The 112,276-nt window shown below is 67.6% G+C and carries 104 protein-coding genes, 2 pseudogenes and 2 riboswitches (1 of these 108 cut by a window edge); of the genes and pseudogenes, 44 read left to right on the top strand and 62 right to left on the bottom strand.

The window, feature by feature from the left end:
• Positions 1-653: the 5' portion of an acyl-CoA dehydrogenase gene (locus tag LF41_RS15790; protein ID WP_036172014.1), read on the bottom strand. The gene continues 1,822 nt to the left of window position 1, outside the view; 653 of the gene's 2,475 nt are visible here — the first part of the coding sequence; its start codon is at positions 651-653; its stop codon lies off the left edge, out of view.
• Between the two features lie 184 nt (positions 654-837).
• On the opposite strand from LF41_RS15790, the gene LF41_RS15785 reads away from it, so the two are divergent.
• The 8 genes from LF41_RS15785 (at position 838) to LF41_RS15750 (ending at position 18,001) form a co-directional block, all read left to right on the top strand.
• The gene (locus tag LF41_RS15785) at positions 838-1,425 is read left to right on the top strand and encodes a TetR/AcrR family transcriptional regulator (protein ID WP_036172011.1); all 588 of its coding nucleotides are present in this window, start codon (positions 838-840) and stop codon (positions 1,423-1,425) included.
• 66 nt (positions 1,426-1,491) lie between these two features.
• Positions 1,492-3,243 (top strand): phosphoenolpyruvate carboxykinase (GTP), encoded by a 1,752-nt coding sequence (locus tag LF41_RS15780; protein ID WP_036172008.1) that lies wholly within the window; start codon positions 1,492-1,494, stop codon positions 3,241-3,243.
• Positions 3,244-3,507: 264 nt separating this feature from the next.
• Positions 3,508-6,468, top strand: a complete 2,961-nt coding sequence (locus tag LF41_RS15775) for a TonB-dependent receptor (protein WP_036172003.1) — start codon at positions 3,508-3,510, stop codon at positions 6,466-6,468.
• Between the two features lie 70 nt (positions 6,469-6,538).
• Entirely contained in the window at positions 6,539-8,107 is a 1,569-nt protein-coding gene (locus LF41_RS15770) for a tetratricopeptide repeat-containing sulfotransferase family protein (RefSeq protein ID WP_036172001.1), read from the top strand.
• Between the two features lie 257 nt (positions 8,108-8,364).
• Positions 8,365-11,379, top strand: coding sequence for a TonB-dependent receptor (locus LF41_RS15765; RefSeq protein ID WP_036171996.1), 3,015 nt, complete (start codon positions 8,365-8,367; stop codon positions 11,377-11,379).
• Positions 11,380-11,681: 302 nt separating this feature from the next.
• Positions 11,682-14,744 carry a TonB-dependent receptor gene (locus tag LF41_RS15760; RefSeq protein WP_036171994.1) on the top strand — a complete coding sequence of 1,021 codons (3,063 nt, stop codon included), beginning with the start codon at positions 11,682-11,684 and terminating at the stop codon, positions 14,742-14,744.
• A 120-nt stretch (positions 14,745-14,864) separates the two neighbouring features.
• A complete protein-coding gene (locus LF41_RS15755) occupies positions 14,865-16,439 on the top strand; it encodes a tetratricopeptide repeat-containing sulfotransferase family protein (RefSeq protein WP_036171991.1) in 1,575 nt (524 codons plus the stop codon).
• A complete protein-coding gene (locus LF41_RS15750) occupies positions 16,436-18,001 on the top strand; it encodes a tetratricopeptide repeat-containing sulfotransferase family protein (RefSeq protein WP_036171988.1) in 1,566 nt (521 codons plus the stop codon). The genes LF41_RS15755 and LF41_RS15750 overlap by 4 nt, the downstream gene beginning before the upstream one ends.
• Positions 18,002-18,028: 27 nt before the next feature.
• Here LF41_RS15750 and LF41_RS15745 read toward each other — a convergent pair whose 3' ends face one another.
• Both LF41_RS15745 and hslO read right to left on the bottom strand, forming a co-directional pair.
• Positions 18,029-18,835: an XOO1806 family protein gene (locus LF41_RS15745; protein ID WP_202594071.1), complete on the bottom strand. Its 807-nt coding sequence runs from the start codon at positions 18,833-18,835 to the stop codon at positions 18,029-18,031.
• Positions 18,836-18,999: 164 nt separating this feature from the next.
• The gene (gene hslO / locus LF41_RS15740; protein WP_036172122.1) at positions 19,000-19,917 is read right to left on the bottom strand and encodes an Hsp33 family molecular chaperone HslO; all 918 of its coding nucleotides are present in this window, start codon (positions 19,915-19,917) and stop codon (positions 19,000-19,002) included.
• Positions 19,918-20,012: 95 nt separating this feature from the next.
• Between hslO and mtgA the strand changes: the two genes are divergently transcribed.
• From mtgA to LF41_RS15725, 3 genes are read left to right on the top strand one after another with little or no spacing between them, the layout of a single operon-like run.
• Complete coding sequence (mtgA, locus tag LF41_RS15735; protein ID WP_036171982.1) at positions 20,013-20,798, top strand: monofunctional biosynthetic peptidoglycan transglycosylase; 786 nt, start codon at positions 20,013-20,015, stop codon at positions 20,796-20,798.
• 22 nt (positions 20,799-20,820) lie between these two features.
• Positions 20,821-21,876: a glycosyltransferase family 2 protein gene (locus tag LF41_RS15730; protein WP_052116531.1), complete on the top strand. Its 1,056-nt coding sequence runs from the start codon at positions 20,821-20,823 to the stop codon at positions 21,874-21,876.
• On the top strand, positions 21,836-22,264 hold the full coding sequence (locus tag LF41_RS15725) for a CBS domain-containing protein (protein ID WP_036171979.1): 429 nt from the start codon (positions 21,836-21,838) through the stop codon (positions 22,262-22,264). The genes LF41_RS15730 and LF41_RS15725 overlap by 41 nt, the downstream gene beginning before the upstream one ends.
• Before the next feature lie 3 nt (positions 22,265-22,267).
• On the opposite strand, the gene LF41_RS15720 is transcribed toward LF41_RS15725, so the two are convergent.
• The 5 genes from LF41_RS15720 to LF41_RS15700 all read right to left on the bottom strand — a co-directional run bounded on the left by LF41_RS15720 (position 22,268) and on the right by LF41_RS15700 (position 28,665).
• Positions 22,268-24,235: an AsmA family protein gene (locus tag LF41_RS15720; protein WP_052116530.1), complete on the bottom strand. Its 1,968-nt coding sequence runs from the start codon at positions 24,233-24,235 to the stop codon at positions 22,268-22,270.
• Between the two features lie 74 nt (positions 24,236-24,309).
• Positions 24,310-24,945 (bottom strand): PAQR family membrane homeostasis protein TrhA, encoded by a 636-nt coding sequence (gene trhA / locus LF41_RS15715; protein ID WP_036171975.1) that lies wholly within the window; start codon positions 24,943-24,945, stop codon positions 24,310-24,312.
• A 32-nt stretch (positions 24,946-24,977) separates the two neighbouring features.
• Positions 24,978-26,582, bottom strand: coding sequence for a peptide chain release factor 3 (locus LF41_RS15710; RefSeq protein ID WP_036171972.1), 1,605 nt, complete (start codon positions 26,580-26,582; stop codon positions 24,978-24,980).
• A 59-nt stretch (positions 26,583-26,641) separates the two neighbouring features.
• Positions 26,642-27,547, bottom strand: coding sequence for a peptidoglycan DD-metalloendopeptidase family protein (locus LF41_RS15705; RefSeq protein WP_036171969.1), 906 nt, complete (start codon positions 27,545-27,547; stop codon positions 26,642-26,644).
• A gap of 2 nt (positions 27,548-27,549) precedes the next feature.
• A complete protein-coding gene (locus LF41_RS15700) occupies positions 27,550-28,665 on the bottom strand; it encodes an NHL repeat-containing protein (RefSeq protein WP_036171965.1) in 1,116 nt (371 codons plus the stop codon).
• Between the two features lie 125 nt (positions 28,666-28,790).
• A riboswitch (SAM riboswitch) is annotated at positions 28,791-28,909 on the top strand.
• A gap of 84 nt (positions 28,910-28,993) precedes the next feature.
• Here LF41_RS15700 and metX point away from each other — a divergent pair.
• The 3 genes and pseudogenes from metX to LF41_RS15685 all read left to right on the top strand — a co-directional run.
• Positions 28,994-30,016 carry a homoserine O-succinyltransferase MetX gene (metX, locus tag LF41_RS15695; RefSeq protein ID WP_036171963.1) on the top strand — a complete coding sequence of 341 codons (1,023 nt, stop codon included), beginning with the start codon at positions 28,994-28,996 and terminating at the stop codon, positions 30,014-30,016.
• Entirely contained in the window at positions 30,013-31,206 is a 1,194-nt protein-coding gene (gene metB / locus LF41_RS15690; protein ID WP_036171960.1) for a cystathionine gamma-synthase, read from the top strand. The genes metX and metB overlap by 4 nt, the downstream gene beginning before the upstream one ends.
• Positions 31,203-32,105, top strand: a pseudogene (locus LF41_RS15685) (homoserine dehydrogenase family protein); the annotation flags it as partial. The gene metB and the pseudogene LF41_RS15685, both read left to right, overlap by 4 nt.
• A gap of 5 nt (positions 32,106-32,110) precedes the next feature.
• Here the strand turns inward: LF41_RS15685 and LF41_RS16345 are convergent.
• Positions 32,111-34,318, bottom strand: a complete 2,208-nt coding sequence (locus LF41_RS16345; protein ID WP_052116529.1) for a putative bifunctional diguanylate cyclase/phosphodiesterase — start codon at positions 34,316-34,318, stop codon at positions 32,111-32,113.
• Positions 34,319-34,348: 30 nt separating this feature from the next.
• The gene (locus LF41_RS15675; RefSeq protein ID WP_036171958.1) at positions 34,349-35,731 is read right to left on the bottom strand and encodes an L-serine ammonia-lyase; all 1,383 of its coding nucleotides are present in this window, start codon (positions 35,729-35,731) and stop codon (positions 34,349-34,351) included.
• 73 nt (positions 35,732-35,804) lie between these two features.
• Between LF41_RS15675 and LF41_RS15670 the strand changes: the two genes are divergently transcribed.
• Entirely contained in the window at positions 35,805-36,029 is a 225-nt protein-coding gene (locus LF41_RS15670) for a glutaredoxin family protein (protein ID WP_036171954.1), read from the top strand.
• Here LF41_RS15670 and LF41_RS15665 read toward each other — a convergent pair whose 3' ends face one another.
• The 3 genes from LF41_RS15665 to LF41_RS15655 are packed head-to-tail and all read right to left on the bottom strand — an operon-like array spanning position 36,030 to position 37,900.
• A complete protein-coding gene (locus LF41_RS15665) occupies positions 36,030-36,590 on the bottom strand; it encodes a YceI family protein (RefSeq protein ID WP_036172111.1) in 561 nt (186 codons plus the stop codon). It abuts the gene before it with no gap.
• Complete coding sequence (locus tag LF41_RS15660) at positions 36,583-37,188, bottom strand: cytochrome b (protein ID WP_152600052.1); 606 nt, start codon at positions 37,186-37,188, stop codon at positions 36,583-36,585. Before LF41_RS15660 ends, LF41_RS15665 begins: the two co-directional genes overlap by 8 nt.
• Positions 37,189-37,216: 28 nt before the next feature.
• On the bottom strand, positions 37,217-37,900 hold the full coding sequence (locus LF41_RS15655; protein ID WP_052116527.1) for a YceI family protein: 684 nt from the start codon (positions 37,898-37,900) through the stop codon (positions 37,217-37,219).
• A gap of 189 nt (positions 37,901-38,089) precedes the next feature.
• On the opposite strand from LF41_RS15655, the gene LF41_RS16340 reads away from it, so the two are divergent.
• Positions 38,090-39,166: a M23 family metallopeptidase gene (locus LF41_RS16340; RefSeq protein WP_052116526.1), complete on the top strand. Its 1,077-nt coding sequence runs from the start codon at positions 38,090-38,092 to the stop codon at positions 39,164-39,166.
• Position 39,167: 1 nt separating this feature from the next.
• Here the strand turns inward: LF41_RS16340 and hemE are convergent, their stop codons facing one another.
• Genes hemE through LF41_RS15630 form a run of 4 tightly spaced genes read right to left on the bottom strand, consistent with a single transcriptional unit; the run spans position 39,168 to position 42,163 of the window.
• A complete protein-coding gene (hemE, locus tag LF41_RS15645) occupies positions 39,168-40,229 on the bottom strand; it encodes a uroporphyrinogen decarboxylase (RefSeq protein ID WP_036171951.1) in 1,062 nt (353 codons plus the stop codon).
• 23 nt (positions 40,230-40,252) lie between these two features.
• Complete coding sequence (locus LF41_RS15640; protein WP_036171948.1) at positions 40,253-40,510, bottom strand: WGR domain-containing protein; 258 nt, start codon at positions 40,508-40,510, stop codon at positions 40,253-40,255.
• Positions 40,511-40,538: 28 nt separating this feature from the next.
• Complete coding sequence (gene aroB / locus LF41_RS15635; RefSeq protein WP_036172098.1) at positions 40,539-41,621, bottom strand: 3-dehydroquinate synthase; 1,083 nt, start codon at positions 41,619-41,621, stop codon at positions 40,539-40,541.
• Positions 41,618-42,163: a shikimate kinase gene (locus LF41_RS15630; RefSeq protein WP_036171945.1), complete on the bottom strand. Its 546-nt coding sequence runs from the start codon at positions 42,161-42,163 to the stop codon at positions 41,618-41,620. The genes aroB and LF41_RS15630 overlap by 4 nt, the downstream gene beginning before the upstream one ends.
• 31 nt (positions 42,164-42,194) lie before the next feature.
• Between LF41_RS15630 and pdxH the strand changes: the two genes are divergently transcribed.
• Together pdxH and LF41_RS15620 are read left to right on the top strand one after the other, a co-directional pair.
• Complete coding sequence (gene pdxH / locus LF41_RS15625) at positions 42,195-42,794, top strand: pyridoxamine 5'-phosphate oxidase (RefSeq protein WP_036172095.1); 600 nt, start codon at positions 42,195-42,197, stop codon at positions 42,792-42,794.
• A complete protein-coding gene (locus LF41_RS15620; protein WP_036171941.1) occupies positions 42,794-43,594 on the top strand; it encodes a cobalamin-binding protein in 801 nt (266 codons plus the stop codon). The genes pdxH and LF41_RS15620 overlap by 1 nt, the downstream gene beginning before the upstream one ends.
• Here LF41_RS15620 and LF41_RS15615 read toward each other — a convergent pair.
• From LF41_RS15615 to LF41_RS15605, 3 genes are read right to left on the bottom strand one after another with little or no spacing between them, the layout of a single operon-like run.
• A complete protein-coding gene (locus LF41_RS15615) occupies positions 43,572-44,042 on the bottom strand; it encodes a DUF4426 domain-containing protein (RefSeq protein ID WP_084073718.1) in 471 nt (156 codons plus the stop codon). The two genes, LF41_RS15620 and LF41_RS15615, sit on opposite strands and share 23 nt — an antisense overlap.
• A complete protein-coding gene (gene proC / locus LF41_RS15610; protein ID WP_036171938.1) occupies positions 44,029-44,844 on the bottom strand; it encodes a pyrroline-5-carboxylate reductase in 816 nt (271 codons plus the stop codon). Before proC ends, LF41_RS15615 begins: the two co-directional genes overlap by 14 nt.
• Positions 44,845-44,853: 9 nt before the next feature.
• Positions 44,854-45,537, bottom strand: coding sequence for a YggS family pyridoxal phosphate-dependent enzyme (locus LF41_RS15605; RefSeq protein WP_036171935.1), 684 nt, complete (start codon positions 45,535-45,537; stop codon positions 44,854-44,856).
• Positions 45,538-45,674: 137 nt separating this feature from the next.
• On the opposite strand from LF41_RS15605, the gene LF41_RS15600 reads away from it, so the two are divergent.
• The 5 genes and pseudogenes from LF41_RS15600 (at position 45,675) to LF41_RS15580 (ending at position 49,992) form a co-directional block, all read left to right on the top strand.
• Positions 45,675-46,712, top strand: a complete 1,038-nt coding sequence (locus LF41_RS15600; protein WP_036171932.1) for a type IV pilus twitching motility protein PilT — start codon at positions 45,675-45,677, stop codon at positions 46,710-46,712.
• 19 nt (positions 46,713-46,731) lie between these two features.
• Positions 46,732-47,862: a PilT/PilU family type 4a pilus ATPase gene (locus tag LF41_RS15595; RefSeq protein WP_036171929.1), complete on the top strand. Its 1,131-nt coding sequence runs from the start codon at positions 46,732-46,734 to the stop codon at positions 47,860-47,862.
• Positions 47,863-47,969: 107 nt separating this feature from the next.
• The gene (locus tag LF41_RS15590; RefSeq protein ID WP_036171927.1) at positions 47,970-48,536 is read left to right on the top strand and encodes a YqgE/AlgH family protein; all 567 of its coding nucleotides are present in this window, start codon (positions 47,970-47,972) and stop codon (positions 48,534-48,536) included.
• A pseudogene (gene ruvX / locus LF41_RS15585) lies at positions 48,536-48,970 on the top strand (Holliday junction resolvase RuvX); the annotation flags it as partial. The gene LF41_RS15590 and the pseudogene ruvX, both read left to right, overlap by 1 nt.
• A 74-nt stretch (positions 48,971-49,044) precedes the next feature.
• Positions 49,045-49,992 (top strand): aspartate carbamoyltransferase catalytic subunit, encoded by a 948-nt coding sequence (locus LF41_RS15580; protein ID WP_036171923.1) that lies wholly within the window; start codon positions 49,045-49,047, stop codon positions 49,990-49,992.
• 3 nt (positions 49,993-49,995) lie between these two features.
• Here the strand turns inward: LF41_RS15580 and LF41_RS15575 are convergent, their stop codons facing one another.
• The 16 genes from LF41_RS15575 to LF41_RS15500 all read right to left on the bottom strand — a co-directional run bounded on the left by LF41_RS15575 (position 49,996) and on the right by LF41_RS15500 (position 62,857).
• Complete coding sequence (locus LF41_RS15575) at positions 49,996-50,733, bottom strand: tetratricopeptide repeat protein (RefSeq protein ID WP_036171920.1); 738 nt, start codon at positions 50,731-50,733, stop codon at positions 49,996-49,998.
• 107 nt (positions 50,734-50,840) lie between these two features.
• Positions 50,841-52,202 (bottom strand): magnesium transporter, encoded by a 1,362-nt coding sequence (mgtE, locus tag LF41_RS15570; protein ID WP_036171916.1) that lies wholly within the window; start codon positions 52,200-52,202, stop codon positions 50,841-50,843.
• 130 nt (positions 52,203-52,332) lie between these two features.
• Positions 52,333-52,776 carry a YybH family protein gene (locus LF41_RS15565; RefSeq protein ID WP_036171913.1) on the bottom strand — a complete coding sequence of 148 codons (444 nt, stop codon included), beginning with the start codon at positions 52,774-52,776 and terminating at the stop codon, positions 52,333-52,335.
• A 43-nt stretch (positions 52,777-52,819) separates the two neighbouring features.
• A complete protein-coding gene (gene ptsP, locus LF41_RS15560; protein ID WP_036171909.1) occupies positions 52,820-54,535 on the bottom strand; it encodes a phosphoenolpyruvate--protein phosphotransferase in 1,716 nt (571 codons plus the stop codon).
• Entirely contained in the window at positions 54,535-54,804 is a 270-nt protein-coding gene (locus tag LF41_RS15555) for an HPr family phosphocarrier protein (RefSeq protein WP_036171907.1), read from the bottom strand. Before LF41_RS15555 ends, ptsP begins: the two co-directional genes overlap by 1 nt.
• 21 nt (positions 54,805-54,825) lie before the next feature.
• Positions 54,826-55,218, bottom strand: a complete 393-nt coding sequence (locus tag LF41_RS15550) for a PTS sugar transporter subunit IIA (RefSeq protein WP_036171904.1) — start codon at positions 55,216-55,218, stop codon at positions 54,826-54,828.
• Between the two features lie 19 nt (positions 55,219-55,237).
• A complete protein-coding gene (gene rapZ / locus LF41_RS15545; protein WP_036172086.1) occupies positions 55,238-56,083 on the bottom strand; it encodes an RNase adapter RapZ in 846 nt (281 codons plus the stop codon).
• 64 nt (positions 56,084-56,147) lie between these two features.
• Positions 56,148-57,095: an HPr(Ser) kinase/phosphatase gene (gene hprK, locus LF41_RS15540; RefSeq protein WP_036171901.1), complete on the bottom strand. Its 948-nt coding sequence runs from the start codon at positions 57,093-57,095 to the stop codon at positions 56,148-56,150.
• Positions 57,092-57,571, bottom strand: coding sequence for a PTS sugar transporter subunit IIA (locus LF41_RS15535; protein WP_036171898.1), 480 nt, complete (start codon positions 57,569-57,571; stop codon positions 57,092-57,094). The genes hprK and LF41_RS15535 overlap by 4 nt, the downstream gene beginning before the upstream one ends.
• A 30-nt stretch (positions 57,572-57,601) precedes the next feature.
• Positions 57,602-57,919, bottom strand: a complete 318-nt coding sequence (gene hpf, locus LF41_RS15530) for a ribosome hibernation-promoting factor, HPF/YfiA family (protein WP_036171895.1) — start codon at positions 57,917-57,919, stop codon at positions 57,602-57,604.
• An 83-nt stretch (positions 57,920-58,002) separates the two neighbouring features.
• A complete protein-coding gene (locus LF41_RS15525) occupies positions 58,003-59,418 on the bottom strand; it encodes an RNA polymerase factor sigma-54 (protein WP_036171892.1) in 1,416 nt (471 codons plus the stop codon).
• A gap of 49 nt (positions 59,419-59,467) precedes the next feature.
• The gene (lptB, locus tag LF41_RS15520) at positions 59,468-60,187 is read right to left on the bottom strand and encodes an LPS export ABC transporter ATP-binding protein (RefSeq protein ID WP_036171888.1); all 720 of its coding nucleotides are present in this window, start codon (positions 60,185-60,187) and stop codon (positions 59,468-59,470) included.
• Positions 60,187-60,702 carry a lipopolysaccharide transport periplasmic protein LptA gene (gene lptA / locus LF41_RS15515; RefSeq protein ID WP_052116524.1) on the bottom strand — a complete coding sequence of 172 codons (516 nt, stop codon included), beginning with the start codon at positions 60,700-60,702 and terminating at the stop codon, positions 60,187-60,189. The genes lptB and lptA overlap by 1 nt, the downstream gene beginning before the upstream one ends.
• The gene (lptC, locus tag LF41_RS15510; protein ID WP_036171885.1) at positions 60,686-61,267 is read right to left on the bottom strand and encodes an LPS export ABC transporter periplasmic protein LptC; all 582 of its coding nucleotides are present in this window, start codon (positions 61,265-61,267) and stop codon (positions 60,686-60,688) included. Before lptC ends, lptA begins: the two co-directional genes overlap by 17 nt.
• Positions 61,264-61,848, bottom strand: coding sequence for a KdsC family phosphatase (locus LF41_RS15505; protein ID WP_052116523.1), 585 nt, complete (start codon positions 61,846-61,848; stop codon positions 61,264-61,266). Before LF41_RS15505 ends, lptC begins: the two co-directional genes overlap by 4 nt.
• Before the next feature lies 1 nt (position 61,849).
• Complete coding sequence (locus LF41_RS15500) at positions 61,850-62,857, bottom strand: KpsF/GutQ family sugar-phosphate isomerase (RefSeq protein WP_036171882.1); 1,008 nt, start codon at positions 62,855-62,857, stop codon at positions 61,850-61,852.
• Between the two features lie 84 nt (positions 62,858-62,941).
• Between LF41_RS15500 and LF41_RS15495 the strand changes: the two genes are divergently transcribed.
• From LF41_RS15495 to LF41_RS15485, 3 genes are read left to right on the top strand one after another with little or no spacing between them, the layout of a single operon-like run.
• On the top strand, positions 62,942-63,175 hold the full coding sequence (locus LF41_RS15495) for a BolA family protein (RefSeq protein WP_036171879.1): 234 nt from the start codon (positions 62,942-62,944) through the stop codon (positions 63,173-63,175).
• A gap of 1 nt (position 63,176) precedes the next feature.
• Positions 63,177-64,454, top strand: a complete 1,278-nt coding sequence (murA, locus tag LF41_RS15490; RefSeq protein ID WP_036171876.1) for a UDP-N-acetylglucosamine 1-carboxyvinyltransferase — start codon at positions 63,177-63,179, stop codon at positions 64,452-64,454.
• Between the two features lie 16 nt (positions 64,455-64,470).
• On the top strand, positions 64,471-64,746 hold the full coding sequence (locus LF41_RS15485; RefSeq protein ID WP_036171873.1) for a DUF2277 domain-containing protein: 276 nt from the start codon (positions 64,471-64,473) through the stop codon (positions 64,744-64,746).
• Positions 64,747-64,777: 31 nt separating this feature from the next.
• Here LF41_RS15485 and LF41_RS15480 read toward each other — a convergent pair whose 3' ends face one another.
• The 4 genes from LF41_RS15480 to purM are packed head-to-tail and all read right to left on the bottom strand — an operon-like array spanning position 64,778 to position 67,968.
• Positions 64,778-65,470, bottom strand: coding sequence for a DUF3108 domain-containing protein (locus LF41_RS15480; RefSeq protein WP_036171870.1), 693 nt, complete (start codon positions 65,468-65,470; stop codon positions 64,778-64,780).
• A gap of 11 nt (positions 65,471-65,481) precedes the next feature.
• Positions 65,482-66,264: a DUF3108 domain-containing protein gene (locus LF41_RS15475; protein ID WP_036171867.1), complete on the bottom strand. Its 783-nt coding sequence runs from the start codon at positions 66,262-66,264 to the stop codon at positions 65,482-65,484.
• Positions 66,261-66,926 (bottom strand): phosphoribosylglycinamide formyltransferase, encoded by a 666-nt coding sequence (purN, locus tag LF41_RS15470; RefSeq protein ID WP_036171864.1) that lies wholly within the window; start codon positions 66,924-66,926, stop codon positions 66,261-66,263. Before purN ends, LF41_RS15475 begins: the two co-directional genes overlap by 4 nt.
• A gap of 7 nt (positions 66,927-66,933) precedes the next feature.
• The gene (gene purM, locus LF41_RS15465) at positions 66,934-67,968 is read right to left on the bottom strand and encodes a phosphoribosylformylglycinamidine cyclo-ligase (RefSeq protein ID WP_036171861.1); all 1,035 of its coding nucleotides are present in this window, start codon (positions 67,966-67,968) and stop codon (positions 66,934-66,936) included.
• A gap of 127 nt (positions 67,969-68,095) precedes the next feature.
• Between purM and LF41_RS15460 the strand changes: the two genes are divergently transcribed.
• The 3 genes from LF41_RS15460 to hda are packed head-to-tail and all read left to right on the top strand — an operon-like array spanning position 68,096 to position 71,023.
• Positions 68,096-69,175: a DUF2066 domain-containing protein gene (locus LF41_RS15460; protein WP_052116522.1), complete on the top strand. Its 1,080-nt coding sequence runs from the start codon at positions 68,096-68,098 to the stop codon at positions 69,173-69,175.
• The gene (locus LF41_RS15455) at positions 69,175-70,323 is read left to right on the top strand and encodes an AI-2E family transporter (protein WP_052116521.1); all 1,149 of its coding nucleotides are present in this window, start codon (positions 69,175-69,177) and stop codon (positions 70,321-70,323) included. The genes LF41_RS15460 and LF41_RS15455 overlap by 1 nt, the downstream gene beginning before the upstream one ends.
• 4 nt (positions 70,324-70,327) lie before the next feature.
• Positions 70,328-71,023, top strand: a complete 696-nt coding sequence (gene hda, locus LF41_RS15450; protein ID WP_036171858.1) for a DnaA regulatory inactivator Hda — start codon at positions 70,328-70,330, stop codon at positions 71,021-71,023.
• Here the strand turns inward: hda and murU are convergent.
• Positions 71,009-71,710 carry an N-acetylmuramate alpha-1-phosphate uridylyltransferase MurU gene (murU, locus tag LF41_RS15445; RefSeq protein ID WP_036171854.1) on the bottom strand — a complete coding sequence of 234 codons (702 nt, stop codon included), beginning with the start codon at positions 71,708-71,710 and terminating at the stop codon, positions 71,009-71,011. The two genes, hda and murU, sit on opposite strands and share 15 nt — an antisense overlap.
• Positions 71,707-72,735, bottom strand: a complete 1,029-nt coding sequence (locus LF41_RS15440; protein WP_036171851.1) for an aminoglycoside phosphotransferase family protein — start codon at positions 72,733-72,735, stop codon at positions 71,707-71,709. Before LF41_RS15440 ends, murU begins: the two co-directional genes overlap by 4 nt.
• Before the next feature lie 66 nt (positions 72,736-72,801).
• On the opposite strand from LF41_RS15440, the gene LF41_RS15435 reads away from it, so the two are divergent.
• Genes LF41_RS15435 through cysN form a run of 3 tightly spaced genes read left to right on the top strand, consistent with a single transcriptional unit; the run spans position 72,802 to position 77,022 of the window.
• Positions 72,802-74,220: a mannose-1-phosphate guanylyltransferase/mannose-6-phosphate isomerase gene (locus LF41_RS15435; protein WP_036171849.1), complete on the top strand. Its 1,419-nt coding sequence runs from the start codon at positions 72,802-72,804 to the stop codon at positions 74,218-74,220.
• 4 nt (positions 74,221-74,224) lie between these two features.
• Positions 74,225-75,124 (top strand): sulfate adenylyltransferase subunit CysD, encoded by a 900-nt coding sequence (gene cysD, locus LF41_RS15430; protein WP_036171846.1) that lies wholly within the window; start codon positions 74,225-74,227, stop codon positions 75,122-75,124.
• Positions 75,124-77,022, top strand: coding sequence for a sulfate adenylyltransferase subunit CysN (gene cysN, locus LF41_RS15425; RefSeq protein WP_036171843.1), 1,899 nt, complete (start codon positions 75,124-75,126; stop codon positions 77,020-77,022). Before cysD ends, cysN begins: the two co-directional genes overlap by 1 nt.
• A 46-nt stretch (positions 77,023-77,068) precedes the next feature.
• Here the strand turns inward: cysN and LF41_RS15420 are convergent, their stop codons facing one another.
• Positions 77,069-77,329, bottom strand: coding sequence for a GlsB/YeaQ/YmgE family stress response membrane protein (locus LF41_RS15420; protein ID WP_052116520.1), 261 nt, complete (start codon positions 77,327-77,329; stop codon positions 77,069-77,071).
• 93 nt (positions 77,330-77,422) lie between these two features.
• Positions 77,423-78,925: a M20 family metallopeptidase gene (locus tag LF41_RS15415; protein ID WP_036171840.1), complete on the bottom strand. Its 1,503-nt coding sequence runs from the start codon at positions 78,923-78,925 to the stop codon at positions 77,423-77,425.
• 206 nt (positions 78,926-79,131) lie between these two features.
• Between LF41_RS15415 and LF41_RS15410 the strand changes: the two genes are divergently transcribed.
• Together LF41_RS15410 and LF41_RS15405 are read left to right on the top strand one after the other, a co-directional pair.
• Positions 79,132-79,461, top strand: coding sequence for a ComEA family DNA-binding protein (locus LF41_RS15410; RefSeq protein WP_036171835.1), 330 nt, complete (start codon positions 79,132-79,134; stop codon positions 79,459-79,461).
• A 129-nt stretch (positions 79,462-79,590) separates the two neighbouring features.
• Positions 79,591-80,178: a HutD/Ves family protein gene (locus tag LF41_RS15405; protein WP_036171833.1), complete on the top strand. Its 588-nt coding sequence runs from the start codon at positions 79,591-79,593 to the stop codon at positions 80,176-80,178.
• 19 nt (positions 80,179-80,197) lie between these two features.
• On the opposite strand, the gene LF41_RS15400 is transcribed toward LF41_RS15405, so the two are convergent.
• The 11 genes from LF41_RS15400 to LF41_RS15350 all read right to left on the bottom strand — a co-directional run bounded on the left by LF41_RS15400 (position 80,198) and on the right by LF41_RS15350 (position 90,774).
• Positions 80,198-80,893 carry a PepSY-associated TM helix domain-containing protein gene (locus tag LF41_RS15400; RefSeq protein ID WP_036171830.1) on the bottom strand — a complete coding sequence of 232 codons (696 nt, stop codon included), beginning with the start codon at positions 80,891-80,893 and terminating at the stop codon, positions 80,198-80,200.
• 21 nt (positions 80,894-80,914) lie between these two features.
• Positions 80,915-81,601, bottom strand: coding sequence for a Fe2+-dependent dioxygenase (locus LF41_RS15395; protein ID WP_036171827.1), 687 nt, complete (start codon positions 81,599-81,601; stop codon positions 80,915-80,917).
• A gap of 28 nt (positions 81,602-81,629) precedes the next feature.
• Positions 81,630-83,918 carry a TonB-dependent receptor gene (locus LF41_RS15390; RefSeq protein ID WP_036171824.1) on the bottom strand — a complete coding sequence of 763 codons (2,289 nt, stop codon included), beginning with the start codon at positions 83,916-83,918 and terminating at the stop codon, positions 81,630-81,632.
• A 137-nt stretch (positions 83,919-84,055) separates the two neighbouring features.
• Positions 84,056-84,373 carry a Rieske (2Fe-2S) protein gene (locus tag LF41_RS16835; protein ID WP_036171821.1) on the bottom strand — a complete coding sequence of 106 codons (318 nt, stop codon included), beginning with the start codon at positions 84,371-84,373 and terminating at the stop codon, positions 84,056-84,058.
• Positions 84,370-84,894: a GNAT family N-acetyltransferase gene (locus LF41_RS15380; RefSeq protein ID WP_036171818.1), complete on the bottom strand. Its 525-nt coding sequence runs from the start codon at positions 84,892-84,894 to the stop codon at positions 84,370-84,372. Before LF41_RS15380 ends, LF41_RS16835 begins: the two co-directional genes overlap by 4 nt.
• A 29-nt stretch (positions 84,895-84,923) precedes the next feature.
• The gene (locus tag LF41_RS15375) at positions 84,924-86,162 is read right to left on the bottom strand and encodes a cysteine desulfurase (RefSeq protein WP_036171816.1); all 1,239 of its coding nucleotides are present in this window, start codon (positions 86,160-86,162) and stop codon (positions 84,924-84,926) included.
• On the bottom strand, positions 86,159-87,388 hold the full coding sequence (gene sufD / locus LF41_RS15370; protein WP_036171813.1) for a Fe-S cluster assembly protein SufD: 1,230 nt from the start codon (positions 87,386-87,388) through the stop codon (positions 86,159-86,161). Before sufD ends, LF41_RS15375 begins: the two co-directional genes overlap by 4 nt.
• Positions 87,388-88,152, bottom strand: a complete 765-nt coding sequence (gene sufC / locus LF41_RS15365; protein ID WP_036171809.1) for a Fe-S cluster assembly ATPase SufC — start codon at positions 88,150-88,152, stop codon at positions 87,388-87,390. Before sufC ends, sufD begins: the two co-directional genes overlap by 1 nt.
• Positions 88,153-88,172: 20 nt before the next feature.
• A complete protein-coding gene (gene sufB / locus LF41_RS15360; RefSeq protein ID WP_036171806.1) occupies positions 88,173-89,615 on the bottom strand; it encodes a Fe-S cluster assembly protein SufB in 1,443 nt (480 codons plus the stop codon).
• Positions 89,616-89,623: 8 nt separating this feature from the next.
• A complete protein-coding gene (locus LF41_RS15355; RefSeq protein WP_036171803.1) occupies positions 89,624-90,073 on the bottom strand; it encodes an SUF system Fe-S cluster assembly regulator in 450 nt (149 codons plus the stop codon).
• A 116-nt stretch (positions 90,074-90,189) separates the two neighbouring features.
• Positions 90,190-90,774 (bottom strand): cytochrome C, encoded by a 585-nt coding sequence (locus LF41_RS15350; protein ID WP_202594070.1) that lies wholly within the window; start codon positions 90,772-90,774, stop codon positions 90,190-90,192.
• A 121-nt stretch (positions 90,775-90,895) separates the two neighbouring features.
• On the opposite strand from LF41_RS15350, the gene LF41_RS15345 reads away from it, so the two are divergent.
• On the top strand, positions 90,896-91,363 hold the full coding sequence (locus LF41_RS15345) for an SET domain-containing protein (RefSeq protein WP_036171799.1): 468 nt from the start codon (positions 90,896-90,898) through the stop codon (positions 91,361-91,363).
• Positions 91,364-91,484: 121 nt separating this feature from the next.
• Positions 91,485-93,767 (top strand): DUF5916 domain-containing protein, encoded by a 2,283-nt coding sequence (locus LF41_RS15340; protein ID WP_052116519.1) that lies wholly within the window; start codon positions 91,485-91,487, stop codon positions 93,765-93,767.
• 3 nt (positions 93,768-93,770) lie between these two features.
• Here the strand turns inward: LF41_RS15340 and LF41_RS16335 are convergent, their stop codons facing one another.
• The 4 genes from LF41_RS16335 to fusA form a co-directional block, all read right to left on the bottom strand.
• A complete protein-coding gene (locus LF41_RS16335; protein ID WP_052116518.1) occupies positions 93,771-94,418 on the bottom strand; it encodes a hypothetical protein in 648 nt (215 codons plus the stop codon).
• Between the two features lie 17 nt (positions 94,419-94,435).
• Positions 94,436-94,996 (bottom strand): DUF1439 domain-containing protein, encoded by a 561-nt coding sequence (locus tag LF41_RS15330; protein WP_036171796.1) that lies wholly within the window; start codon positions 94,994-94,996, stop codon positions 94,436-94,438.
• Positions 94,997-95,118: 122 nt separating this feature from the next.
• Positions 95,119-95,499 (bottom strand): HU family DNA-binding protein, encoded by a 381-nt coding sequence (locus LF41_RS15325; protein ID WP_036171793.1) that lies wholly within the window; start codon positions 95,497-95,499, stop codon positions 95,119-95,121.
• Positions 95,500-95,655: 156 nt separating this feature from the next.
• Positions 95,656-97,728: an elongation factor G gene (fusA, locus tag LF41_RS15320; protein ID WP_036171790.1), complete on the bottom strand. Its 2,073-nt coding sequence runs from the start codon at positions 97,726-97,728 to the stop codon at positions 95,656-95,658.
• 234 nt (positions 97,729-97,962) lie between these two features.
• Between fusA and LF41_RS15315 the strand changes: the two genes are divergently transcribed.
• Both LF41_RS15315 and LF41_RS15310 read left to right on the top strand, forming a co-directional pair.
• Entirely contained in the window at positions 97,963-98,400 is a 438-nt protein-coding gene (locus LF41_RS15315; protein ID WP_036171788.1) for an OsmC family protein, read from the top strand.
• 163 nt (positions 98,401-98,563) lie between these two features.
• The gene (locus LF41_RS15310; RefSeq protein WP_036171785.1) at positions 98,564-99,286 is read left to right on the top strand and encodes a glycine zipper 2TM domain-containing protein; all 723 of its coding nucleotides are present in this window, start codon (positions 98,564-98,566) and stop codon (positions 99,284-99,286) included.
• Positions 99,287-99,370: 84 nt separating this feature from the next.
• On the opposite strand, the gene LF41_RS15305 is transcribed toward LF41_RS15310, so the two are convergent.
• On the bottom strand, positions 99,371-100,249 hold the full coding sequence (locus tag LF41_RS15305; RefSeq protein WP_036171783.1) for a PhzF family phenazine biosynthesis protein: 879 nt from the start codon (positions 100,247-100,249) through the stop codon (positions 99,371-99,373).
• A gap of 73 nt (positions 100,250-100,322) precedes the next feature.
• On the opposite strand from LF41_RS15305, the gene LF41_RS15300 reads away from it, so the two are divergent.
• The 4 genes from LF41_RS15300 (at position 100,323) to LF41_RS15285 (ending at position 106,511) form a co-directional block, all read left to right on the top strand.
• Positions 100,323-102,914 (top strand): bifunctional aspartate kinase/diaminopimelate decarboxylase, encoded by a 2,592-nt coding sequence (locus LF41_RS15300; RefSeq protein WP_425599482.1) that lies wholly within the window; start codon positions 100,323-100,325, stop codon positions 102,912-102,914.
• Positions 102,911-104,272, top strand: coding sequence for a UDP-N-acetyl-alpha-D-muramoyl-L-alanyl-L-glutamate epimerase (gene murL, locus LF41_RS15295; protein ID WP_036171778.1), 1,362 nt, complete (start codon positions 102,911-102,913; stop codon positions 104,270-104,272). Before LF41_RS15300 ends, murL begins: the two co-directional genes overlap by 4 nt.
• Positions 104,253-105,665: a UDP-N-acetylmuramoyl-L-alanine--D-glutamate ligase gene (gene murD, locus LF41_RS15290; protein ID WP_036171774.1), complete on the top strand. Its 1,413-nt coding sequence runs from the start codon at positions 104,253-104,255 to the stop codon at positions 105,663-105,665. Before murL ends, murD begins: the two co-directional genes overlap by 20 nt.
• A gap of 66 nt (positions 105,666-105,731) precedes the next feature.
• The gene (locus LF41_RS15285) at positions 105,732-106,511 is read left to right on the top strand and encodes a dienelactone hydrolase family protein (protein WP_152600051.1); all 780 of its coding nucleotides are present in this window, start codon (positions 105,732-105,734) and stop codon (positions 106,509-106,511) included.
• Here the strand turns inward: LF41_RS15285 and LF41_RS15280 are convergent.
• Positions 106,508-107,503, bottom strand: a complete 996-nt coding sequence (locus tag LF41_RS15280; protein WP_036171770.1) for a polyprenyl synthetase family protein — start codon at positions 107,501-107,503, stop codon at positions 106,508-106,510. The genes LF41_RS15285 and LF41_RS15280 overlap by 4 nt on opposite strands.
• 112 nt (positions 107,504-107,615) lie before the next feature.
• Positions 107,616-107,704: riboswitch (glycine riboswitch) on the top strand.
• A gap of 161 nt (positions 107,705-107,865) precedes the next feature.
• On the opposite strand from LF41_RS15280, the gene gcvP reads away from it, so the two are divergent.
• Together gcvP and LF41_RS15270 are read left to right on the top strand one after the other, a co-directional pair.
• Entirely contained in the window at positions 107,866-110,724 is a 2,859-nt protein-coding gene (gene gcvP / locus LF41_RS15275; RefSeq protein ID WP_036171768.1) for an aminomethyl-transferring glycine dehydrogenase, read from the top strand.
• A 154-nt stretch (positions 110,725-110,878) separates the two neighbouring features.
• Positions 110,879-111,202, top strand: a complete 324-nt coding sequence (locus tag LF41_RS15270) for a PilZ domain-containing protein (protein WP_036171764.1) — start codon at positions 110,879-110,881, stop codon at positions 111,200-111,202.
• 22 nt (positions 111,203-111,224) lie between these two features.
• On the opposite strand, the gene LF41_RS15265 is transcribed toward LF41_RS15270, so the two are convergent.
• Positions 111,225-111,845, bottom strand: a complete 621-nt coding sequence (locus tag LF41_RS15265) for a response regulator transcription factor (protein WP_036171760.1) — start codon at positions 111,843-111,845, stop codon at positions 111,225-111,227.
• Between the last annotated feature and the right edge of the window lie 431 nt (positions 111,846-112,276).

Here is a 112,276-nt window from a genome sequence, read left to right as displayed (position 1 = left end):
ATCAGCAACTCGGCCGGGCCGAGCGAGTTCGGCACGCCGACGGTGGACGACACCACGGTGCTGATCGACGCGAGCTTCTGGATGACCTTGTGGTTCATCAACGCGGAGAAGCCGAGCCCGCCGTATTCCTTCGGAATGTTGAGGCCGAAGAACTTGTGCTTCTTGCAGAACTCCCAGATTTCCGGCGGCAGGTCCGCGCGCACGTGGGTGATGTCCCAGTCGTCGGTCATGCGGCAGAGTTCTTCGCACGGGCCATCGAGGAAGGCCTGCTCCTCCGCGGTGAGTTGCGGCTTGGGCAGCGAGAGCAACTGGTCCCAATCGGGCCTGCCGGAGAACAACTGGCCTTCGAACCCGACAGTGCCGGCTTCGAGCGCCGTGCGTTCGGTATCCGACAGCGGGGGCAGCAGCTTGGTGTAGAAGCGCAGCAACGGCGCGGTGATGCGCGGCTTGCGGAAAGCCGGTACCAGCAACGGCACCGCGATCAACGCGACGACGATGGCGGCGACGATGGTCGCGGCGGCGTTCGCCCCGGCGATCCACGCGACCACGAGCAGGGCGGCGGTCAACGCGGCCCAGTAGGCCAGGCGCATCCGGTGATAGGCCGCGAAGCCCCCGGCGAGGAGCAACAGCAGGAAAGGAACGACGACGCTCATCTCGGCCTCCGGCGAACGCACGATGCGCCCGCACACATTATTGGTTGAACGGGCCGGCGCCCGGAGGCACCATACGCCAAAGTATGGGCAGCCCGTCGAAGGACTGTCAACGCGTCGGAGGCAACAGCGTGTCCTCACTCCGCGCATACTCTCGGGAAGGGAACCGTACGGTAGACTGCGCGCCATGACCGAAGCCGCCATCCGCAACGAACGCAACGCGCGCCTGAGTGCCGAAGATTGGGCGCAGGCGGCCCTCGACCAGATCGCCGAACAAGGCGTCGCCTCGGTCGCGGTCGAACCGCTGGCCCGCAGGCTCGGGGTCACCAAAGGCAGCTTCTACTGGCATTTCCCGTCGCGCGAGGCCCTGCTGGTCGCCGCGCTGGAACGCTGGGAAAAGGTCGAGCAGGAAACCGTGTTCGGTTCGCTCGAACCCATCCCCGACCCGCGCGAGCGTTTGCGCAAGTTGTTCCAGCTGGTCGCGCACGAAGCCAAGTCGCACATCATCTATTCCGAGCTGCTCAAGGCGATGGACCACCCGGCGGTCCAGCCGGTGATCGTGCGCGTGTCCGAGCGCCGCCTGGATTACCTCACCGCTTCGTTCCGCCAGGCGGGACTGAGCCGCACCGATGCGCAGCACCGCGCGCGCCTGCTGTACTCGGCGTACGTCGGTTTCCTGCAGCTGAACCTGCAACTGCACCAGATGAACATGCAGCACGACGAGTTCGAGGCGTACGTCGAACACATGATGTCGACGCTGATCCCCCAGGCCTGAGCGCAAAGGACCCCCATGGCCGCTGTCGTTGAACACCCCATTTCCCCTGAAGTCGAGAATTCCACCATGGGTAGCCAGTTGGACGCGTTGAACCAATGGGTCATGGACGTGGCGCGCGTGACGCAGCCCGACCGGATCCAGTGGTGCGACGGTAGCGACAGCGAATTCGCGGAGCTGGTCCGCGGCATGGAAGCGGACGGCACGTTGTTGCCGCTCAATTCCGAAACGCATCCGGAGAGCTGGCTGCACCGCTCGCATCCCGATGACGTGGCGCGCGTCGAACACCTGACGTTCGTGTGCACGAGCGAGCGCGAAGACGCCGGCCCGAACAACCACTGGATGTCGCCGGCCGATGCGCACGCGAAGATGGACGCATTGTTCGCCGGCTGCATGCGCGGCCGCACGATGTACGTGATCCCGTATTGCATGGGCCCGATCGATTCTCCGCTCGCGCGTTGCGGCGTGGAGATCACCGACTCGCCGTACGTCGTCGCCAACATGCGCATCATGACGCGCATGGGCGCGGCGGCCCTGGCGCGCATCGAGCGCGAAGGGCGTTTCGTGAAGGGCCTGCATTCGATCGGCGAGCTCGATCCGGAGCGCCGCTTCATCATGCATTTCCCGGAAGAACTGACGATCCAGTCCTACGGTTCGGGTTACGGCGGCAACGCGTTGCTCGGCAAGAAGTGCCATGCATTGCGCATCGCCTCACACCAGGCGCGCAGCGAAGGGTGGCTGGCCGAACACATGCTGATCCTCGGCGTCGAGAATCCGCAGGGCCAGACGCATTACATCGCCGCGGCGTTCCCGTCGGCGTGCGGCAAGACCAACCTGGCGATGCTCATTCCGCCCGAGGGATATCGCAACGAAGGCTGGAAGGTGTGGACCGTCGGCGACGACATTTGCTGGATGCGCCCGGGCCCCGATGGCCGTTTGTACGCGATCAATCCGGAAGCCGGTTTCTTCGGCGTCGCGCCGGGCACGTCGGAGAAATCCAATCCCAACGCGCTCGCCACCATCCAGCGCAACACCATCTTCACCAACGTCGGCCTGACCGATGACGGGCAGCCGTGGTGGGAGGGCCTGGACGACCGCAAGCCCGCCTTCGATTGGCGTGGAAATGCATACGATTGCAATGGCCCGGCGGCGCATCCGAACGCGCGTTTCACCGTGTCGGCGCGGCAGTGCCCGAGCTGGTCGCCGAAGGCCGAGGACGCGCAGGGCGTGCCGATTTCGGCCATCGTGTTCGGCGGCCGCCGCGCATCGCTGGTGCCGCTGGTGTTCGAGGCGCGCGACTGGAAGCACGGCGTGCTCGTCGGCGCGGCCATGGGTTCGGAAACCACCGCCGCCGCCACGGGCGCGGTCGGCGTCATGCGCCGCGACCCGATGGCGATGAAGCCCTTCTGCGGCTACAACTTCGCCGACTACTTCGCGCACTGGTTGTCGTTCGACAAGCCCGGCGCGCAGCTGCCGAAGATCTTCCACGTCAACTGGTTCCGCAAGGGCGAGGACGGCAAGTTCCTGTGGCCGGGCTTCGGCGAAAACCTGCGCGTGCTGGAGTGGATGATCGAGCGCGTCGAAGGCCGCGCGTCGGCGACCGACACGCCGATCGGCGCGCTGCCGAAGATCGGCGACATCCGCCTCGACGGCGTGGCCCTGTCGGACGAAGCGCGTCGCGTGCTGTTCGACTTCGATCGCGCGGGCTGGCAGGCGGAAGTGGACAGCCTGGCTTCGTTCCTCGATGAATTCGGCACGCGCGTGCCGGTGGCGCTGAAGAATGAACAGGCGCGGATCGCGGCGGAGTTGCGCAACGGCTGAACACCCCGGGCCCCGCGGCAATTCCGGGGCCGATCAGGCGAACAAGGAAGCGGGCCCGGATCGGGCCCGTTTTCGTTTGCGCATCAGCGACTTCCAGTCGTTTCCAGCCCCACCCATACGGTGGGTTCAAGTACCAAACCGTGTCGATTGCGTTCGAATGTTGTTGCCAATTTGTTATTTCCCCTATAGTCGGGAGGTCATGTCTTTGAAACGACAGTGACTTCTTCCTTCTTTTTTTCACCTTTCTTCCCGTGGGGGGAATCCATGGCTTCAAGGCAAATTGCCAAAGGCTTCAAGCGCAGCGCCCTGACGGTCGCGCTTGGCCTGTGCTTCGCTGGTACCGTCCAGGCCCAGAGCTCCGTTGGTTCGATCTTCGGCGACACGCAGGCCAACGCCACCGTGCGCATCGAAAACGTCGACACCGGCGCCGCGCGTGAGGTCACCGCCGACGCTTCGGGTCGCTTCGCGCTTCCGCAGCTGTCCCCGGGTCGCTATCGCGTGATCTCCGGCGGCCAGACGCGCGAAGTGCGCGTCAGCGTCGGTACCGGTACGCCGGTCACCTTCGCCGCCGCTTCGGCGTCCGGCGAGCTGGAAACCGTCACGGTGACGGGCGCCAGCGCGATCAACCCGATCGACGTCTCATCGGTCGAGTCGACCACGGTGTTCACCGCCGAACAGATCCAGGCGCTTCCGGTTTCGCGCGACGTCACCAACGTCGCCCTGCTTGCCCCGGGCACCGTCCGCGGCGACACCGGCCTCGGCAACCTCGCCTCCTTCGGCGGCGCGTCGGTCGCTGAGAACGGCTACTACATCAACGGCTTCGACGTCACGAACCTGCGTTCGCTGCTGTCGTACGCGCAGCTGCCGTTCGAGTCGATCTCCGAACAGCAGGTCAAGACCGGTGGCTACGGCGCCGAGTACGGCCGTTCGCTGGGCGGCGTGATCAACATCGTGACCAAGCGCGGTACCAACGAGTGGAAGGGCGGCGGTAGCGTCTATTGGGAACCGAACCAGCTGCGTTCGACGGGCCGCGATGCGGCTTCGCGCGATCCGGAATCGGCCCCGCTGCTCGCCTTCCGTTCGGCTGACGAATTCGACAACCTCGAATACAACGCCTACGCCGGCGGCCCGCTGATCAAGGACAAGCTGTTCATGTTCGGCCTGGTCACCGGCCGCCACAACACGTCCGACACCTTCGAACAGAACGACAGCGAGCACGAGTCCAACACCTCGCCGAGCGGCCTGCTCAAGATCGACTGGAACATCACCGACGATCACCTGCTCGAGTTCACCGGCATCTACAACAAGGAAACGCTGGATCGTACGCATTACGACAGCGCCACTCCTTACAGCCGCAGCCATGACCTGTTCGCGTACGACTACGAGCAGAAGTCCGGCGGCACGGTGATGATCGGCAAGTACACCGGCTACCTCACCGACTCGCTGACCCTGTCGGCGCAGTACGGCGACCTGAAGTACGACAACCCGTACATCCCGGGCGGCCTGCCGGGCGAAGACTGCCCGACCGTCTACGGCGTGGGCCTGGTCTACCTGGGTTGCTGGCCGGCGGCGAGCTTCGCTGCCGTGCGTCCGGTCGACGCTCCGCCGGATACCGACCGTCGCAAGGCATGGCGCATCGACCTCGACTGGCGCATCGGCGACCACGCGGTTCGCGCGGGTCTCGACAGCGAAGAGTTCGTCTCCGAGTTCACGGCGACCAACTTCGCCGGTGGCGTGTACTACCGTTACTTCGACGCGCCGGGCAACGGCACCACGAACGGCGTGCCGAACACGCAGCCGTACGTGCGCCGTCGCCTGATCACGCGTTCGTCGGGCGGTTACAAGACCACCAACGAAGCGGCGTACCTGGAAGACAGCTGGAACGTCACCGACAACCTGCTGCTGTACGGCGGCATCCGCCTCGAACGCTTCGACAACAAGAACGCCGATGGCGTTTCGTTCGTGAAGTCCGACGACCTGTGGGCCCCGCGCCTCGGTTTCTCGTGGGACGTCAACGGCGACTCGACGTTCAAGGTGTTCGGTAACGCCGGCCGTTACTTCATCCCGGTTGCCAACAACACCTCGATCCGCGCCTCCGGCGCCGAAGCCACGACCACCGAGTTCTTCCAGTACACGGCGGTCGACCCGATCACTGGTGCCCCGACCCTCGGCGCGCAGCTCGGCCCGCTCGGCCTGAACGGCAGCTTCGAAGCCCCGAACCCGGCGACCGTCGCTTCGGCGAACCTGAGCCCGATGTACCAGGACGAATACATCCTGGGCATGCAGATGGCGCTCAACGAGAACTGGAACATCGGCCTGCGCGGCATCAAGCGCAAGATCAAGGACGGCTTCGACGATACGTGCGCCCACCAGCCGCTGCTCGACTGGGCGACGGACAACGGGTACACGAACTTCGACCCGGATACGGCCGCCTCGTGCTACATCGTCAACCCGGGCCGTGACGCCGAGCTGGCGCTCGACCTCAACAACGACGGCACGTTCACCACGGTGACGATCCCGGCCGCGTACTTCGGCCTGCCGCAGTACCGTCGCGACTACACCGCGGTCGAGTTCTTCTTCGAGCGCATGAAGTCGGACAAGTGGTCGCTGCAGGGTTCGTACACCTATGCGAAGAGCAAGGGCAACGCGGAAGGCTACGTGAACTCGACCCTGGAGCAGGCGGACGCCGGCATCACCCAGGACTTCGACTTCGCGGCGTTCGGCGAAGGCGCGTACGGCTACCTGCCGAACGACCGTCGCCACACCGTCAAGGTGTTCGGTACGTACGACATCACCGACCAGTGGCGCGTCGGCGCCAACATGATCGTGCAGTCGGGTCGTCCGGTGAACTGCAACGGCTTCATCCCGGAAAACCACCCGTCGAACCAGAGCATCGATTTCGGTTCGATCAGTGCGTATTCGGCTTCGAGCTTCTACTGCCACGACGCCGCGGGCGTTCCGCACCTGGGCAACCGTGGCGACCACGGCCGTACGCCCTGGTCGACGACGTTCGATGCGAACATCGCCTGGACGCCGGACTTCGCCGACAGCAAGCTGACGCTGCAGATGGACGTGTTCAACCTGCTCGGCAACGACCAGGTCACCGAGTACGTCGAGACCGGCGACAAGAACCGCGCCGCCCCGGTTGCTTCGCAGGATTACCTCCTGCCGATCAACTACACGGCGCCGCGCTACGTCCGCTTCTCGGCGCGTTACGACTTCTGATCCATCGAGTCGATGTGGTAAACCGACGGCCGCTGCTCACGCAGCGGCCGTTTTTATTTCCGGAACGCGAATGAACCCGATGTCCCCCGATGTGTTGTGGCGCGATGCGCAGCTGGCGTTCCGTGCCGACCCGCCGCGTGCCGCGGCGCTGTGCGAACAGTTGCTGGCGCAGGCGCCTGGCTTCTGGGGCGCCCACTGGATGCTGTCGCGGTTGTTCCAGGCGCGCGGCGCGTTCCGTGCGGCCCTTGCGCATGCGCGCGCATCGGCGCGCGGCCTGCGTGCGGATGCGGGCGCGCACGAAATCCTGCTGGTCTCCAGCGGGCTGATTTCCACCGGCGAATATGCGACGTGCGCGCAGTTGCTCGAATCGCTCGACCCGCGCGCGCGCATGGATCCCATGCAACTGACCGGCGCGGCCGAGCAAGCCATGATGCTCGACGATCCGGCGCTTGCGCTGCACTGGGCCGATGCGGCGCGCGATGCCGGCGTGCGTAGCGCCGCGCTGTCGTTCCTGCGGGGCAACGCGTTGAAGTTCACCGGACGCATCGACGCGGCGACGTCCGCGTTCGAAGATGCGATCCGCATCGAACCCACGCACCCCGGCGCGCATTACGCACTCGCATCGCTCGATCTGGCGGAAGGGCGGCAGACGCGCATCGACCGGCTCGAACGGCTCGTGTCGGGCAATGCCGACGACACAACGATGGCGGCGTGGTGCTATGCGTTGTTCCGCGAATTCGACGACGCCGACGCACCCGATCGCGCGTGGCCGCACCTCGAACGCGCGATGGCGCTGCGCAAGTCGATCAGCCGCTACGACGCCGCGCGCGAAGATGCCATCTACGATCGCATCATCGCCGCCGCGCATTCCGATGCGATCGCCCCGCAGGCGACCGACGACGACCACATTCCCCTTTTCATCATCGGCTTGCCGCGTTCGGGCACCACGGTGGTCGAGCGCATCCTCGGCAACCACGCCGACGTCGCGACGTGCGGCGAATCCAATGCGCTGCGCATGGCCTACAAATGGGCGAGCGATTACTGGTGCGAGGGCTTCCTCGACACGCAGGCCGCCGCGCGCCTGGACAAGACCGATGCAGCGACGGTCGGCACGCGCTACCTGCAAGCGACGCAGCCGATCGCGGGCGGGAAACGCTGGCGGACCGACAAGCACCCCGGCAACGTCGAGCTGGCAGGCGTCGCGCTCGCGGGCTTGCCGCAGTCGCGCATCGTGCACGTGCGCAAGGACCCGATGGATGCGTGCTTCGGTTGCCTGCGCGAGCTGTTCACCGGCGCCTTCTACGAATGGAGTTACGCGTTCGCGGACATCGCCAACCATCATCGGAACGTCGCGCGGCTGATGCGGCATTTGGCCGATGTCGCGGCCGAGCGCATCGTCGACGTGCAATACGAAGCCCTGGTCGCCAATCCCGAGGCCGCCACGCGCGCGCTGATCGCAGGGTGCGGCCTCCAATCGCAGGCCGGCATCGAAGACATCACGGCGAACACGCAACCGGTGACCACCGCCAGCAGCGTGCAGGTGCGCCAGCCGATCCATGCGGGCCGGGTGGGGCGGTGGAAGCGGTATGCGCAAGCGTTGCGCCCGCTCGAGGCGGCGTTGGCGGGCAACGGCCGCTGAAAGCCTTTTCAGTCGGTTGAAGCATCCCCGGGGTTTGGACCGTTCGTCGGCTAAACCGGGTGAAGACGACGGCTTTTCCCTCGGAAAAGACCCAGCCAATTCAAGGATTTAACCTTGAATACGGGGCCGATTTTTCGCGTTAGTACTCAGGAAGGGACTGGTTAAGGATTCGTTGCAGGTCTATGGTCGGTCGCATTGGCCAGTGTGACGGCCTCCGCATTTCTTCTTCTTCGATTCTTCGGCAGGAGGGAATGGCAATGGCTTCAAATCGAAATGCCGCGCGCCTCAAGCGCGCCACGCTCGCAGCCGCACTCGGGCTGTGCTTCATCGGCGGCGTCCAGGCCCAGACCAATACCGCGGGTGCGGTGTCGGGCCGCGCATCGTCCGGCGACACGATCACCGTGTCCAACCCTGCCACCGGTTTCACGCGCACGATCACCGTCGGCGCAGACGGGTCGTTCCGCTTCTCGCAGATTCCCATCGGCCAGTACACGGTCACCCGCAACGGCAGCTCGCCGCGACAGGTGACGGTCAACGTCGGCACGTCGGCCAACGTCGATTACGCGGCGGCCTCCACGGCCGGCGGCCCGGCGCAACTGGAAGAAGTCGAAGTCATCGGCACCGGCGCGATCAACCCGATCGACGTCACGTCGGTGGAATCCACCACCATCCTCACCGCCGAACAGATCGCGAAGATCCCGGTGCCGCGCGACACCACCAGCGTCGCGCTGCTCGCACCGGGCACCGTGCGCGGCGACGCGGTGTTCGGCAACCTGGCGTCCTTCGGCGGCGCGTCGGTGGCGGAGAACGCGTACTTCATCAACGGCTTCAACATCACCAACTCGTTCCGCAACCTCAACTTCGCGCAGGTGCCGTTCGAGGCGATCCAGGAACAGCAGATCAAGACCGGCGGTTACGGCGCGGAATTCGGCCGTTCGCTCGGCGGCGTGGTCAACCAGATCACCAAGCGCGGCACCAACGACTTCCACGTCGGCGGCAACGTCTTCTGGTCGCCCGACAGCCTGCGCGAAGACGTGCGCAACGCCTATCTCACCAACGGCGTGCTGCGTTCGGACAACTCGCAGGACACCTCGGAAGAATGGCGCACGAACATCTGGGCCAGCGGCGCGCTGATCAAGGACAAGCTGTTCGCCTACGGCCTGATCTCCTACGGTGAGCAGAACAACGACACGTGGGGCAACAACGTCGCCTCGACGAACGTCAACGACAACTTCGAGTTCCCCATCTGGTTGTTGAAGATGGACTGGAACATCACCGACAGCCACATCCTCGAGTTCACCGCGTTCTCCGACAAGCAGGAGAACAACCAGGAGGTCTACGCCAACCGCCCGGGCGTCACCGAGCGCCTCAACCTGGTCGGCGTCAACATCCAGGAGCAGGGCGGCGAGAACTACGTGCTGAAGTACACCGGCTATCTCACCGACACCTTCACGCTGTCGGCGTTGATCGGCCATGGTGAATTCAGCCGCAGCCAGCGCCTGCGCACCGCGAGCGGCCTGCCCGTCGAATACAACGGCGACATCACCTCGACGGCCACCGGTTGCCCGCAGATCGTCGATGCGCGTCCGACCTATCGCCAACAGGCGACGGGCGTTTACTCGTCCACCTGCAACATCACCAACGGCACGATCGACCGCACCGACTCTGGCGACGAACGCGACCAGTTCCGCCTCGACGCCGAATGGCAGCTGGGCGACCACCTGCTGCGTTTCGGCTACGACCAGGACGATTACACGTCGAAGGCCGGTGTCGCGCTCGAAGGCGGTTTCCAGTGGCGCTACACCACCGTCGACCCCGACGGCGTGGCGAACAACGGCGACGAATTCGATCGCGCGCGCCAGCAGTTCTTCCAGCAAGGCGCCACGGTCGAGGTCAAGCAGCACGCGTACTACATCCAGGACAGCTGGAACATCACCGACAACTTCATCGCCTACCTCGGCGCGCGTTGGGACACGTTCGAGAACCTCAACGGCAACGGCGAGAGCTACGTCAAGATCAGCAACCAGTTCGGCCCGCGCCTGGGCTTCAGCTGGGACGTGTTCGGCGACTCGACGTTCAAGGTGTTCGGTAACGCCGGTCGCTACGCATTGCCGCTGACGCCGTCGGTGGCCGTGCGCGGTGCGTCGGCCTCGTTGTTCAGCCGCGAGAGCTTCAACTTCGACCAGACGGTGGATCCGACCACCGGTGCGCCGAACAATCCGGTCGCGCGCCCCGGCACCTTCATCTACCTCAACTCCGAAGACGGGCGCCCGAAGAACCCGCTCACCATCGCCTCGCAGAACCTCGACCCGATGTACCAGGACGAATACATCCTGGGCTTCCAGAAGATGCTCACCGAGCACTTCTCGCTCGGCATCCGCGGCATCTACCGCGAACTGAAGCAGGCCATCGACGACAACTGCGATTACGGCCCGATCTACGACCAGGCGGTCGCCGAAGGCCTCAACCCGGTGCTGCCGAACCCCGGCTTCCCGTACTGCCGCATGTTCAACCCCGGCAAGGACGCGGTGTTCGTGACCGACGTGGAAGGCGACGGCATCCTGCGCACCTACGCGGTGCCCGGTGCGTTGCTCAGCCCGCCGGCCAAGCGCAACTACAGCGCGATGGAATTCTTCGTCGACGGTAACTGGGACAAGTTCTTCATCCAGGGTTCGTACACCTACGCCAAGTCGATCGGCAACACCGAAGGCGGCGTGAAGTCGGACATCGGCCAGAACGACACCAGCGTGACGCAGGACTTCGATTACCTCGAACTGACGGTCGACACGTACGGCTACCTGCCGAACGATCGCCGCCACACGCTGAAGTTGTTCGGCAACTACGAGATCACGGACGAGTGGTCCGTCGGCGCGAACCTGATCGTGCAATCGGGTCGACCGCTGAACTGCCTCGGCGTGCTCGATCGCGATCCGAACCGCGCGCCCGGCACGCCGCCGATCGATGCGACGTACGACCCGCATCCGTACGGCTCGTCGTTCATGCGCTGCAACAACTCGCCGGTGCCGCGCGGCACCGCCGGGCGTTTGCCGTGGACGCAGACCTTCGACATGAATGTCGCGTACGCGCCGAACTGGGCCGAGGGCCTGCAGTTCAAGATCGACGTGTTCAACGTCTTCGATTCGCAGAAGGTCACCTCGGTGGTCGAAACTGCCGAAGTGCCGGAGACGGGCCTGCCGTCGGAGTTGTACCTGCTGCCTGCGAGCTTCCAGGCGCCCCGCACCGTGCGCTTCATGGTGCAGTACGACTTCTGACGAACGGTTGTCGGAAAAGAGGGACAGGACGGCCGCCGAGAGGCGGCCGTTTTGTTAACTACGTAACAAAAAACGTTTCCAAAAACCCGTGCGCCGACGCACGGAAAGTCTGCTGCAATGCAGCATGAGGCCAATGTTTTCAGGCACTTGCATGCCCCTGAGGCCGATAGCGTGATTTGCAACCTTAAAGCTCTGATAAGCCCTTGTTAAGGATTTGTTTCGACTGTACAGTCGGTCGGTCGAGCCGTTGCGGCTGACGTTGCACCAACAGTTCAAACACGTCCCTTGGGGGTTTCATACACATGGCTTCTCAGTACCTGACGAAAGGCTTGAAGCGAAGCGCGCTGACCGTTGCTCTCGGTCTGTGCTTCGTGGGCGGCGTCAACGCGCAGACGAACACCGCCGGCGCCATCGCCGGCCAGGCTGCCGCGGGCGACACCATCACCATCACCAACCCGTCGACCGGTTTCTCGCGCACGATCACCGTGGGCGCGGACGGTTCGTACCGCTTCTCGCAGCTGCCGATCGGCACCTACCAGGTGTCGCGTAACGGCGGCGCCGCGCGTTCGGCCACGGTCAACGTCGGCACCGCTGCCAACGTCGACTTCGTGCAGGGCGGCCAGGCCCGCGACCTCGACACGGTCGAAGTCGTCGGCGCCGGTGCGATCAACCCGATCGACGTCACGTCGGTCGAGTCGACCACCATCCTGACCGCCGAGCAGATCGCGAAGATCCCGGTTCCGCGCGACACGTCCTCGGTGGCGCTGCTCGCCCCGGGCACCGTGCGTGGCGACGCCGCGTTCGGCAACCTGGCTTCCTTCGGCGGCGCGTCCGTCGCGGAAAACCAGTACTACGTCAACGGCTTCAACATCACCAACTCGTTCCGCAGCCTGAACTTCGCGACGGTTCCGTTCGAAGCGATCGCCGAGCAGCAGATCAAGACGGGTGGTTACGGCGCCGAATTCGGCCGTTCGCTGGGTGGCGTGGTCAACCAGATCACCAAGCGCGGTACGAATGAATTCCACGCCGGTGGCAACGTCTTCTGGGCGCCGGAATCGCTGCGCGAAGACGTCAAGAACACGTACTACTCCAACCCGCTCGTTCCGGGCGACGTCGGCAAGCTGCGCCAGGACAACACGCGTGACTCGCAGGAAGAGTACGTGGCCAGCGTCTGGGCCAGCGGCGCGCTGATCAAGGACAAGCTGTTCGCGTACGGTTTGCTCTCGTACCGCAACCAGCAGAACGACACGTGGGGCACGCACCTTGCCCGCACCAACACCGACGCCACGATCGAAGTGCCGTCGTGGTTGTTGAAGATGGACTGGAACATCACGGACAGCCACATCCTCGAGTTCACGGCGTTCTCGGACAAGCAGGACACCGAGACCGACGTCTACACGAACACGGCCTACACGATCAACCAGTCGGCCGTCGGCCAGCTCGACCGCCTGAACTTCGTCGGCACCAACTTCCAGGAACAGGGTGGTAACAACTACATCCTGAAGTACACGGGCTACCTGACCGATACGTTCACGCTGTCGGCCCTCGCGGGTCGTGGCGAGTTCTCGCGCGGCCAGCACCTGCGTACGGCTGCCGGCCAGGACGTCCGTTACGGCGGCGTGCTGAGCCAGCCGGCCACCGGCTGCCCGGTCATCACCGACGCGCGTCCGGGCTACCGCCAGGCGATCACGGGTGTCTACGCGAGCTCGTGCAACATCACCGGCGGCGCGATCAACGCCGAAAACAACGAAGACACCCGCAAGCAGTACCGCATCGACGCCGAATGGCAGCTGGGCGACCACCTGCTCCGCTTCGGCTACGACGTCGACAACTACACGTCGATCGCCGGTACCTCGACGGAAGGCGGCCGCACGTGGCGCTACACGACGAACAACGGTCCGGACGGCCTGCCGAACACCGGCGACGAGTTCGACGTGGTTCGCGAGCAGATCGTCAACCAGGGTTCGTCGAACGAAGTCAAGCAGTCCGCGTTCTACGTCCAGGACGCCTGGAACATCACGGACAACTTCATCGCCTACGCCGGCCTGCGCTGGGATACGTTCGAAAACCTCGACGGCTCGGGTAACACCTTCGTCAAGATCTCGAACCAGTTCGGCCCGCGCCTCGGCTTCTCGTGGGACGTGTTCGGCGACTCGACGTTCAAGGTCTTCGGTAACGCCGGCCGCTACGCGCTGCCGCTGACGCCGGACGTTGCGACCCGCGGTGCTTCCGCTTCGGTGTTCACGCGCCAGAACTGGAACTTCAACGGCGTCGACCCGACCTCGGGCGCCCCGAACACCACCACGCCGCGTGGCGGCCTGACGTACATCAACGGTGAATTCGGTCGTCCGAAGAACCCGGCGACGATCGCGTCGGCCAACCTCGACCCGATGTACCAGGACGAATACATCCTCGGCTTCCAGAAGGCGCTGAGCGATCACTTCACCCTGGGCGTTCGTGGCATCTTCCGCGACCTGAAGGCCGCGATCGATGACACCTGCGATTACACGGCGATCTACGAGCAGGCCGTTGCCGATGGCCTGACCCCGGTCATCCCGAACGACGGCTTCCCGTATTGCCGCCTGTTCAACCCGGGCAAGGACGGCATCTTCGTCACCGACGTCGAGAACGACGGCGTGCTGCGCACCTACGTGGTGCCGGGCTCGCGCCTCTCGCCGCCGGCCAAGCGTACGTACAGCGCGGTCGAGTTCTTCTTCGACGGCAACTGGGACAAGTTCTTCCTCCAGGGTTCGTACACCTACGCCAAGTCGAAGGGCAACACCGAAGGCGGCGTGAAGTCCGACATCGGTCAGCAGAACACGAACACCACGCAGGACTTCGACTACATCGAGCTGACGCAGGACACGTACGGCTACCTGCCGAACGACCGTCGCCACAGCCTGAAGCTGTTCGGCAACTACCAGCTGACGGACGAGTGGTCGGTCGGTGCCAACCTGATCGTGCAGTCGGGCCGTCCGCTGAACTGCTTCGGCGTCCTGTACCCGTACCACGGTGGCTACCACCCGTACGGTTCGTCGTTCATGCGCTGCGGTACCTCGACCTCGGGTCAGGCCACCGACGCCTCGGGCAACTTCGTCGGTCCGGTCTCGGCCTTCCCGCGCGGTACGAAGGGTCGCCTGCCGTGGACCAACTCGATCGACCTGAACGTCGCTTACGCCCCGAACTGGGCGGAAGGCCTGCAGTTCAAGGTCGACGTGTTCAACGCGTTCAACAGCCAGAAGGTCACCTCGGTGATCGAAACGGCCGAAGACCCGACCACGGGCGTGCCGGTCAACACGTACCTGCTCCCGGCTTCGTTCCAGGCGCCGCGTACGGTCCGCTTCATGGTGCAGTACGACTTCTAAGCACCACTTCGGTTGAAGTAGTTCCAGAGCGGCCACCTTCGGGTGGCCGCTTTTTTTGTGCGCGCACGCGGGGCGCGCGGCCGTTATCCTGTCGGCCTTGTTTTTGCGGGTACGGAACCGATGCAACAGGAACTCGAACGCCGCTGGCAGCAGGCGCAGGCCCTCGAATCGCAGGGGGATCCGGCTGGGGCGCGTGCGCAGTACGAAGCGATCCTCGCCATCGCGCCGCGGCAACCGATCGTGCACCTGCGCCTGTCGGACATTGCGCAACAGCAGGGCCGCTACCGCGACGCGCGCCATGCCGCCATCGCCGCCGCCGACATCGTGCGCGACATGCGCCGATGGGAAGTGTTGCCCTTCGCCACGCTGCGTCTTCTCGCATTCGACGAACGCGACCGCGTGCGTGAGCTGATCCTCGGCGCGGATTGGTCGCAGCCGGCGGTGATCGCGCAATCGGTGGTGCTCTCGCAACACCTGTGGCTGATCGACGAATCCGATCATGCGTTGCGCTTGCTGGACACCGCGCAATCGCGCAGCCGCCCGCATCCGATGATCGAATACTCCCGCGCCAACGCGCTGCGGTATTCGGGCCGCCTGCGCGAAGCCACCGCCGCGCTGGAGCGCGCCATCGCGCTCGCGCCCACCGATGCGTATTCGCACTGGACGCTGGCCTACCACGAGAAGGCGGATCCGCCGGGCAGTCGCGTCGCGCGCGTGCGCGAAGCGCTCGATGCCAATGCGCACGATCCGCTCGCCAAGGCGCACCTGCATTACGCGCTGTACAAGGAACTGGAAGACGCCGGCGACGACGCGGCCGCGTGGCGCGAGCTTGAAGCCGGCGCGCGCCTGATGCGTTCGCAGTTGCGCTACGACGGCGCGGCCGAAGCCGCGGGCCTCGAGGCATTGCGCGCATTGCCGGCCGTGGATGCGCCTGCTTCGGGTGGGTCGTTCGCGGCGCAGGTGCCGATCTTCGTCGTCGGCATGCCGCGCACGGGCACCACGGTGCTCGAGCGCATGCTCGGCAACCACAAGCACGTCGCGAGCGCGGGCGAGCTCAATGCCTTCGCGCATGCGCTGTCGGAAGCGGGTGATACGTTCGTGTCCGCGCCGCCGACCGCCGCGATCGTGGAACGCATGGCGGGCGTCGATTTCAACGTCGTGGGCCGGGACTATCTCGCGCGCACGCAGCGCCGTTACGGGGCGAAGACGCACCTGGTCGACAAGAATCCGCTGAACGTGTTCTTCGCCGGCTGGATCGCGCGCGCGCTGCCCAACGCCCGCATCCTGTGCATGGTGCGCGAGCCGGTCGATGCGTGCTTCTCGAACTTCAAGGAGCTGTTCTCCGGCACCGCATACGCCTACAGCTATGACCTGAAGGAACTGGCCGACCACGCACTGCGGTTCCGCGACCTCGTCGCGCATTGGGAACGTACGTTGCCGGGCCGCTTCATGACGGTCTCGTACGAGGCGATGGTCTCGGATCCGGAAGCGACCGCGAAGCAGGCGATGGAATTCTGCGGGCTGTCGTTCGATCCGAGCGTCGTGGACATCACGCGCAACACCACGTCGTCGTCGACGGCGAGCAGTTCGCAGGTGCGCGAGCCGATCAACACGCGCGGAATCGGCGCGTGGCGCCGCCATGCCGACGCGCTTGCGCCGCTCGTCGACCGGTTGGGCGCCGCGGATCGCGCATGAGCGCGCGGCCGGGCGACGCGCAGGCCGATCCGTTGTGGCAGCAGGCCGAATGGCATGCCAGCCGCAAGGAATGGCCGCAGGCGATCGCCAGCTTCCAGGCGCTGCATGCGCGGCGGCCGGGCGATGCACGCGTGCTGGTGCAACTCTCGTACGTCCATTCGCTGGCGGGTGGTTATCGCGCCGCGCGCGATCACGCATTGCGCGCCGCGGCGCTCGGGCCGCGCGATCCGGCCATCGTGATGGAACTCGTCGCGCGGCTGCGGACCTTCAACGCGGCGCAGGCGTTGCATGCGCTGGTGAAGGCGCAGGGCCCACTCGATCGCATTCCGATCCCGATGCTGCTGGCGATCGCCGCGCAGTACAGCTACCTCAACGAGCAGGACCGCGCGCTCGCATTGCTGGATGAAGCCAGGCGCGGCGACCCCGGGTTTCCGCCGACCTTGCTCGCGCGCGCGCAGGTGCTGATGTACCTCGGCCGCTTCGACGATGCGCAGGTCGATGCGCGCACGGCCGTGAAGCGCGCGCCGGAATTGCCGCAGGGGTGGTGGTTGCTCGCGCGCTTGCGCAAGCAGACGGCGGACGCGAACGTCGTGGCCGAATTGCGCGCGCAGTTGCAACGGCCCGGCCGTCGGCCGCAGGAGGTCGCGCAACTCGCCGAAGCGCTGCACAAGGCCCTCGACGATCTGGGCGACGTCGAAGGCGCGTGGTCGGCGCTGGAACTGATGTGCCGCGCCAAGCGCGCCACGCTCGATTACCGCGCCGACGACACGCGCGCGTTGGTCGATGCGTTGATCGCGATGCCCGCGGGCGCGTCTGCGCCTGCCGTCGAAGGCGCGCGCACGCCGATCTTCATCGTCGGCATGCATCGCTCGGGTACGACGCTGCTCGAACAGCTGCTCGACGGGCATCCCGACGTACGCGGGGTAGGGGAGCTGTACGACTTCACCAGCCAGATGCGGCGGGCGACGGACCACCACTGCCGTGGCGTGATCGACGCGACGATCGTCGAGCGCGCGTCCGATATCGATTTCGCGGATGTCGGCGCCGGTTACCTGCGCGACATGGAATGGCGCCTCGGGAAGGAGCGCTGGTTCACCGACAAGCTGCCGTCGAACTTCCTCAACCTGGGATTCATCCTGCGCGCGCTGCCGAACGCGAAGGTCCTGCGCATGGTGCGCGACCCCGTGGAGACGTGTTTCTCCAACCTGCGCGAGTTGTTCTCCGACGCCAACCCGTATTCGTACGACCAGCGCGAACTCGCGGCCTTCCACCACCAGTACGAGCGCCTCATGGCGCATTGGCACTCGGCGTGGCCGGGGCGTGTGTACGACGTCGACTACGCGGCGCTGACGCGCGATCCGGAGACGGTGATGCGCGGCGTGGCGGCATTCTGCGGAGTGTCGTTCGATCCGGCGATGCTGGCGATGCAGCAACGCACGCGCGGCGTGGCGACGGCGAGCGCGGTGCAGGTGCGCGACAAAGTCGTCGCGCGCGACGTGCCGAAGTGGGCGCCCTACGAGGCGCACCTGCAGCCGTTGATCGAAGGATTGCGCGAGGCCTGACGCGGCGCCGCGAGGAGGATCAGCGGATCAGAGATCCTGCTGGTACTGCACGTAAGGGACGGTGCCCTGGTCTTCGGTGCCCGCCGGCAGCGCGAAGGGATTCTTGCCGCGCGTCACCACGTTTTCCGCGCCGACGGTGAGCTGGCCGCTCCACGGCGTGCGCCAGGTGAAGCCCAGGCCGAAGCCCTGGAAGTTGTCCGGCTGGCCCGGCACGTCGATGACGCGGCCGATGATGCTGCCGCTGAAGTTGCCGTAGCCGCCGCCGACGCTGAAGCTGCGCGTGTTCCAGCGATCCGCGAGTTCCGGCACGTCCGCCGCCGACACCAGGCGCGCCTTCGCGACGGTGCCGCCGATGGTGATGAAGCCTTCGCGGCCGATGTTCTTCTGGCCGAACACCGCGACGTCGTGTTGCTCGACCTTGGCGCGCGCATTCGGGCTGAGCCACGCCGGCAGCGTTTCCTGGCCCGACCCGAGGGTGAGGCCTACGCGCCCGCCGTTACGGCTGAAGGCGGTGGTGGCGCTGAGGTGGCGGCTGTCCGTCGGATCTTCGAGCGAGGCGAGCAGGCAATGGTTGGCGAGGTTGGAAATCGCGCTCGACACGCCGGTCTTGCGATCGCAGAGCAGGCCGAGCGAATCGCCGGCGTCCAGGCCGAAGGCCGCGTCGAGCGCGCCCTCGCTGAACTGCTTGCGGATGCCGACGGCGTTCTGCGTGGGCTCGAGCAGCAGGACCGCCTCGACCTTGCCGCTGGCCTGGTTCCAGATCGGCAGCTCGACCGTGCCGTCCTTGTTCCGCTGTTGCGCATGCGCGCCGGCCGCCGCCACGAGGGCGAGCAGGGCAATGCACAGGCGATGGCGGAGCGGGCGTCGCATGGCGGCTTGTGACCCGGAGGGCCGGTCGAAGTTCCTGTGGCGGCTGTGGTCGAATCCTATTCCGTTTATGTTTATTTAACAATCGTCAAACGAGAAATAAAGTACGTGGGAGCGGGGTCTGCGTCCCATTACTGCATGCGTTCGGGGGCCGGCATGGGCGCGGACCCGGGCGCGAAGAGCGCCGCGATGTCCTCGGGGGTGAAGGAATAACCCTGCCCACAAAACTCGCAACGCACCCGGGCGGTGCCGTCGGCCAAGGCCGCTTCGGCCTCCTCCTGGCCCAGGGACTGCAGCATGGCCTCGACCCGTTCCCGCGAGCAGGAGCACCCGAACCGCAGGCCCTTGTCGGCCAGCAGCTCCGGGGCTTCCTCGTGGAAAAGCCGATGGATCAACGTGGTCCGGGGGAGCGTGAGCAGCTCTTCGGACGTGAGGGTGTCGAACAGGGCGCAGGCCCGCGTCCACCCGTCGGCGTCACCGGCGTCGCCGGGGAGCTTCTGCAGCATCAGGCCCGCGGCGCTGTTGCCGTCGGCGGCGAGCATCAGGCGCGTGGGCAGTTGCTCGGACTGGACGAAGTAATGCTCGAACGCCGTCTTCAGATCGCCACCCTCCATCGGTACGAGGCCCTGGTAGCGCTGGGGGTCACGGCCGTGCGGCGTGGGGTTCTCGATGGTGATGGCGAGGATCGGGTCCGGCCCGAGGTCCGACAGGCCCGTGGGAGCCGGCTGCTCTTCGTCGAATTGCGCGATGCCGCGCAGCGTGCCCGCGGCCGTGCACTCGGCGAACAACGTGCGCAGTGCGCCGCGACCGCGCAATTGCACCGACAGGCGTCCGTCGACCTTCGCATGGCCGGTGAACAGCGCGGCGGCGGCGGTGGCCTCGCCGAGCAGGTGCGCGATGGAATCCGGATATTCCGCGCGTGCGCGGATCTGCCGCCAAGTGTCGTCGAGGTGGACGCGCACGCCGCGCACGCCGGCCTCCGGAAGGAGGAAGCGCGAGAGGCGGTCGTCGTGGCCGCCGGCGTCGTGCGGGGCAGGGGAGTCGGGCATGGGGCTGGTGATCATCATCGGCATCTCGTCGTGCCATCGTGAGGCCGCTGCGCGTAAGGCGATAATGCGCGGCGCACGCACGACAGGGGAAGGACGTGGGGTCGGAAAGCAACACAGATGGGGCCGGCCCGCGCCGGAAGCAAGCGCGCCCGCGCCGCCGATGGCTCAAGTGGGTGCTGCTCTCGCCGGTGGTCTTCGCCGTGCTGACCACGTTGCAGGTGCTGGTGTTGCGCTTCGTCGATCCGCCCATGAGCGCCTTCATGGTCGCGCGGCACGTGCAGGCCATCGGCGAAGGCGACTGGTCCTACCGCACGCGTTACGACTGGCGCGATTTCGATGCGATCGCCCCGGCGTTGCCGGTGGCGCTCGTCGCCGCGGAGGACCAGAACTTCGCCGTGCACCACGGGTTCGACCTCAAGGCGATCGAGAAGGCGCGTGCGCACAACCAGCGCATGGTCGAACGCGCGGAGAAACGCGGCACGCCGGTCAAGCGCCTGCGCGGCGCGAGCACCATCTCGCAGCAGACCGCCAAGAACCTGTTCCTTTGGAGTGGCCGCAGTTACGTCCGCAAAGGCCTCGAAGCCTGGTACACGGTGCTGATCGAAGCGCTGTGGCCCAAGCGGCGCATCCTCGAGGTGTACGCCAACATCGCCGAATTCGGCGACGGCACCTACGGCGCGCAGGCCGCGGCGGTGCGCTTCTTCAATCGCGATGCGCGCCAGCTCACGCCGAACCAGGCCGCGCGCCTCGCAGCCGTGCTGCCGAACCCGCGCCGTTATGACGCGGGCAAGCCCGGTCCCTACGTCCAGCGCCGTAGCGCGGCCATCCAGCGCCAGGCCGGCCACCTGGGCGGCGCGGCGTGGCTCCGCGCCCTCGACTGACGGGTTGAACTACCATCGGCGCATGGATGCGCACCGCACCGCCGAGTTCGCCCGCACGCAGGTCGTCGGCCTGACCGTACTCGTCGCCGCCTTCAACGAGGCCGACGCGTTGCCGTTGCTGCATCCGCGCCTGCAGGCAGTGCTCGACGGCCTGGCACAGGACGGCTTGCACGGCCGCATCCTGTATGTCGACGACGGCAGCCGCGATGCGACGTGGTCGGTGCTGCAATCGATCGCGGCGCGCGACCCTCGCGTCGCACTGCTGCGCCTGTCGCGCAATTTCGGAAAGGAAGCCGCGCTCACCGCGGGCCTCGACCATGTCGGCGACGACGCGGTGCTGATCCTCGATGCCGACGGCCAGGATCCGCCGGAGCTCATCCCGCAATTCGTCGCGCATTGGCGCGACGGCTACGACGACGTGCACGGCACGCGCCAGGCTCGCGAAGGCGAGACGTGGGCCAAGCGCGCCACGGCGCATGCGTTCTATCGCGTGATCGGCCGCCTCTCGCGCACGCCCGTGCCGGCCGACACGGGCGACTTCCGCCTGCTCTCGCCGCGCGCCGTGGCCGCGTTGCGGCAACTGCGGGAACGCAATCGTTTCATGAAGGGCCTGTTCGGCTGGGTCGGCTTCAACCAGGTGTCCGTTCCCTACGTGCGCGCCCCGCGCGCCGCCGGCGCGACCAAGTTCGACTTCTGGAAGCTCTGGAATTTCGCGATCGAAGGCATCACGGGCTTTTCGACCGCGCCGCTGCGCATGGCCACTTACGTCGGCCTGCTCACCGCGCTGCTCGCCTTCGTCTATGCCGCCTGGATCATCGTGAAGGCGATGGCGTGGGGCGACCCCGTCGCGGGCTGGCCGACGATGATGGCGGTGATCCTGTTCCTCGGCGGCGTGCAACTGATCGCGCTGGGCACCATCGGCGAATACCTCGGGCGCCTGTACGAGGAGGCCAAGCAGCGGCCCCTGTATCTGGTCGACGCCTGGCGGCCGGCGAGGGGAGTATCCTCCGGACAGGTTCCAGGACAGGGACACGACGATGCGCACGGTACGCCACCTGCTCGAATCGAAAGCGCCTGAAGTCTTCGCCATCGGGCCCGAACAACCGGTCCTCGACGCGATCAAGCTGATGGCCGAGAAACGCATCGGCGCGCTGCTGGTGATCCAGTCCGGCCGCCTCGTGGGCATCGTGTCCGAGCGCGATTACGCGCGCAAAGTCGTCTTGCAAGGGCGCTCGTCGGCGAGCACGCCGGTGTCGGACATCATGACGCGCGACGTGGTGCGCGTCGGCCTGGCCGACACGGCCGACCATTGCATGCAATTGGTGAACGACAAACGCATCCGGCATCTGCCGGTGGTGGATGGCGAATCGGTGCTCGGCGTGATTTCGATCGGCGATCTGGTCAAGGCCGTGATCGAAGACCAGCAGGTGGAGATCGATCAGCTGCAGCGGTACATCGCGAGCTGACATTCACTTCGCATATTTGCCGCCGCACTGGACGTCCTCGCCGGGGCCGAGTTCCAGCGTCGCGAGCAATGCGGCCGGCGGTGCGATGTTGCCGAGCGTCAGCGCGATCGCCGCGCGCAGGCCCACGCGTTTCATGTCGGGCCGGAACGACGGATCGGTGAACGTGCCGCCGACGAGCAAGGGCGCACGGAACGAGAACAGGCTGCGGTCCTTCGGCCGCGGACGCAGGCGCAGGTCGAGCGTCTCGTCCTTCATGCTGATGTGGCCCTCGCCGATGACGAGCGTGTCGGAGGTGTCGAACGCGAGCGCACGCGTCTGCGCGACCCCGTCTTTCACCGCGAAGTCGCCGAAGGCGCAGCGGATCGGGATCTTCTTGTCGCCCTGCACCAGGAATTTCAACGCCTCGGCAATGTCGATGCCGGCGAACTCCATCAGCAGGTTGCTGATCTGTCCCTTGCCCATGCCGAGTTGCGCATCGCCATCGGCGCTGCCGAGCATGCTGGCGATCGAATTGCCCGTGCCCGCCAGGTGGATGTCGCCACCGATGCGTCCGATCGCATCCTTCATGATCTCCGCCGACGGCACCAGCTTCCCGAGTTGCACGTTGCGCACCTGCACGTCCATGCGCGTGCGGATCGGCGACTCGCGCGCATCCATGCGGATCGTCGAACGGATGTCGCCGCCGGCGACGCCGAAGTTCAGCGGCTCCATGAGCAACAGGCCCGCATCGAGCAACAGGTGCGCATCCATGTCGTCGATCGGCAGCTTGGGCGCGTTGATGCGATGCGCTTTCCAACGCACGTCGGCATCCATCGCGCGCAGCTTGTCGAGTTCGTAGGGATGGTTCGGCAGCAGCCGGCCGCTGGCCTTTTCCACGGCATCCTGCCTGCCTTGCGCAGGCGTCGCGGTTTCGCCCGCACCCGCGTCGGGCGCCTTGCCGACGAAGCCGGACAGATCGTCGAAGTCCAGGCGCTTGGACACCAGATTCGCCACGAGGATCGGCCGCGCGCGACCGGTTTCGAAACTCGCGTCGCCGCTCAGGTCGCTATCGCCCAACTTGCCGGTGAAATCGTCGTAGTGCCAGACGTTGCCGGTGTGTTTCGTGCCGGTGCGTTTTGTCGAGGTGATCTCGCGCGTGAGCCGGCCGTCGAATGCATAGGGCGGCGAATCCGGGATCGCCATGCCCAGCAGCGGATACAGCTCCGCAAGGTTCGGCCCGGACAATGCGAACTTCAGGTCGAAGCCGCGCAAACGGATCGGATCGAGCAACGTGCCGCGGGCATGCGCCTTCGTGTTCGCGGCGGTCGCGTGCACGTCGATGTGATACGGACGCGTTGCGTCGCGTGCATCGAGCGGCGCATCGGCGCGCCCGTGCATGCGGAACTTGCGCGCCTCCCATTGGCCGCCGCCTTCGGCGAGGATCGGCGGCGCCTTCGAGCCCGGGTCGCGCATGTCGCTGCGCACGGCCACTGCGATGTCGGTCTTGTTCGGTGCATCGATGAAGCGCACGTGGCCGTCGTCGATCCACAGCGCGCCGTAATGCGTCGTGCCGGTCGACGGTTCGCCGAAGGTCCAGTTGCCGACGCGGTTCGGGCCGTACTCGAGCCGCAGGTCCGGCTTGCGCAGGCGGATTTCGGGGATGCGCACTTCGCGATGGAAAATCAGCGATTTGAGGTCGATCGCCAGTTGCAGGCAGTCGGCCTTGGCCATGACCGGATCCTTCGACCATGTCGCATTGCCGAACCGGAACCCGCCGATCTGCACCAGCGGCGTCCATCCGAAACGATCGACGTCGAGGTTGCCGGTGATCTCGAACTTGCGCCCGGTGCGCGCTTCGACCTGGCGCTCGACGAGCGGCTTGAACCAGTTCCAGTCCCAGAAGATCAGCACCAACGCGATCAGCAGCGCGAACACCCCGAGTGCGGTCCACCAGGGATGGCGTTTGATCTTCTCGAGCTGGAGGCGGGCCATCGCCACACCATCGCGAGCGGGCCGTGGAACGACGGTGAATGCGTTGCGCGCGATTCAGCGGGCGTGCGTGAACGTCAAGTCACGTGCACCTGCGCCAGCACGGCGATGTAGTGGCACACGCTGCCGGCGATGACGAACAGGTGCCACACCGCGTGCGAATACCGCATCGACGGCCGGTGATAGAACACGGTGCCGAGCGTGTACGCCACGCCGCCCGCCATCAGCCAGCCAAAGGTCCACGCGTCGAGCGCGTTCCACACCGGCTTGATCGCGAGCAACACCAGCCAGCCCATCGCGATGTACACGCCGGTCGACAGCAGCTTGAAGCGGCCCGTAAAGAAGAGCTTGAACGCGATGCCCGCGGCGGCGAGCGACCAGATCGCGATGAAGAGGTTGCGGCCGACCTCGCCGCGCAGGCCGACGAGCGTGAAGGGCGTGTAGGTGCCCGCGATCAGCAGGTAGATCGCGCAGTGGTCGAAGACTTTCAGCGCGGACTTGGCGCGCGGCTGCCGGGCCGCGTGGTACAGCGTGGAGGCGAGGTAGAGCAGGAGCAGGCTGATCGAGAAGACGATCGCCGCGGCGAGCTGCCAGCCGTCGCCGTGCAGCGAGGCCAGCGCCACCATGATCGCGCCGCCGGCCAGTGCCAGCAGCGCGCCGACGCCGTGGGTCAGCGCGCTTGCCCGTTCTTCGCGAAGTGCGACGGCATCCATCGTCCGGAGCATCCGCGCAGGCGCTGGAGTTTTTATTCCACTGCCACCGCGTGCGCGTGCTCGCGGGTGGCGAGGAACTGCACGGTCGGCGCGCGTTCCTGCGCCAGTTGCAGGTTCACGCGGGTGGGCGCGAGGTAGACCAGCTGCCCGGCGGCATCGAGCGCCAGGTGCATCGCGTTCTTCTCGCGGAACTCCTCGAGCTTCTTCGCGTCGTCGCAGCGGATCCAGCGCGCGGTGGCGACCTGCACCTGCTCGAACGTGGCATCGACGCCATACTCGTCCTTCAGGCGATAGGCGACGACGTCGAACTGCAGCGTGCCCACCGCGCCGAGGATCAGGTCGTTGGACATCAGCGGACGGAAGAACTGCGTCGCGCCTTCCTCGGACAACTGCGCCAGGCCCTTCTGCAATTGCTTGAGCTTCAGCGGATCGCGCAGGCGCGCGCGGCGGAACAACTCCGGCGCGAAGTTCGGGATGCCGGTGAACGACAGCGTCTCGCCTTCGCTGAAGCTGTCGCCGATGGAGATCGTGCCGTGGTTGTGGATGCCGATGACATCGCCCGGATACGCGGTCTCGACGATCTCGCGGTCGCTGGCCATGAAGGTGAGCGCGTTGGCGAGCTTCACTTCCTTGCCCGTGCGGCTCTGCATCGCCTTCATGCCCGCGGTGAACTTGCCCGAGCAGATGCGCATGAACGCCACGCGGTCGCGGTGCTGGGGGTCCATGTTCGCCTGGATCTTGAACACGAAACCCGACAGGTGCGGTTCGTACGGGCCGACTTCGCGCGAGGTGGTCGCGCGCGGCTTCGGCGGCGGGGCATGTTCGACGAAGAAGTCCAGCAGCAACTGCACGCCGAAGTTGTTGACGGCCGAACCGAAGAACACCGGCGTCTGCTTGCCGGCCAGGTACGCGGCAGGATCGAACGGATGCGAGGCGCCCTGCACGAGTTCGAGCTCATCGCGCAATTCGGCGAGGATGTCCTTGCCGATGCGCGCTTCGACGCCCGGATCGTCGAGCGACGGGAAGATCGTCGAATCCTGGCGCGTGAAGTTGCGGCCCGGTTCGTACAGGTGCACCTCGCCACTGACCAGGTGCACGACGCCCTTCAGGCGCTGGCCCATGCCGATCGGCCAGGTCACCGGCGCGCACTGGATGCCGAGCACGGATTCGACTTCGTCGAGCAGGTCGATCGGCGGCTTGCCTTCGCGATCGAGCTTGTTGATGAAGGTCATGATGGGCGTGTCGCGCAGGCGGCAGACTTCCATCAGCTTGATCGTGCGTTCCTCGACGCCCTTGGCCACGTCGATGACCATCAGCGCCGAGTCCACCGCGGTCAGCACGCGATAGGTGTCCTCGCCGAAGTCGGCGTGGCCGGGCGTGTCGAGCAGGTTGACGATGCGGCCTTCGTACGGGAACTGCATCACCGACGAGGTGACCGAGATGCCGCGCTCCTTTTCCAGCGCCATCCAGTCGGACGTCGCATGGCGCGCGGCCTTGCGGCCCTTCACCGAGCCGGCCATCTGGATCGCGCCGCCGAACAGCAGCAGCTTTTCGGTCAGCGTGGTCTTGCCGGCGTCGGGGTGCGAGACGATCGCGAACGTGCGCCGGCGCGCGGCTTCGAGGGAGACATCGGACATGGGGAAGGCGCGCGGGCGCGCAGGCGAGGCGAGGTAAGCCGGCGATTCTACCGCAGCCCTCAAGGCCGGTCGGTCACGCCCGCCATGCGGAAAGGGATCGATTCCAGCTTCATCCCGCGGTTCACCTGCACGGCGAAGTGCAGGTGCGGCCCGCTCGTGAAGCCGGTATTGCCCGACAGCCCGATCTTCTGCCCTGCGCGCACCCGCTGCCCGGCGCGCACCAGCACGCCTTCGGTGCGCAGGTGCGCATACAGGCCCATCGTGCCGTCGTCGTGGAGGATGCGGACGTAGTTCGCGCGGCCGCCGTATTTCTCCAGGTCCAGGCCCGCTTTGTCGAAATCCGATTCGACCTGCATCACCGTGCCGCCGCGCGCGGCGAACACGGGCGTGCCTTGCGGCGCGCGGAAGTCGATGGCGAAACGATTCTGCGTATCGGAATGGCTGAAGGGACCGTTGAAGCCCTGTTCGATGCGCAGGCGTTCCTTCGGGATCGGCAGCAGGTAGTCGACGTCCTGCGGCCTGGCGCGCGGATCGCCCGGCACGACGTCCATCGCCAGACCGAATTCCGCGGTGCCCGCCTGCGACGGCATCAGGCGCGAGAGCAGCACCGTCGCGTTCGCGGGCACGGTGGCGCGCGCGGGCAGGGCGGGTTCGCCGCGCGTGTTGACGTTGCGCGTGAACTTCAGCAACACCTCGACCGGGCCCTGCACCGTGTTGTCGGCGTAGGCGAGCGAGGCGCCTTCTTCGCGTTCCAGGCGCAGGCGTGCCATGGCGCCGGGCTCGGCGCGCACCGGGATGACCTTGACGCGTGCGCCGTTCTGCGCCGCTTCGGCCGGCGGACGATCGCCGTAATGGACGATGCCGTTCTTGTCGACCCAGCGATACACCTTGCCCGCATGCGCGCCCAGCGCGACGCACGCGAGCATCGCGCACGCAACCGCCAGCCATCGCGCGGAACGCCGCATCGTCAGTCGACGCAGTCCTGCGCCAGGTGCAATTGGCGCGCGACTTCGCGCAGGTCGAACGCCGTCACCGCCTTGTCGTCGTGCACGGCGAACAGCGCGCCGCCGGGGAAGCCGGGCATCGCCGCCGCGTGCAACGCCACGCCGTCCGTGTGCGCGGTGACATCGCCGCGGAACGTGCCGCGCGGCGCGAGCGTCACGCGATCGAACAGATGGAACAACGTCAGCGGCGCAAGCTGGTCGACGGCGATCCAGTAACCACCGCCATCCGGGCACGTCCACAACGCCACGCCTTCGGCCTCGGCCGCGAAGCTGTCCTGCGGCAGGCTGCGGCCGGTGTACTGGCCCGAGAAGCTGTACTCGCGCAGCGTGGATTCGTGGCGGCGGTCTTCGTCGGCGATGAGAAGCCGATCGTTCGCGCGGTCGCCGCCGATCGATTCGACCATGCGCAGCGCGGTGGCCTCCTTCGTGTCGCCGAACGACCCGCCGTAGTTCGCCCGCAGCCGGCCGGCCTGGTCGAACTGCACGCGATAGCGGCGGACGCGCTGGTTCAATTCTTCAAGCGGCGGCACTTCGTCGAACTTCTTGCCGTACATGAAGCTGTCGGTGACGTAGACCTCGAGCTCGCCCGGTTCGGTTTCGTTGACCCACAGGCCGTAAGGGCTGCGCAGTTCCTTCTCGCCGAAGAATCCGACGAAGTCGAAGTCCGGCAGCTTGAGCACTTGCACGCGGTGGTTGTCGCGCTCGACGACGAACACGAAGTCGCCGTGCACCGCGATGCCGTTGGGACGATCGAACTGGCCCTGGCCGTTGCCTTCGCCGCCGAAGGTCTTCAGCAGCGTGCCGTCCTGCGCGTCGTAGACCGACAGGCGGTGCGACGACTTGCCGGTGGCGATCAGCCAGGCCAGGCCGTCTTCGGATTGCCAGGTCGCGAGCGAGTCGAGCTCCTCGGCCGGGGTTTCCTTCGAGACGTACCGCTCCGCGATTTCCACGGGCGCGGGCGTGCCGGCGACGGTGGCCGGCGCGGCGGGAGCTGGGGTTTGCGGGGCCGGTGCGGTGCTGCACGCGGCGACGATCAGGGCGCCCAGGACGACGGGCAGGAGTCGGATTGGGGAGTGCATGGGGCGAAGTATGGCTGAGCGTGAATGGGTCTTGGCAACAGGATCGTCACGGAACTCGACCGTAAGCCATCGCTTCATCGGCATGAAGCGATTGACAAGTCGGAAAACGCGCGGCATCCTGCGTCCATCCATCGAGACCGGCTGAGGGACAGGCCCGCAGACGCCGGGGCAACCGCGACATCGCTCACGCGATGGCGTTGGTGCCAAATCCTGCGGGGGCCCTGCGCCCACCGGCAGATGGATCGAGACCCGCGCCACGTGCGCGGTGTTCGATTCGCATCGCCACCCCCGCGACGTCCGATGGCCGCCCACTTCCAGGAGCGTTGCCATGTCCGCCGTCGCGATCCGCACCCCGCAGCAAACACCCTCCGTCCTTCGCGTCGTCGGCGAGCGCACGTCCGATGCGCGGCGTGGTGAAACCACCGTCGTCCTTCCGCTGCGCCACGCCGGCCCGCACGAGGTGTGCGTGCGCTGGGAAGTGCGCGGCCCCGCGCACCTGCCCGTGGTCGCCGTGCTCGGCGGCATTTCCGCGAACCGCCACGTCGCCGCGTCCCGCACGTTCGCCGAGCGTGGTTGGTGGGACGCGCAGGGCGATGCGCGCTGGCTCGCCGCGCACCGCGTCGTGTCGATCGACTGGGTCGGCAGCGACGGCACGCTCGATGCGCCGATCGACACCGCCGACCAGGCCGCGGCACTCGCGGCGGTGCTCGACGTGCTCGGGATCGATGCGCTCGATGCCATCGTCGGCTGCTCGTACGGCGCGATGGTCGGCCTCGCGTTCGCGACGACGCACCCGGCGCGCGTGCGGCACCTTGTCGCCATCGCCGGCGCGCATCGCCCGCATCCCTTCGCCAGTGCGTGGCGCGCGTTGCAGCGCAACGTCGTCGCCCTCGGTCAATTGCAGTGCGATGAAGCGCAGGGGCTGTCGCTCGCGCGCCAACTCGCGATGCTGAGCTACCGCACGCCGGAGGAATTCGGCGCGCGCTTCGACGCGACCCCCATCCTGGACGGCGGCAGCGCACGCTGCGCCTCCGAAGCCTGGCTCGCCGAACGCGGCGCGGCCTGGGCGCAAAAGACCTCGGCGACGGCGTTCGTGCGCTTGTCGGAATCGATCGACCTGCACGAAATCCTCCCCTCCAGCGTGCGCGTTCCGACGACGCTCGTCGCCTTCGCCGAGGACCGGCTCGTTCCACCCGACGACATCCGCGCGCTCGCCGCCGGCATCAGTGCGCCCGTACGCCTGCAGGTGCTGCATTCGCCCTACGGGCACGATGCGTTCCTCAAGGAACCCGACGCGATCGCACACGTGCTGGCGCGTGCGCTCGACTGTTGCGAGGAGGCCTGCGCATGAGCGCCTTCCATCCGTGCACGGCCGCGGTGCGCGCGGGCATCGACCGCGATGAGGCCTACGGTGCCGTCGTTCCGCCGATCGTGTTGTCGTCGAACTTCAGCTTCGCCGCCTTCGACGAAAAACGCCGCTACGACTACACGCGCAGCGGCAACCCCACGCGCGACCTGCTGGCCGACGCCCTGGCCGAACTCGAAGGCGGCGCCGGCGCGGTGATCACCGCGACGGGAATGGCGGCGATCACGCTCGTGCTCAATGCGTACCTGAAGCCGGGCGACGTCCTGGTCGCCACGCACGATGCCTACGGCGGCAGCTGGCGCTTGTTCGATGCGCTCGCGCGAAAGGGGCACTTCGAACTGGTGCTGGCCGACCTCGCCGATCCGCGCGCATTGACCGCCGCGCTGGAGCGCAAGCCCGCGCTGGTGTGGATCGAGACGCCCTCCAATCCGTTGCTGCGCATCACCGACCTGCGATTCACGATCGAAGCCGCGCATGCCGCCGGTGCGCGCACGGTGGTCGACAACACCTTCCTCTCGCCGGCGTTGCAGCAGCCCATTGCGTTCGATGCGGATCTCGTCGTGCATTCGACGACGAAGTACATCAACGGCCACAGCGACGTCGTCGGCGGGGCGGTGGTCGCGCGCACGGCGGAGGATCATCAAACACTGACATGGTGGGCGAACGCGCTCGGCATCACCGGCGCGCCGTTCGACAGCTTCCTCACGCTGCGCGGCCTGCGCACGCTCGGCGCGCGCATCCGCGTCCACCAGGAGAATGCGCGTGCGATCGCCGCGTTGATCGACGATCATCCGGTCGTGCGCGCGGTGCACTACCCCGGACTGGCGCATCATCCGGGCCACGCGCTCGCCAAACGCCAGCAATCGGGTTTCGGCGCGATGTTGTCGCTGGAACTCGATGGCGGCATCGACGCGGTGCGCGCGTTCCTCGACGGGTTGCGCTGCTTCACGCTGGCCGAATCGCTGGGCGGCGTCGAGAGCCTGGTCGCGCATCCGGCGACGATGACCCACGCGGCGATGTCGCCGCAGGCGCGCGCGGCGGCCGGGATCGGCGATGGTTTGTTGCGCCTGTCGGTGGGCATCGAACACGCGGACGACCTGCTCGCCGATATCGCCGACGCGCTCGAACGTGCGCACGCCGTCGTGCGCGACCAACGCCGCGAGGTCGCGACGTGATCCGCATCGCGCTGCTCGGCACCGGCAACGTGGGTCGCGCGGTGATCGCGCGGCTGGAGGCGCTCGACGATCCGGGCCTGTCGCTCGTGCACATCGGCAACACGCGCGTGACCGTCGGACCGTCGCTGCATGAATCCGCGCCGCACGTCGTGCTCGATGCGACCGCCAGCGACGCCGTCGCCGCGCGCCATGCCGAATGGCTCGCGCGTGGATGGCATGTCGTCACGGCCAACAAGCTGGGGCGCGGCGCGTCGCTCGCACGTGCGGAGGCCATCGAACAGGCATGCACCGCCAGTGGCGCGCGCTATGGCGATTCGGCGACCGTCGGCGCGGGCCTTCCGTTGCTGCGCAGCCTGCGCGCGTTGCGGGCCGGCGGGGATGCGATCCATGGAGTCGCCGGGGTGTTGTCGGGGTCGCTCGCATGGTTGCTGGCGCGCTTCGATGGAAGCGTGCCGTTTTCGACATTGGTGCACGAGGCGGGTGTCGCGGGTTACACCGAACCGGATCCGCGCATCGATCTGTCGGGCGAGGACGTGCGTCGCAAGCTGCTGATCCTCGCGCGGGCTGCGGGGGTTGCGTTGGAGGCGCACGATGTGCAGGTGGAATCGCTGGTGCCGACCGAAGGCGACGCGCTGGCACTGCTGGATGCACCGATGCGCGCGCGCCTGGACGCCGCGCGCGGGCAGCGTTTGCATTTCGTCGCACGTTGGCAGGCCGGCGTCGCGCGTGTGGGTCTCGAAACGCTCGCGTCGAACGATCCGCTCGCGGCCGGCAGCGGCACCGACAACCGCGTCGCCATCCATTCGGCGCGTTACGCGCAGCAACCGCTCGTGATCCAGGGCCCCGGCGCGGGCGCCGAAGTCACCGCCGCGGCGATGCTCGACGACGTGTTCGCGCTACGCGATCAACCGGCCTTCAGCGCCGCGAGGCCTTCGAAGAACGTGGCGATCGGCATCGGCCGCGCGATCGCGTAACCCTGCGCGAAATCCACGCCCATGGTGCGCAGGCTGTCGAGCTGCGCCTGGGTTTCCGCCTGCTCGGCGACCGTGCGCTTGTCGAGCACGTGCGCGATGTCGGTGATCGATCGCACCACGGCTTCGGCGAGTTCGGAGTTGCCGAGGTCGCGCACGAAGCTGCCGTCGATCTTCAGATAGTCGACGTCGAGGTGTTGCAGGTAACCGAACGAACAGAAGCCGGTGCCGAAGTCGTCGAGCGCGAAGCGGCAACCGAGGTCGCGCATGCGCTGGATGAAACGCTGCGCGCGCGTGCGGTCGCGCACGACGCTCGTCTCGGTGATCTCCAGGCACAGCTTCTCGGGCGAGATGCTGCTGTGGCGCAGGCGCGCGGCGAAGTAATCGTGGAATTCCTCGTCGACCAGCGTGCCGCCGCCCAGGTTGATGCCGCAGTGGTGGATGTTCGCGGCGTGTTCGGGATTGGCTTCGAGCCATTGCAGCACCGCTTCGACCACGTAGCGATCCAGGCGCGGCCCGAGGCGATAGCGTTCGGCCGCCGCGATCAGTTCCGCCGGCGCGCGCACCTGGCCCTGCGCGTCGGTCCAGCGCAGCAGGATTTCGATGCTGCTCTTGGTCGACGAGGCCGGGTCCAGCGGCACGATCGGCTGGCAGAAGAGGGTGAAGCGGCGCTGGTCGAGCGCCTCGCGCACTTGCAGCGCCGAGCGCATCGACGCGGTACGCAGTTTCAGTTCATCGCCTTCACGCGACGCGGCGACCAGGCGGTTCCCGCCGTACTCCTTCGCGGCGAAACACGCGGCGTCGGCGTGCGAGAGCAGCGTGTCGAAATCGACGTGCGGCGCCTTGCTGTGCGCGATGCCGATGCTCGCCGCGGCGGTGAGCATCTGGTCGCCCCACGCGATGCGCAGGCCATCGATGGAAGCGAGCAGGCGGCGCCCGCACGTGATCGCCTGCGATTCGCTCACCGGCACGAGGACTGCGAATTCGTCGCCGCCCGTGCGCGCGACCAGCGCCTCGTCGCCGAACTCCGCGCCGACCAGGCCGCCGACGGTGCGGATCATGTCGTCGCCGGCGACGTGGCTCGCCGAATCGTTCACGAGCTTGAAGTGGTCGAGGTCCAGGTACAGCAGGCTGAGGTCTTGTTCCGCGGTTTCGCCCGTGAGGCGTTCGCGCGCGCGTTCTTCGAAGGTGCTGCGGTTGAGCAGGCCGGTGAGCGGGTCGCGCGTCGCGCGCAGGTACAACGCGGTCGCGGTGTGGCGTTGTTCGTACGTGGCCACCGCGAGCATCACCGGGATCACCGAGATCAGCACCAGCAGCAACATCAGTACGGAGGCGTCGAGCAGCGTGAGCGGACGGGTGAACCCGCCGAGCCCGAGCCCCGTGAGCAGGCTGACGAAAGTGACGACGAGGGTCGTGCCGACCATTGTCGTCATGGGCGAGAAACGCACCGCCGCCCAGAGCAACAGGGCGAGCGGCATGCTCACCAGGCCGAGCGCGTAGAGGTTCCCGCTGCGGCCCGCGCTGACGATGCCGGCGAGCGAGAGCAGCAAGGCGATGGCCCACACGACCTGTTCGCGCCGGCCCACGCGGTCGCGCCACAGGCCTTCGCGCAATCCGCCGGGCCCGAGCAGCAGCGCGATGACCGGCGTGAAGGTCGTGATGCCGAGGATGTCGCCGAGCGCCCAGAGCAACCACACCCGGCCCGCGTCGATGGGCTGGGTGATGCCCGCATGCAGCAGGCCCGCGGTGCCGATGGTCGCGCTGGTCGCCGCCAGGATCAGGCCGCTGCGCAGCAGCATCAATCCGTCGGCGGTGCGCAGGTGCAGGCCGTCGGCGCGCCTGGCGTGTTCGCAATACCAGCCGGCGGCGAGGGCGGCGAGCGTGTTGCTGAGGATCGAATAGGGGAGGAAGGCGAGGGGGACGGGCACCACCGTCAGGTGCAAGGCGATCACCGCGAACGGCACCACCACCGTCCACCGCTTGCCCCAGCTGACGACCAGCGCGAGCGCGATGCCCGAGCTCGGCCAGAACAGCGTGATGTCGTCCGGGGTGCGCAGGTACAGCGATGCGAGTACCGCCCCGGCGTAATAGAGCCCGGTCAGCAGCAGGAAGCGGCGCAGCGTCCCCAAGGCGTCGGCCATGCGCCGAGTGTAGGCCTAATCAGGCCCGACTCAACACTCGATGACGTTGACCGCCAGGCCGCCGCGCGAGGTTTCCTTGTACTTGTCCTGCATGTCGCGGCCCGTCTCGCGCATGGTCTTGATGACCTTGTCCAGCGAGACCTTGTGCTTGCCGTCGCCACGCAGCGCCATGCGCGAGGCGTTGATCGCCTTCACGGCGCCCATCGCGTTGCGCTCGATGCAGGGGATCTGCACCAGGCCGCCGATGGGGTCGCAGGTGAGGCCGAGGTTGTGCTCCATGCCGATCTCGGCGGCATTCTCGATCTGGCCCGGCGTGCCGCCGAGCGCGGCGGTCAGGCCCGCGGCCGCCATCGAACAGGCCACGCCCACTTCGCCCTGGCAGCCGACTTCCGCGCCGCTGATCGACGCGTTCTCCTTGTAGAGGATGCCGACCGCCGCGGCGGTGAGCAGGAAATCGAACACGCCCTGCTCGTTCGCGCCGGGGATGAAGCGATCGTAGTAATGCAGCACCGACGGGATGATGCCCGCCGCGCCATTGGTCGGCGCGGTGACGACGCGGCCGCCCGCGGCGTTTTCTTCATTCACCGCGAGCGCGTAGAGATTGACCCAGTCCAGCACGGTGAGCGGATCGCGCATCGCGGCTTCGGGGCGCTCGGACAACTCGCCGAACAACGCCGGCGCGCGGCGCGCGACGTGCAGACCGCCCGGCAAGGTGCCGCTCTCGCGGATGCCGCGCTGCACGCACGATTGCATCGCCTTCCAGATTTCGCGCAGGCCCGACTTGATTTCCTCGTCGTTGCGCCATGCATGTTCGTTGTCGAACATCACCTGCGCGATCGTCTTGCCCGTGGCCTCGGCCTGCGCGAGCAACTCGGCGCCGCTGTGGAAGGGGTGCGCGAGCTCGGTGGTGTCCGCGACGATGCGGTCTTCGGCCGCCTCGTCCTGGTTGACGACGAAGCCGCCGCCGACGGAGTAGTAATCGCGCGTGGCGAGCACGGCGCCTTCGGCGTCGAACGCGGTGAAGCGCATGCCGTTGGTGTGGAAGGGCAGCTTCTGGCGCTTGTTCATGACGAGGTCCTGCTTCTCGTCGAACGCCACTTCATGCTTGCCGAGCACACGGATGCGCTTGGTCCCGCGGATGCGCGCGAGCGCCTCGGGAATGATGTCCGGGTCGATCAGGTTGGGCATGTGGCCTTCCAGGCCCATCAGCACCGCCTTGTCGGTGCCATGCCCACGCCCGGTGAGGGCGAGCGAGCCGAACACCTCGGCGCGCACGCGCGCGACCTGCGCCAACTTGCCCGAGCCTTCGAGCCATTTCTCGGCGAAGCGACACGCCGCGCGCATCGGACCGACCGTATGCGACGAACTCGGCCCGACGCCGATCTTGAACAGGTCGAAAGTGCTGACGGCCATGGAATCACGGGACTGCGCGGGGAAGAGGCCTATTCTATGCCCCTGCCCGCCGCGAAACCGGAACGGAACCACCATGCGCCTGCGTTTGTTCCAGCGCGACGACTGCCCCCTGTGCGACGAAGCCCTCGCGGTGCTGGCCGCGGCGCGCACGCCGGAGTTCGAGCCGGTGTGGATCGACGACGACCCGGTGCTGGAGGCCCGCTACGGCGAGCGCGTGCCGGTGCTGCGCGACGAGATCAGCGAGACCGAGCTCGACTGGCCCTTCGACGCCGACCGGGTCCGCGGATTCGTCGGCTGATCACTTCGGGGCGAAGACGACCTTCGTCGTGACCTTGATGTCGTTGGGCAGCAGCGAGGTATCCGCCCATTCGCCGCCGCCCACGCCGAAGTCGAGGCGCTTCACCGTGGCCGTGCCCTGCAATACGGGCCTGGCGCCCGGCGTCCAGGTGAATGTCAGCGTGACCGGCTTGCTCACTCCGCGCAGCGACAGCGTGCCGTCGGCCGCGTAGCGGTTGCCACCGAGCGCGCGGAACTTGCTCGCGGTGTAGCGCGCCTGCGGAAAGCGCTTGGCATCGAAGAACGCCGTGCCGCGCATTTCCGGATCCATTTCGTCGTTGCCGACGGTGGCGGCGCCGATCGGAATGGCGACGTCGAGTTTCGAGGCCGCCAGTTGTTTCGGATCGAAGCGGAACGTCGTCTTGAACCCCGGGAAGCTGCCGGAGAACGCATCGCCCTGATAGGTGCCTGCGAATTGCAGCGACGACCCCGCGCCCTGCACGTAGTCGGCCGCGCATGCGGCGAACGATGCGACGCACAGGAGGGCGGCGCACGCGGCGCGACGGAACAGGCGATCAACCATGGCGGACATCCTCGGCGGCTTCGGAGTCGCGGATCCAGCCGCGCGGCAACATGCGCGCGAGCGTGGCGTCGCGTTGGAACAGATGGTGGTAGAGCGCGGCGCCCGCGTGCACGAGCACCAGCAGGATCAACGCCCAGAACAGGAGTTCGTGCACGTCTTCCATGGTCTCGTGGAAGTCGTGATCCTTGCCGACGAGCGCAGGCACGCGGAACAGGCCGAACCACCACAACGGAAACCCCGCCGCCGAGTTCATCACCCAGCCGCTGAGCGGCACGGCGAACAGCAGCACGTACAAACCGACATGCGACAGGTTGGCGGCCAGGTGCTGCCAGCGCGGCATCGGTACGTCGGGCGGCGAGCCGGCGTACAAGCGCCATGCCAGGCGCAGCGTGACCAGCACGAGGATCGTCAGCCCGATCGACTTGTGCAGCGCGAACATGCGCACCTTGTCGGGGCTGCTCGGCATGTCGACCATCGTCAGGCCGATGATCGCCATCGTGAGGATGCCGATCACGATCAGCCAATGGAACGCCTGGCTCAGCGCACCCCAGCGTTCGATGTTGCGCAGGTGCGAAGGGGCGGTGGGTGTCGTCGGCATGCGGGCGCTCATTCGAAGGTGCGTGGAGTTACGGCGCGATCGTCGCATTGGATGCAGGCAGGACCGTCGAGGTTCCTGCAGGCGGCGCCTGCGTCGTCGATGGCATCGGGACATCGCCCGCGTCTTCGCGCGTGCGCGTGCCTTCGGCTTCGATGCGGATCTCCACCGCGTCGCCGACGACGCTCGGCCACGCCGTGATGGCGAAGGCCTTGCGGCTCAGCGTGCCGGTCGCGGAAAAACCGGCGGTGCGGCGGAAGGGCGGCATCGGATGGCGCTTGGCCTGGTGGAAGACGACATCGAGTTGCACCTCGCGCGTGACACCACGGAGCGTGAGATTGCCGGTGAGTTTCGCGTGCGTGGCGTCGACGGGCTCGATGCGCGTGGAGACGAACGTCGCCACCGGGTGTTGCTTCGCATCGAGGAAGCTGCGCCCGAGCACCGCGTCGTTCCACTTCGCATCGCCCATGTCGAGGCGGTCGAGCGGGATCTTCGCTTCGACGCGCGCGCTGCTCCAGTTGTCCGGATCGAACACCAGCGTGCCGGTCGTGCCGGAGACGGTGCCCATCGGATTGGAGAAGCCCGCGTGGCTGACCGCGAACATCACGCGCGTATGCACCGGATCGAGCGCGTAGACCGTGTCGGCCGCATGCACGAGGCAGGATGCGAGGACCAGGGCGGCCAGGGCCGCGTGGCGCACGAATCGGTTGGGCATGGGCGGGGCACGCTCGGCGGGATGCGGGTGGATGGCCCGCGCGGTCCGAAAGGTTCGACCGTGCGGGACGCGCCATCCTAGACCGGCCGATGTGAATCGTGGGCAGGGCGCGATGGAACGCTGCGTGGCACTGCAACCGCGGGCCGCGCGGGCGTATCGCCTCGGGGGACGCCCGAAAAAGGATGCGCCATGCGCTCGTGGTTGCTGACCCTGCTGCTCGCCGCCGCGCCGCTGGCCGCGGCGCCCACCGCCACCACGCTGCCCGCGCAGCCGCTGATCGAGCGCATGCGCGATGCGCAGCACCTGAACTTCGACCTGGTGTTCGCCAGCGACGGTGACCAGGCGCTGGAGCTGACCGGCCTGGAAGTGACGCTGTTCGACCGGCAGGGCCGCTTCTTCTCGCAGCGGCGGCTGGATCGCAACGGCGATCCGACGACGATGTCGCTCGCGACGCTGCCCAATCGCACGTTGCCGGCGAAAGGGCGGCTGGTGGTGTTCAATCCGTTCGCATCGTTCGGTCCGGACCAATGGCTCGGCGATCTGCGCTACGTCGCCACGTTCCGCGCTGGAGAAGACGGACCGGAATCGCGCGTCGAGTTGCGCGTCGCGCCCCGCGCATTCGAACCGAAGACGGTGTTGCGGCTGCCGCTCGACGGCGAGGTCTTCGTGCACGACGGCCACGATCTGCTCGCGCACCATCGCCGGCTCGACATCACTGGCGGCATGACGACGCACTTCGGCATCACGTCGAACTTCATGCGTTATGCGCACGACTTCACCATCGCCGATGCGCAGGGCAGGTTGTTCCGTAGCGACGGCGCGACGCCGGAAGACTGGTACGGCTACGGTGCGCCGGTGCACGCGACGGGCGACGGCGTCGTGGTCGCGATGCGCGACGGCATGCGCGACAACCGCAAGGGCGGGCCGCCGCCCTTCGAGCAGGACGCGATCATGAAGGATCTCACGCTGTTCCTCGGCAACTACGTCGTGATCGACCACGGCGATGGCGAGTACAGCCTCTTCGCGCACCTGAAACAAGGCAGCGTGCGCGTGCGCGACGGCCAGCGCGTGCGCAGTGGCGATGTGATCGGCGGAATGGGAATGTCCGGCGACGCCTTCCTCGTGCACCTGCATTACCAGCTGCAATCGGGCCCGAGGTGGGAGGAAGGCCTGCCCGCGTACTTCACGAACGTGCGGATCAGGACGGGCGCCGATTGGAGCGCGCCCTTCACGGGCCCGGTGGATTCGGGCGATGTCGCGCGCTGAGTCAGCGCGCGCTGTGCTTGTGCACTTCGTCGACCAAGGCCCCGACATGCGCCGGATCCATGTCCGGCGACAACCCGTGTCCGAGGTTGAAGACGTGCCCCTCGCGCGAACCGCCGTTGCCCTTCGCATAGCTGTCGAGGGCTTCGCGCACGCGGGCGCGCACGCTGTCGGGTGAGCCGTACAACATCGCCGGATCGAGATTGCCCTGCAGCGCGACCTGGCCCCGGGTGCGGCGCGCGGCTTCATCGAGTTCGATCAGCCAATCCACGCCGACGCCTTCCGCGCCGCTCGCGGCGAGATCTTCCAGGTAGGGCGCATTGCCCTTGCCGAACAGGATCAGCGGCGCATCGCCGCGATCGAGTTCGCGCGCGATGCGGGTGAGGTACGGCAGCGAGAATTCGCGATACATCGACGGCGACAACACGCCGCCCCACGTGTCGAACACCTGCAGCGCCTGCGCGCCGGCCTCGCGCTGCGCGCGCAGGTAGGCGATCACCGCATCGGTGTTGATCGACAACAGCGCGTGCATCGCCTTCGGGTCGTCGAGCGCGAGGCGTTTGACCTTCGAGAAGTTGTCGCTGCCGCCGCCTTCGACCATGTAGCACGCCAGCGTCCACGGGCTGCCGGAGAAACCGATCAGCGGCACGCGGCCATCGAGTTCGCGCCGGATCACCGACACCGCGTCCATCACGTAGCGCAGTTCGCCGGCCATGTCGGGCACGGCGAGCTTCGCGATGTCCGCGGCGCTGCGCACGGGGCGTTCGAACTTCGGGCCTTCGCCTTCGACGAAATACAGCCCCAGGCCCATCGCGTCGGGCACGGTGAGGATGTCGGAGAACAGGATCGCGGCGTCGAGGTCGAAGCGCGCGAGCGGTTGCAGCGTGACTTCGCACGCGAGGTCGGGGTTCTTGGCCATCGCCAGGAAGCTGCCGGCCTTCGCGCGGGTGGCGCGGTATTCCGGCAGATAGCGCCCGGCCTGGCGCATCAGCCACACGGGCGTGGCGTCGACGGGTTCGCGGCGCAGGGCGCGCAGGAAGCGATCGTTCTTCAGGGTGGGGGTCACGCGGGTTCTCGCAAGAATGGAATTCAGGGGCGCGGTGCGTCGGCGCCCTGCACGAACATCAGCTGGAAGCCTTTCTTCAGTTGCAGGTCGCGGGCATGTTCGAACGCGGCCAGCGCACTGCCCTGGTCGAGGTATTGCTCGCGCCGCAACGTACTGCGCCCGCCGATCTGCCCGGTCTCGCGCACGAGCGTCCATCCGCCGAGCAGGTCGGCCTCGAGCTGGAGCTGGACGAAGCGCGGAGCCTCGCGGCCGGTGGGCCGTTCTTGCAGGAGCAGGCGCATGGGGGGCGCATTGTAGCCCCCGTCGGGTTCAGAGCACCGAGATGACCGCGGCCCCGTCGACGTCCGAAACGACTTCCGCCGCGCCGATTCCACGCCAGAGGATGAAGCGCAGGCCCCCCGCGGCGGCCTTCTTGTCCAGGCGCATGCGGGCGACCAGCGCGTCGGCCGATAGACCCCCCGGCACCGCGACGGGGAGGCCGAAACGAGCGAGCAGGGATTCGAGCCGCGTCGCATCGGCGTCGTCCGCCATCCCCAGGCGCGCCGACAATCTCGCCGCACGCACCATGCCCACGGCGACCGCTTCGCCATGGTTCAACCCGCCGTACCCCTGTTCGCTTTCGATCGCATGCGCGAAGGTGTGGCCGAAGTTGAGCAGCGCGCGTTCGCCTTTCTCGAAGGGATCGCGCTGCGTGATCTCCGCCTTGTGCTCGCAACTGCGCGCGATGGCGTGCGCGAGCGCATCGGCATCGCGCGCGAGCAACGCATCGACGTGCGCGTCCAGCCAGTCGAGGAACGCCGCATCGCGGATCGCGCCGTATTTCACGACTTCGGCCAGGCCTGCGCGCAACTCGCGGTCGGGCAGGGTGTGCAACGTCGCCGTATCGGCGAAGACCGCGCGCGGCGGATGGAAGGCGCCGACGAGGTTCTTGCCCTGCGGCATGTCGACCGCCGTCTTGCCGCCGACCGACGAATCGACCATCGCGAGCAAGGTCGTCGGCAATTGCACGCAATCCACGCCGCGCATCCAGCACGCGGCGACGAACCCGGTGAGATCGCCGACGACGCCACCGCCGAGCGCGATCACGCAGGCATCGCGCGTCGCGCCGAAATCCGCGAGTTCGCGCACGAGTTCGCCGAAACGCTCCAGCGTCTTCGCCGACTCGCCCGCGGGGATGCACGAGACGATGCATTTGATTTCGGGGCGCGCGCGCTGCAACGCATCGACCACTTGCCGCGCATACAGCGGCGCGACGTGCGCATCGCTCACGAGGAACACGTGGCGCCCGCGCACGTGCGCCGCGAGCGCGGCGCCATCGCACGACGCACCATCGCCGATCGCAATGCGGTACGGCTGGGCGCCGCCGACGTCGACGTAACGGATGCCGCTCATGCCGCCGCCTCGCTGCGCTGCCATTGCCCGTCCACCAGGCGCGCGAGCCGCAATGCCGCATCGTGCGCGGCCATGCCTTCGGTCGAGAACCGCAGGTCGGCGATTTCGGCGTACAGGCCGCCGCGTTCGCCCGCGAGCGAGTGCAGCACCGCTTCGCGATCCGGCCGTTGCAGCAGGGGCCGCGTGCGGTCGCGCGCGAGCCGTTCCAGCTGTCCGTCGACCCCGAGATCGAGGTGCACGACGAACGCATGCGCCTGCAGCAAGCGACGATTGTCGGCGTCCAGCACCACGCCGCCGCCCGTCGCGATCACGCCGCTGGGCGTGTGAAGCAGCAGCTCGGCCAGCATTTCACGTTCGCGCGCCCGGAAGCCGGCTTCGCCCTCGACTTCGAAGATCAGGGCGACCTTCGTGCCGGCGCGTTCCTCGATGGCTGCGTCCATGTCCGTGAAGGGCAGCCCCAGCCGCGCCGCGATGCGGCGGCCGATGGACGTCTTGCCGGCGCCCATGGGGCCGACGAGGACGAGGTGCGGGGCGGGATTCATGCCGGCGATCTTAATGCGCGAGAATGCCGCCATGCGCACCGACCTGCCCACGGACGTCCTCGCCACCTTCGACCACCTCTTCGCACAGGCCGCGGCCGTGGGCGAACCCGATCCCACCGCGATGGTCGTCGCCACCGCCGACGCGCAGGGCCGGCCCTCGGCGCGCACGGTGTTGCTGAAGGCGCACGACGCGCGCGGCTTCGTCTTCTACACGCACCTCGATGGCCGCAAGGGCCGCGAGTTGCAGGCCAATCCACAGGCCGCGCTGCTGTTCCACTGGCCGCGCGTGCAGCTCGGCGTGCAGGTGCGCATCGAGGGCGATGTCGAGATCGTCGCCGACGCCGAAGCCGATGCCTACTTCGCCTCGCGTCCGCGCGGGAGCCAGTTGGGTGCCTGGGCGTCGGACCAATCGGAAACCCTGGCCTCTCGCGAAACCTTCGAAGACCGCCTTGCCGACGTCGAACGTCGCTTCGATGGCCAACCCGTGCCGCGCCCGCCGCGCTGGAGCGGGTTCCGCATCGTGCCGCGCGCGGTGGAGTTCTGGTACGGCGCGCAATTCCGGCTGCACGAACGTCACCTGCACGAACGCGGCGCCGACGGCGCGTGGTCCGTGCGCATGCTGTATCCCTGATGCCGCCGTCCCGCATCGTCTGCCTTACCGAGGAGCCGACCGAAACGCTCTACGCGCTCGGCGAGCAGGACCGCATCGTCGGCATCAGCGGCTTCACCGTGCGGCCCACCGCCGCGCGACGCGACAAGCCGAAGGTCAGTGCGTTCACGAGCGCGAAGATCGACGCGATCCTCGCGCTGAAGCCCGACTTCGCGATCGGCTTTTCCGACATCCAGGCCGACATCGCCGCCGAACTGGTGCGGCGCGGCGTGGAGGTGTGGATCGCGAACCATCGCAGCGTCGCGGAAATCATCGACTACATCCGCCGGCTCGGCGCGATGGTCGGCGCCGCGCAACGCGCGAACGATTACGCCGATTCGCTGCAACGCCGCCTCGATGCCATCGCCGATGACTCCGCGCGCCTGCAACGCCGCCCGCGCGTCTATTTCGAAGAGTGGGACGAGCCGCCGATCACCGGCATCCGCTGGGTCGCCGAACTCGTGCGCATCGCCGGCGGCGACGACATCTTTCCCGAGCGCGCGCTGGAACCGCTCGCGAAACAACGCATCCTCGAAGACAGCGACGAGGTGATCCGCCGCGCGCCCGACATCATCCTGGGTTCGTGGTGCGGCAAGCGCTTCCGGCCCGAACGCGTCGCCGCGCGCCCCGGTTGGGACGCGATCCCCGCCGTGCGCGACGGGGAACTGCACGAAGTGAAGTCGCCGATCATCCTGCAGCCGGGGCCGGCGGCGTTGACCGACGGCGTGGATGCGATCGCGCGCATCGTGCGCGCGTGGGCTACTTCGCCACTTCGCGTGTGAATTCCAGCGTGCGCGTCGGCCCGTTGGCCGGCGTGACGTCCACGGTGAACTGCAACGTATCCGGCGGGCTGATCGAGAACGTGCCGACGTTGTCGATGAGCCCGCCATCCAGGCGCAGTTCGCGCATCGGGATGCCGATCCTGCGGCCGCCCAGATCGCGCGCAGTCGCGACGACGTTGGCGGGCACCGCCACGTCGCGGCCTTCCTCGCCCTGGCGCACGGTGACCAACAGCATCCACGTTTGTTCACCGCGTGCGATGCCGTAGCTTTTCGTCACGCGCTCGGGCAAGGCCATCGTGTTGACGGCGGTGGCATGCAGGTGCAGATCGCCGACATGGAGTTCCGCCGGCGGTGGCGCAGGGTGCGCGGGCGTCGGCGCGGAGCCGCCGCCGCAAGCGGCGAGGCTGCCGACGATCATCGCGACCGCCATGCGTTCAATCGTTCGCATCGGACAACTCCTTGCCGCGCACGGCGGCCGCGTGCACGGCGCGTTGCACGAGCGCCCTGAAGCCGTCGGCCTCGAAGGATTGGACCGCCGCGTGCGTCGTGCCGTTCGGCGAAGTCACGCGACGGCGCAGTTCCGCGGCATCGACATCGCTTTCGCACAGCATGCGGCCGGCGCCGAGGATGGTCTGGTAGGCGAGCACGCGTGCGGCGTCGGGCGACAGGCCTTCGGCTTCGCCCGCGGCCTGCATCGCTTCGGCGAGCAGGAACACATACGCCGGGCCGCTGCCCGACACGGCGGTCACCGCGTCCATCCGCGCCTCATCGTCGATCCATACCGTGCGGCCGGCGGCGTTGAGCAGGTGTTGCGTGCGTTCGCGCTGTTGCGCATGGACGCGCGCATTCGCGAACAGGCCCGTAACGCCTGCGCCGACCAGCGCCGGCGTGTTCGGCATCGCACGCACGATCGCCATGCGGCCGCCGAGCCAGCGATCCAGTTGCGCCGTCGTGATGCCCGCGGCGATCGACACGATCAGCGGACGCGACCCCTGCGCGATGGGCGAGAGCGCTTCGCAGACTTCGCGCAGCACCTGCGGCTTCACGCCGAGCACCCAGGTGTCCGCGGCGCGCGCGGCGGTCGCGTTGTCCGGCGACACGTGCACGCCGAAATCCCTCGCGAGCGCATCGCGCAATGCGTCGACCGGTTCGGCCACGTGGAGGGAGGCGGCCGCGACGCGGCCCGGCACGAGGCCGCCGATCAGGCTGCGGGCCATGTTGCCGCCGCCGATGAATGCGATGTTGTCCATCGCGCGAGTTTATCCGCGCGGCGGTCGTTCTCCGAACAACGCCGTGCCGACGCGGATCATCGTCGCGCCTTGTTCGATGGCGAGCTCGAAGTCGTCGCTCATGCCCATCGACAGTGTGTCCATCGACGCATGGCGGACGGCGAGGGTGTCGAAGAGGGTCTTCATCCTGGCGAAGGCCTCGGCCCGCCGCGCGCGATCCTCGACGGGCGCGGGAATCGCCATCAATCCGCGCAATGCCAGGCGGGGCGAGGCGGCCGCGACCACAGCAGCCAGTGCGTCGGCGTCTTCGGGACGGCAGCCGTGCTTGCTCGCCTCGTCGTCGATGTTCACCTGGATGAGGACGTTCAGCGGGCCGCGATCGTCGGGCCGGGCCGCGGCCAGCAGCGGCACGAGCTTGGCGCGGTCGACGGTCTGCACCCAGTCGAAGGCCTGGGCCGCCACGGCCGCCTTGTTGGACTGCAGGTGGCCGATGAGGTGCCATTCGAGGCCCGCATCGCGAAGCTCTGCCTGCTTCTCCTGCGCTTCCTGCACGTAGTTCTCGCCGAACGCGCGCTGCCCGCCGGCCGCCAGGGACGCGACCGCCGCGGCCGGTTGCCGCTTGGAGACGGCCAGCAGCCGGGGGGCTGGCCGACCGTACTGCCGAGCCGCGTTCTCAATTCGTTGAACGACAGCGTCAAGGGCAGGGGTGAGCATCTCGTCGCAACCTCGTGATCGCCGCGGAATCCGCGGTTGACACCGCGGGGAGGGCGGCGCCCATACTGCCCGCGGGGGGTGCCTGGCACCAGTCGTTCCATAGTGGGCACTTCAACTGCCGTGCGGGGGAGCACGTAATGGATATCGCCGAACTTCTGGCGTTTTCGGTCAAGAACAAGGCCTCGGACCTGCACCTGTCCGCCGGCCTGCCGCCCATGATCCGCGTGGACGGCGACGTCCGCCGCATCAACATCCCCGCGCTCGACCACAAGCAGGTCCACGCGCTCGTCTACGACATCATGTCGGACAAGCAGCGGCGCGATTACGAAGAATTCCTCGAGGTCGACTTCTCGTTCGAGATCCCCGGCCTGGCGCGCTTCCGCGTCAACGCGTTCAACCAGAACCGCGGCGCGGGTGCGGTGTTCCGTACCGTTCCCTCGGAAGTGCTGACGCTCGAAGACCTCGACACGCCGCGCATCTTCAAGGAACTGATCGACCAGCCGCAGGGCCTGATCCTCGTGACCGGCCCGACGGGCTCGGGCAAGTCGACCACGCTGGCGGCGATGCTCGACCACGTCAACAAGAACGAATACGCGCACATCCTCTCGGTCGAAGACCCGATCGAGTTCGTGCACACCTCGCAGAAGTGCCTGATCAACCAGCGCGAAGTGCACCGCGACACGCACGGCTTCAACGAGGCGCTGCGTTCGGCGTTGCGCGAAGACCCCGACTACATCCTAGTCGGCGAAATGCGCGACATCGAAACCATCCGCCTGGCGCTCACCGCCGCGGAAACGGGCCACCTGGTGTTCGCCACGTTGCACACCTCGTCGGCCGCCAAGACCATCGACCGCATCATCGACGTGTTCCCCGCCGGCGAAAAACCGATGGTCCGCTCGATGCTGTCGGAGTCGCTGCGCGCGGTGATCTCGCAGGCGCTGCTGAAGAAAGTGGGCGGCGGCCGCACCGCGGCGTGGGAAATCATGGTCGGCATCCCGGCCATCCGCAACCTGATCCGCGAAGACAAGGTCGCGCAGATGTATTCGGCGATCCAGACCGGCCAGGCGCACGGCATGATGACGCTCGACCAGCATCTGCAGGATCTCGTGAAGCGCGGCCTCGTGACGCGCCAGCACGCCAAGGAATACGCGAAGGACAAGCGACTGTTCGAGTGACGGTCGGGAGCACAACACCATGAGCAGCATCGATTTCACCTCGTTCCTCAAGCTGATGGCGCACCAGAAGGCGTCGGACCTGTTCATCACGGCCGGCATGCCGCCGTCGATGAAGGTGCACGGCAAGATCTCGCCCATCACGCAGAATCCGCTCACGCCGCAGCAGAGCCGCGATCTCGTGCTGAACGTGATGAATCCGCAGCAGCGCGAGGAATTCGAAAAGACACACGAGTGCAACTTCGCGATCGGCGTGGCCGGCGTGGGTCGCTTCCGCGTGTCCTGCTTCTACCAGCGCAACCAGGTCGGCATGGTGCTGCGCCGCATCGAGACGAAGATCCCGAGCGTGGAGGAACTCAACCTCCCGCCGATCATCAAGACGCTCGCGATGACCAAGCGCGGCATCATCATCTTCGTCGGCGCGACGGGTACGGGTAAGTCGACGTCGCTCGCCGCGATGATCGGCTACCGCAACGGCAACTCGACGGGCCACATCATCACCATCGAGGACCCGATCGAATTCGTGCACAAGCACGAGGGCTGCATCATCACGCAGCGCGAAGTGGGCATCGACACCGACAGCTGGGAAGCCGCGCTGAAGAACACCCTGCGCCAGGCGCCCGACGTGATCATGATCGGCGAGGTGCGCACGCGCGAGGGCATGGACCACGCCATCGCCTTCGCCGAAACCGGCCACCTGGTGCTCTGCACGCTGCACGCCAACAATGCCAACCAGGCGATGGACCGCATCATCAACTTCTTCCCGGAAGACCGCCGCGGCCAGTTGCTGATGGATCTCTCGCTCAACCTCAAGGGCGTGGTCGCGCAGCAGCTGATCCCCACCCCCGACGGCAAGGCGCGCCGCGTGGCGATGGAAATCATGCTCGGCACGCCGCTCGTGCAGGACTACATCCGCGACGGCGAGATCCACAAGCTGAAGGAAGTGATGAAGGAATCCACCAACCTCGGCATGAAGACCTTCGACCAGAGCCTGTTCGAGCTGTACCAGGCCGGCGAGATCTCCTACGAGGACGCCCTGCGTTACGCCGACTCGGCGAACGAAGTGCGCCTGCGCATCAAGCTTGCGCAAGGCGGCGACGCACGCACGCTGGCGCAGGGGCTGGATGGCGTCGAGGTTGCCGAGGCGCGGTAACCGGCATCGCGGTACGTTTCGAAGAGGGGGCGGGAAACCGCTCCCTCTTTTTTTCGCCTTCGGCATCCGGTTCGCGAGCCCGCCCGGGGCGGAGTTAGAATCCGCCCATGCAGGCCACCCCGACGCCGCTCGCCAATCGACTGCTGATCGCGCTGCCCGCGCTCGCCGACCCCCATTTCGCGCGGAGCGTGACGCTCGTGTGCCAGCACGACGCAGAGGGCGCGATGGGCGTGGTGGTCAATCGCCCGTCCGAATACTCCCTCGGCGACGTCTTCGAGCAGATGGGCATCGAGAGCGACGACGACGAACTGAAGATCCAGGTCGTGCTGTCGGGCGGTCCCGTGCACCCCGAACGCGGGTTCGTGCTGCACGACGGCGGTGAGGGATGGGATTCGACGATGCAGATCGGCGACGGGCTCTACGTCACAACGTCGCGCGACATCCTCGAAGCGATGGCCGCGGGCGCGGGCCCGAAGAACGTCATCGTCGCCCTGGGTTGCGCGGGCTGGGGCGCCGGCCAGCTCGAGAACGAACTCACGGAAGACAGCTGGCTGCTGGTGCCGATGGACCCGGGCCTGCTGTTCGCCACGCCGATCGAATCGCGCTGGCGCGCAGCCGCCGGCAGCATCGGCGTGAACCTCGCGCAGCTGGCTGACTACAGCGGGCACGCCTGATGCGACTCGACGGCACCGTACTCGGGTTCGATGTGGGCGCGCGGCGCATCGGCGTTGCCGTGGGTAGCGCGTTCGGCAGTGGCGCACGTGCGCTCGCGGTGATCGACGTGCATGCCAACGGCCCCGACTGGGCCGCCATCGACCGCCTGCGCGCCGAATGGCGTCCCGATGGCCTCGTCGTCGGCGATCCGATGACGATGGACGGCGGCGACCAGCCGATCCGCCGCCGCGCGCACCAGTTCGCGCGCGAACTGCACGCACGCTACCGCTTGCCGGTGGTGCTCGTCGACGAACGCGCCAGTTCCATCGAAGCCGCGCAACGCTTCGCCGCCGACCGCGCCGAAGGCCGCAAGAAGCGCCGCGATGCCGCCGCGCTCGACGCCGTGGCCGCCGCCGTGATCATCGAACGCTGGCTCGCCGCGCCGCAGGATGCGATCCGCGTCGACGACAGCGTCGAAATGCTGCCCAACGGCAGCGCACCCACACTCACATCCAGCGGAGCCGCCGAGTGACCGTTGCCCAGGTGGATGCGCAGGGACGCCTGCGCCATTTCCTCACGCTCGAAGGCCTGCCGCGCACGGTGCTCGTGCGCCTGCTCGACCTCGCGCAAAGTTTCGACGACCGCCGCGGAGATACTTCGCTGCGCAGCACGCTCGTCGGCCGCACGGTGTGCACGCTGTTCTTCGAGCCCTCGACGCGCACGCGCTCGAGTTTCCAGATCGCCGCGCAACGCCTGGGCGCCGACGTGCTGACGTTCGACGCCTCGACCTCCTCGACGAGCAAGGGCGAAACCGCGCGCGACACGATGCGCACGCTCGAAGCGATGGGCGTACACGGGTTCGTCGTGCGCCACAAGGAAGACGGCGCGGTCGCCGCGCTCGCCGCGCAGGCGCGCCCCGGCACCGCGCTGGTCAACGCCGGCGACGGCCGCATCGCGCATCCGACGCAGGGCCTGCTCGACATGCTCACGCTGCGCCAGGCGAAGGGCACGGATTTCTCGAAACTGAAAGTCGCCATCGTCGGCGACGTGAAGCATTCGCGCGTCGCGCGAACGGACCTGCACGCGCTGCGCACGCTCGGCACCGGCGAAATCCGCGTGTGCGGCCCGCAGTCGTTGCTGCCGACGGACGCCACGCTCGAAGGCTGCACGGTGACGCAGGATTTCGACGCGGCGCTCGACGGCGTCGACGCGATCATGATGCTGCGCCTGCAGCGCGAGCGGATGGAAGAAGGCCTCGTCGGTTCGCTCACCGACTACCACCGCGACTACGGCCTGACCGCCACGCGCCTGCGCCGCGCGGCGCCGGATGCCGTGGTGCTGCATCCGGGGCCGATGAACCGCGGCGTGGAAATCGACGACGACGTCGCCGATGGCCCGCAATCGCTCATCCTGCGCCAGGTCGCGAACGGCGTGGCCGCGCGCATGGCCGTGCTGGAAGTGTTGCTGGGCGCCTGATCGTCAGTTCGACGCGCCGGCGGGATCCTGGCGGTCGATCCACGCCAGTTCGTCCTTCGCCAGCTGGTTGCCCGGTTCGACTTCGAGCGAACGTCGATACGCCGCGCGTGCGTCGTTCCAACGCCCGAGCTCGCTCGACTGGAATCCGACGCCGCGCCACGCCATCGCCAGCACGGGCTTGTCGCCGGAGGCGGTCGCCAGGTCGATCGCTTCGCGATACTGCACGAGCGCTTCCTCGCGGCGCTGCAACTGGCCGAGGACGAAACCGTGCTCGTTGTGCGGATCGGCCCACAGCGGCGCCCATTCGCTCGCCTGGCGGATGCGGGCGAGCGCGCCATCGAAGTCTTTCGCTTCGACGGCCAGGTAGGCGGAATCGGTGGCGGCGCGCGGGCAGACCATGTCCAGCCACTCGGTGGGCGTGCCGTCGGCGGTCCGTGCCGCGGCGCGCACGTACTCGTCCGCGTCGTGCGCGGCGATCACGCGCAGGCCGGGGCGTGCATAGCCCTCGCAGGCGGCGAGGATCTTCGCGAACGTCCGCGCCGCTTCGTCCGTGCGCTGTGCGTCCATCGCATCCTTGGCTGCGTTGTAATCCTCGCGCCATTGCTTGCCGAGCGCTTCCTGTGCGTCGCGCAGCGCGTAGTACGTGGTGGTCGTGCTGATCGAGTCGGGATCGACCGCCGCCGGATCCTGCGCATGCGCGGACGTGGCCAACAGCAGTGACAGCAATACGATGGTGCGCATCCGGCGTCGCCTCCCCAGGCGGTTGAGTCCCTGATTCTACGGACGACGAAGCGCAACGGGGTCGTTCCCGCTCCCTTCGGCACAGGGGGCCGGGGGAGAGCGCAACGTCAGCGCAGCAGTACGAGCGTCGCCAATCCCAGGAATGCGAGGAACCCCATCACGTCGGTGACCGTGGTGAGGATCACGCCGCCGGCAAGTGCGGGATCGAAGCCCATGCGCTTCAACGTCAGCGGGACGATCACGCCGGCGCTCGCGGCGAAGACCAGGTTGATGGTGAGCGCCGAGGCGATGACCAGCGAGAGCACGGCGTCGCCGAACCAGAAGTAGACGATCGCGCCGAGCACGATGCCCAGGCTCAGGCCGTTCATCAACGCCACGCGCAGCTCCTTCCACAGCAGGACCTGCACGTTCGATGCGCCGACCTGGCCGAGCGCCAGCCCGCGCACCATCAGCGCGAGCACCTGCGTGCCCGCGTTGCCGCCCATGCCCGCGACGATGGGCATCAGCACGGCGAGGGCGACGATCTTCTCGATGGTGCCTTCGAACTGGCCGACGACGCTCGCGGCGAGGAACGCCGTGCCGAGGTTGATCGACAGCCACAGCAGGCGGCGGCGGAAGGCGCGGCGCACGGGCGAGAAGAGGTCTTCGTCTTCGTCGAGGCCCGCGGCGCCGAGCACCTGGTGTTCGGCCTGTTCGCGGATGATGTCGACGACGTCGTCGATGGTGATGCGGCCGAGCAGGATGTTGTTGTCGTCGACGACGGGCGCACTGATCCAGTCGTGGTCGGAGAACTGGCGCGCGACTTCTTCCGACGACTCGTCCACGCCGATGGCGGGTTGTTCGTCGTCGATCAGCTGGTTGATCGCGGTGCCGGGCTCGTGCGTGAGCAGCGACTGCAACGCGATGCGCCCGAGGTACTGATGGCGACGGCTGACCACGTACAGATGGTCGGTGTGGTCCGGCAATTCGCCGCGCAGGCGCAGGTAACGCAGGACGACGTCGACCGTGGTGTCGGTGCGCACCGTCACCACGTCGGGGTTCATCAGGCGGCCGGCCGTGTCCTCGTCGTAGGACAGCACCTGCTCCAGGCGCTCGCGGTTCTCGCGGTCCATCGACTTGAGGACTTCGTCGATGACGGTGTCCGGCAAGTCTTCGACCAGGTCCGCGAGGTCGTCGATGTCGAGGTCCTCGACGGCCGCGACGATTTCGTCGGGGTCCATCTCGGCCAGCAGGCTTTCGCGCACGTCGTCGCCGACGTGGACCAGCACTTCACCGTCGTCCTCGGGATCGACCAGGCCCCACACCACCGTGCGCTTGGCGGGCGGGAGGGATTCGAGGAGGTTGCCGATCTCGGCAGGGGAGAGCGTGTTGACGAGGCGCCGCACGGGCCCGAGGCGGCCGCTGTCGAGCGCGTCCGATAGCAGACGCAGCTGTCGCGCGGTCTTCTCGTGGCGGATCGCTTCGGCCATGCGGTACTTCCGTTGGCGGCGCCGCGCACGTGGCGCGACAGGGGTCAGGCGTTCATGGCGCGAATTATGGCCTGTGCGGCATGAAGCCGCCTACCCCTGCAAGGAAGTCCGCTTGTTTGCGTGCGCTGCGTCAACCCTTCGGTTCGGGCAGGTCGATGGCGTACAACCAGCGACCGTCGGGCTGGCGACGCAGGACTTCGCGCGAGGTGCCTTCCATTTCGAGCGCACCGTGGATGCGCCAGCGCGTGGAGACGAAGGCCAGGCCGTCGTGCTCGAGGACATCGATGTGGGTGGTTTCCATCACCGCGCCGGGCGCGATGAAGCCCTTCAGCGCATCGCGGATCGCATCGCGCCCGTGGACGGGGGCGGAGTCGCCGACGCGGAGCAGCGCCTGGGGTTCGAACAGGGCGACGAGGCCTTCGATGTCGCCCGCGGCGTACAGCGTGTTGAATCGGGACGCCATGTCTTCCGGATGCATGACGGCGCCGGCGGCCGGGGCCTTGTCGTTGGCGAATGCAGGCGCGCACGCCATCGCAAGGATCAGCCAGAAGGCAGTGAGGAATCGACGTTGCATGGCCGCGCTCCGGGAAAGGAAAGCGCCAGTGTCGCCGCTGCGCTCAGTGCGAGGCCGTCAGCCATTGCTCGATCTGGTTGCGATCCTTCGCGCGCAGCAATGCGGGGGCCCGCGCACGCAAAGCGGACAGATCGCAATTGCGGATCGCGCGCCGCAGTTCCAGGAGCGTGTTCGGATGCAGGCTGAACTCGCCCAGTCCGAGGGCGAGCAGCAAGGGCGCGTAGGTCGCATCGCCCGCCATTTCGCCGCACACAGCCACGGGTTTGCCGCGCTTGTGCGCGTTGCGGATGATGTCGTGCAGCAGCCGGATCAGCGCCGGGTGCATCGGCGTATAGATCTCGCCGAGCGCCTCGTTGTTGCGGTCGGCGGCGAGCAGGTACTGGATGAGGTCGTTGGTGCCGACCGACAGGAAATCCACCGCGCCGATGAAGGAGGGCAGGGCGATCGCCGCGGCCGGCACTTCGATCATCGCGCCGAGCGGGATCACGTCGGCGACTTCGTGTCCCTCGCGCCGCACCTCCGCCAGCACCTTGCGCAACATGCGCTTGACCGAGAGGACTTCCTCGCGGCTGCTGATCATCGGTACCAGCACGCGCACGGGGCCGTAGCCCGACGCGCGCACGATCGCGCGCAGCTGCGTGCGGAACAACGGTTCGCGCGAGAGCGACAGGCGCACGCCGCGCAGGCCGAGCGCGGGATTGGGTTCGCCTTCGAGCACCAGGCCGCTGCGGTCGGCCTTGTCGGCGCCGAGGTCGAGCGTGCGGATGGTGACCGTGCGGCCCGTCATGCCGAGCACGACGTCTCGATAGGCGCGGAATTGTTCCTCTTCGTCCGGCACTTCGGTGCGCTGGAGGAACAGGAACTCGGTGCGGTACAGGCCGACGCCCGCGGCGCCGAGAGCGTGCGCTTCGGCGACGTCGGCGCGCGATTCGGCGTTGGCCCACAGTTTCACGTCGACGCCATCCGTGGTGCGCGTGGGTTCGCGGCGCAGGCGATTGAGCTGGCGGCGCTCGCGGACCTGGTCGCGCATGCGCGCGCGGTGGCCACGCAGGTCTTCGGCATTGGGTTCGAGGACGACCAGGCCGCTGGTGCCGTCGACGGCGAGCACGTCGCCGTCGTTGACCTTCATCAACGCTTGCGCTGCACCGACCACCAGCGGCACGTGCAGGCTGCGGGCGAGGATCGCGCTGTGCGACAACGCGCTGCCGCCCGCGGTGACCACCGCCATCACGCCTTGCGCCTGCAATTGCGCGAGTTCGGCCGGCGCGATGTTGTCGGTGACGAGGATGTCGCCCGCCAGGCCTTCGACCGGCGTCGCGCTCCGGTGCAGCGCGACGTGGATGCGGCCGATCACCTGGTCGATGTCGTCGATGCGGCTGCGCAGGTACGCGTCGTCCATCTGCGTGAACACGCTGGCGATGCGGTCGCGTTGCAGGCGCAGCGCGTAGTCGGCGGTGTAACGGCCGGCGCGGATCAGGTCATCCAGGCCCTGCAGCAATTCGGGGTCGTCGAGCAGCAGGGCGTGCAGGTCGAGGAATTCGCCGACTTCCTGCGCGAGTGCGCCATGCAGGCGCTGGCGCAGGACGCGCATTTCCTCGCGCACGATGTCGATGGCGGCGTGCAGGCGTTGCAGCTCGCCTTCGACGGCATCGGCCTCGACGTGTTCCTCGCGGACGTCCAGCACATGCGGCAAGCGGACCCGTGCGCGGCCGAGCGCGCTGCCGCGCGACGCGCCGTGACCGGGCAGGACCTGCCGCATCAGCCGCCCTCGTCGAAGAGCCGCTCGAACAGGTCCGCCACCGCGGCCGCCGCTTCGGCTTCGTCGTCGCCGTCGACGCGCAACACCACCGGCGTGCCCTGGCCCGCGGCCAGCAACATCACGCCCATGATGCTCTTGGCATTCACTTCGCGGCCTTTCGCCGCGATGGTCGCGCCGCAGCGATACGAGGACAGCAATTGCACGAGCTTGGCCGTGGCCCGTGCGTGCAGGCCCAGCTTGTTGGCGACCAGGAGCTCGCGCTCGATCATGCAGTCCTCTGTGCGTCGATGTCAGGCGTCATCATGGATCACGCCGTTGCGTGCGCCCGCCGCGGCGACGCTGGGAAGTTCGTCGAGATCCATTTCTGCGTAATTCATCACACGCAGCAGCATGGGCAGGCTCAATGCGGACACGCGGCGCACGGGCGTGCCGATGCGCGCGAGCTTGGCCGCAAGGTTGCTCGGGGTCGCGCCGTACAGGTCGGTCAGCACCAGCACGCCCTGTCCGCCGTCGACGCGGCGCAAGGCCGCGCTCGCCAATGGCAACAGTGCGTCGGGGTCCGCGTCGAACGGGACCTCGAAGGCCTCGGTCTTCAGCGGCAACTGGCGCAGCAGGCGCGTGGCGACGGCCAGCAAGCCCGAGCCGACGCCTTCGTGGGTGATGAGCAGGATGCCGACGGTCATGGCGGCAGGTTAGTGCAAGTCAGTCCAGCTCGCGATGGTGCACCGCAACCTCGGCCCACCCGCGCTCGCGGCAATGGCGCGCGAGGCGTTCGGCCAGGTACACCGAACGATGCCGCCCGCCCGTGCAGCCGAAGGCCACGGTGACGTAACTGCGCGTGTCCGATTGCAGGCGTGGCAACCAGGTATCGAGGAAGTGCTCGATTTCGCCGGCGTACTGCGCCACCTCGGGTTGCGATTCGAGGTAGTCGCCCACGTCCTTGTCGCGGCCGGACAGCGGGCGCAGGCGCGCGTCCCAATGCGGGTTGGGCAGGCAGCGCGCGTCGAAGACGAAGTCCGCGTCCGGCGGCACGCCGCGCCGGTAGGCGAAGGATTCGAACAACAACGACAGGCTCGAGGCTTCGCCCAGGCCGAACTCGGTGATCACCACGCGGCGCAGCTTGTGCACGTTGAGGTGGCTGGTATCGAGCACGACATCGGCGATCTGCCGCAGTGGCTTGAGCGCCTGCCGCTCCAGACCGATCGCATCGGCGAGCGCGAGACCGAGATGGCTGAGAGGATGGCGGCGGCGCGTGTCGGCGTAGCGACGCAGCAGCACGTCGTCTTCGGCATCGAAGAAAATGAGTTTCGGATCGAGCCCGAGCCCGCCGACTTCCGACAGCACGTCCGGAATGATGTTGAGGTCGCCGCCGCTGCGTACGTCCAGGCCGACGGCGAGTTTCTCCGGCTGCATTTCGCCGCGCGTCACGCGCCGGACGAATTCCGGCAGCAAGTCGGCGGGCAAATTGTCGACGCAATAGAACCCGAGGTCTTCGAGCGTGTTGAGCGCCACCGACTTGCCCGAACCGGACATGCCGCTGACGATCATCAGGCTCGGCACCGGCGGCGCGGGCGGGGCGGGCGGTGCGGGAGGCGGCGTCGTGTTCACGGCGTCAGCTGGATCGTTCGAGGAAATGGGAATGGCGCGCCATGAAGGCGGCCGCGGGGTCCACGCCCTTCGCGCGCAGGATGTGCGCGCGCGTGGCGGCTTCGGCGAGCACGGCGAGGTTGCGGCCGGGCATCACGGGCAGGGTGATCTGCGGGACGTCGAGATCGAGCACGCGGCGGATGCTGAGGTCCCCGGTGATGCGTTCCAGGCCCGCGGCCTGCGGTTCGAGGTGCGGCTTGGTCAGGTGCACGATCAGGCGCAGGTATTTGTTCCGCTTCACCGCGGTGTCGCCGAACATCTGGCGCACGTTGAGCACGCCCAGGCCGCGCACTTCCAGCAGATCCTGCAGCAACTCCGGGCACGTGCCGTCGAGCACGTCGGGCGCGATCTGCGTGAACTCCGGCGCATCGTCGGCGACCAGGCGGTGCCCGCGCGTCACCAGTTCCAGCGCCAGTTCGCTCTTGCCCGATCCCGATTCGCCGGTGATCAGCACGCCGATCGAGTAAATCTCCATGAACACGCCGTGCAACGTCACGCGCGGCGCGAGCGTGCGCGCCAGGTGGTATTGCAGGTGGTTCAACAACTCATGGCCACGGCGCGGCGACAACCACAGCGGCGTACTCGATTCCTCGGCGGCGTCGATCAGGTCTTCGGGAACGCGTTGTTCCTTGCTGATCACCAGCGCGAGCGGGCGCGACTGCATGATGCGTTCGATCACTTCCCAGCGATTGCGCGAATCCAGGCCGTCCAGCCATTGCAGTTCCTCGGTCCCGAGGATCTGCACCTTGTTGGGATAGATGATGTTGAGGTAACCGGCGAGCGACGGCCGGCGCGCGACAGTCTCGACCGATTCCAGCACGCGCGTCGCGCCGGATTGGCCGGCGACCCACCGCAGGCCCAGGCGTTGCTGGTGCAGGTCGAACAATTCCTGCGCCGCGATCCGCTGCGTCATCGGGCGCGCACCGCTTCGGCCGGCGCGTGCGCCCCGTCGAGGAGCACTTGCCGCAATGTCGCGGCATCCGGCGCTGCGCGCAGCGCGTCGCGAAAACCCGCGTCCGCGAATTGCTCGGCGATCTGCGCAAGCAATTGCAGGTGTTCCTGCGTGAAATGCTCCGGCACGGCCATCGCGAACACCAGGTCGACCGGCTCGCCGTCGCTGGCGTCGAAATCGATCGGCTCGCGCAACCGCAGGAATGCGGCGCGTGCATGGTCGAAGGCGTTGGTCCGGCCGTGCGGGATGGCGATGCCGTGGCCGATCGCGGTGCTGCCCAGGCGCTCCCGCTTGCGCAGGCTTTCGGCGATCGCCTGCGTGTTGGCAGGCGATGCGTCGGACAGCAATCGCGCGGCGGCGTCGAGCACGCCGTCGCGGTCCCCGGCTTCGACGAGCAGGACGACGCGGTCGGCGGATAGCAGCGACTGGAACGGCATCGTCTCCCCCTCGAAGATGCGTTGCGGGTGTCAGCCGCCGCGCGCGGCGTCCCCGCCGCGGTGCGAATCGATGATCTTTTCTTTGTGCTTCATCAACAGGCGATCGAGCTTGTCGGCGAGCAGGTCGATCGCGGCGTACATGTTCTGGGCGGTCGCATCGGCGTGCAAGGTGCGACCGGCGATATTCACGTTGGCCTCGGCGCAATGGTCGGTGCGCTCCAGGCTGAGTTGCGTGCGGACATCGATCGGCTGGTCGAAGTGTCGGGAGAGCCGCTGGAGCTTGGTTTCGACGTAGTCGCGCAGGGCAGGCGTGACTTCGAGCTGCTGGCCGTAGGTGTCGATGCGCATCGCGGACCTCCTTTGCTCACTTCGGATGGACAGGATACGCCCGGCGGCCGTGAGGGGAAGATGGTCGGCCGCAAGGCTGGGACTTAACCGATTCGCAGGCGGTCCTGCGACGAGGGGATGCTCATGGCCTCCCGGTACTTGGCCACGGTGCGCCGTGCGACCGGCACGCCGGAGGCCTTGAGGGTTTCCGCCAGGCGGGCGTCCGACATCGGCTTGCGCGGGTCCTCGCCCTCGACCAGGCGGCGGATCATGGCCTGGATGGCGGTGCTCGAGGCCTCGCCGCCAGTGCCGGTCTCGATGCCCGATGCGAAGAACGCGCGCAGCGGGATCGTGCCGCGCGGCGTGCGCACGTACTTGCGCGCGATGGCGCGCGAGATGGTGGATTCGTGAAGCCCCACTTCGCCGGCGACTTCGCGCAGCGTCAGCGGCCGCAACGCCTGGTCGCCGAATTCGAGGAACGCCGACTGCTGCCGCAACAGGCAGCGCATCACCTTGAGCAAGGTATCGCCGCGCGCTTCGAGCGACTTGAGCAGCCAGCGCGCTTCCTGCAGGCGGCCGCGCAGGTAGATCGCGTCGTTCTCGCTCGCCGAGCGGATCATGCGTTCGTATCCGCGATGGATCGAGATGCGTGGCCGCGCGCCGGCGGCGAGCGCGACGCGCCACTGGCCCTGCTGCCGCCACACGACGCAATCGGGCGTCACGTACGTATCGGCCGACAGGCCGCCCATCTGCGCGCCGGGGCGCGGTTCGAGCGAACGCAGCACGTGCACGGCGAGTTCGATGTCTTCGTGCGAACGATGCAGTTCGTTCGCAAGGCCGGCCACGCCGATGCGCGGCAGGCGTTCGAGCGGGCCGTCGGCCATCTTCTTTGCAAGATCGCGGCCGGGCGTGCCCTCGGGCAGCAGCGCGAGCTGGATCTGCAGGCATTCGTTGAGCGTGCGCGCGCCCACGCCCGGCGGATCGAACCGCTGCACCTGGTGCAGCACCGTCAGGATTTCGTTGTCCTGCGCGTTGATGTCGGGGCGCAGGCTGTCGGCGACCGCTTCGATGGTCTCGCGCAGGTAGCCGTCGTCGTCGATCGCTTCGATGATCGCCACGCCGATCATGCGATCGCGCTGCGACAGGTGACTCAGGTGCAACTGCCACAACAGGTGGTCGTGCAGCGTTTCGGCTTCGGCCACTTGTTCGGCGAGCGGTTCGTCGTCGCTGTCGGCGGGGCCGATGCGTTCGTACCACGGCTCGTCGCCATCCCAGGGCGAGGCGTCGGCAGGCGGTGCGTCGTCGTGGTCGGCGCCATTGCCGCTGCCGTTGGCGCCATCGCCCGGAAGGGTGTCGATGGGCGTGGGGTCTTCCCAGTCCAGCAGCGGGTTGCTCTCCACCGCGCTGGCGATCTCGATTTCCAGTTCCGCGGTCGACAGCTGCAACAGGCGAATGGCCTGACGCAACTGCGGCGTCATGACCAGGTGCTGTCCCAGCGATGTCTGGAGGCGGGGCTTCATGTCGAGTCCAACGCTGCCGGTGGGAACCGACGGCCGGGACGCGACGGACCTACAGGCGGAATGCTTCGCCGAGGTACACGCGGCGGACGTCGGGGTTCGCCAGCAGCGCGTCCGGCGCCCCCTGCGCGAGCACGCTGCCTTCGTTGAGGATATACGCCCGGTCGCAGATGCCCAAGGTCTCCCGCACGTTGTGATCCGTGATGAGCACCCCGATCCCGCGCGATTTCAGGTGACGGACGATGCGCTGGATCTCGCCGACGGAGATCGGATCGACGCCGGCGAAGGGTTCGTCGAGCAGCATCAGGCGGGGCTTGCCGGCCAGTGCGCGGGCGATTTCGACGCGTCGCCGCTCGCCGCCGGAGAGGCTGGCGCCCATCTGGCCGGCGACGTGGCCGATCTGCAGTTCCTCGAGCAGCGAGTCGAGTTCGCGCTCGCGGCCGTTGGCGTCGAGGTCTTCGCGCAACTCCAGCACCAGGCGGATGTTGTCGGCGACCGACAATTTGCGGAACACCGAGGGTTCCTGCGGCAGGTAGCCGACGCCCAGCTTGGCGCGCGTGTACATCGGCTCGCCGGAGATGTCCTGGCCGTCGAGCACGATCTGCCCGGCATCGGCCGGCACCAGGCCGACGATCATGTAGAAGCAGGTGGTCTTGCCCGCGCCGTTGGGGCCGAGCAGGCCGACGACTTCGCCGGCGTCGAGGGTCAGGCCGAAATCGCGGACGACCGCGCGCGTGCGATAGGACTTGCGCAGCCCTTGCGCGAGCAGCATCAGCGACTGCCCTGTTGCGCGCCCTTCGGCACGAACTGCATCTTCACGCGGCCCTTGCCTTCGCCGGTGCCCTGCACCTGGCCGGAACGCATGTTGTACGCAATGCGCCCACCGGCGATGTTGCCGCGACCGGGCTGGTCGATCAGCGCATCGCCGGTGAAGACGACGGTGTCGGTGGCCATGTCGTAATCGACGTTCTGCGCGCGCGCGTTGATCTTGGAACCGTCGTCCAGTTCCTGCGTCAGCTGCACCGGGCTGCCGGTGAACTGCACGCGGCGGATGTCGCCGTTGGCGCGATGGATCACGGCGCGCCCTGCGCGGATGACCATCGTGCCCTGCGTGATGTGCACGTCGCCCGTGAGAATGCACTGGCCGGTGTCGCTCACCGAGCAATCGCTGCCGCCGGCCTCGACGTTCATCGGCTGGCTGCGGTCCGAGGTGCGCGCGCCCGCGAAGGCGGCCACGCCCAGGAGCAGCAGCGCGGACCAGCGGAGCGAATCAATGCGACGGGACATAACGGGCCTTTACGTTCGACGAGAAGCGGACGCGCTTGCTGTCGAGCCGCGCATCCATGCCTTGACCCCGCAGTATAGAGCCCGGTTGCTCCACCGTGACCGTCCCCGGCGAGGTGGCCCGGTTCGCGTCCGGGAATATGTTCATGCGCTCGGTGGTGATCGTCACGCGGCGTTGGGCCGCGCTGGCCGTCTTCGCGTTCACGGCCCCGAGCAACCGGACTTCGTCGCCATCGGCGCTCACCCAGCCGGTGTTCGAACGCACTTCCCAGCCGGCTTCGCGCGTGGGCGCCTGGCCTGCCGCGGGTGCGACGGGGATGTAGAAGATGGGCGTCTGGATGGTCATCGTTTTGTCGCCGGGGCTGCGCGTGAGCTTCGGCGCCTTCAGCGTGAAGGACTCGCGGCCCTGCTTGTCGAGGACCACGGCTTCGAAATCCGTGAGCACGTAATCGGAGCGCCCGTTGTCGGCCTTGCCGCCGCGATCCCGCGGACGATGCTCCCACGCGGACCAGCCGGTCACGGCGGCGGCCACCAGCAGGGCGATCAGCAGCAGGCCGCGCTTGCTCATTGCGGTTGTTCCGCCCGCGCGCCGATGCCCGTGACGTGCGCGATTTCATCGAGCAGCGATTCGGCGTGGCCTTGCGCGGCGAGGATCAGGTCGCACACTTCGCGCGCCGCGCCTTCGCCACCGCGCGCATGCGTGCGCCAGTGCACGCGGTCGCGCATCCACGGATGCGCCTGCGCCGGCGCCACGGACAGGCCGCATTGCTGCATCACGCGCAGGTCCACGAGGTCGTCGCCCATGAAGCAGACTTCATCGAGCGACAGTCCCATGCGCTTTGCGATGCCTTCGACGCACGCGAGCTTGTCGCGCACGCCGATGTGCGATTCCACGCCCAGCTCGTTCGCACGGCGCTCGGCGGCCGCGCTGGCGCGCGCGGTGACGAACGCCACCGCGATGCCCTTGCGCTGCAGGAACTTCAGGCCCAGCCCGTCGAACACGTGGAACGCCTTCGATTCGTTGCCGTCGCCGTCGATGATGAGCCGACCGTCGGTGAGCGTGCCGTCGACGTCGAAGCAGGCCAGGCGGATGCGCCTGGCACGGTCGCGGATATCGGCCGGGTAGTCGTTGAGGTGCGAGTAATTCATGTCACACCACCCGGGCGCGGAGGAGGTCGTGGATGTTCAGCGCGCCCACGACACGGTGGTCGTCATCGACGACGAGCAGGGCGTTGATCTTGTATTGCTCCATCAGTTGCGCGGCTTCCACCGCCAGCGCTTCGGCGCCGATGACCTTCGGCGATTTCGTCATCACCGTGGCGATGGGCGTCGAGCGCAGGTCGATGCGGGCATCGTCGAGCGTACGGCGCAGGTCGCCGTCGGTGTAGAGGCCCAGCAGCTTGCCGTCGGCATCGACCACCGCGCTCATGCCCAGGCGCTTGCGGCTCATTTCGACGAGGGTTTCGCTGAGCGTCGCGGTTTCGCGCACGCGGGGCACCTCGTCGCCGGCGTGCATCACGTCGCGGATATGGAGCAGCAATCGGCGGCCCAATGCACCGGCCGGATGCGAACGCGCGAAGTCTTCGGCCGTGAAGCCGCGTGCTTCGAGCAGCGCGACGGCGAGCGCATCGCCGAGCGCGAGCGCGGCGGTGGTGCTGGCTGTCGGCGCGAGCGCGAGCGGGCAGGCCTCAAGGGGCACGCTGGCATCCAGGTGCACGTCGGCTTCGCGCGCGAGCGACGAACCGGGGCGGCCCGTCATCGCGATCAGCAGGTTGCCCTGGCGCTTGAGCCCGGGCAGCACGGTGAGCAGCTCGTCGCTTTCCCCGCTGTAGGAGAGCGCGAGCACGATGTCGGCGTCGGTGATCATGCCCAGGTCGCCATGGGCGGCTTCGCCCGGATGCACGAAGAAACTCGGCGTGCCGGTGGAGGCGAGCGTGGCCGCGATCTTGCGCGCGACGTGCCCCGACTTGCCCATCCCCGTGCACACCACGCGGCCCTTGCAGGCGAGCATCGCCCGGCAGGCATCGGTGAACGCACCGTCGAGCCGGGCCGCGATGGCTTCGAGGCCCTGGACCTCGATGGCGATGACGCGGCGGCCGCTGGCGGCGAAGTCGAAGCCGGAGGCGGCGGCAGGCTGGAGCGGGGAGGGAGTCGCCATGGATGCGGATGCTCCGGGGCAGGCGGAAGACCGGGGTGGCGTTCCGCTAAACTGGAGGACGCAGTTTACAGGACCACCCCCGACATGAACGCCGACACCATCCGCCAGATGATCGAGCAAGGCCTGCCCGGCGCGCGCGCGCAGGTGCAGGGCGATGACGGCGTGCATTTCGAAGCAACGGTCGTGTCCGAACGATTCCTCGGCAAGTTGCCGCTCGCCCGCCACCGCATGGTGTACGCCACGCTCGGCGACCGCATGGGCGGCGAGATCCACGCGCTGGCCCTCAAGACGCTCACGCCCGACGAGGCGAACGCCTGACATGCAGAAGATCCAGATCGAGGGCGGCGCGCCGCTCAACGGCGACGTGCAGATTTCCGGTGCGAAGAACGCCGTGCTGCCGATCCTGTGCGCGACGCTGCTTGCCGACGAACCCGTGGAAATCAGCAACGTCCCCCATCTCCATGACGTGGTGACCACGGCGAAGTTGCTGGCGGGCCTCGGCGCGGAGCTCACCATCGACCAAGGCACGATCGGCAAGGGCAGCGAGAGCGGGATCGTCGTCGATCCGCGCAGCGTCAACAGCCACGTCGCGCCTTACGAGCTCGTCAAGACGATGCGCGCCTCCGTGCTGGTGCTCGGGCCGTTGCTCGCGAAGTACGGTGCGGCCGAAGTGTCGTTGCCCGGCGGTTGCGCGATCGGTTCGCGCCCGGTGGATCTGCACATCAAGGGCATGCAGGCACTCGGCGCGGAGATCAGCGTCGACCATGGTTTCATCAAGGCCCGCGCGGATCGCCTGAAGGGTAATCGCGTCGTGTTCGACATGGTCAGCGTCGGCGCGACCGAGAACGTGCTGATGGCCGCGGCGCTCGCGCAGGGCACCTCCGTGCTCGAAAACGCGGCGATGGAGCCGGAGATCGTCGATCTCGCCGATTGCCTCAACGCGATGGGCGCGCAGATCGAAGGCGCGGGCAGCAATCGCATCGTGGTGCACGGTGTCGAGCGCTTGCATGGCGCCAAGCACGCGGTGGTCGCCGATCGCATCGAGACCGGGACGTTCCTCGTCGCCGGTGCGATGACGGGCGGGCGCATCACGGCACGCCGCACGCGTCCGGAGACACTGGATGCGGTGCTGGAAAAGTTGATGCAGGCCGGGGCGCAGATCGAGGTCGAGGGGGATCGCATCACGCTCGACATGAAGGGCAATCGGCCGAAGGCGGTGAACATCACCACGGCGCCGCACCCGGCGTTCCCGACCGACATGCAGGCGCAGTTCATGGCGCTCAACTGCATCGCCGAAGGCGTGGGCGTGATCAACGAGACGATCTTCGAGAATCGTTTCATGCACGTGCAGGAGTTGTTGCGCCTGGGCGCGGACATCCGCGTCGAAGGCCATACGGCGATCGTGCGTGGTGTCGAGCAGTTGAGCGGCGCGCCGGTGATGGCAACGGACCTGCGCGCGTCTGCGTCGCTGATCCTCGCCGGCCTGGTGGCCGATGGCGAAACGCTGATCGACCGCATCTACCACCTGGACCGCGGCTACGAGAACATCGAAGAAAAGCTTTCGGGGCTCGGGGCGCGGATCAAGCGCGTCGGCTGACGCGCGAGGAGGTTCCATGTGCAGGAACATCAAGACGCTCTACAACTTCGAGCCGCCGGCCACGCACGACGAGATCCGCGCTTCGGCATTGCAGTTCGTGCGCAAGCTCAGCGGGTTCAACGCGCCGTCGAAGGCCAACGAGGCAGCGTTCGAACTGGCGGTGAAGCAGGTGAGCGATGCGGCCCGGACGCTCATCGATTCCCTGACGACGATCAGTCCGCCGAAGAATCGCGAGGTCGAGCGGAGCAAGGCCGCGGTTTTGTCGGCGAAGCGCTTCGGCAAGCCTGCATGAAGAAAGCCCCGCGATCGCGGGGCTTTTTCGATCATTTCATCGACTTCAACTGCAAGTCGACTTCATCCTCGCCGTTCTTGCGTTGCAGGATTCGCGCCGGGGCCGGCAGGCCTTCGACGATCCACACAAGCGTCTGCTTGTTGCCATCGGTGCGTTGCACCTTCGTGGCTTGCTGCGACTTGCCGGCGACGGTGATCGTTTCCTTGCCGGCGACGGTGTAGACCATGTCCTTCGCGCGGCCGTCGTCGACCATGCGGTAGCGCAGCGGCTTGCCGGCGGCGACGTCGCGTGCGATGGCGAGGTTCACCAGCATCGCGTCGAGGTCGCCGGGCTTGAGTTCGACGGGGCCGGCGCGGTCGGCCTTCACGTCGCCGCTCCACGTCGCCACGCCCTTGCCCCAGTCGTACTGTGCGTTCTTCGAGACGCGCTTGATCAGCACCGACGAGTTGTCGCTGCCGGAGAGCGGGCGCCACTGGCCGCCGTTCTCTTCGAACGTGGTCACCTGGCTCAGCGTGGCCAGGCTGCTCTGGATGCGGAGCGTGTACTTCCACTGCGCGCCGGTCTGGGCGAGCTGCATGTGCGCCGCGCCTTCCATGCCCATGTAGTTGGCGGTGTATTCGGCGTTGAACGGCTTCAGCGACGGCGCGGCCGCGAGCGCGGGCACGGTGGCCATCGCGATGAACGCGGTCGCGGCGAAGGCTTTGCGGATCAGGGTGGAACGCATCGGCAGGTTTCCTATTGGTACGCGACCAGTTGCAGTTCGATTTGCCCGTCATCGTCGTGTTGCACGATGCGGATCGGCGTCGGGACGGATTCGACGACCCAGAAGGTGGTGGCATTCCCGCCGCCGCGCACGCGCTCCACGCGCAGCGCCGCATAGGCGAGGTCATCGACGACCTGGGGTTCGCGCGCCGCGGCGACACGGTATTCCTGGTCGCGCGCGCGGCCGTCGTCGACGAACCGGTAGTGCAGGGTGGCGCCCGGGACGGCGTCGCGCAACACCGCCAGGTTGATCAGCAGCGCGTTCATGTCCCCGGCCTGGAGCGCCACGGGGGCGCGGCGCGTCTTCTTCACATCGCCGGTCCACTGCGCGAGGTTGCGCGACCAATCGTAGGTGCCGGTGATCTGCTTGCGGCTGAAGAGCGCTCTGCGCACGGTGCTCTGGCTCAGGGGGCGCAGGGCGCCGTCGGTTTCCTCGAAGACGGTGCTTTGCTGGAGGTCGAGGTTGGCCAGCGACATCAGGCCGTGCGTAGCTTCGATGCGCAGGTCGATCCGCCAGCGGGCGTTGGGCACCGATACCAGTTCCAGCGTCGCGTCCCCCAGCGGCTTGCCGCCGCGGAAGACCGCGTAGCGGGCGCTGAAGGGGAACAGGGCGCGGTCCGGCGGTTGCGGCAGGACGATGGCCCCCGCAGGCGCGGCGCTCGACGGCGACGCCGGCGCTTGTTGCGCGGCGACCGGACAGGCGCGCGCGACCGCGGCCAGGGCGGCAACCAGCAGGAGCGAAGCGACGGTTTTCACCGGGTCGGCAGGGCCAGGCAGTCGGGATCGGCGGAATCTAAGGTCAGCGGGGCCAACAGGGGATGACCGTCGAAGGTGACGCTGTCGCCCTGTTCAGCGATCCGCCCGGCGACGGCCAGCCGCACGACTTGCACGAGCAGCGGGTGTTCGACGGCCAGCACGCGCTCGGCCAGCGCGTCGGGCGTGTCGCCCGCCAGGATCGGAACCCGCGCCTGCGCGACCACCGCGCCCGCATCGAGTTCGGGGCTGACGAAATGGACGCTCGCGCCGTGTTCGGCCGCGCCGTCGGCGAGGGCGCGCGCATGCGTCTTCAAACCGCGATACGCCGGCAGGAGCGATGGATGGATGTTCAGCAAGCGGCCGCGGAAGCGTGCGACGAAGCGTTCGTCGAGCAACCGCAGGTAGCCGGCGCACACGACCCAATCGGGGCGCACCGCATCGAGTGCATCGGCCAGTTCGGCATCGAATTCCGCGCGCGGCGAGTACGCCTTCGCATCGCGGCTCCAGCGCAATTCCACCGGCACGCGTTCGAGCGCGGGCGCGTGCAGGCGATCGGAAAACACGCCGACGATGTCCGCATCGAGCGTGCGCGCGGTGATCGCATCGAGCAACGCCTGCAGGTTGCTGCCGCGTCCGGATGCGAGGACTGCGATCCGACGCACGCGGCGATCAACCGATGCGTACGCGTTCCGCGCCGCCCGCCGGCACGACCTGGCCGATCGCGCGGTGCGGCAGGCCGAGGCGTTGCAGATCGGCGGAAACGGCGGCGACGTCATCCTGCGCGAGCACCAGCACGAAGCCGACGCCGCAGTTGAACGTGCGCCACATTTCTTCGCGCGGCACCGCGCCTTCGCGTTGCAGCCAGTCGAACACCGGCGGCAACACGATGGTGGACGCATCGATCTCCAGGCCCAGGCCGTCCGGGATCACGCGGATGATGTTCTCGGTCAGGCCGCCGCCGGTGATGTGCGCCATCGCGTGCAGATCGTGCTTTCCGAGCAGTTCGAGGATCGGCTTGACGTACAACTGCGTCGGCGCCATCAGCGCATCGACGAGATTCACGCCGCCGACGTCGAGCTCCGCGGGACGGCCCGCGCGGTCGTAGATGCGGCGCACGAGCGAGTAACCGTTGGAGTGCGGGCCCGACGACGCGATGCCGAGCAGCACGTCGCCGGCGCGCACCTTCGCGCCGTCGAGGATCTTCGACTTCTCGACCGCCGCCACGCAGAAGCCGGCGAGGTCGTATTCGCCCGGCGGATACATGTCGGGCATCTCGGCGGTTTCGCCGCCGATCAATGCGCAGCCGGAGAGTTCGCAGCCCTTCGCGATGCCGCCGACGACCGCGACGGTCGTGTCGACATCGAGCTTGCCGGTGGCGAAGTAGTCGAGGAAGAACAGCGGTTCGGCGCCCTGCACGAGCACGTCGTTGACGCACATCGCGACGAGGTCGATCCCGATGGTGTCGTGGCGGTTGAGCTGTTGCGCGAGCTTGAGCTTGGTGCCCACGCCGTCGGTGCCGGAGACCAGCACCGGTTCCTTGTACTTGCCCGACAGGTCGAACAACGCGCCGAAGCCGCCCAGGCCGCCCATCACCTCGGGGCGGAAGCTGCGCTTGACCAGCGGCTTGATGCGTTCGACGACTTCGTTGCCCGCGTCGATATCGACGCCGGCGTCCCGATAGGTGAGGGGAGTGGGGGTGGTCACGCGGGTGGCCGTTGGGCGCCGGAAGCGGCGAGGGACGGGATTTTAGCAGGCCATTGGAACCCTCCGGGTTGGCGCGATGGGCGCGCCTGCGGCACCATGCAGGCATCGCGCAGGCAAGGATGGATCGATGCAGCAGGCATTCCGCATGGGCAAAGCGTTTCTGAGCGTGGCCGTTCTGTGGCTCGCGTTCGGCACCGCCTTCGCGCAGCGCACGGAAGGCGACGTCGTCGCCGGCGCGCGCGGGCTCTACGAGGCCGAGGTGAAGGTCAACAGCCAGGGCGAGTCGGAGCGCAATTCGGGCTTTGCGCGTGCGATGACCATCGTGCTGGGCAAGATCACGGGCGATCGGTCGGCGGCCAGCCGCCCGGGCGTGGGCCAGGAACTGCGCCGCGCCAAGGACTTCGTGAAGAGCTACGACTACAAGCAGGACGAAGGCCGCTCGACCACCGGCGCGCCGACGTTCAACACGACGCTGGTCGTGCGTTTCGACCCCGATGAAATCGACGCCATCGCCGCCACGCTCGGCCTGCCGGTGTGGGCCGAACCGCGCCCGAAGCCCGTGTTGTGGCTGGCGATCGACGACGGCCGCGGCCCGCGCCTGGTCGCGCTCGCGCAGACCAACGCGGCGCGCGCGGTGCTCGACCGCGCGCAGGAACGCGGCTATCGCCTCGGCCTGCCCTCGGGCAGCGCCGCGGAGCAAGCGGCCGTCGGCGCCATCTGGCGCGGCGATACCGCCGCCGTCGCGCGCGCGTCCTCGCGCTACAGCCCGCCGATGCAGTTGATCGGCAAGCTCTACCGCGCCAAGGGCGGCGGCTGGACCGCGGACTGGACGTTCGTCGATTCGGGCAAGGTGCTGTCGACCTGGACCTCGACGCAGCCCGACGCGCGCCGCGCGATGGCCACCGGCGCCGACGGCGCGGCGGACGCGCTCTCGCGCAAGTACGCCAAGCGCAGCACCGCCGCGGGCGAGGCCGGCCGCTACACCGTGCAGATCGACGGCGTGCGCAACGCCGGCGACTACATCCGTCTGATGTCGTACCTGCAAGGGTTGCCGGTCGTGCGCGGCATGGCACCTGTGCGCGCCGCGCCCGAGGGCTTGCTCGTCGAGCTCGACCTCATCACCGGCCTGCCTGGCCTGCGCAACGTGGTCGCCAAGGGCGACGTGCTGCTGGCCGAAGCCGACCAACCCGTCCTGCACCTGCGCTGATGGACACCGTCCTGTCGCCCTTCGCGCGCCGCATCCAGTGGGCGGGGATCATCCTGATCGCCTGCCTCGTGATCTGGCTGCTCGCGCCGATCCTCACGCCGTTCGTGTTCGCCGCGATGCTCGGCTGGCTCGGCGATCCCACGGTCGATCGCCTGCAGAAGCGCGGTTGGTCGCGGCATACGGCGGTGGTCATCGTGTTCTGCGCGATGGCCGTCGTCGTGCTGGTCGCGCTGCTGTTGCTGGTGCCGCTGATGGAGCGCCAGATCGTCACGCTGGTCGAATCGCTGCCGCGCTATCGCGACTGGTTCATCGGCACGGTGCTGCCGTGGTTCGAGCGCCACACCGGCCTGGACCTGATGGCATGGCTGGATCCGGATCGCCTGTTCCAGCTCGTGCGCGAACATTGGGAACGCGCCGGCGGCGTCGCCGCGACGGTGCTGGGCTATCTGTCGCGTTCGGGCCTGGCCTTCATCGGCTGGATCGCGAACATCGTGCTCGTGCCGTTCCTGACGTTCTACTTCCTGCGCGACTGGGACGTGCTGAAGGAGCGCGTCGCCGCACTCGTGCCGCGCGACCACATCGAAACGGTCACCCGCCTTGCGAAGGAATCCGACCAGGTGCTCGGCGCATTCCTGCGCGGTCAGTTCAGCGTGATGGTGATGCTCGGCGTGTTGTATGCAGTGGGCCTGTGGGGCGTGGGCCTCGATCTCGGATTGCTGATCGGGTTGATCGCGGGCCTGGTGAGCTTCGTGCCATACCTCGGGCCGGCGAGCGGCGTGGTGCTCGGCGTGATCGCCGCGCTCGTGCAGTACGGCGACTGGAAGCACGTCGCGCTGGTGCTCGGCGTGTTCGGCATCGGCCAGGTGATCGAGAGCTACATCCTCACGCCGCGCCTGGTCGGCGACAAGATCGGCCTGCATCCGGTGGCCGTGATCTTCGCGATCATGGCCGGCGGGCAGTTGTTCGGGTTCCTCGGCGTGCTGCTCGCACTGCCCGTTGCCGCTGTCGCCAACGTCCTGCTCCGCTACGCGCACGATCGCTACACGCACAGCCGTCTGTTCACCGGCGATCGCCCGGGCATCGAACTCGACCCGTACGTCGATGCGGGCATCGAGTCGCCCGCCACGCCGAACGACGACCACGCCTGACCCCATGCCGGCGCCGCAACTTCCGCTGGCCCTGCGTTATCCGCCGGACCAGCGCCTCGACACATTCGTCGGTGCGCCCGACGGCGCGCTCGCGCAAGTGCGCGCACTGGCGGAAGGCGCTGCCGGTGAGTGGTTGTACGTCGCCGGGCCCGCGGGCGTGGGCAAGACGCATCTGCTGCTCGCCGCGTGCGCGATGGCCGAATCGGCGGGGCGCAGCGCCGCGTACCTGCCGCTGAAGAGCGCGGCGGGGCGCCTGCGCGATGCACTCGATGCCTTCGATGGCATGGCGCTCGTCGCGCTCGATGGGCTGGAAGCGATCGCCGGCGCGCGCGAGGACGAAGTCGCGTTGTTCGACTTCCATAACCGCGCGCGGCAATCGGGCGCGAACGTGTTGTACGCAGCGCACGCCTCCCCCGACCAGCTCGCGTTGACGCTGCCGGATTTGCGCTCGCGCCTGGCGCAATGCGCGCGCGTGGTGCTGTCGCCGCTCGACGATGACGCCCGCCGCACCGTGTTGCGTGCGCGTGCGCAGCGCCGCGGCCTGGTGCTGGAAGAAGCGGCGATGGATTGGTTGCTGCGACGTCGCGGCCGCGACCTGGCGACGTTGACGGGATTGCTCGACGAACTCGATCGCGCGTCGCTGGCGGCGCAGCGCCGCATCACCGTGCCGTTCCTGCGCGAAGTCCTACGGGACGAGTGAGGCGTCCAACTCCGCGAGGCGTTGCGGCGTACCCACATCCGTCCATCGCCCCGTGTGATGCGTCCCGCGCACCGCGTTGCGCGCCATCGCGGCGACGAGCAACGGCGGCAGCTTGAATTTCGGCGGCGACAGTTCCGCGCCTGGCGCCGCGCCGATGATCTCGCGCCAACCCTCGAACAGCGCCGCGCGATACATCGCGATGCCCGCGTAGGTCAGCTTGCGTTCGCCCTCGGGGCGCACGACGCCATCGTCCAGCAACGCATAGTCGCCGGTCGGATGCTGGGGCGGGTTGTCCACGAACACCAGGTGCGCATCGCCGTGCATCTGGCGCGGCAGTTGCGCGAAATCGAAGTCGGTCCACACATCACCGTTCACCGTCAGGAACGGCGCGTCGCCGAGCAACGGCAACGCCTTCAACATGCCGCCGCCCGTTTCCAGCGGCGTCGGACCTTCGTAACTGAAGTGCAGGCGCATGCCCCAACGGCTGCCATCGCCGAGCGCTTCGGGAAATTGTTCGGCCAACCAACTCGTGTTGACCACGACGTCCGTGACGCCGATCGCCGCCAACTTCTCCAGATGCCACACGATCAGCGGCTTGCCGCCCGCCTGCAGCAACGGTTTGGGCGTGGTGTTCGTCAACGGCCGCATGCGCTCGCCGAGGCCGGCGGCGAAGATCAATGCCTTCACGGTTCGTCGCCGGTCAGGTCGGTCCAGTGCGCATACTCTTTCAGCGCCGGCGCGACGAGCCGATCGATCATGTCGGCGAGCGGCGCGAGTTCCGGGTATTTCGGCAACACGCGGTCGAGGTAGCCGAAGAAGCGCGGCACGTCTTCGAGGTAGTGCGACTTGTTGTCGCGATGGTGCAGCCGCGCGAAGATGCCGATGACCTTCAAGTGCCGGTGCACGCCGATGAAATCGACGTCGCGTCGGAACTGTTCCAGCGACGGCACGGGCAACCCGGCGGACTGCGCACGCGCATGGTAACGATCGAGCCATTCGTCGACGCGCGCCTGCGGCCAGCTCACGAACGCATCCTTGAACAGGCACAGCGCGTCGTACGCGATGGGGCCGCGTACCGCGTCCTGGAAATCCAGCACCGCCGGGCCGTCGGGCGCGGGCATCAGGTTGCGCGGCATGAAATCGCGATGCACGAACACCTGCGGTTGCGCGAGCGCCGCATCGATCAGAACGCGGTGGATCTGGTCCAGCCGGTCCTCGTCGCTCGCACCCAGCACGACGGCAAGATGCCGCCCGAGGAACCACTCGTCGAACAGGCGGAGCTCGCGCAGCAACAAGGCCTGGTCGTACTTCGGGAAATCGTCGGGCACCGGCACTGCCTGCATCTTCAGCAACTGGTCGATCGCCGCGTCGAACAGGTCGTCGGCGTTGTCGGCGTGCAACACGTGCAGGTAGGTGTCGGGGCCGAGGTCTTCCATCACCAGGAAGCCCTGCGCGTCGTCCTCGCAGAAGATCTTCGGCACGCGCACGCCGGCGGCTTCCAGCATCGCGCGCACGCGTAGCCACGGCTTCACGTCTTCCTTGTCGGGCGGGGAGTCCATGACGATGCGGCCGGGCTCGGCGCCCAGCGTGCGCCAGTAGCTGCGGAACCCGGCGTCGGCCGACGCACGGACCAGGCCGACATTGCGGTCGCCGAGCATCTCCCGGGTCCAGGCCAGTCGCAGTTGATCGCGCGGGAGCGGTACGGGGTCCATGGCAATGTCTGCGGCGGGCGGGATCGCGAAGGGTAAACTGCCGGCAATGAATTGGGCGAGACGGACATGATTCCAGTGCGGCCGGTGTTGCTGTCGGGGGGCTCGGGCACGCGGCTGTGGCCGTTGTCGCGCGAGGCCTACCCCAAGCAGTTCCTGCCGTTGGTGGGGGAGCAGACGATGCTGCAGGCCACGTGGGAACGCGTGGGCCCGCTGTCGGGGCAGGCGCCGATCGTGGTCGCCAACGAATCGCATCGTTTCCTCGTGGCCGAGCAATTGCGCCAGGTCGGCGCACCCGTGCCGCGCATCCTGCTCGAGCCGGTCGGCCGCAACACCGCGCCGGCCATCGCCGTGGCCGCGATGCAGGCGCTGGCCGATGGCGATGATCCGTTGTTGCTGGTGTTGCCGTCGGATCACGTCGTGGCGAACGTCGATGCGTTCCGCGCCGCCGTGCGCGAGGCGTCGCCCGCGGCGGCCGGCGGCGCGCTCGTCACCTTCGGAATCGTGCCGACGATGCCGGAAACCGGCTTCGGCTACATCGAAGCCGATGGCGCCGCGAACGGCGTGCGCCATGTAAAGCGATTCGTCGAGAAACCCGATTCCGCCACCGCGCAGCGATACCTCGACGCCGGCGGGTATTACTGGAACAGCGGCATGTTCCTGTTCCGCGCATCGCGCGTGCTCGAAGAACTCGCGCGCTTCCGTCCCGACGTCGTCGCCGCATGTCGCTCGGCGTTCGATTCGGCGAAACGCGACGGTGACTTCGTTCGCCTCGAGGCCGACGCATTCGCGGCGTGCCCTTCGGATTCGATCGATTACGCGGTGATGGAGCGCACGGACGCGGCGATGGTGTTGCCGGTCGACATCGGCTGGAACGACGTCGGTTCGTGGTCGGCGTTGTGGGACGTCACGGAGCGCGATGCGCAGGGCAACGCGCACCACGGCGACGTCATCGCGGTCGACAGCCGCAATTCGTACGCCTATGCGACCAAGCTGGTGGCGTTGGTGGGCGTCGACGATCTGGTCGTCGTGGACACCGACGACGCGGTGCTCGTCGCGCGCAAGGACAAGGTCCAGCAGGTGAAGGACGTCGTCGCGCAGTTGAAGGCCGCGCAGCGCACGCAGGTCGCGCTGCATCGCGAAGTGCACCGTCCGTGGGGCAGCTACGATTCGGTGGACGTCGGCGACGGCTTCCAGGTCAAGCGCATCAAGGTGAAGCCCGGCGCGTCGTTGTCGCTGCAATCGCATGCGCATCGCGCCGAGCATTGGATCGTCGTGCGCGGCGTGGCGCGCGTCACGCGCAACGACGATGTCTACGACCTGCGCGCGAATGAAAGCACCTACATCCCCATCGGCGCGAAGCATCGCCTCGAGAACCCCGGCACGCAGATGCTGGAGCTGATCGAAGTGCAGTCCGGCGCGTACCTCGGGGAAGACGACATCGTCAGGTACGACGACGTCTACGGCCGCACGGGCAACGGAGCCTGATCGAATGGCATCGAGCCACCTGGACCGCCTCGAGGCCGAGAGCCTCCACATCCTGCGCGAAGTGGCGGCGAGTTTCCGCAATCCGGTGCTGCTGTATTCGATCGGCAAGGACAGCTCGGTGCTGCTGCACCTGCTGATGAAGGCCTTCGCGCCGGGCAGGCCGCCGATCCCGCTGCTGCATGTCGACACGGGTTGGAAATTCCGCGAGATGATCGCGTTCCGCGACCGCCGCGCGGCGGAAACCGGTGTCGACCTGCGCGTACACACCAATCCCGAAGGCCTCGCGCGCGGCATCGGCCCGATCACGCACGGCGCCACCGTGCACACCGACGTGATGAAGACGCAGGCGCTGAAACAGGCGCTCGACCAGTACGGATTCGACGCGGCCATCGGCGGTGCGCGCCGCGACGAGGAGAAGTCGCGCGCGAAGGAGCGCGTCTTCTCGTTCCGCAACGCGCAACACCGTTGGGACCCGAAGCACCAGCGCCCCGAGCTATGGGACGTGTACAACACGCGCATCGCCAGCGGCGAAAGCGTGCGCGTCTTCCCGCTGTCGAACTGGACGGAGCTCGACGTCTGGCTCTATATCTTTCGCGAGAACATCCCGGTGCCGTCGTTGTATTTCGCGGCGCAACGCCCGGTGGTGGAACGCGACGGCGCGCTGCTGATGGTCGACGACGAACGCCTGCCGTTGCGCGCGGGCGAGACCGCGCAGATGCGCCGCGTGCGCTTCCGCACGCTCGGCTGTTACCCGTTGACGGGCGCGATCGAATCGGACGCCGACACGCTGGAGAAGATCATTGCCGAAATGCTGGTGGCGACGACCTCCGAGCGCCAGGGCCGCGTGATCGACCACGATCCCACGGCGTCGATGGAGAAGAAGAAGCAGGAGGGCTACTTCTGATGACCACCATCGACGCCGCGGCAAGCGTCTCCGAAGCGCTGCGCAAGCACGAACACAAGGGCCTGCTGCGCTTCATCACCTGCGGCAGCGTCGACGACGGCAAGAGCACGCTGATCGGTCGACTGCTGTACGACAGCAAGCGCCTGTTCGACGACCAGTTGGCCGCGCTCGCCGCCGACAGCAAGCGCCACGGCACGCAGGGCGCGGACATCGACTATGCGTTGCTGATGGACGGCCTGGCCGCCGAGCGCGAGCAGGGCATCACGATCGACGTTGCGTATCGGTTCTTCGATACCGAGCGGCGCAAGTTCATCGTCGCCGATTGCCCGGGGCACGAGCAGTACACACGCAACATGGCGACAGGCGCCTCGACCGCGGACCTCGCGGTCGTGCTGGTCGATGCACGCAAGGGCCTGCTGGTGCAGACGCGCCGGCATACGTACATCGCTTCGCTGCTCGGCTTGCGGCACGTGGTGCTCGCGGTGAACAAGATGGACCTGGTCGGGTACGACCAGGGCGTGTTCGAAGCGATCGTCGACGAGTACACGCACCTGGCGCATTCGCTCGGCATTCCGCACGTGCAATGCATTCCGCTGTCGGCGCTCAAGGGCGAGAATCTCGTGCATCGCGGGCAGGCCACGCCGTGGTACGACGGCCCGTCGTTGCTCGATTATCTCGACACGGTGGAAATCGAGCGTCCGCAGGCCGAAGGCGGGTTCCGCCTGCCGGTGCAGTGGGTGCAGCGCCCCGACCGCAGCGACGCCGATCGCGATTTCCGCGGCTACGCGGGCACGCTCGTCGCGGGCAGCGTGAAACCGGGCGATGCGGTGGTGGTGTTGCCGTCGGGTCGGCGTTCGCGCGTCGCGCGCGTGCTCGGGCCCGATGGCGCGCTCGATGGCGCGACGGCGGGGCAGGCGGTGATGCTGGTGCTCGCCGACGAGATCGACATCAGCCGCGGCGACGTGATCGCAGCGGCGGACGATGCACCGGAAGTCTCCGACCAATTCGCCGCGCACGTGTTGTGGATGGGCGAGGGCCAGTTGCTGCCCGGTCGCCCGTACTGGCTCAAACTCGGCACGCGCACGGTGGGTGCGACGGTGACGTCGCTCAAGCACAAGGTCGACATCGATACGCAGGCGCCGCTGGCGGCGACGCACCTGTCGTTGAACGAAGTCGGTTATTGCAATCTGTCGCTCGACCAGGCGATTCCCTTCGAGCCCTATGCGCGCAATCGCGCGCTGGGGGGTTTCATCCTGATCGACCGCATCGACAACGCGACCGTCGCGGCGGGCACGCTCGACTTCGCGCTGCGTCGCGCGGCCAACCTGCATTGGCAGCACATCGATGTCGACCGCGCCACGCGCGCGCGATCGCTCGGGCAGTCGCCGAAATGCGTGTGGTTCACGGGGTTGTCGGGGTCGGGCAAGTCGACCGTCGCCAACCTCGTCGACAAGCGCCTGCATGCGATGGGCCGCCATGCGTTCGTGCTCGACGGCGACAACGTGCGCCACGGGTTGAACCGCGACCTGGGCTTCACCGACGAAGACCGCGTGGAGAACCTGCGCCGCGTGGCGGAAGTCGCGAAGCTGATGACGGATGCCGGGCTGATCGTGCTCGTCAGCTTCATCTCACCGTTCCGCGAGGAACGCGCGGCGGCGCGCGCCTTGTTCGGCGAGGGCGAGTTCATCGAAGTGTTCGTCGACACGCCGCTGTCGGTCGCCGAATCGCGCGACGTGAAGGGCCTTTACGCGAAAGCGCGGCGCGGCGATTTGCCGAACTTCACCGGCATCGATTCGCCGTACGAGGCGCCGGAAGCGCCGGAGTTGCGACTGGATACGACGGCGGACACGCCGGAAGCGCTGGCCGAGCGCGTCGTGCGCGCATTGCTCGGCGAATAAGCCCTCCCCTGCATGCAGGGGAGGGTCGAATGGGGCTGCGCTTCCCTCAAACCGCCCGGGGCTTCTTCCCGCGCACCGCTTCCCAAAGGAACAACAACACGATCGCCGCCAGGATCGCGATGACCCACACGAGCGCGCGATTCGTCACGTTGAGCATCTGCGCGATGTAACCGCCGGCCGCGGCGCCGAGTGCGCCCAGCACGATGGTCATGATCCAGCCGACCGGGTCCGCGCCGGGCTTGAAGAAGCGCGCAAGGATGCCGATCACCGCACCACCAATGACATACATCAGGATGCCTTCGAACATGGATGTCCTCCTCGGGCGCCGGATGGCGCCGAGGGGGATGCTAGCCATGTGTGCGGCGCAGCAGGCCGCGAAACCGACCGGCGGTCGAACCGACTAGCAGCAACCGTGCTCGCCGCGTTCGTTCGCGCCGGCCACGGCGGAACTGCCCCGCGTTTCGCCACGCTGGCTCGCTTCGTGGTGCCGCGCGATGACGCGCGCGACGCACGACGTCACGCGCTTGCCCATCGGGATGTGCAGGAATTCGTTCGGGCCGTGCGCGTTGGAATGCGGACCGAGTACGCCGGTGATCATGAACTGTGCGTCGGGATACTTCTCGCCGAGCATGCCCATGAAGGGGATCGTGCCGCCTTCGCCCATGTACATCGCCGGCTGCCCGAAGAACTCGCGGCTCGCTTCGTCGATGGCCTGCGTCAGCCACGGCGACATGGCCGGTGCGTTCCAGCCCGTCGAGGCCTTTTCGAGATCGAGCGTGACCTGCGCGCCGTACGGCGGATCCTTTTCGAGCGTCTGCTTGAGCAGATCGCCCGCGCGCTTGCCGTCGAGCGTCGGCGGAAGACGCAGCGACAACTTCACCGACGTATGCGGGCGCAGCACGTTTCCCGCCGAGGACAGCGGCGGCATGCCGTCGACGCCCGTCACCGACAGCGCCGGGCGCCACGTGCGATTGAGCACGAGTTCGGTGAGGTCCTGCGCCATCGGCGTTTCGCCGGGCAGGAACGGGAACTTGTCGTACACCGCGGTGCCCACGACCTTCGCCGCTTCCTTCGCCTGGACCAGGCGCTCGTCCGGGATCTGCGACTGCAGGCCGTCGAGCAGGATGCGGCCGGTGCCTTCGTCCTCGATGCGCGAGAGCAGCGTGCGCAGGATGCGGAAGCTCGAAGGCACGATGCCGGACGCATCGCCCGAGTGCACGCCTTCGCTGAGCACCTTCACCGTGAGGTTGCCGCCGGCCAGGCCGCGCAGCGACGTGGTGCACCACAACTGGTCGTAGTTCGCGCAGCCCGAATCCAGGCACACGACGAGCGACGGCTTGCCGATGCGATCGGCCAGGTGATCGACGTACGCGGGCAGGTCGTAGCTGCCCGATTCCTCGCACGCTTCGATCAGGATCACGCAGCGCGCGTGCGGCAGCTGTTGCTCCTGCAGCGCGAGGATCGCAGCGAGCGAACCGAAGATCGCATAGCCATCGTCCGCGCCGCCGCGGCCGTACAGGCGATCCCCCTTGATCACCGGCTTCCAGGGGCCGAGGTCGTCGTCCCAGCCGGTCATCTCCGGCTGCTTGTCGAGGTGGCCGTAGAGCAGGACGCAATCGTCGTCGCTGCCGCCGTTGGCGGCCGGGATTTCCAGGAAGATCAGCGGCGTGCGGCCCTGCAGGCGGATGGTCTCCACCTTCATGCCGGGGATCGTCTGCGCCTTGGCCCAGGTTTCCATGAGCGCCACGGCCTGGTCCATGTAGCCGTTCTTGACCCATTCGGCGTCGAACATCGGCGACTTGTTGGGAATCGCGATGTATTCCACGAGGCGCGGGACGATGTCGTCGTCCCACTTGCCGTCGACGTAGCGTTCGAGGGCGGGGGCGTCGAGGGAACGATCCATGCGGGGGCACCTGGGGCGGGAAAGACCGGGATTCTAACGCGGGGGTCCCGTCGGGATCAGACATTCCCTACACGCCAGTCGGTGAAAACACGACAAAGTGACGCGGCAAACCCTGATGGGTCGGAGGGGAACGGACCGGGAAACTGCACCCGTCCGCCGCATTGGGCGGCGGGCCAGGAACCGTCCACCTCGTCAGGGAGAGACCCATGCACTCGTTCGTCAAGAAAACCGCCATCGCGCTGCAATCGATGGCGCTCGCCGTCCTGTTCGCCGGGGCCGCCCACGCGGCGGACAAGGTGGACATCAACAGCGCCGACGCGAAGACCATCGACCGCGTCCTGCTCAACATCGGCCCGTCGAAGGCGGAGGCCATCGTGGCCCACCGCGAGGCCAACGGGCCCTACAAGAGCCTGGAGCAACTGGCCAAGGTCAAGGGCATCGGCCTGAAGACCGTCGAGAAGAACCGCGACCGCATCCAGCTCGGCGCGGGCGGCGGCGCGAAGGGCAAGGCAGCGTCGGCGGCGGCCGCGCCCTGAGCCGACGCGCCGTCACGGAGGTGACGACCCGGCGGCGCATGCCGTAGGGCGGGGCGTCGTGCAGGGATGGGCGGCAACGGATTGCGCCCATTCCTGCCCTTTTCCGCGACGGCCGGTTAGGCTGCGCGCATGTCGACCGCCCGTTCCCGCGTGGTGCCCGCCAACGAATATCGCCGCGAGCGCTGGCGCAACGGCGCCGGGTGGACGCGCGAGATCGCGGCCGAACCGGCGCATGGCGAGTGGGCCTGGCGATTGTCGATCGCGGAGATCGAACAGGACGCGCCGTTCTCGCGTTTCGAAGGCATCGATCGTGAAATCGTGCTGCTCTCGGGCAACGGCGTGCGCCTGCGCTTCGACGACGGCAACGTGCATTCGCTCGAACCGCCGCACGGGCGCCTGCGTTTCGCGGGGGAGGCCGGCGTGCACGGCGAATTGATCGACGGCGCCACCCAGGACTTCAACCTGATGTGGCGGCGCGATGCGATCGACGCGCAACTGTGGCATCGGCCCCTCGTGGGCCCGATGGTGATCTTCGCCGACCCGGGCACGACATGGGCCGTGCATCTGCTCGCAGGTCAGGCGCGGTTCGCGGACGACTCGGGGTTGCCGCCGCTCGCGATGGGCGACACGGCGTTGCTGCAAGCGGGCGATACGCGCCTGCGGCACGTGCTCGATGGCGGCGGCCAGGTGTTGCTCGCGCAGTTGCGGCCGCGCTGAGGCGCGGCGCGCACAGGGATCAGAACAACGCCGGCACCAGTACCACCAGCAACACGACGATGGACGCGCCCATCACGCTGAGCACCAGTTCCTTCGCATTGCGCCCGCGCGCCCACATCCAGATGCCGGAGAGGCCGAGCAGCAGCATCGCGATGGCGAAGCTGTCGGCGAGGATCGTCCAGCCGATGCCGCCGCCGACGGCCTTGTGCAGGCGGTTGAACGCGGCGAGCGTGGAATGCTCGGTGTGCTTCACCTCGGCGCTCGTGTTGCCGGGCGTGTATTCCATCGACCACGCATCGCTCGCGCTGCCGCCGGAGAGCGTCCACTTCGGCTGATCGGGCTTCTTCGATTCGCCGCCCTTCGCACCGCTGTCGCCCTGGCGCTTGGCGCCTTCGCGGCCGCCGCCCGGCGGGCCCTTGCGGATCACCTGGGCGTCGAGTTGCTGCGTCTGCCGCAACCACAGCGACAACGCTTCCGGCGAGGTCTGCGCATCGGCCGGGATCTGCAGCGTCACGCGCGCCTTCTCGTTGCTGTCGCCCTGCGGCCACGCGCCGTCGCCGAAGCGATGGTTCATCACCAGGCCCGTGAAGCCGTAGAGGATCGCGGCCAGCGCGCCCCACGCGCCGATCCACAGGTGCAACTGGCGGATCACGCGATAGGTGGTGTTGCTGCGGCGGACGGGCTTGGCGGCGCTGGTTGCGGTGGTGGCGTTCATTGCATTCCGGAATTGCGTGCGTCAGGTGTCGGACCAGCGACGCAGGAGGTTGTGGTAGACGCCGGTGAGTTGCACGAGCGCCGGATGATCGGGCACGTCCTGCGTCAACCGGCGGATGGAAAGATCCAGTTCGAACATCAGCCGGCGCTGCGCGTCTTCGCGCAACAGGCTCTGGATCCAGAAGAACGATGCGATGCGCTCGCCGCGCGTGACCGGCGTGACCTGGTGCAGGCTGGTGCCGGGGTACAGCACCATGTCGCCGGCCTGCAGCTTGACGCGCTGCATGCCGTAGGTGTCTTCGATGACGAGTTCGCCGCCGTCGTACTCCTCGGGCGCCGACAGGAACAGCGTCGCCGACAAGTCGGTGCGCACCGGTTCCGCGCCGCCGCGGCTGCGGTCGTAACGGATCGCGTTGTCGACGTGGAAGCCGAAGGATTGCCCGCCGCCGTAGCGGTTGAACAACGGCGGATACACCCGCTGCGGCAACGCGGCGGAGAAGAACGTCGAGTTACGCGCCAGCGCTTCGAGCACCAGCGCGCCGAGCTCGCGCGCCACCGGATCGGTTTCCGGCAGCTGCGCGTTGTCCTTCGCCTTGCCCGACTGGTACCCCGCGGTGACCTTGCCGTCGCCCCATGCAGCCGTGCCCAGGCGCGCGCGGCAATGCGCGACCTGGTCGGGCGTCAACACTTGCGGGATGGTCAGCAGCATCGCGGGATCCGGGTCGGGCCCGTTCGACTCAGAACGCGTACGTGGCCGTCAGCACGAGCGAGCGGGCATCGCCCGGCGTCGCCCAGCCGTTGTTGCGCACGCGCACGTAGTACTCCTTGTCGAACAGGTTGTTGGCGTTGAGCTGGAAGGACAGCTGGTCGTTCAAGGCGAAGGACACCATCGCACGGTGCGTCGTGTAGCCATGGACGTTGCCGTAGGACGTCGCCAGCGTGTTGCCGTAGAACACGTAGTCGCTCTGGTAGGTCACGCCGTAACCGAAGGTCCAGCGATCGAGGTCGTACGTGGTCCAGATGCTACCCGATCGCTCCGGCGTGCCGCTGATCGGCAGGCCCTTGAACGGGTCGCCGACGGTGGCGGCCACGTAGTCGGACACGCCGTGCAGCACTTCGCTTTCCAGCCAGGTGGCGTTGGCGAAGATCGCCCAGTCGTGGGTGATCTGGCCGGCGACGCCCAGCGAAACGCCGTCGACGCGCGCTTCGCCATCGAGCTGCTGCTCGCCGCTCGGATTCAGCGGGTTGCCCGGGTCGGCGACCTTGTAGTTCTGGCGGTCGTTGCGGAACAGCGCGCCGGTCACGGCGAGGGTCTTGGTGACGTCCCACTTCGCGCCGAGTTCGATGTTCGCGGCCGTTTCGGGGTCGACGTTGCAGGTCTGTGCGGTGCACGCGCCGTTGACCGACGCCTTCGACGGCGTCTTGCTGTTGGAATACGACAGGTACAGCGTGCCCGCTTCGACCGGCTTGAACAGCACGCTGGCGCGGTAGGAGAAGAGGTTGTCCGAGTTCTCGAACGTCGAAATGCCCGTCGACGTACCGAACGCCGGACCGGCGACGACGCTGTACGTGTCGACGATCGAATCGCCCTTGTTGTGCTCCCAGCGCGCACCGAGGTTGAGCATCCAGCGCTCGTCGAACTTCAGCGTGTCGAAGAGATAAGCGGACTGGTTGTCCAGGCTGCCTTCGGTGATGCTGGCGCGCGTGTAGTTGCGCGGGCCGGTGTAGATGTTGTTCGGGTCGGAGATCGACATCGGAGGCAACGGCGCGTTGGTGCCGTTCGCGCGGCGCGGGAACAGGCCACCGGTGTCGAGGTCGAAGGATTCGCTCGAGATCGAGAAGCCGGCAACGAGCGCGTGTTCGATGCCTGCGGTTTCGAAATGCGTGACCAGGTCCGTCTGGCTGATCGCGATGCTGTTCTGCGTGTCGCGCACGTAACCGCGCGGGCCGCTCGGATTGCCGGGCAGGAACGTGCCGGGCGCTTGGCCGACGAGGCACGCCGACGTGGTGGGCGAAGGGTTCACGCCGTTGAACAGGCACCACGTCCCCTGCGGCGCGTCGACCACGCTGTACTGGTCGACGTTCTGGAAACGCGCCAGGCTGCGGATCGTGGTGTTTTCGTTGAGGTCGTACTCGATCACGCCGGTGAGCATGTCGACGTTGATGTCCTGCGAGTCGACGTTGGCGTAGCCGTAGTAGTTCTCGCGCCGGGTGCCCGGCAGCGGGCCACCGTATGCGCTGAAGTACGGCAGGCCGTACTGCGGGATGTTGTTGTCGGTCTGGTGGAAGTAGCTCAGGGTCACGCGCAGGTCCGTGCCCAGGCCGAACGCGATCGACGGCGCGATGCCCCAGCGTTCGAACGTCTCGACATCGCGGCCCGGCGCGTCGTTCTGGTGCGCCATCGCGTTGATGCGGAAGGCGGCGTTGTCGCCGAGCTCGATGTTGCTGTCGAGCGTCGCGCGGCCGTAGCCGTCGGTGCCGCCGCCCAGCTGCACGTTCGTGAACTCGCCCATCGCGGCGACCTTGCTCACGAGGTTGATGTTGCCGCCGACCGAGCCCGCGCCGGAGTACACCGAGTTCGCGCCGTTGACCAGTTCGATGGCCTGCAGGTTGAACGAGTCGGTGCGCGAGTACTGCGCGCTGTCGCGCACGTTGTCGGTGGTGATGTCGGAGCTGGCATTGAAGCCGCGCAGGGTGATGCTGTCGCCGTAACCGCCGCCACCTTCGCCCGCGCCGAAGGTGATGCCCGGCAGCGTGGTGAGTGCGTCGCGCAGGCCGAGCAGGTTCTGCTCGTCCATCACTTCGCGGTTGATGACCGTGATCGTCTGCGGCGTATCGCGCAGCGGTTCGGTGTACTTCACCGACGCCGGCTTCTCGTCGTACTTGCCCACCACCTCGACCTTGTCCAGGTCGGTCGGCTTCTTCGGCAGGGCAGGGCCTTCCTCGGCGGCGAAGGCGACCGGCGCGGTCAGGATGGTCGCAAGCGCGAGCGCGAGCGGCGTCGCACGGAATGCGGCGTGGGGCATGACGTCCTCAGGATTGTCGTTTTGCGGCGTGGGGCCGCGGCGGACGCAATGTTAAATGCGAGCCATTCGCAAATGCAAACGAATTGCATCAAGTGACGACGAGCGGTCGCCAACCCCCTTCGAAACAGGGCTTTCGGTCAAGTGTCGTCGCGCGTCCACACTGCGCCGTCCTCGACCTTGACCGGGTATTTGCGCACCGGCGCATAGGCGGGGGCATTGAGCGCGCGGCCGTCGCGGACGTCGAACTTCGAGCCATGCAGGACGCATTCGATGGTGGCTTCCTCGCCGTCGTAGGGGCCGGACGAGAGGTCGAAGTCTTCGTGCGAGCATCGGTCTTCGAGGGCATAGAAGTCGCCGTCATAGTTGAAGACCACGATCGGAGTGTCGCCGTCCCAGGCGACCTTGGATTCGCCGGGGAGCAACTCGGAAGTGGCGCACACGCGCACCCAGGTCACAGCGCCTTCTCCATCACCTCGAAGCGCAGGTCCTCGCGCAGCGGGATGCCGAAGCGCGGATCGCCATAGGGGAAGGGTTTCTTGATGCCCGTGCGCACGTAGCCGCGGCGTTCGTAGAAGGCCATCAGTTCGTCGCGGATATCGATCACCGTCATGCGCATGACGGGCAGGGCCCATTCCTCGCGCGCGATGCGTTCGGCTTCGGCCAGCACGGTCTTGCCGATGCCGCCGCCCTGGATGTCGGGTTGCACCGAGAACATGCCGAAGTAGCCCGCGCCGTCGTCTTCGCACACGTGCGCGCAGGCGAGCATCGTTCCCTCGCGTTCGGCGACGAGCACGCGGCTGTGCCGGCGTTCGATGTCGCGGCGCAGGACGTCGGCGTCGATGCGCGCGCCGTCGAGGAAGTCGGCTTCCGTCGTCCAGCCCACGCGGCTCGCATCGCCGCGGTAGGCCGAGGTGACGAGCGCGACCAGGGCGTCGAGGTCCTCGACGCCGGCGGCGCGGAATTGCAGATGGCTCATGTGCGGTCCCGTCGATCCAGGGCCGCAGTTTATCCGAGCAGGCGGCGCACCTTGCGGAGGGCGGCCGCGAAGGCCTCGATTTCCTCGTGCGTGTTGTAGAACGCGAGCGAGGCGCGACACGTGGCCGGGACGCCGAAGAAGGCCATCAGCGGATGCGCGCAATGGTGGCCGGAGCGCACCGCGACGCCTTCGAGGTCGAGCAGCGTGGCCAGGTCGTGCGCATGGGCGCCTTCGACGAGGAACGAGACGACGGCCGCCTTGCGCGCCGCGGTGCCGATGATGCGGACGCCGTCGATGGTGCGCATCTCTTCGGTCAGGTGCGACAGCAGCGTGGCTTCGCGCGCGGCAATCGCCTCCATCCCGATGCCATCGAGATACGCCACCGCGGCGCCGAGGCCGATGTGGCCTGCGATGTTCGGCGTGCCTGCTTCGAAGCGGTGCGGCGGATCGCTGAAGATCGTGCCTTCGTAGCGCACTTCCTTGATCATCTCGCCGCCGCCGAGGAATGGCGGCATCGCGGCCAGCAATTCGCGCCGCGCCCACAACGCGCCGGTCCCCGTCGGCCCGCACATCTTGTGTCCGGTGAAGGCGTAGAAATCGCAGCCGATCGCGGCGATGTCGACCACCATGTGCGGCAGCGCCTGCGAGCCGTCGACCACGGTCGTGATCCCGCGCCTGCGCGCTTCGCGGCAGATTTCGGCGACGGGATTGATGGTGCCGAGCACGTTCGACACATGCGCGACGCCGAGCAGCTTCACGTCCGGCGTCATCGCCGCGTACAGCGCGTCGAGGTCCAACGACCCATCCTGGTGCAGCTCCGCGACGCGGATCGTCGCGCCCGCGCGTTCGCAGATCAGTTGCCACGGCACGATGTTCGCGTGGTGTTCCATGCGCGAGAGCAGGACGACGTCGCCGGCCTTCAGGTTCGACAACCCCCACGAATATGCGACGAGGTTGATCGCGAACGTGGTGCCGCTGGTCAGCACCACGTCCTGCGGCGCGACGTTGACGTGTTTCGCCAGGCGCGTGCGCGCGGCCTCGTAGCTTTCCGTCGCCTCGCTGCCGAGCGCGTGGACCGCGCGGCTGACGTTCGCGTTGTGGCGGCGATAGAACGCATCGACGGTTTCGATCACCGACGCCGGCTTCTGCCCGGTGTTCGCCGAATCGAAATAGATCAGCGGCTTGCCATGCACCTGGCGGCGCAACAGCGGGAAGTCCTCGCGGATGCGCGGCCAGTCGATGTCGGTCGCCGGTGCGACGGTACTCATGCGGTGCGCTCCAGCATGGCGAGCGCGCGGTCGAGCGCGGATTCCGCGGCCGGCCGCAGCGCGGCATCCAGCCCCGCCAGCACGTCGCGGCAGAACGCGGTGGTGAGCAGGCGACGCGCGTCGCCTTCCGGCAAGCCGCGGGAGCGCAGGTAGAACAGCGCGGTCGGATCGAGCCCGCCCACCGCCGCGCCGTGCGCGGCCTGCACTTCATCGGCGTGGATTTCGAGCACGGGCTGCGCGTCGATCTCCGCGTTGTCGCTCAGCAGCAGGTTGCGGCTCGACAACGCGGCATTGCTGCCGTCCGCGCCCGCGCGAATCAGGATGCCGCCATGCAGCACCGCGCGACTGCGGTCGGCCGCGAGCCCGCGCCACGTGAGATCGCACCGCGTATCGCCCGCGACATGATCGATGTTCAGGCGCGTGTCGATGTGGCGACGGCCCGTGCCGAGCAGCACGCCGTCGGATTGCACGGCGGCGTTGGCGCCGAGCAGGCGGCAACCGAACTCGTGGCGCGACAGCGCACCGCCGAGCTCCAGGTCGAGTCGGCGATAGCGGGCATCGGCGTCGAGCGAGGCATCCGTGCGCGCGAACAAGGTCGCGCCGACGGCGTCGTCCTGCACGCGGACGTGCGTCAGCGATGCGCCCCGCGCGACACGGATCGTCGTGAGGCTGTTGCCCAGGTGCGAATGCGCGCCCGAGGCGACGTGATGTTCGATCAGCGCAGCGCTGGCGCGTTCGCCGATCTCGATGGCATGCCGCAGATGCCACGCCTGGTCCTGCGCGGCGGCGGCACCGATGAAGACCAGATGCAGCGGCACCGCGACCTGCGCATTCGCCGCGACGTGCAGCACGACTCCGGTGCGTGCCAACGCGGCATTGAGCGACGCGAAAACGCGATCCGGCCCGCCGACGTCGAGCGGATCGGCGACCGAGCCAGCCTGCAACGTGACGCCTGCCGGCAACGCATCGAGCGACGACAGCGTCGCGTCGAACACGCCGTTGACGAACACGATACGCGGGCCGTCGATGGCGGCCACGATTGTCGCGTCGACCGGCGAGGATTGCGCCGGCGCGAACACGCGACGCTCCAGCGCACGCAGAGACGTGTACTTCCACGCCTCGCTGCGCGGCTTCGGCAAGCCGTCGCGCAACGCGGCGTCCAGCGTCTCGCGCCGCGCCGCGTCGCCGTCGAAGCCCTGCGCCAACGATTCCAGCAACGCGCTCATCAGGCCGCGGCCTCCGGCAACTGGCGATCGGCGATCCACGAATAGCCGTGCTGTTCGAGCTGCAGCGCGAGTTCCGGACCACCCGTTTCCACGATGCGGCCGTCGGCCAGAACGTGCACGACGTCCGGCTTGATGTAGTCGAGCAGGCGCTGGTAGTGCGTGATCACGAGGAACGCACGCTCCGGCGAGCGCAGCGCGTTGACACCGTCGGCGACGTTGCGCAGCGCGTCGATGTCCAGGCCCGAGTCGGTTTCATCGAGGATCGCAAGCTTGGGTTCGAGCACCGCGAGCTGGAAGATCTCGTTGCGCTTCTTCTCGCCGCCGCTGAACCCCTCGTTGACGCCGCGATGCAGCAGTTCGTCCTTCAGGTGCAGCACGGCGAGCTTTTCGCGCACGAGCTTGAGGAACTGCATCGAATCCAGTTCCGCCTCGCCGCGCGCCTTGCGCTGCGCATTGAGCGCCGAGCGCAGGAAGTAGGTGTTGTTCACGCCCGGGATTTCGACCGGGTACTGGAACGCGAGGAACACGCCGGCGGCGGCGCGCTCCTCCGGTTCCTGCGAGAGCAGGTCGCGGCCTTCGAACGTCACCGAGCCGCTGACGACTTCATAGCCCTCGCGCCCGGCGATCACGTTGCCGAGCGTGGACTTGCCCGCGCCGTTCGGGCCCATGATGGCGTGCACGCGGCCAGGTTCGACCTGCAGCGAGAGGCCCTTGAGGATGTCGCGGCCGGCGACGCGGACGTGGAGGTTGTCGATCTTCAACATGTGGGGATTGTCCTGTTCGGTCAGCCGACTGCGCCTTCGAGCGAAACCTCGAGGAGCTTCTTGGCTTCGACCGCGAATTCCATCGGCAACTCGCGGAACACGCTCCTGCAGAAACCGTCGACGATCATCGACACCGCATCTTCTTCCGAGATGCCGCGGCTGCGGCAGTAGAAGAGCTGGTCGTCGCTGATCTTCGAGGTCGTCGCTTCGTGTTCGACGATCGCGGTGGGGTGTTTCACTTCGACGTACGGGTACGTGTGCGCACCGCACTTCTTGCCGATCAGCAGCGAGTCGCACTGCGTGTGGTTGCGCGCGCCGATCGCGCTGCGCTCCACCTTGACCAGGCCGCGATAGGCGTTCTGCCCGCGGCCGGCGCTGATGCCCTTGCTGACGATCTTCGACTTCGTGCGCTTGCCGACGTGGATCATCTTGGTGCCGGTGTCGGCCTGCTGGCGATGGTGCGTGAGCGCGACGGAGTGGAATTCGCCGACCGAGTCGTCGCCGAGCAACACGCAGCTCGGGTACTTCCACGTGATGGCCGAACCGGTCTCGACCTGCGTCCAGGAAATCTTCGAGCGCGCGCCGCGGCATTCGCCGCGCTTGGTCACGAAGTTGTAGATGCCCCCGCGCCCTTCTTCGTCGCCCGGATACCAGTTCTGCACCGTGCTGTACTTGATTTCCGCATCTTCCAGCGCGACCAGTTCGACGACCGCCGCGTGCAGCTGGTTTTCGTCGCGCATCGGCGCGGTGCAGCCTTCCAGATAGGAAACGTAGCTCTTGTCTTCGACGATGATCAGCGTGCGCTCGAACTGCCCGGTGTTCACCGCGTTGATGCGGAAATACGTGCTCAGTTCCATCGGGCAACGCACGCCCTTGGGAATGAACACGAACGAGCCGTCGGAGAACACGGCGGAATTGAGCGCGGCGAAATAGTTGTCGCCCGTGGGCACGACGCTGCCGAGGTATTGCTGCACCAGCGCGGGATGCTCGCGGATCGCCTCGGACATCGAGCAGAAGATGATGCCCTTCTCGGCGAGTTCCTTGCGGAAGGTCGTGCCGACCGAGACCGAGTCGAACACCGCGTCCACCGCCACGCCCGCGAGCTTCGCGCGTTCGTGCAGCGGCACGCCGAGCTTTTCGTACGTGTCCAGCAATTCCTGCGGCACTTCATCCAGCGAGGCGTACTTCGCCTTCGGCGCGGAGTAGTAGCTGATGGACTGGAAGTCGATCGGGGCGATGTCGAGCTTGGCCCAGTTCGGCATCGGCATGGTCAGCCAGTGGCGGTACGCGGCCAGGCGCCATTGCGTCATCCATTCGGGTTCTTCCTTCTTCGCGGATAGGAAGCGGATGACGTCTTCCGACAAGCCCGGCGGCAGTGCGTCGGATTCGATGTCGGTGACGAAGCCGGCGTCGTAGCGACGGCCCAGCTGTTCGAGGATTTCGGCGTTGCTTTCGTGGTTCATGGCCTGGCTCACACCGTCGCCAGCGTGGCGGGGATTGGACGACGGGGTTGATTCGGGGCGGGGGCGAGCATGTCGGCCAGCGACACTTCGCGCAGCGCGTGCGAGACGACGTCATTGATGCGGCGCCAGTTGGCGCGCACGCCGCAGGAGGATTCGATGCCGCAAGCGCCGGCGTGCACGCTGCATTCGGTCATGCCGAGCGGGCCTTCCATCGCTTCGACGATGTCGACGAGCGAAATGGCCGACGCCTCGCGCGCCAGTCGATAACCACCGTGCGCGCCGCGGAACCCGGACACCAGGCCGGCCTGCGCGAGCGGCTTGAGTACCTTCGCGACGGTGGTGACTTCCAGACCCGCGCGCTCGGCGAGCTCGGCCGCGCTGTGGACGCGATCCGGCACGGCGGCGAGCACCGTCAGCACGACGGTGGCGTAGTCGGTGAGCTTCGTGACCCGCAGCATGGCTGGGCAAGACCTGTAAAACGGACTGAAATTGTACGTTTTAACGCCGGCCGGTCCAACTCCCTCCCCTGCGCACGCGGGAGAGGGCCGGGTTGGGGTTCAGTCTCGCGAGGCCGTCAGCCCGCTGCGGCGGGCTTTGCCACGCTCGAAGCGGCCGCGGCCGGCGGCGGCGGGAGGTTGAATTCGATGAAGGGCAGGGGCGGCGTCTGGCCCGGCGGGAGGTAAGCCGGCGCGGGTTCGCCGTCCGCGCCCAGCGACTTGGTGAAGCGCAGGATCGCCAGGCGGTCCTGTTCGCTCATGTCGCGCACTGCGAAGTCGGGCATCGGCGGGCGCGTGTGCAGCTCGGCGCTGTACTTGAGCCAGGCCGCGTCTTCCATGTCGGCGAGCTTCAGGCGGAGGTTGGCCGCGTAGGTCGTGCCCCACGGGCCGTTCCAGCCCATGCGCGAGCCCACGAGCCATTGCGTCTTCGGCACCTTGCCGCCGCTCTCGGCGTAACCCGGCGTGTGGCAGTCGTTGCAGCCGGCGATGCGCACCATGTACTCGCCGTGCGCGAGCAGTTGTGCGTCGGTCATCGCGACCGGGGTCGCGCTGGGGTGCGGTGTCGCGACGGCGGCGTCGGCCTTCGAGTCGGACGCGGCGGGCGTGCACGCGGCCAGCGCGCAGGCGAGGGCGACGGGAAGCATGAGGGTCGTGGTGCGCATCGTCTGACCGAACTTGGATGGAACCGGGGAATACGCATCGCGCGCATCGCAGCGGCCACGCAGATGGCGTGTTCACCGCCAAACCCGCACAATTCCCGTCTTTCCTCTCCTGGATGTCCGCATGGCCCGCAAGACCGTCGCCCGTCGCTCGCAGATCCATGGCAACGGCGTGTTCGCCGGTGCGCCCATCAAGAAGGGCGAGCGCCTCCTCGAATACAAGGGCGAGCGCCGCACGCACGAAGCCGTCGACAACGACGACACCGGCGATGTCGAGAGCGGCCACACGTTCCTCTTCACGCTCAACGACGAGTACGTGATCGACGCCAACCACGGCGGCAACAGCGCGCGCTGGATCAACCACAGCTGCGAGCCCAACTGCGAGGCCGTGCTGGAGGAATCCGACGGCGACGACCGCCGCAAGGACCGCGTCTTCATCGAGTCCATCCGGGCCATCAAGGTGGGCGAAGAGCTGACCTACGACTACGGCATCACCCTGGACGAGCCCCACACGGCCCGCCTGAAGAAGATCTGGGCCTGCCGCTGCGGGTCGAAGAAGTGCACGGGGACCATGCTCAAGCCCAAGCGCTGAGCTCCCACCCCGGGCACGATGCCCGGAGTAGGCAAAAGGTTTGCATGACTCTCGGGACGCGGCGCGCGCGTCCCGCGTGAATAGCCTGCGCGCATCTTCCCCGACCCGGACGTCCCTTGCCATGCGCAGCCGCTTGCCCGCCGCAACGCTGACCGCCGCCATCCTGCTCGCGCTTTCGGGGCCGTCCTTCGCGGCCATCGTCGTCGACGGCAAGATCGACCCCGCCGAGTGGCAGGGCGCGCAACACGTCACCGACTTCCGCATCACGCAACCGTTGACTGGCGCGCCGGGTTCGCAGCCGACCGAAGCCTGGATCCTCGCCACGCCCGAAGGCCTGGCGATCGGCTTCCGCAACACGCAGCCGTCGAGCATCCCGCGCAATCGCCAGAAGATCCGCCGCGACGAACAGGCGCAGGTCGATCGCAACAACCTGATGATCGACTTCGACGGCGACGGGCGCACCGGCTACAACTTCATGGTGACGTCCACCGACGGCATCAACGATGCGGTGATCACCAACGAGAACCGCTTCTCCACCGACTGGGACGGCAACTGGCAGCACGCCGCCAGCGAGGACGAGAACGGTTGGTCGAGCGAAATGCTCATTCCCTGGTACATCGCACCGATGGCGAAGGGCAAGGACGGCAAGCGCACGTTCCGCATCTACCTGGATCGCGTGATCGGCAGTTCCGGCGAGCGCAGCGCGTGGCCGGCGGCGAGTTTCGAACGCCCGCGCTTCCTGTCCGACTTCACGCCCGTCGAAGTGCCGATCTACAACCAGGCGCTGATCGCGATCACGCCGTACGTGTCCGGGTTGTACGACAACATCGGCAAGGACGGGAGTTTCGACACCGGCGCGGACATCTTCTGGAAGCCCAACGGCCAGTTCCAGCTGACCGCGACGTTGAACCCCGACTTCGGCCAGGTCGAGAGCGACGACATCGTCGTCAACTTCAGCGCCAACGAAACCTTCTTCAGCGACAAGCGCCCGTTCTTCACCGAGAACCAGGGCCCGTTCGAGTTCACCACGCCGTCGGACTTCAGCCAGCTCGTCTACACCCGCCGCGTCGGCGGGCCGACGGACGACGGCAGCGGCGCGGGCGACATCACCGCGGCGGTGAAGGCCAACGGCAGCTTCGGCGCCACCAAGTACGGCGTGCTGATCGCCGACGAAGCGGACGAAGCCGGCCGCACGTTCACCGCGTTGCGCCTGTCGCACGACTTCGCCAAGCAGAACGTCGGCATGATGGTCACGCAGGTCGACCGCCCGTTCTTCGACCGCACGGCCACTGTCGTCGGCTTCGACCAGAACTGGCGGCCGAACGAGAAGTGGAACATCCAGAACCGCCTGATCTTCAGCGACATCGACGAAGGCCGCGCCGACAGCCCTGACTGGGGCCGCGCAGGCCAGGGCGACGGCTTCACCACGATCGTCGACTACGAAGCCGGCAACGGCTGGCGCCACCAGTTCCTGGGCATGCATTTCAGCGGCGACCTGGAAATCAACGACTTCGGCTTCCTCTCGCGCCCGGACCTCAACTACGCGCACTACGAGTTGAAGAAGCGCATCACCGACATGCCGAAGGAGTCTTCATATTCCTCGCACGATTGGCGCTGGCGCGTGGGCGGCAGCAACGACGACACCGGCGTGGACCTGCAGCGCCAGTTCCGCATGAGCGTGTCGAGCCAGTTGAAGGACGGCGGCAACGACTACGCGCAGATCAACGTCAACACCGCCGGCCACGACGACCGCATCCTGCGCGGCAACGGCATCGTCAAGATCCCGTCGAACTTCAACTCCTTCGCCGAGAAGAACTGGCCGCGCCACGGCGCGTGGGCGTTCTACGCCAACGTCGGTTTCAGCAACTACGGCATCGGCGACTCGAACAACGACCGCGGCATCGGCTGGAACACCCAGTTCCAGCCCACGTACTTCATCAACGACGACCTGAGCCTGTACACGACGCTGTACGCCGAGCGCACGCCGCAGTGGATGATCTGGTACGGCGACAACCTGATCGGCACGTTCGACGAACACGCCCAGCAGCTCGACTTCGGCGTGAACTGGAACTTCCGCGGCAACCAGGAACTGCGCGTCAAGATGCAGGCGCTCGGCCTGGATGCGGACCGCCGCCAGGCGTGGCGCACGACGCCCGATGGCACGCCGGTCCCGAGCAACGACCGCATCGACGACTTCGCGCTCAGCAACCTCGGCTTCCAGGTGCGCTACCGCTGGGAGTTCAAGCCGCTGTCCTACCTGTACGTCGTGTACGGCCGCGGTGGCGATCTGTTCAACGAGTACCAGTTCGGCGCGCCGGATGCGAACGAAGCGCTCAACGACGCCTTCTCGCTGCGCGACGACGAGCAGCTCGTGGTGAAGCTGAGCTACCGCTTCGAGCTGTAAGCCTTACTGCGTGAGTTCGCGCAGGTCGGCCGAGGCGATGCGCCACGCGCGCTGTTCGGGCGTGGCGCCGTCGACCACCGAGCGGCGCAGCGTGTAGGCGCCGACGAAGCGGCGCACGCTGCCGTCGCGCGTGGTGGCTTCCACCGCGACCGGCACTTCGATGTAACGCGACCCCATCGCGCCTTCCATGCGCGCCGGTGCGTCGAGCGTCACGACCACGTCGGCCGTATCGGCGAAGCCCGCCGCGAACTGTTCCGGCGTCTGCCCGCTCGCGCGGCCGCCGTCGCTCCACAGCGCGTACGCCCCGGCGAAATCCTGCGAACGGATGGCGTCGTAATAACGCTGGATGGCTTGCACGGCGTCGTTGGAGGTCGGCTCGGCGTCGAGCGCGACCTCGGGATTGTCGTTCTCCCCCAGCGCCGATTCGTCGATGGCGATGTCTTCTTCCGCCGCGATGCTCGCGTTGTCTTCCGGTTGCCCCGGGCCCGGCGCCGCCGGCATGCCGGTGATGGAACCGCGCGCGCCTTCGGGCGCGGGCAACGGATCCATCGCGCTGCCGTCCGCGCGGCGCGCGACGCCCTCGGGTTGATCGCCGCACGCTGCGATGTTCAGGGCGAGGAAGAGCAGCGGAACGAGGCGGACGCGCGACATGCGGGGATTCCGAAAGGCTATTGGTCGAGGTGCAGGACGACCTTGCCATCGCCGATCGTGGTGCCCCCGATGCGGCGGCCGGCCAGCCGTCCCCACGCATTATCGTCGAGACGATAGACCGGTTCCTGCCGCGCGTAGTCCGACAGCCAGGAATTGAGCGCGGCGCGCGTGGGCGCATTCATCGCGCCCCCGAGCGAGGGCATGTCGACGTTCATCAGTTGCGGGTCGACCAGGTGCAGGCCCCGCGTCGTCGGATCGAACCGCAATCCGCTCTGGAGTGCGAAGCGCCCGGCCACCGCCTGGCTGTCCATCCCGAACCCGCCGATGCCGAGATCGAAATCCAGTTGCAGGCGATTGGAATCCTGCGGGATCGTCAGGCGCGGATGCATCACGCGCAGCGTCACCAGGCCGCCGAGCTTCTGGTAATCGCGCGGGAATTGCCGATCCACGTACTTCTGCAACTGCGGCGCGGTGAACGTGACCTGGTTGCCCACGAGGGCATCGAGCGTGGTGCATGCCGTGAGCGCCAACGCGAACAGCGCGGCGAAGAAGGCGAAAGCGAGGGCAGGGCGGCGCATGGCGGTCTCCGTCGGGCGATGCGCGCAGGGTGCGCCATGCCGCGTGAACCGTCGATCCGCCAGGCGAAAAAAAAACGCCCGGCGGACCGGGCGTCTTTCTTGAAGCTTGTCGGTCAGGCGCCTCAGGCGGCCGCGTCCTTGAGCTTCTTCAGCGGGCGCACCTTCACCTTGACGGTGGCCGGCTTGGCGGCGAACCACTGCTCTTCCTTGGTGAACGGGTTGATGCCCTTGCGCTTCGGCTTGGCCGGAACGTTGACGACGGTGATCTTCAGCAGGCCCGGCAGGGTGAACGCACCCGCGCCCTTCTTGCTGACCGAACCATGCACGGCGCCTTCGAGCGACGCCATCACGGCGCGCACGTCGCGCGGCGCGACGCCCGTCTGCTCGGAGATGTGTGCAACCAGGCCCGACTTGCCCAGCGCTTCCTTGATCGGCTTCGGTGCGGCCGACTTGGCGGCGGACTTCGGAGCGGCCTTCTTCGATGCGGCTTTCTTCTTCGCCATATGTGTCCTGATGACTCTTGGTGTGAGTTGATGGAATGCCTGGTTTCCCCCTCGGCAGGCGGAATGTAGGGCATGCCCGCGTTGCCGCCAAGCCCCGGAGGCGGTTTTTTTCGGGCTTTTTTTCGACCTGCGGACGGGCGGCCCATGTTTGGCCGCTCAATCGTCCTCGATCCGTGGCTTGAAAGCTTCCACCAGGCGCGATTGCACCTGCGGCGGCACCGGCTCGTAGTGGCTGAAGTCGAGTGCGTAGCGACCGCGGCCGGCGGTCACGGATTTGAGCTCCGCGGCGTAGCCTTCGAGTTCCGACAGCGGGACCTGCGCACGCACGACGATCTCGCCGCCGCGCAGGGAATCGGTCCCGCTGATGCGCGCGCGCTTCGACGACAACCCGCCGCTGATGTCGCCCATGTGTTGCTCGGGCGCGGCGACTTCCAGGTCGACAATGGGTTCGAGCACCTGCGGCCTGGCCTTGGCGATGGCATCCAGGAACGCCTTCTTGCCCGCGGCGACGAACGCCACTTCCTTGCTGTCCACGCTGTGGTGCTTGCCGTCGTAGACCACCACGCGCACGTCCTGCAGCGGATATCCGGCCACCGCACCGGCGCCGAGCACCTGCCGCACGCCTTTTTCCACCGCCGGCATGAATTGGCCGGGGATCGTGCCACCCTTGACCTCGTCGACGAATTCGAAGCCCGCGCCGCGCGGCAGCGGTTCGATGCGCAGGAACACTTCGCCGAACTGGCCCGCGCCGCCGGTCTGCTTCTTGTGGCGATGGTGGCCCTCGGCGTTGGAACTGACGGTTTCGCGGTAGGCGATGCGCGGCGGCCGTGTCTTGACCTCCACGCCGTGCTTGTCCTTCAGCCGCTGCAACATCACGCGCAGGTGCAGGTCCGACAAACCGCGCACCACCGTTTCGTTGAGCTCGCCGTGGTGTTCGACGTTGAATGCGGGGTCTTCTTCCGCCAACTTGTGCAGCGCGGTGGAGAGTTTCTGTTCCTGCCCCTTGTGCGCGGCTTCCACCGCCAGGCCGAACATCGGCTTGGGGAATTCCGACGGCGCCAGGTGGATCTGGTCCTCGTCGTGCGAATCGTGCAGCACCGCATCGAAATGCAGTTCGTCGACCTTCGCCACGGCGGCGATGTCGCCGGGCACCGCCTGTGCCACTTCGACGTGGTCCTTGCCCTTGATCTTGAACAGGTGCGCCACCTTGAACGGCTTCTTGCCGTCGTCGATGAACAACTGCGAGTCCTTCTTCACCGTGCCCTGGTAGACGCGGAAGATGCCGAGCTTGCCGACGAAGGGATCGTTGACGATCTTGAAGACGTCGGCGATGACGTGCTTCGACGGATCGGGCTGCGCGTCGATGGGGCTGGCCTCGTCGCCCGCGCCCTTGACGAAATTCGGCGGATTGCCTTCGCCCGGATGCGGGAACAACTTGCCGGCGATCGCCAGCAGGTCGTCCATCCCCACGCCGCTGCGCGCGCTGACGAAGCACACGGGTACCAGGTGCCCTTCGCGCAGGCATTGCTCGAAGGCGTCGTGCAATTCCTGTCCCGACAGCCCGTCCTCGCCGAGGTCGAGGTAGTGGTCCATCACCGTCTCGTTCACCTCCACGACCTGGTCGAGGATCTTCTGGTGCCAGTCGGCGACGGGGCCCAGGTCGGAGTCGCCTTGCGCGACCTTGCCCGAATACCCGAAGCAATCCACCACGCGCGCGCCGTTGTCGGCGGGCAGGTTGAGCGGCAGGACCTCCGGGCCGAAGGACTCGCGCAGCGATGCGAGCAACCGCGCGTTGTCGGCTTCGGCGTGGTCGATCTTGTTGACGATGATGACGCGGCACAGGTTGCGCGCCTTGGCGTATTCCATCATCCGGCGCGTGCCGTACTCCACGCCCGCGCCGGCGTCGCAGACGATGGCGACGGTTTCCACCGCGGCCAGCGTGGAGAGCGTGGGGCCGCGGAAATCCGGGTAACCCGGTGTGTCGAGGAGGTTGACGTGCACCGGCGCGTTGTCGGTGGCGGTGTCGATGCTCGCGATCGCCGCATCGATCGAGTGCCCGCGTTCCTTTTCGATGGGATCGAAATCGGAAACCGTCGTGCCGCGTTCGATGCTGCCTGCCGTCTGGATCGCGCCGCCGGCATGCAGCAGGGCTTCGAAGAGCATTGTTTTGCCGGCGCCTGGGTGGCCTGCGAGGGCCACGTTGCGGATGTTCTCGGTGGTATAGGACATGAGGCCGTCTCTCCCGCGTTCGGGTGGAAGGAGGCCGTCATGGCTGTCCGCGGCGAGGCGAGACGAACCGGAAGCAGTGCCGACCAAGCTGTTCGCTCGGGGCGGGCCGTCATGGCGGGGACCCGGCGAAAGCGCCGCCGGGATCGCAAATCTCCCGCAGCGGCGGTGAAGGGTCAAGCATGGCGTTGGAGTAGGCTGCCATCCCCCACCCGCGATCCGACGGAGCACGACGCCATGGCCTCGATCACCCGCAAAGCCGCCGCCCACTGGGAAGGCGACCTCAAGTCCGGCCAGGGCCGGCTCGACACGCCGCAAAGCGGCCTGCTCGCGGGCACGCGCTACGGCTTCAACACGCGCTTCGGCGGGGAGAAGGGCACCAATCCGGAGGAGCTGATCGCCGCCGCGCACGCGGGCTGTTTCACCATGGCGCTGTCGGCCAAGCTCACCGAAGCCGGCCACCCGCCGCAGTCGCTCGACACGCAGGCGGAAGTGGAACTCGGGATGGATGGTGGCCCGACGATCTGCGAGATCCGCCTGAAGACGCAGGCGCGCGTCGAAGGCCTGGACGCGGCGAAGTTCCGCGCGCTGGCCGACGATGCCAAGCAGAACTGCCCGGTGTCGAAGGCATTGAGCGCCGTGCCGATCTCGCTGGATGCCGAATTGCTCGGCTGACGCGGCGGGTTTCCCACACATCGCACAACGCGCGCTGACGGCCCGCTGTCGGCGCGCTAAACGGTCGGGTTGCAAGCGTTTACACGCCCGTTCGATTCAGGGTGCATTGCCCGCGCGAATCCGACGATCCCCTCGCGCCATTCCGGCGCCCGGGAGTCACGCCATGAAGCGCTTGTCCGCCACCTTGCTCGCACTGGGCCTGGCCGCCGCCGTCGGTACGGCATCGGCGCAGAACTACGGCGGTTACTCGAACGGCGGTTACTCGAACGTGCCGCAGCAGAACGCCATCTACGATTGGGCGCGCGTGGTGCGCGTCGACCCCGTGATCGATTCGCGCTATTCGAACAACCGTTACAACGCGAACAACGGTTACAACAACACCTACGCCAGCAACGGCCAGCGTTGCTACAGCTCGGGCGGGCGCCATGCGTCGAACGGCGGTTACACCTCCAACGGCGGCTACTACCCGAGCAACGATCCCTATGACCCGCAGCAGGGCCGTTACGGCACCGATACCGGCCGCACGGTCGCGACCGTCGTCGGCGGCCTCGCCGGCGCGGTGCTCGGCAGCAAGGTCGGCGGCGGCAGCGGCCAGGTGGCCGCGGCGGCGATCGGCTCGATGGTCGGCGGCCTCGCAGGCAGGCAGATCTACGAAGGCACGCAGCGCCGCAAGTACGAAAGCAGCAGCGTCACCGTGTGCGACGACCAGTACGGCAACGACACCGGCTACGTCGGCAACGACGGCTACCGCAACTACAACGCGAACGACGGCCGCGTGGTCGGCTACGACGTCACGTACGAATACAACGGTCGCCAGTTCATGACGCGCACGCAATACCACCCGGGCGACCGCATCCGTGTCCGCGTGGACGTGCGCCCTGAATGACCAGGACGGTCCGATCTTCGCTTGAGGGGTGGGGGCCGCGGATTGCGGCCCCTTTTTTTTTCGATCGGGCCGTCGGCCGTGTCGTCAGGGCCAGTCGATCTGGCCGCTGACCACCGTGCACGTGCGGCCGCCCGACCACACCTCGCCATCGGCATCGACGTCGAGCTCGATGATTGCGTCGTGCCCCACTTCGCGGCCCTGGCTGATGCGATAGAAGCCGCTGTCGCCTGGCAGCGCGCCTTGCGAGGCGAGCCAGGCGGCGAGTGTCGCGTTCGCCGCACCCGAGGCGGCGTCTTCGAATTGCGCGGGCGCGCCCACCCACGCACGCACCGCGAGGTAGTACACCGGGTCGTGGCTGCGCGCGAAAACGCACACGCCCATGCTCTCGGTCTGGTTGGCGAGCTGGCCGATGGCGGCCCAGTCGGGCGACGCGGCGCGCAGCGCGGCTTCGTTCGCCATTTCGACCAGCCACCAGCGACGTCCGCCTTCGACCAGCGCCGGCGGCAACGTGCCGAGCGGCAGGCCGGCGAGGGGGCGTGCCAGGCGCGGGTCGTCGGGTGACGCGATCTCCAGCACTTTCGAACGCGGCGTGCGCACGGCGATCGTGCGTTCGCGGCCGTCGCCCGTCACGCGCAAGGGCAACTGGCCGGCGATGCCGTCCTGCACCAGCACCCCGTCCTTCGCCTCGGCCAGGCCCGCGGCCAGCGCGACGTGCGCGCTGCCCACGCTCGGATGCCCGGCGAAGGGCACCTCGCGGCGCGGAGAGAAGATGCGGATGCCGTAACTGGCCCCAGGTGCGGACGCGGGGAACAGGAACGTCGTCTCCGGCAGCCGCGTCCAGCGTGCGATGGCCTGCATGGCGGCATCGTCGAGGCCTTGCGCGTCGAGCACGACCGCCAGCGGATTGCCCGCCCCGGGCCGGTCGGCGAACACATCCACCTGCATGTAACGGCGCAAGGCCATGGCTATACCCTAGAATCGCCGAGCTGTTCACTCGCGCGCGAGCCGCGCATTCTAGGCGCAACGGGGATCGGTGGTGTCGCAACCTGGTCGGTGGGTCGTTTTGAAGTTCGGCGGCACCTCGGTGTCGCGTCGCAATCGCTGGGACACGATCGGCCGCATCGCCTCCAAACGCATGGCCGACGAGAACGTGCGCGTGCTCGTGGTCGTCTCCGCGTTGTCGGGCGTCACCAACGAACTGCAGGCGATCGCCTATTCGGCGGCGGGCGAGCCGTTCGATGCGCACTTCGACGCATTGGTCGAACGCCACCGCGCGTTCTGCACCGAACTCGACCTCGACGCGGACACGGTGCTCGGCGCGCGCTTCGAAGCCTTGCGCGCGCTGGCCGCCGATCCGCGCGCGAAATCGCGCGAACTCGCATGGCAGGCCGACGTCCTCGCGCAGGGTGAACTGTTGTCTTCGACGCTCGGCGCGGCGTACCTGCGTTCGCAAGGCCTCGACTTCGGATGGAGCGACGCGCGCGAGTGGCTCGATGCGGTCTCGCTCCCCAACGCGAGCCCGTGGGCGCAGCGACTCTCCGTGAATTGCCGTTGCGCGGCCGATCCGGCGCTGCAGGCGCGCTTCGCCGCTCAGGCCGCGCCGATGCTGGTCACGCAAGGCTTCATCGCGCGCCATGACGACGGCGGCACCGCGATCCTCGGCCGCGGCGGTTCCGATACCTCGGCGGCGTACTTCGGCGCATTGCTCGGCGCGACGCGCGTGGAAATCTGGACCGACGTGCCCGGCATGTTCAGCGCGAACCCGCGCGACGTGCCCGAGGCGCGCCTGCTCACGCGCCTGGATTACGCCGAAGCGCAGGAAATCGCGACGACCGGTGCGAAGGTGCTGCACCCGCGTTCGATCGCGCCGTGCCGCGATGGCGGCGTGCCGATCCTGATCCTCGATACCGAACGCCCCGATCTCCCGGGCACGCGCATCGACGCGAGCGCCGCGACGGTTCCCGGCGTGAAAGCCATCAGCCGCCGCAACGGCATCGTGCTCGTGTCGATGGAAAGCATCGGCATGTGGCAACAGGTCGGCTTCCTCGCCGACGTGTTCGAACGCTTCAAGCGCAACGGCCTGTCGGTCGACCTGATCGGTTCGTCGGAAACCAACGTCACCGTGTCGCTGGATCCCAGCGAAAATCTCGTGACGACGAATATCCTCGAAACCTTGTCTGCCGACCTCGCCGAAGTCTGCCGCGTGAAAGTCATCGCGCCGTGCGCGGCGATCACGCTGGTCGGCCGCGGCATGCGTTCGCTGCTGCACAAGTTGTCGGATGTGTGGGCGACGTTCGGCAGGGAGCGCGTGCACCTGATATCGCAGTCGTCGAACGACCTGAACCTCACGTTCGTCATCGACGAAGCCGACGCCGACGGCATGATCGCGCAGCTGCACGCCGAACTGATCCGCGGCGGCGCGATGCCGGTGCAGGACGCGACGGTGTTCGGCCCGAGTTGGCGCGACATCGCGCACGGCAAGCCGGTCAAGCGCGTGCCGTGGTGGGTGGGCAAGCGCGACGCGTTGCTGTCGATCGCCGGCCAGGCCACGCCAACGTATGCGTACGACCTGCCCACCGTGCGCGACCGCGCGCGCGACCTGTCGGCCATCGACGCCATCGACCGCCGCTTCTTCGCGATCAAGGCGAACCCGCATCCGGCGATCCTGCGCACGTTGGTCGAAGAGGGCTTCGGCCTGGAATGCGTGTCGATCGGCGAGTTGCAGCACGTTTTCAAGAGTGTGCCGTCCCTCTCGCCCGAGCGCGTTCTGTTCACGCCGAGCTTCGCGCCGCGCGCCGAGTACGAAGCTGCGTTCGCGATGGGCGTGACGGTCACGCTCGACAACGTCGAAGCCTTGCAACGCTGGCCCGATGTCTTCCGCGGCCGCACGATCTGGCTGCGCCTGGACATCGGCCACGGCGGCGGGCACCACGCGAAGGTCAACACGGGCGGCGTCGCGGCGAAGTTCGGGTTGTCGCTGCAGCGCTTCGACGAATTCGTCGATCGTGCGCGCGCGCTCGGCATCCGCATCAGCGGCCTGCACGCGCACATGGGCAGCGGCATCGACGATCCGCGCCATTGGCGCGTGGTGTACGCCGAACTCGCAGGCATGGCCGACAGTGTCGGCACCATCGAGATCATCGACATCGGCGGCGGTTTGCCCGTCGCGTACACGCCGGATGCGGAAGATTTCGACCTGGCCGCATGGCGCGCGGGGCTCGAGGAAATCCGCGCGGCGTATCCGCGCTTCAAGCTCGCCGTCGAGCCGGGCCGCTTCATGGTCGCCGAATGCGGCGCGCTGCTGTTGCACGCCACGCAAGTCGTCGAGAAGGACGGCGTGCGGCGCGTCGGGTGCGATGCGGGCATGAACGCGCTCGCGCGCCCGGCGATGTACGAGGCCTACCACGGCATCCACAATCTCTCGCGCCTGTCCGACGTCGAGCTGCTGGAATTCGACGTCGTCGGCCCCATCTGCGAAAGCGGCGACGTGCTGGGCCATTCGCGCCTGTTGCCGGCGGCGACGGCCGAAGGCGACGTCATTCTCGTCGCCGATTCGGGCGCCTACGGCATGGCCATGGCGAGCACCTACAACCTGCGGGCATTGCCGGCAGAGGACACCATCGAATGACCGGCTGGACTTTCTCGCGCGACGCGATCCGCGCGTTCCGCTTCGTGCGCAACACCTTCGATCCGTCGACGGGCGTCGCGCAGCTCGTGTACGCCTTCGACGACGGCCCGGAACTGATCGAAACGATCACGCTGCCCGGTGCGCCGTTCCAGCTGGACGGGGCGCGTGACGCAGCGGCACGGCGTGCATTGCGCCTGCTGCACCTGCTCGCGGGCGTGAGTTATTACAAGGCGGCGGTGCCGGGCGAGATCCGCATCGAAGGCGAAGCGATCGACGCGGCCACCGCGGAGATGCTCGAGTCGTTCTATCTGAACGGCCTGGGCGAATTCGCGTATCGCAACGGGTTGCAGCTGCACGGGCGCATCCAGTTCCCGCATGGCGACGGCGTCCGCGCGCAAGCGCCGGCGCTCGGACTCCCCGAACACGCGCTCGTCGCCATCGGCGGCGGCAAGGATTCTCTGGTGTCCATCGAAGCGTTGCGCGCGGCCGGCGTCGCGCAGACGGTCACGTGGATCGGCGGATCGCAGTTGATCAAGGCATGCGCCGAGCGCACGGGTTTGCCGACGCTCAACATCGGGCGCGCGCTGGCGCCGGCGTTGTTCGAGTTCAACCGCCAGGGCGCGTTGAACGGGCACATCCCGGTCACGGGCGTGAATTCGGCGATCCTGCTGTTCGCGGCCATCGTGCTCGGCGCGAACCAGGTCGTGTTCTCGAACGAGCGTTCGGCGAGCTACGGTTCGCTGATTCCGGGGACGGGCGAGGTGAATCACCAGTGGTCCAAGGGCTGGGCGTGGGAACGCACGCTCGCCGACTTCGTCCACTCGCATGTTGCGGCCGACCTGCATTACTACTCGCTGCTGCGGCCGATGAGCGAGCTCGCGGTCGCGCGCCAGTTCGCGAAGACCGACCGCTACGACGCGCATTTCTCCAGCTGCAACCGCAATTTCCATCTGCTCGGCGAGCGTCCGGCCAATCGTTGGTGCGGCGTGTGCCCGAAGTGCCACTTCGTGTTCCTGGCGCTGGCGCCGTTCATGCCGAAGCCGCGGCTCGTCGGCATCTTCGGGCGCAACCTGCTCGACGATCCGGCGCAGACCGCCGGCTACGACGCGTTGCTGGAGTTCCAGGACCACAAGCCGTTCGAATGCGTGGGCGAAGGGCGCGAATCGCGCGCGGCGATGGCCGCGCTCGCCGCGCGTCCGGAGTGGCGCGAGGACGCGCTGGTCGAACGCTTCGCGCGCGAGATCGCGCCGCAGCTCGATGCGGGCGAACTCGACATCGCGGGCCTGATGGAGATCGACGAAGAACATCGCATTCCGCCGGTGCTGTGGGACAAGCTGCGTGCGAATTTCATCGCTTGACGGCCAGCGCGTCGCGCTCTGGGGCTGGGGCCGCGAAGGCCGTGCGGCGTATCGCGCCTTGCGCGCGCGGTTGCCGACGCAGCCGCTGACGCTGTTCTGCGATGCGACGGAAGCGGAAGAGGCGAGGGCACTGGGCGATGCGGCGCTGACGACCGCGACGCGCGTCGATTCCGATGCGTTGTCCGCCTTCGACGTCGTCATCAAGTCGCCCGGCATCAGTCCGTATCGCGCCGAAGCCGTGTCGGCCTCCGCGCGCGGCACGCGGTTCATCGGCGGCACCGCGCTGTGGTTCGGCGAACACGCCGCGCACGGCCACGGCCGCACGCTCTGCGTGACCGGCACGAAGGGCAAGAGCACGACGACCGCATTGCTCGCCCATCTGTTGCGCGCGGGCGGGCATCGCGCGGCGCTCGCGGGCAACATCGGGTTGCCGATGCTCGAATTGCTCGACGCGGACGCATCCGCGCAGGACGCGCCGGCGTATTGGGCGGTGGAGTTGTCGAGTTACCAGACCGGCGACGTCGCCGACAGCGGCGCGCGCCCCGATGTCGCGATCGCGCTGAACATCTTCCCCGAGCATCTCGACTGGCACGGCGGTGAAGCGCGCTACGTGGCCGACAAATTGCGGCTCGTGACCGACGCGCGCCCGCGCGTGGCGGTGCTCAATGCCGCCGATCCGGCGCTGGCGGCGCTGCGCCTGGACGACGATACGCAGATACGCTGGTTCAACCACGAGGACGGTTGGCATCTGCGCGGCGACGTGCTGCATCGCGGCCAGGACGAGATCTTCGACACCGCATCGCTGCCGCTGCCGGGCCGCCACAATCGCGGCAACCTGTGCGCAGTGCTGACGGCGCTCGAAGCGCTCGGCCTCGACGCCGCCGCGCTCGCGCCGCACGCCGCGACGTTCCGCCCGTTGCCGCACCGCCTGCAGACCATCGGGACGCGCGAAGGCATTGCGTACGTCAACGATTCGATCAGCACCACGCCGCATGCGAGTCTCGCCGCGCTGGCGTGCTTCGCCGATCGCCGCGTCGCGTTGATCGCCGGCGGCCATGATCGCGGGATCGATTGGTCCGACTTCGCCGACGCGATGCGCACGCGCGCGCCGGCCGTGATCGTCACGCTCGGCCAGAACGGTCCGAAGATCCACGATCTGCTGGAGCCGGTGGCTGCGCATGCGGGGTTCGCGTTGCACGCGGCGACGGATCTCGAAGACGCGATGGCGCAGGCGCGTGCCACGCTGGGCGGCGAGGGCGTGATCCTGCTTTCCCCGGGCGCGCCGAGTTTCGGCGCCTACAAGGATTACGTTGCGCGCGGGCGCCATTTCGCCGCGCTCGCGGGCTTCGACCCCGACGCCATCAGCGCCATCCCGGGCCTCGGCATCGCCTGAGTTTCACGCGTCGCGTGCGCATCCGGGGTAGGCTCGCGCCCGGATCACAGGCAAACGGAGTCCGCCATGCGTCGCATGTTGTTCGCGTTGTTGCTGTGCGCTTTCGGGATGTCGGCCGCGCATGCGGAGATGCAGGCCAGGCCGGTCGAGTGGAAGGTCGGCAAGGACACCTTCAGCGGGTATCTGGTCTACGACGACACCAATGCGATCAAGCGCCCCGGCGTGATGATGGTGCCGGATTGGTACGGCGTCACCGACTCGGCCATCGCCAAGGCGAAACACATCGCCGGCGACGATTACGTGGTCCTGCTCGCCGACGTGTACGGCAAAGGCGTGCGCCCGAAGACCGACGACGATGCGCGCGCGCAGGTGCAGAAACTGTATGGCGACCGCGCGGTGTTGCGAGCGCGTGCGACGAAGGCGCTCGACGTGCTGCGCACCGCGAAGAACGTGCCGCTGGACACCAAGCACATCGGCGCGATCGGTTACTGCTTCGGCGGCGCGACGGCGCTGGAACTGGCGCGCAGCGGCGCGGACGTCGATGCGGTGGCCACGTTCCATGGCGGCCTGGCGACGACGATGCCCGCCAAGCCCGGCACGGTAAAGGCGAGCATCCTCGTGCTCAACGGCGCCGACGACCAGGGCACGGCCGGTGACATCCCGGCGTTCGAGACCGAAATGAACGCGGCCAAGGTGGACTGGCAGTTCGTCAACTTCAGCGGCGCGGTGCACTGCTTCGCGCTCCCCGACGCGAACAAGCCGCCGGGCTGCATGTACAACGAACTGGCGGCGCGCCGCTCCGAGCGGATGATGCGCGTGTTCTTCGCCGAGAAATTCGCGAACTAGCGGTCGCGCGACACCGAATACCGCGCCAGTCCGCGCAGCGCGTCGACGGCGATGTTCGACGGCATGCCGTCGAGCGCCGCTTCGGCGGCTTCGGCGAATTCGTAGGCACGCCGGCGGCTGTACTCCAGCCCGCCGGTGGCGTGGATCGCGGCGACCACGTGCGGCATCGCATCGACGTCGCCGTGTTCGACAGCGTTGCGCAGCGCGGCGCGCGTCGCATCGTCGCTGTGCCTGATCGCGTGGATCAGCGGCAACGTGGCCTTGCCTTCGGCGAGGTCGTCGCCGAGATTCTTGCCGAGCGCGTCCGCATCGGCTGCGTAGTCGAGCACGTCGTCGGCGATCTGGAACGCGTATCCGAGTTGCAACCCGTATTCATGCATCGCATCGCACGTGCGCGCATCCGCACCGGCGAGCAGTGCGCCCAGACGCGTGGCGGCGGCGAACAACACGGCGGTCTTGCGCTCGATGACGCGCAGGTATGCGGCCTCGTCGGTGTCGGGGTTGCGCACGTGCAGCAACTGCAGCACTTCGCCTTCGGCGATCTGGTTGGTCGTGTCGGCGAGGATGCGCATGACTTCCATGCGGTCGAGTTCGACCATCAGCTGGAAGGCGCGCGAATACAGGAAATCGCCCACGAGCACGCTGGCCGCGTTGCCCCACACCGCGTTGGCCGTGCGGCGGCCGCGGCGCAGGTCGGACTCATCGACGACGTCGTCGTGCAGCAACGTGGCGGTGTGGATGAACTCGACCACCGCCGCGAGCTGGTGCGCATGCGGGCCGCGGTGGCCCAGCGCGCGCGCGGCGAGCAACAGCAGCATCGGCCGCAAGCGCTTGCCGCCGGCGCCGATGATGTATTCGCTGACCTGGTTGATCAGGACGACATCGGAGGCGAGGCGCCGCCGGATGAGCGCATCCACCGCGGCCATGTCCTCCTGCGCGAGGGCCTGGATCGCGGGCAGGTCGGGGAGGAGGCGGTCGGGGGCTGCGTTCACAGGGCGGTCGAAGGCGGGCAGGCGGCAATTATAGGCAGGGCGGTGCACGCGCCGTCCCGCGTTTGCCGCACGGGTCCGCCCCGTGAGACCATTCGCCGGCACCAAATGCACCACCTGTCGCGTGGGAGAGACCGGCCGAGCGCCGGCGCCGAAGGAGCAACCGCCCCGGAAACTCTCAGGCAAAAGGACCTCGCGGCAGACACAATCTGAAAAGTGACCGGCGGCCTCGCGCCGCGCGTCCCGGAGATCCTCCCCCCTCCGGCCGCGCGATCCTGCAAACGCGAACCGCACCGGCCCGCCGAAGGAGTAACGCTCTCAGGCGAATAGACAGATGGGGCGCCCTATTTCCTCAAGGCGCGCCCATGTCCACCCCTCTCGATACCCGCAACGAATTCATCGCGCGCCACATCGGTCCGCGGCAGGCCGATACCAAGGCGATGCTCGACCTGCTCGGTCATGCCTCGCTCGACGCCCTCACCGACAGCGTCGTCCCCGCCAGCATCCGCGGCACCTCGGTGCTCGCTGCCAGCGACGGGCTCGGCGAAGCCGAAGCGCTCGCCGAACTGCGCGGCATCGCCGACCGCAACAAGGTGATGCGCTCGTTCATCGGCCAGGGCTACTACAACACGCACACGCCCGCGCCCATCCTGCGCAACCTGCTCGAGAATCCGGCGTGGTACACGGCGTACACGCCGTACCAGCCGGAGATCTCGCAGGGCCGGCTGGAAGCGCTGCTCAACTTCCAGACGCTGGTCGCCGACCTCACCGGCATGGAAATCGCGAACGCCTCGCTGCTCGACGAAGGCACCGCCGTCGCCGAAGCGATGACCTTCTGCAAGCGCCTGTCGAAGAACAAGGGCGCGAACGCGTTCTTCGTGTCGAACCACTGCCATCCGCAGACCATCGACGTCGTGCGCACGCGCGCCGAGCCGCTGGGATATGAAGTCGTCGTCGGCGACGAGTTCGCGCTGGACGACGTGTCGAAGTTCTTCGGCGCCGCGCTGCAATACCCGGCGACGAATGGCGACGTGCACGATCTGAAGGCCATCGTCGACAAGTTCCATGCGGCCAACGCGCTCGTCGCGGTCGCCGCGGACCTGCTCGCGCTGACGCTGCTCACGCCGCCGGGGGAATTCGGCGCGGACCTGGCCATCGGCAGCGCGCAGCGCTTCGGCGTGCCGCTCGGTTTCGGCGGCCCGCACGCGGCGTATTTCGCGACGAAGGACGCCTTCAAGCGCGACATGCCCGGCCGCGTCGTCGGCATCTCCATCGACCGCCACGGCAAGCCCGCGTATCGCCTCGCGATGCAGACGCGCGAGCAGCACATCCGCCGCGAGAAGGCCACCTCGAACATCTGCACCGCGCAGGTGCTGCTGGCCAACATCGCCAGCATGTTCGCCGTGTACCACGGGCCCGAGGGGCTGCAAGCGATCGCGCGGCGCACGCATGCGCTCACGGTCATCCTCGCCACCGGGCTGAAGCAGCTCGGCGTGCAGGTCGAACAGGACACGTATTTCGACACGATCACGCTCGCCACCGGCGGGCGCACGGGCGCACTGCACGACAAGGCGCGCGCGGCCGGATACAACCTGCGCGAAATCGATCCGTCGCGACTGGGCATTTCGCTCGACGAAACCACCACGCGCGCCGACATCGACGCGCTGTGGCACGTTTTCGCGGGTGAAGGCGCGGCGATCCCCGATTTCGACGCGCTGCACGACACCGATGCGACGTTGCCGAAGGCGCTGCGCCGCACCTCGAAGTTCCTGCAGCACGCGGTGTTCAACACGCATCGCTCCGAAACCGAGCTCATGCGCTACCTGCGCCGCCTGGCCGATTACGACCTCGCGCTGGATCGCACGATGATCCCGCTGGGGTCGTGCACGATGAAGCTCAACGCCGCCAGCGAGATGATCCCGGTGACGTGGGCGGAGTTCGGCGCGCTGCATCCCTTCGCGCCTGAAGACCAGGCGCAGGGCTACGCGAAGATGACGCAGGACCTCGAACGCATGTTGTGCGAGGCCACCGGCTATGACGCGGTGTCGCTGCAGCCCAATGCCGGTTCGCAGGGCGAATACGCGGGCCTGCTCGCGATCCGCGCGTACCACGCCAGCCGCGGCGAAGGGCATCGCGACATCTGCCTCATTCCGTCCTCGGCGCACGGCACCAACCCGGCGACGGCCAACATGGCCGGCATGCGCGTGGTCGTCACCGCGTGCGACGCGCGCGGCAACGTCGACCTCGACGACCTGCGCGCGAAGGCCGCGCAGCATTCGGACAAGATCGCCGCGATCATGATCACGTACCCCTCGACGCACGGCGTGTTCGAGGAAGGCGTGCGCGAGATCTGCGACATCGTGCATGGCCACGGCGGCCAGGTGTACATCGACGGCGCCAACATGAACGCCATGGTGGGCTTGTGCGCGCCGGGCAAGTTCGGCGGCGACGTCTCGCACCTCAACCTGCACAAGACCTTCTGCATCCCGCACGGCGGCGGCGGCCCCGGTGTCGGCCCGATCGGCGTGAAGTCGCACCTGGCGCCGTTCCTGCCCGGGCATCGCACGGGACACCTCTCGCGCAAGGACGGCGCGGTGTCCGCGGCGCCGTACGGCAGCGCGAGCATCCTGCCGATCACCTGGATGTACATCCGCATGATGGGCGGCACCGGCCTGCGCCGTGCCTCGCAGATGGCGATCCTCAACGCGAACTACATCGCGCGCCGCCTCGAGGAGCATTATCCGGTGTTGTACGCGGGCCACGAAGGCCTCGTCGCGCACGAATGCATCCTCGACCTGCGCCCGCTCAAGGACAGCAGCGGCATCAGCGTCGAGGACGTGGCGAAGCGTTTGATCGACTTCGGCTTCCACGCACCGACGATGTCCTTCCCGGTCGCGGGCACGCTGATGATCGAGCCGACGGAAAGCGAGTCGAAGGAAGAACTCGACCGCTTTTGCGAAGCGATGATCGCGATCCGCGAAGAGATTCGCGCCGTCGAGGAAGGGACGTTCGACAAGGACGACAACCCGTTGCGCAACGCACCGCATACCGCGCAGGAAGTCGTGGGCGAGTGGTCGCATCCGTACTCGCGCGAAGTGGCGGTGTATCCGCTGCAGTCGCTGGTGGCCGGCAAGTACTGGCCGCCGGTGGGGCGCGTGGACAACGTCTACGGTGACCGCAACCTCGTCTGCTCGTGCCCGCCGCTCGAGGCGTACGCCGAGTAAGAAGACAACGGCCGGCGTTGTGCAGTGCGCAATGCCGGCGGTCCGCCCGACCGTCCTTCCCCTGCAACGCGCCGCCGGTCCGGGCGGCGCGCCTGCCGACGCCCCGTCGTGCGCGCTCGTCACCGGGCGCGGAACGGCGCGCTAGCATCGGCGCATGGACACGGCCACCGTCGCTTCCGACCAGCGCAGGCATGCGCGATTCAACGTGTTGTGCGCGGTGCTCGTCGCGCCCAACGGGCATTCGCACGAGGGGTACATCCTGGACCTGTCGCAGGGCGGCGCGCGCGTGGACCTGGTGCCGGGCTGGACGCCGGCGAACGGCACGCAACTGAAGATGTTCTTCGACGTGCCCGACAGCGATGCGATCACCCTGGAGACGCACGTCGCGTGGGTGGCGGTGGACCACATGGGCCTGCGCTTCGACGAATCGCAGGACGCCGAGATCGGACGCCTGCTGGAAGCCGCCGGCGCGGTGTGATGCCCGCGCGCGGCCTTGATCGTCAAGCCGAATCGGTTTCGCGCGCGAGCTCGATGAGGTCGCGGATGTTGCGCGCGCCGAGCTTGCGCATGATCTTCATCTTGTAAGCACTGACGGTCTTGTTGCTCAGGCGCATGTGTTCGCCGATGTCGCGGTTGGATTGGCCGGCGACGAGGCAGCGGAAGACTTCGAACTCGCGTTCGGTCAGGCGCGTCACCGGGCGGCCATCTGTCTGCCCGTCGCCGGCGAGCATCAGCAGCTCCTGGTTGAAGTAGGACTTGCCGCGCGCCACGACGAGCGCGGCCATCGCGATCTCGCTCATCGCATCGGTCTTGTGCACGAACCCGTTGGCACCCGCGCGCAGCGCACGCAAGCCGCTTTCATGCGCTTCCCCGCCGGAGACGACGAGGATGCCGACACCCGAGCCGCCCGCGCGCAGCCGCGAAATCACTTCGACGCCGCCGAGCACCGGCACGCCGAGGTCGATGATGAGCAGGTCGGGCTGCAGCGTGCGTACCGCGGAAAGCGCGGCGCCGCCGTTGTCGTGCACGGCGACGACTTCGAAGGTGTCGTTGTTTTCCAGCAGGTCTTTCAATGCGGCCGACACCATGGGGTGGTCGTCGACGATGATCACTCGGTACATGGAACTGGCCCTGGTTGGACGAAGGTGGCGAGCGAGCGCGCCCCCGCGATCGCATGCGATCCGATTCTAGGCACGCGATCGCCGTGGACGACGGCACGCGATGCAGATCTGCACCAAGGGGCACGCGTGTCGCACGTGGGCGACATCGCGAAGGCGCGGATTAGAAGACAAGCACGCATCGCACGAAACAAACGAAGTGCGAACATTCGCGGAGTCGAGACGTTTCCCGTCCGCATCGGAGTTGATTCATCGATGCGCAACCTGTGCGTGTTCGCATCAGGCGTTATTTCGCATCGTGCGGCGGACGACGGTCGCGGGGAGAGGGCGGGGCGGCGAACCGGTCCCCGGCCCCGGTGAACGGTCCCCGGGCCGGTGGCGGTTCCGCCGACGGGTCGGCAAGCGGCGTCGCCCGCCGCTGGTACCATGTGCCA

Source organism: Lysobacter dokdonensis DS-58 (genome assembly GCF_000770795.1).
GTDB lineage: Bacteria > Pseudomonadota > Gammaproteobacteria > Xanthomonadales > Xanthomonadaceae > Noviluteimonas > Noviluteimonas dokdonensis.
This window is presented reverse-complemented; position numbering and strand designations above follow the sequence as displayed.

Excerpts from the sequence above, each read along its gene's own strand:
- LF41_RS15785 (WP_036172011.1), top strand. The coding sequence starts at position 838 with ATGACCGAAGCCGCCATCCGCAACGAACGCAACGCGCGCCTGAGTGCC.
- LF41_RS15780 (WP_036172008.1), top strand. The coding sequence starts at position 1,492 with ATGGGTAGCCAGTTGGACGCGTTGAACCAATGGGTCATGGACGTGGCG.
- LF41_RS15775 (WP_036172003.1), top strand. The coding sequence starts at position 3,508 with ATGGCTTCAAGGCAAATTGCCAAAGGCTTCAAGCGCAGCGCCCTGACG.
- LF41_RS15770 (WP_036172001.1), top strand. The coding sequence starts at position 6,539 with ATGAACCCGATGTCCCCCGATGTGTTGTGGCGCGATGCGCAGCTGGCG.
- LF41_RS15765 (WP_036171996.1), top strand. The coding sequence starts at position 8,365 with ATGGCTTCAAATCGAAATGCCGCGCGCCTCAAGCGCGCCACGCTCGCA.
- LF41_RS15760 (WP_036171994.1), top strand. The coding sequence starts at position 11,682 with ATGGCTTCTCAGTACCTGACGAAAGGCTTGAAGCGAAGCGCGCTGACC.
- LF41_RS15755 (WP_036171991.1), top strand. The coding sequence starts at position 14,865 with ATGCAACAGGAACTCGAACGCCGCTGGCAGCAGGCGCAGGCCCTCGAA.
- LF41_RS15750 (WP_036171988.1), top strand. The coding sequence starts at position 16,436 with ATGAGCGCGCGGCCGGGCGACGCGCAGGCCGATCCGTTGTGGCAGCAG.
- hslO (WP_036172122.1), bottom strand. The coding sequence starts at position 19,917 with ATGCCCGACTCCCCTGCCCCGCACGACGCCGGCGGCCACGACGACCGC.
- LF41_RS15730 (WP_052116531.1), top strand. The coding sequence starts at position 20,821 with ATGGATGCGCACCGCACCGCCGAGTTCGCCCGCACGCAGGTCGTCGGC.
- LF41_RS15725 (WP_036171979.1), top strand. The coding sequence starts at position 21,836 with ATGCGCACGGTACGCCACCTGCTCGAATCGAAAGCGCCTGAAGTCTTC.
- LF41_RS15720 (WP_052116530.1), bottom strand. The coding sequence starts at position 24,235 with ATGGCCCGCCTCCAGCTCGAGAAGATCAAACGCCATCCCTGGTGGACC.
- trhA (WP_036171975.1), bottom strand. The coding sequence starts at position 24,945 with ATGGATGCCGTCGCACTTCGCGAAGAACGGGCAAGCGCGCTGACCCAC.
- LF41_RS15710 (WP_036171972.1), bottom strand. The coding sequence starts at position 26,582 with ATGTCCGATGTCTCCCTCGAAGCCGCGCGCCGGCGCACGTTCGCGATC.
- LF41_RS15705 (WP_036171969.1), bottom strand. The coding sequence starts at position 27,547 with ATGCGGCGTTCCGCGCGATGGCTGGCGGTTGCGTGCGCGATGCTCGCG.
- LF41_RS15700 (WP_036171965.1), bottom strand. The coding sequence starts at position 28,665 with ATGCACTCCCCAATCCGACTCCTGCCCGTCGTCCTGGGCGCCCTGATC.
- metX (WP_036171963.1), top strand. The coding sequence starts at position 28,994 with ATGTCCGCCGTCGCGATCCGCACCCCGCAGCAAACACCCTCCGTCCTT.
- metB (WP_036171960.1), top strand. The coding sequence starts at position 30,013 with ATGAGCGCCTTCCATCCGTGCACGGCCGCGGTGCGCGCGGGCATCGAC.
- LF41_RS16345 (WP_052116529.1), bottom strand. The coding sequence starts at position 34,318 with ATGGCCGACGCCTTGGGGACGCTGCGCCGCTTCCTGCTGCTGACCGGG.
- LF41_RS15675 (WP_036171958.1), bottom strand. The coding sequence starts at position 35,731 with ATGGCCGTCAGCACTTTCGACCTGTTCAAGATCGGCGTCGGGCCGAGT.
- LF41_RS15670 (WP_036171954.1), top strand. The coding sequence starts at position 35,805 with ATGCGCCTGCGTTTGTTCCAGCGCGACGACTGCCCCCTGTGCGACGAA.
- LF41_RS15665 (WP_036172111.1), bottom strand. The coding sequence starts at position 36,590 with ATGGTTGATCGCCTGTTCCGTCGCGCCGCGTGCGCCGCCCTCCTGTGC.
- LF41_RS15660 (WP_152600052.1), bottom strand. The coding sequence starts at position 37,188 with ATGCCGACGACACCCACCGCCCCTTCGCACCTGCGCAACATCGAACGC.
- LF41_RS15655 (WP_052116527.1), bottom strand. The coding sequence starts at position 37,900 with ATGCCCAACCGATTCGTGCGCCACGCGGCCCTGGCCGCCCTGGTCCTC.
- LF41_RS16340 (WP_052116526.1), top strand. The coding sequence starts at position 38,090 with ATGCGCTCGTGGTTGCTGACCCTGCTGCTCGCCGCCGCGCCGCTGGCC.
- LF41_RS15640 (WP_036171948.1), bottom strand. The coding sequence starts at position 40,510 with ATGCGCCTGCTCCTGCAAGAACGGCCCACCGGCCGCGAGGCTCCGCGC.
- aroB (WP_036172098.1), bottom strand. The coding sequence starts at position 41,621 with ATGAGCGGCATCCGTTACGTCGACGTCGGCGGCGCCCAGCCGTACCGC.
- LF41_RS15630 (WP_036171945.1), bottom strand. The coding sequence starts at position 42,163 with ATGAATCCCGCCCCGCACCTCGTCCTCGTCGGCCCCATGGGCGCCGGC.
- pdxH (WP_036172095.1), top strand. The coding sequence starts at position 42,195 with ATGCGCACCGACCTGCCCACGGACGTCCTCGCCACCTTCGACCACCTC.
- LF41_RS15620 (WP_036171941.1), top strand. The coding sequence starts at position 42,794 with ATGCCGCCGTCCCGCATCGTCTGCCTTACCGAGGAGCCGACCGAAACG.
- LF41_RS15615 (WP_084073718.1), bottom strand. The coding sequence starts at position 44,042 with ATGCGAACGATTGAACGCATGGCGGTCGCGATGATCGTCGGCAGCCTC.
- proC (WP_036171938.1), bottom strand. The coding sequence starts at position 44,844 with ATGGACAACATCGCATTCATCGGCGGCGGCAACATGGCCCGCAGCCTG.
- LF41_RS15605 (WP_036171935.1), bottom strand. The coding sequence starts at position 45,537 with ATGCTCACCCCTGCCCTTGACGCTGTCGTTCAACGAATTGAGAACGCG.
- LF41_RS15600 (WP_036171932.1), top strand. The coding sequence starts at position 45,675 with ATGGATATCGCCGAACTTCTGGCGTTTTCGGTCAAGAACAAGGCCTCG.
- LF41_RS15595 (WP_036171929.1), top strand. The coding sequence starts at position 46,732 with ATGAGCAGCATCGATTTCACCTCGTTCCTCAAGCTGATGGCGCACCAG.
- LF41_RS15590 (WP_036171927.1), top strand. The coding sequence starts at position 47,970 with ATGCAGGCCACCCCGACGCCGCTCGCCAATCGACTGCTGATCGCGCTG.
- LF41_RS15575 (WP_036171920.1), bottom strand. The coding sequence starts at position 50,733 with ATGCGCACCATCGTATTGCTGTCACTGCTGTTGGCCACGTCCGCGCAT.
- mgtE (WP_036171916.1), bottom strand. The coding sequence starts at position 52,202 with ATGGCCGAAGCGATCCGCCACGAGAAGACCGCGCGACAGCTGCGTCTG.
- LF41_RS15565 (WP_036171913.1), bottom strand. The coding sequence starts at position 52,776 with ATGCAACGTCGATTCCTCACTGCCTTCTGGCTGATCCTTGCGATGGCG.
- ptsP (WP_036171909.1), bottom strand. The coding sequence starts at position 54,535 with ATGCGGCAGGTCCTGCCCGGTCACGGCGCGTCGCGCGGCAGCGCGCTC.
- LF41_RS15555 (WP_036171907.1), bottom strand. The coding sequence starts at position 54,804 with ATGATCGAGCGCGAGCTCCTGGTCGCCAACAAGCTGGGCCTGCACGCA.
- LF41_RS15550 (WP_036171904.1), bottom strand. The coding sequence starts at position 55,218 with ATGACCGTCGGCATCCTGCTCATCACCCACGAAGGCGTCGGCTCGGGC.
- rapZ (WP_036172086.1), bottom strand. The coding sequence starts at position 56,083 with ATGATCGTCAGCGGCATGTCCGGTTCGGGCAAGTCGGTGGCGCTCAAC.
- hprK (WP_036171901.1), bottom strand. The coding sequence starts at position 57,095 with ATGACGCAGCGGATCGCGGCGCAGGAATTGTTCGACCTGCACCAGCAA.
- LF41_RS15535 (WP_036171898.1), bottom strand. The coding sequence starts at position 57,571 with ATGCCGTTCCAGTCGCTGCTATCCGCCGACCGCGTCGTCCTGCTCGTC.
- hpf (WP_036171895.1), bottom strand. The coding sequence starts at position 57,919 with ATGCGCATCGACACCTACGGCCAGCAGCTCGAAGTCACGCCTGCCCTG.
- LF41_RS15525 (WP_036171892.1), bottom strand. The coding sequence starts at position 59,418 with ATGAAGCCCCGCCTCCAGACATCGCTGGGACAGCACCTGGTCATGACG.
- lptB (WP_036171888.1), bottom strand. The coding sequence starts at position 60,187 with ATGCTGCTCGCGCAAGGGCTGCGCAAGTCCTATCGCACGCGCGCGGTC.
- lptA (WP_052116524.1), bottom strand. The coding sequence starts at position 60,702 with ATGTCCCGTCGCATTGATTCGCTCCGCTGGTCCGCGCTGCTGCTCCTG.
- lptC (WP_036171885.1), bottom strand. The coding sequence starts at position 61,267 with ATGAGCAAGCGCGGCCTGCTGCTGATCGCCCTGCTGGTGGCCGCCGCC.
- LF41_RS15505 (WP_052116523.1), bottom strand. The coding sequence starts at position 61,848 with ATGAATTACTCGCACCTCAACGACTACCCGGCCGATATCCGCGACCGT.
- LF41_RS15500 (WP_036171882.1), bottom strand. The coding sequence starts at position 62,857 with ATGGCGACTCCCTCCCCGCTCCAGCCTGCCGCCGCCTCCGGCTTCGAC.
- LF41_RS15495 (WP_036171879.1), top strand. The coding sequence starts at position 62,942 with ATGAACGCCGACACCATCCGCCAGATGATCGAGCAAGGCCTGCCCGGC.
- murA (WP_036171876.1), top strand. The coding sequence starts at position 63,177 with ATGCAGAAGATCCAGATCGAGGGCGGCGCGCCGCTCAACGGCGACGTG.
- LF41_RS15485 (WP_036171873.1), top strand. The coding sequence starts at position 64,471 with ATGTGCAGGAACATCAAGACGCTCTACAACTTCGAGCCGCCGGCCACG.
- LF41_RS15480 (WP_036171870.1), bottom strand. The coding sequence starts at position 65,470 with ATGCGTTCCACCCTGATCCGCAAAGCCTTCGCCGCGACCGCGTTCATC.
- LF41_RS15460 (WP_052116522.1), top strand. The coding sequence starts at position 68,096 with ATGCAGCAGGCATTCCGCATGGGCAAAGCGTTTCTGAGCGTGGCCGTT.
- LF41_RS15455 (WP_052116521.1), top strand. The coding sequence starts at position 69,175 with ATGGACACCGTCCTGTCGCCCTTCGCGCGCCGCATCCAGTGGGCGGGG.
- hda (WP_036171858.1), top strand. The coding sequence starts at position 70,328 with ATGCCGGCGCCGCAACTTCCGCTGGCCCTGCGTTATCCGCCGGACCAG.
- LF41_RS15440 (WP_036171851.1), bottom strand. The coding sequence starts at position 72,735 with ATGGACCCCGTACCGCTCCCGCGCGATCAACTGCGACTGGCCTGGACC.
- LF41_RS15435 (WP_036171849.1), top strand. The coding sequence starts at position 72,802 with ATGATTCCAGTGCGGCCGGTGTTGCTGTCGGGGGGCTCGGGCACGCGG.
- cysD (WP_036171846.1), top strand. The coding sequence starts at position 74,225 with ATGGCATCGAGCCACCTGGACCGCCTCGAGGCCGAGAGCCTCCACATC.
- cysN (WP_036171843.1), top strand. The coding sequence starts at position 75,124 with ATGACCACCATCGACGCCGCGGCAAGCGTCTCCGAAGCGCTGCGCAAG.
- LF41_RS15420 (WP_052116520.1), bottom strand. The coding sequence starts at position 77,329 with ATGTTCGAAGGCATCCTGATGTATGTCATTGGTGGTGCGGTGATCGGC.
- LF41_RS15415 (WP_036171840.1), bottom strand. The coding sequence starts at position 78,925 with ATGGATCGTTCCCTCGACGCCCCCGCCCTCGAACGCTACGTCGACGGC.
- LF41_RS15410 (WP_036171835.1), top strand. The coding sequence starts at position 79,132 with ATGCACTCGTTCGTCAAGAAAACCGCCATCGCGCTGCAATCGATGGCG.
- LF41_RS15405 (WP_036171833.1), top strand. The coding sequence starts at position 79,591 with ATGTCGACCGCCCGTTCCCGCGTGGTGCCCGCCAACGAATATCGCCGC.
- LF41_RS15400 (WP_036171830.1), bottom strand. The coding sequence starts at position 80,893 with ATGAACGCCACCACCGCAACCAGCGCCGCCAAGCCCGTCCGCCGCAGC.
- LF41_RS15395 (WP_036171827.1), bottom strand. The coding sequence starts at position 81,601 with ATGCTGCTGACCATCCCGCAAGTGTTGACGCCCGACCAGGTCGCGCAT.
- LF41_RS15390 (WP_036171824.1), bottom strand. The coding sequence starts at position 83,918 with ATGCCCCACGCCGCATTCCGTGCGACGCCGCTCGCGCTCGCGCTTGCG.
- LF41_RS15380 (WP_036171818.1), bottom strand. The coding sequence starts at position 84,894 with ATGAGCCATCTGCAATTCCGCGCCGCCGGCGTCGAGGACCTCGACGCC.
- LF41_RS15375 (WP_036171816.1), bottom strand. The coding sequence starts at position 86,162 with ATGAGTACCGTCGCACCGGCGACCGACATCGACTGGCCGCGCATCCGC.
- sufD (WP_036171813.1), bottom strand. The coding sequence starts at position 87,388 with ATGAGCGCGTTGCTGGAATCGTTGGCGCAGGGCTTCGACGGCGACGCG.
- sufC (WP_036171809.1), bottom strand. The coding sequence starts at position 88,152 with ATGTTGAAGATCGACAACCTCCACGTCCGCGTCGCCGGCCGCGACATC.
- sufB (WP_036171806.1), bottom strand. The coding sequence starts at position 89,615 with ATGAACCACGAAAGCAACGCCGAAATCCTCGAACAGCTGGGCCGTCGC.
- LF41_RS15355 (WP_036171803.1), bottom strand. The coding sequence starts at position 90,073 with ATGCTGCGGGTCACGAAGCTCACCGACTACGCCACCGTCGTGCTGACG.
- LF41_RS15350 (WP_202594070.1), bottom strand. The coding sequence starts at position 90,774 with ATGCGCACCACGACCCTCATGCTTCCCGTCGCCCTCGCCTGCGCGCTG.
- LF41_RS15345 (WP_036171799.1), top strand. The coding sequence starts at position 90,896 with ATGGCCCGCAAGACCGTCGCCCGTCGCTCGCAGATCCATGGCAACGGC.
- LF41_RS15340 (WP_052116519.1), top strand. The coding sequence starts at position 91,485 with ATGCGCAGCCGCTTGCCCGCCGCAACGCTGACCGCCGCCATCCTGCTC.
- LF41_RS16335 (WP_052116518.1), bottom strand. The coding sequence starts at position 94,418 with ATGTCGCGCGTCCGCCTCGTTCCGCTGCTCTTCCTCGCCCTGAACATC.
- LF41_RS15330 (WP_036171796.1), bottom strand. The coding sequence starts at position 94,996 with ATGCGCCGCCCTGCCCTCGCTTTCGCCTTCTTCGCCGCGCTGTTCGCG.
- LF41_RS15325 (WP_036171793.1), bottom strand. The coding sequence starts at position 95,499 with ATGGCGAAGAAGAAAGCCGCATCGAAGAAGGCCGCTCCGAAGTCCGCC.
- fusA (WP_036171790.1), bottom strand. The coding sequence starts at position 97,728 with ATGTCCTATACCACCGAGAACATCCGCAACGTGGCCCTCGCAGGCCAC.
- LF41_RS15315 (WP_036171788.1), top strand. The coding sequence starts at position 97,963 with ATGGCCTCGATCACCCGCAAAGCCGCCGCCCACTGGGAAGGCGACCTC.
- LF41_RS15310 (WP_036171785.1), top strand. The coding sequence starts at position 98,564 with ATGAAGCGCTTGTCCGCCACCTTGCTCGCACTGGGCCTGGCCGCCGCC.
- LF41_RS15305 (WP_036171783.1), bottom strand. The coding sequence starts at position 100,249 with ATGGCCTTGCGCCGTTACATGCAGGTGGATGTGTTCGCCGACCGGCCC.
- murL (WP_036171778.1), top strand. The coding sequence starts at position 102,911 with ATGACCGGCTGGACTTTCTCGCGCGACGCGATCCGCGCGTTCCGCTTC.
- LF41_RS15285 (WP_152600051.1), top strand. The coding sequence starts at position 105,732 with ATGCGTCGCATGTTGTTCGCGTTGTTGCTGTGCGCTTTCGGGATGTCG.
- gcvP (WP_036171768.1), top strand. The coding sequence starts at position 107,866 with ATGTCCACCCCTCTCGATACCCGCAACGAATTCATCGCGCGCCACATC.
- LF41_RS15270 (WP_036171764.1), top strand. The coding sequence starts at position 110,879 with ATGGACACGGCCACCGTCGCTTCCGACCAGCGCAGGCATGCGCGATTC.
- LF41_RS15265 (WP_036171760.1), bottom strand. The coding sequence starts at position 111,845 with ATGTACCGAGTGATCATCGTCGACGACCACCCCATGGTGTCGGCCGCA.